Raw genomic sequence first — 115,343 nt, 5'->3', positions numbered from 1 at the left:
CGGTACGGTCGCCGAGATCGCCCAGCTGGGCGGCTCGGCGACCGGGCTGCAGGTCGACATCACCGACCGGTCCGCCGTCGCCGGCGCGATGGCGTCCGCGGCCGGTCCCGATCGGCGGCTCGACACATTGGTGACCTGCGCGGCGATTTACGGCGACACCATCGCCATCGACGAGCTTTCCGAGGCCGAGGTGGATCTCGTGCTCGGCGTCAATGTGAAGGGGACCCTGTGGTGCATCGGTGGCGCGTTGCCGTTCCTGCGCGGTCACGACTCGCGGGTCGTGTGCATCGGCTCGGTGGCAGGCAAGGTCGGCGGTGTGCTGGCCGGTCCGCACTACGTGGCCAGCAAGGGCGGCGTACACGCGGTCGTCAAATGGCTGGCGAAGACCGAGGCCGGCAACCAGGTGCTCGCGAACGCCGTTGCCCCGGGTGTCGTCGACACCCCCATGGTCGAGGGCAAGGGCTATCCGGAGAACTACAACCCGTTGGGACGGCTGGCCCGGCCCGAGGAGATCGCCCGGGTCGCGGCATTCCTCGCTTCGCCTGCCGCGAGCTACCTGACCGGCGCGGTGGTGGACGTCAACGGCGGATACGCAATGGGCTGAGGCCCGGACGAACAGGAGAACCGCAGTGAACACAACCGGATGCGCGATCGTCACCGGCGCGGGTTCGGGGATCGGCCGTGCCTGCGCGCATCGGCTGGCCGACGCCGGGCTTGCCGTCGCGGTCCTCGACGCCAATCGCGACGCCGCCGAGAAGACCGCTGCCGAACTCCTCGGTGACGCGGCCGCCTTCACCGTCGACGTCACTGACGAGGCGCAGGTCGCGCGGGTGGTCGGTGCGGCCACCGAGCGATTCGGCGGCCCGGCGGTGCTGGTCAATGCGGCCGGGATCATCGTCCGCAAGACACTGCTGGAGTCCACGGTCGAGGAGTGGCGGCGGGTACTCGACGTCAACCTCACCGGGTACTTCATCCTGCTCCGGCAGGTCGTCCCGTTGATGGCGGCGGGCGGTGGCGGCTCGATCGTCCAGATCGCCTCGATCGCAGGGCACACCGGGTACGGGTTCTCCTCCTACACCGCGGCCAAGGGCGGCGTGCTGGCACTGACCCGGCAGCTGGCCGCCGAACTGGCGCAGGACGGCATCCGGATCAACTCGGTCAGCCCCGGCGTGGTCCACAGCGGACTGAACCGCGACACCCTTGCCAACCCGGCGATCCACGCGGCCACCGTCGCGAACACGCCGGTCGGCCGGATCGGCGATCCGGCCGACATCGCCGCCGCCGTCGCCTTCCTCGCCGGCCCGGACGCCGGCTACATCACCGGCACCGACCTAGTCGCCGACGGCGGGATGATCAGCACCATCCACTGGGGCGCGGCCGGCGACGATCTGCACAGCTTCCACGCCCAGGAGCACTGAATGTCGAACTTCGCCGCCATCCTCGACCACAACACCGGCCGCGCACCGGGCCGGATCGTGCTCAGGCAGGGCGAGCGCGAGCTGACCAACCAGGAGCTGCTCGACCGGGTCAACGCGATCGCCGCCGGACTCACCGACCTCGGCGTCGGCCCCGGTGACGTGGTCGCCATCCTGCTGTACAACCACCTCGAGTTCCTGGAGACCGTCTTCGCGGTCAACCGGATCGGCGCGGCGTTCCTGCCGCTGAACTACCGGCTCTCGCCGGAGGAATGGCGTTACATCGTCGAGCATTCCGGGGCCGTCGCGCTGCTCACCGAGCCGGAGTTCCGCCCGGCCGTGGACGAGCTGGCCCTGCCCACGCTGAAGCACCGCCTGCTGCTCGACGGGGCGGCCGAGGGCTGGACCGGTTACGCCGACCTGCTCAGCGCCCATGCCGGGCGGACGGTCGCACCGGCGGTGGTCGCGCCGGAGGACCTGCAGCGGCTCATGTACACCTCCGGAACGACGAGCAGACCCAAGGGCGTCCGGATCACGCACGGCAACCTGGCCTGGAAGAACCTCGCGCACATCGTCGAGTTCGGCATCACGGCCGCGGACACCACACTCGTCTGCGGCCCGCTCTACCACGTCGGCGGATTCGACCTGCCCGGTGTCGGCACGCTGCACGCCGGCGGCTCGCTCATCGTCCTGCGCAAGTTCGACGCCGAAGCGGTCGTCACCGCCATCGAACGAGAACGGCCCACCAACGTCTGGCTGGCGCCTGCGATGATGAACGCGATCCTGCAGCTGCCGGACATCGCCGAGCGCGACACCTCGTCGATCCGGTTCATCATCGGCGGCGGGGAGAAGATGCCCGTGCCACTGGTCGAGCGGATCCTCGCCGCGTTTCCGAAGGCCTGGTTCGCCGACGCCTACGGGCTCACCGAGACCGTCTCCGGTGACACCTTCAACGATTACGAGCACATGCTGGCCAAAGTCGGCTCGGTCGGACGCCCGGTGGTCCACCTCGCGGTTCGTATCCTGGACGAGGCCGGAAACGAGGTACCGAACGGCGAACTCGGCGAGATCGCGCTGGGCGGGCCGAAAGTCAGCTCCGGCTACTGGCGCGACGAAGCGGCCACGGCCGAGGCCTTCAGGAACGGCTGGTTCCACACCGGCGACGTCGGCCGGATCGACCAGGACGGCTACCTCTACGTCGAGGACCGCAAGAAGGACATGATCGTCTCCGGCGGGGAGAACATCGCGACCCCGGAGGTCGAGCGGGTTCTCTACGAGCACCCCGACGTCGTCGAAGCGGCGGTGGTCGGCGTGGGCCACCCCCGCTGGGGAGAGGTTCCGCAGGCGTTCGTGGTTCTGCGGCCGGGGGCCGAGCCCGACCGCGACTGCCTGCTCGAGTTCTGCCGGGCCCGGCTCGCCAAGTTCAAGGTCCCGGCCGACCTCGTCTTCCTCGACGTCCTTCCCCGCACCCCGTCCGGAAAGGTCCTGAAACGGAGCCTGCGCGCATGACCGCCTTCGACCTCACCGGCAAGCTCGCCTGGGTCACCGGCGCCGGCAAGGGGCTCGGCCGGGCCATCGCCGAAGCCCTCGCCGAGGCCGGGGCCAGTCTCGCGATCACCTCCCGCACCGGCGAAGACCTCGACCGGCTCGCCGCCGATCTCGGCACCGCACACGTCCTGCCCGGCTCGGTCTCCGAACCCGGCTTCGCCGACGACTGCGTCGCCGACATCGTCCGGCACTTCGGCAGGCTCGACATCCTGGTCACCGCCGCGGGCATCAGTCCTTCGTTCCGCCGCAGCGAAGACAGCACCGACGAGGACTGGGCCCAGGTCGTCGACGTAAACCTGACCGGCACCTACTACAGCGCCCGCGCGGCCGGCCGCCGCATGCTCGAACAGGGTTCCGGATCGATCATCACCGTCTCCTCGGTGCATGCCCGGACCGGATTCGACCGCATCGCCGCCTACGCCGCCAGTAAGGGCGGCGTCGAGGCCCTCAGCCGGGTTCTCGCGGTCGAATGGGCACCCCGCGGCGTCCGGGTGAACGTGCTCGCCCCGGGCTACTTCCACACCGACCTGTCCGCGGGACTGGTGGCCGGCAAATGGAGCGAGCGCCTCCTCGCGAACATCCCGCAGAACCGGGTCGCCGCCCCGCCCGAACTCGGCGCAGCGGCGGTCTACCTCGCCTCGGACGCCGCCGGCTACACCACCGGAAGCACTCTCACCGTGGACGGTGGCTGGACCGCCTGAACTACCGGGTAATCCGGCCGACCGCGCACCAGAGCGGCGAGTTGCGGGTCGTGGCCGTGCGGAGGATCTTCCCGGTCAGGGGATCACGCGGTTGAGCAGGTTGTTCGGGTAGGGGCCTTCGCCGTGGATACCGAGTTCGGCAGCGACGTCGAAGCTGTAGAAGGGGTGTGAGCTGAAGTAGCCGTTGAGGTCGGTGATGGTGCTCAGGAAGCAGATTCCATCGGCGCCACCGGCGGAATGCGGACCGTTGCACAGGCTGAGCGTCGGATATTTGAAGCCGTCGAGTGGCCGGAGTCCGGCGCCGCCGGGGCCGGGGGCCGGGATGTGCCCGATGAGGCCGCCCGGGTCACCGGGCCAGTTGGACTCCTGTGACTGACGGCGGCCGTCGGAGAACAGGATGCCTTGGATGTTCCGCCCGGGTGGCTCGGTCTCCAGTACGGTGCCTGCGACAAGTGCGCCGAGACTGAACCCGGCGAGATATACCTTGGTGTCGAGGTCGCAGTTGGATGTCACGTACAGGTTGTGCAATGCGGTGCGCAGGTTCGCGACGCCGGTGTCGACGTCGGTGTAGAGGTTGATGTCGGCTTCCGCGTTGGGGTACGGGATGCGGACCGGATTCACTCCTGCGGGGGCGTGGTCCAGCATCTCGTGGCCCCCGTCCCGGTAACCCGCAACCACGAACATGACCGGCCCGCACGCGTTTGCCGTTCGGGCCGGTGCGGCTGCGGCGGTAGCGGTGCAGGTCGCGGCGAGCAGACTCCAGAGCATCGACACCACGGCCGCGGTGCGCCACCCTCGTCCGAAATACATGATTCCCCTTCATTTTCTGCTCGTCGTACGCGATTCTCCGCCGTGCCCATGATATGCCGTTCGATGAAATTCCTGTGAAATTGCAGGTCGTGCGCAGGCGTGGACGGATCGGGTCTTCTACCGGAGTTTCGCATCGGGTGTCCGGCCGTCGAGGATCCGGTGTAAGGCTGTCCGGAACTTCGCACCATTGTCCATTTTGGATGGTCGGCACGGCGAAGGGCAACTGTGCCAGGTCCGGGCGCTTGAGGATGCGCCACCCACCGGATGGTGTGGTACCTCCGGATCGGGGCTGGGGCCGAAGTGGCCGTGCTGCCGTCAGCGGGTGAGGCCGACGTTGCGGCAGGGCATGCCGACGTTGCGGTCACTCAAGTGATCGGTCTGCCCGGCGCGGCCGGCGGCGATTCCGGGCCTGGCAGGCCGAGCAGGTTCGCGCCGATGGCCTCGATGGCTTCGGGTTGCGCCGCGCCGTGTCGCAAGTGCGGGGTGCGCGCGGTCTCGCTGGAGATGGAAAGCACGGCGTGCACGCGGATGCGCGCGGCCACCGTGTCGATACCGGGCTGGTGCAGCCGCAGAAGGTGCGCCCACTCGAGGACATGCTCGTGCTGTGCGCGCACGATCTCCTGCATTTCGTCCTCGTTGAGGTGGTCGAGGTCGGTGATCAGGAGGCTGAAGATCTCCGGGTAGCTTTGGGCGAGCTTGACGTGGGAGCGAAGGTGCCGGCGCAGCGCGTCGGCCGGGTCGCTGGCCCACCGGTAGTTGATGGCGACGTCCATGGCGAGCGCGGCCGCGCCTCGCCGCAGTGCCGTCACGAGCAGATCGCGCTTGGTGGGCCAGTGATTGTAGATGCTGGGTCCGGCGATGCCGGCGGCTCGCGCGATCTCCTCGATACCGACCTCCGCGTATCCGCGGGCGGCGAACATGCGAATGGCCTGGGCGAGCAGTTCTTCTCGACGGCTGGCGGGGGTGAGTGCCGGGCCGCCGTCCGGAGGGCGGGGTGCGCCGGCGCGCGGGCTGGGCAGTTCGGTGGAGAGCACGGCGTCGACGAGCGTGGCCAAAAGCTGCTCGAATGCCGCCCTGGGCAGCGTGTAGCGGTGGAAGGACGGGCTGGTCATGACAGCGATGATCGAGCCGGCGAGCAGGTCCGATCCGGCGTCCGGCAGCTCGGGCCGGAGGGCGTGGACGTACCTGCTCAATCGCTGCTCGATCTCCTGGACCACAGTCCTGAGCGACTGATAAGCAGCCGAGTCGAGATTACGCGCCTCGCGCTGCCACATCAGGCCCAGGTGGCGCTGGTCGAGGGCGAGCGCCGATAGTCTGCGCGCGCTATCGGCCGGATCGGCGGGGTCCAGCGCGCCGACGAGCTCGTGGATCGGTGCCAGTCCGGCCGCCAGGACCGTGGCGAGGATCTGCTGTTTGCCGGAGAAATGCCGGTAGAGCGCGGACGGGACGATGCCCACCGCCTCGGCGAGATCAGCCATGGAGAGCTTTGCATAGCCCGGGGTGACGAAAAGCTCGGCCGCCGCGTTGAGGATCAGTTCCCGCCGGTGAGGGGAACGGGAGCCGCGCGGTCTCGGCGTGCGCGGTGGCATCGGGTCTCCTTCGTCGGTCAGCCGAGTTCGAAGGACCGGCCGATGATCTCGGTGGTGCCTCCGTCGATCCGGGAGGTCCGCGAACCGATCCAGGCTTTGGCTATCGGGTATTCGAGCATATAGCCGTAGCCGCTGGGCAGTTGGCCGCACGCGTCGATCGCGCGCCCCTGCAGTTCCGTGGTCCACCACCTGACCTTGGCCGCGTCGACCGGGCTGCGGTGCCGTCGGCGATTGCGGGCGCTGACGTAGCCGGACTCGGAGGTGCACAGCAGATACCCGGTGCCTGCCGCCTCGGCGGGGCCCCGCAACGTTTTCGGCAACCATGCATGCCCACTAGTCACCAGTCACGCTGTGCATCGTTAAACCTTGACAGGGTCGATTTATCAGGTGAACTATATCTCGTAGATCACTAGTAGTCATTCACACGTGAGGTGGAGGTCATGTACCTGACCCAGGGGCTGCACCGCGCCGTGCAGCAGCGGCCGGACCAGGTGATGTCGATCTGCGGCGGACGCCGGCGCACCCATCGCGAAGTCGCCGACCGGGTGTCCCGGCTCGCGGGCGCGCTACGCGGCCTCGGCGTGCGCGACGGTGACCGGGTGGCGATGCTCGCGCTCAACTCCGACCGCTACAGCGAATACCTCCTTGCCGTACCGTGGGCCGGCGCGGTGTTCTGTCCGGTCAACACTCGCTGGAGCGTGGCTGAAATCGCATACTCGCTCGACGACTGCGAGGCGCGCGTACTACTTGTGGACGAGGCGTTTGCGCCGATGCTCCCTGCGCTGCGCGAGGCCTGTCCCGCGCTGGCCACGGTGATCTACGCCGGCGACGGGCCGACGCCGGCCGGCACGGTCGACTACGAGGAGCTCATCGCGGTGGCGGAGCCGATCGAGGACGCACGACGCGGCGGGGACGAGCTCGCCGGGATCTTCTACACCGGCGGGACGACCGGTTTGCCCAAGGGCGTGATGCTCTCGCACGCCAATCTCGGCACCTCCTGGTACGGCGCCGCCGCCAGCGGGCATCTGTTCGGGCCGAGCTCGGTCACCCTCCATTGTGCGCCCATGTTCCACATCGCCGGCTTTGCCGCTTGGGGGATGACGCTGCAGGCCGGCGGGACCCACGTGTTGCTGCCTGCGTTCCGGCCGGACGACGTCCTGGGCGCGGTCGCCGAGCACTGCGTCACCGATGTGCTCCTCGTCCCCACCATGATCCAGATGCTCGTCGAGCACCCCCGAGTCGGCGAGTACGATCTGACCAGCTTGCGCACCGTGGTCTACGGCGCTTCCCCGATACCCTCGGCTGTGCTGGAACGGGCGGTCAAGACGCTCCGTCAGCGCGGCCACGAACGCGCCCCGCCGGGCAATGTGCTCGACAATCCCCTCGTGGTCGAGCGTGATCAGCGCTTCGCGGACGGGCAGCTTGCTGATGCCGAGCTCGTCGGCCAGGGCGTCCTGGTCGATCTTGGTTCCCGGCCGCAGCTGACCGGAGAACACCCTGCGCCGGATCTCGTTCGCCGCCACACTGTTCAGGTTCGCCCTTCCGGGCCGCCGCGGTGCGGCACCGGTGGCGTCGAGTGCCGTCAACGATCCTCCGCTCGCGGTCACCGAACTGAATGCAACAGATATAATATCATGCCTGTTCCAGCCGGCGTGTTGAGAGATCTTGAAGACTGCGGTGCGGCCTGGATCAGTCGTTGGGGCCGATCGCCGGTGCCGACAACGGATCGCATTGGCCTGCGGGAGGCCGTTGCGCTCCGGCATGAACGCACCGCTGGTGGCGCGAGCGGTGCGCGGAATGAGCGGATATCAACAAGTCCGGCGGAGTTGAAGCCCGGTAAGGAAGCAGCAACAGAGGTTGAAAGGCCGGCATTGCGGGGCCGCCCGTGATCACGTTCGCGCGGGTTTCACCAATTCGGCCCGTTCGTTGGTCGCCGCCGCGCCTCTCGCGCGTAGCGCCAGAACGATGAGCCAGGTCCACCCGATCACGTTGGTCAGGCGCTGCCAGATGCCGAGGGTCTCCGTCTCCACGAGGGCGACGACGAAGGTCAACGGCATGGCGACGCCGACCGCGATGGAGTACCAGCGCCAGAGCGCGGTGGCCTGCCACCGAGCGGCCACGAAACACGCGGCGACGAGGGCTGCGGAGCTGATCGTCCCCACCACGTTGTGGATCGTGCCGTGCCAGGTCGCATGGTCGGCCGGCACCGGGTCGGACACGAAGACGCCGGCCAGCGCCAGACCGGCCCCGGCCATGGCGACCAGCACGCCCGTCGAACGGTTCACCGCCTTCGCCACCGCCACCGCGGATGCGGTGATGAGCAGCCCGGACACGAGGAAGTTCGCGATCTGCAACCAGCCGCCGCTGCCGATCTCGGCCTCGCTGACCGCGTCACGCACGGGGTTGTAGTCCGGCTTGACCACATCATTGATCAGGAAGAGCACAATGAACAATGCCGATCCCACCGCGCCACACCACAGCCACCCCCGCTGAATTGTCATGGCGCGAGATTAGGCCCCGCCACCTGAGATCATCCTGAGGAGCGTGGACCCATCGTGGTCGCCGGGCCCTCGGCATGACGTCGACGATGCCGGCCGGCACACCCTGGTCGTACCCGGCCGACCCCATAAGTCGGGCCGCTGCACCAGGTGGCCGGTGTCCTTTCCGCAGCAGGCGTTGTGCGGTTCTCGTTAGCATAGGTGGGAACGGCAATATCGGGTGTATGTCCATATCGGACACAACATCAAATTGCCTGCGCAACAAGGGCCGGCGCCTTCGGGTTGCCAGGTCGACATCGACGGCATGCTGACCTCGACGGACCGGACCGGACCGGACCGTTGCCGGAGCATGAACGCACCCCGTGCGAGTTCGGAGTTCGACAAGCCCGGTCGTTGCGCCAGCAGTTCGGGCAGGAGCAGGGCGTCACGCTCATCCAGAGTGGTCGCAGCACCTCCTCCATGACCGCACGGAGGACGCTCGACGCCTGGTCCGCTCGCGGACCCGGTGAGGTCTCGCAGCCGGCTTCAAGTTCGCACCGCCCCGTTCATCGCGACTTGATTTGTGAGGTTTGGTTGAGGAGAACGTGGCCGCTGGCAGTACTCGGTGCCGCGCTCTGTTCGTCGCCGAACAGAGCGCGGTCGGGTCTAGTGCGGCAGCTTGATCGACATCGCGTGGTGGAACACGTCACGCGGGTCCCAACGCGCCTTGATCTGCTGGAGCTTCGGGTAGTTCTCCTTGTAGTACAGGGTGTGCCACGGGACTCCGGACCTGTTCCACTTCGGATCGGTGGTGTCGATGTCCGGATAGTTGATGTAGGAGCCGTCGTTCACGCTGTTCGGGACCGGCACGCCTCCGGTGTCCTGGTACATCGCGCTGTACCAGCGCCGGATCCAGTCCAGGTTCGTCTGCTCGCCGTCCGGGTCGGTCCAGGTGACGGTGTAGATCGCTTTCATGACGCTGTCCCGCTGGGACAGGGCGGTCGCGTCCGGTGCCACCGTGTTGACCTTGCCACCGTAGGACACCAACAGCAGCAGTGCGCGCTCGTTGTTGTGGTCCGTGCTGGTCAGGTAGGTGTAGGCGGTCCCGATCTGCTCGTCAGTGAACCGTTTCCGCAAGTAGGCCGCTTTCGCTTTGAACATCCCGGATTCGTCGGTCTGGCTCAGCGACCCGGCCTGCACCGCGGCAAGCCACGGCAGCGGATGGGGCGGCCGTACCGTGGTCGTGCCCGGGACGCCCTTGCCGACCTCCGCGAGGTAGTCGCGCAGCAGCCGGTCGGCGTCGGGCAGGGTGCCGTCCATGGTGGCCACCATGGCGAATCCGCCGGGGTCGGCACCCGTGTTGCGCCGGCTGATCAGCATCGGGCTGAAGAGGCTGGCGTAGCGGGAGTCGGGCGCACTGTTGCGCTCGTGCCATTCGCCGTAGTTGCGCAGCAGGCGGTGGAACGATTCCTCGGTGATGTCCCGCCAACTCCACCCGATCGTTGCGCCGAGTGTCACGGCGGGCGGCTTCGGCAGCAGGTGCGCGGGATCGTTGCCGGTGGCTCCGGGTGCGCGCATCCAGTACCGGGTGACCACGCCGAAGTTCCCGCCACCGCCCCCGGTATGCGCCCACCACAGGTCCCGGTTCTGGTCGCCAGGCTCCCGGGTCGCGACTACCGCCCGTGCCCGTCCCGAACGGTCCACCACGACGACTTCCACGGCGTACAGGTAGTCCACCACCGAACCGAGCTGCCGGGACAGGGGACCGTAACCGCCACCTTGGATGTGCCCGCCTGCGGCCACACCGCCGCACTGGCCGCCGGGGATCGTGACACCCCAGCCAAGGTAGAGCCGCTGGAACACCTCCCACAGGCTGGCGGCCGGCTCGATCATGAACGCGTTACGGTGCTGGTCGAACGTGACCTGCCGCATCGCGGACATGTCGATGATCACCTCTGCGCCCTCGCCCACGAAGTTCTCGTAACAGTGCCCGCCACTGCGGACGGTGACCCGCTTACCCGCACGTACCGCGCCCTCTACCGCGCGTACGACCTGCTCAGTCGTGGTGGGCAGCCGGAAGAACTCGGGACGCGGGAAGAACCGCTCGCTCGTCCGGCGCAACACGAGGTCCGCATAGCGGGCATCACTCGGCGGGATCATGGCCGACTCGCGCACGCCTTCCTCCACCGTCACGTCCGCACTGACCGGACTTCCGATCAGCGCCGCACCTCCCAGCGCTGCGGCGCCGGCAATGAATCCACGACGGGTAGGACCAGACATTCTTTTTCCCGATCTGTGTGTTGATATGCCGGGGAAAACGCTAGAAGCAGTCCGCCGGTGACACCATCCGCAGAGATCGACTGTCAGGCAACCGTCAGGAAACCATCAGGTTCGCGGATACCGGGTCGTCCTGCACGGGCAGTCCGCGGGGGCTGCTCGATCCACTATCGCCAGGTCCGCGGAGGAGTATCGGCTCGTCCCCGTCAGGATGGTGTGATAGGGGACGTGGACCTCATTCTGGTGGTGGACGACGACCTGGGACTGCGGGAGCTGTTGCTGTCCGCGCTGCGGTTCGCGGGGTTCGAGGTCGAGGCGGCCGGCGACGTGCCGGCCGCGCTGGCCGCGATCGAGGCGCGCCCGCCCGACGCGATCGTGCTGGACGTGATGCTGCCCGGCACGGACGGCTTCGACCTGGTGCACCTGTTGCGCGCGCGGGGCGTCCACGTGCCGGTGATGTTCCTGACCGCCCGCGACGAGCTGGACGACCGGGTCCGTGGGCTGCGCCTTGGCGGCGACGACTACCTCACCAAGCCGTTCAGCGTGGTGGAGGTTGCCGCGCGGCTGGAGGCGCTGCTGCGGCGTGCCCGCCGCGTGCCGCCGACGGTGCCGGAGGGCGTGTGGCGCTGCGGCGACCTGGAGATGGACGAGGCCCGGCATGTGGTGACCAGGGGCGGGCGTCCGGTCGAGCTGTCTCCCACCGAGTTCCGGCTGCTGCGTTACCTGCTGGCCAACACCGGGCGGGTGGTTTCCAAGGCGCAGATCCTGGACCACGTCTGGCAGTACGACTTCGGCGGCGACGCGGGCGTGGTCGAGCGGTTCGTCTCGAACCTGCGCCGCAAGATCGACTTCGGCGGGCCGTCGATGGTCCACACCATGCGGGGGTTCGGGTACATCCTGCGGCCGGTGCAGCGGTGAACCGGTCCTCCCGGTGGCGGCTGATCCGCATCGCGCTGCTCGCCGGCCCGGAAGCCGCGGTCGCCACCGCGGTCAAGCAGGCGTTCGACGCGCAAAGACGCGCTCAGGACCGGCTGCGCAGCTTCGTCGCCGACGCCGGCCATGAGCTGCGCACGCCGCTGGCGACCATGCACGGCTGGATCGACCTGTATGTCCAGGGCGGCCTGCGCGACCCCGACCAGCTCGACCACGCGATGGAACGGATGCAGGCCGAGGTGGACCGGATGCGGCTGCTCGTCGACGAACTGACGCTGCTGGCCAACCTCGACGCGGCCCGGCCGCTGAACCGCGAACCGGTGGACGTGGTGGCGCTGGCCGGCGAAGTGGTGGACGACGCCGTGGTAGTCAGTGCCGATCGCGCCATCACCCTGCAAGGGGTGGCAGAAGCGGTTGTCGACGGGGACGGCCCGCGCATCCAGCAGGTGCTGCGCAACCTCGTCGGCAACGCGGTCCAGCACACCCGACCCGGCACACCGGTCACGGTCACCGTCAGCTCCCAGGACGGTCAAGTGGCGCTGGCGGTACACGACGACGGTGACGGGATCGCACCGGAGCACCTGCCGCACGTCTTCGAGCGCTTCTACCGCGCCGACCCCAGCCGCAGCCGCGACAGCGGTGCCTCGTCGGGTCTGGGCCTGGCCATTGTCGAGGCGATCGTGACTGCACACGGCGGCACAGTCACGCTCACCTCCGCGCCGGGCCAAGGCACCACCGTCCAGGTCACCATCCCCGGCAACAGCGCTCCCTGACCGGCCAGACCGCTCTATGGGAGTCCGCCAGTCCCTGGCGATCGCGGTCAGGGCACAAGTTGGCGCCCAGTGTTGCCGCCGGCGACGAGCTGGGTGCAGAGAAGATCCACGAGCGCCGGCGGACAAGTTCACCACGGGCCGACGACTGTGCGCCCCTAGTCACCACCGGCCTGGGCACGGGACGAGGTCGGGGTCGGGATAGGCGAGTTGTTCGCGAAGTTGCCGGGTTTTCGAGGGTGAGTTGGTTGATGGTGCGGACGAGGGCGGGAACGTCGGTGCGGAGCTGGTGGCCTGCAGGGCGCGGTTGATCAGCCGTCCCGGCGAGGACGCTCCGTCGTCGGTGACGTTGCGGGTCTCGTAATGCCGGCCGGCACGCGGCGGGGCTTTTCCAGCGGAATCCGGTAGGTCGGGTGGCTGTCCTCGCCGGGGTTCGGGGACGCTCGAGGCACTTCGGTCCGGTCGATCCCATCCATACTCCGCCATCAGCAACGCCCCCAGCGCCGTCGTATCCATCCGCAACGGCGGCACGAAGCGCCCTCCGGGCCGCCGCTCTGATCCGGTCGAACTCCGCCTGGCTGTGGGATTGCGCCGGTCTCGTCGGCACCTTCACGCGCCCGGCCCCGTCTGTAACCGCGTGCAGGCCGGTGGTCACTCTGAAAGCGTGGTGGCCAGCGGATTCCGCAAACGGCACCGGGAGAAACCAAGCAGCCCCGGACGTGACATGGGCAGCCCGGCAGCGCGGGACACACCGGGCCGCGAACAACGCAGCCAGCGATCGCTGCAGGGGCGGCGTCAGCACTCGCTCACAGCACCCCGCAGCCCTCGGTGAACGGCAACATCCGCTCCCGCACCGAAAACTCGTTCAGCTCACGTTCACCGGCGACGTCGTCCTGGTTGCGCCAGCGCGGCACCGGGTTCAACCGCCGGGTGACCTCGGTGACCGACCGTGTTTCCGGCAGCCGGTCGTAGCGGTCCTTCTTCTGCGCCTGGCACACCGCCCACACCCGTGTCGGCAGTACCGGATCGGGACCTCGAAGGTCGGCAGCCCGATGTCGATCCGGCACCGCCACGCGCAGCCGGGTTCGGGATGCCGCGTCAGAGGAAGCTGACGTTCTGCGCGAGCGTCAGGCGGCTCGAGTAGTTGATCGTGGTGGTCGCGCGGCGCATATAGGACCGCCAGGCGTCCGAACCGGACTCCCGGCCGCCGCCGGTCTCCTTCTCGCCGCCGAACGCTCCGCCGATCTCCGCGCCCGAGGTGCCGATGTTGATGTTGGCGATCCCGCAGTCGGAGCCGTCGGCGGCGAGGAACCGCTCCGCCTCCTGCTGGTCGCGGGTGAACGCCGAGGAAGACAGGCCCTGCGGCACGGCGTTGTTCAGCGCGATGGCCTGATCGAACTCGTCGTAAGTGAGGACGTAGAGGATCGGGGCGAAGGTCTCTTCCCGCACCACCGCGGTCTGTTCCGGCATGCGCACGATCGCGGGCTCGGCGTACGCCGCCTTCGGTGCCTCCGCCGTCAGCCGGCGCCCGCCGCCGGCCAGGACTTTGCCTCCCTCGGCCGCCGACTGCGCCAGCGCCCGCCGCATGCTTTCCGCGGCCGCGGTGGAGATCAGCGGCCCGACCAGGGTGTCCTCGGTGAACGGGTTGCCGATCGGCAGCTTCCGGTACGCGGCGGTGAGCCGCTCGACGACCTCGTCGGCGATGTCACGGTGCACGATCAGCCGGCGCAGCGTGGTACACCGCTGTCCGGCGGTCCCGGCCGCGGCGAAGACGATGCCGGGCAGCGCCAGCTCGAGATCCGCCGACGGCGCGACAATCGTGGCGTTGTTGCCGCCCAGCTCCAGCAGGCTGCGGCCGAACCGGGCAGCCACCCGCGGCCCGATCGCGCGGCCCATCCGCGTCGAGCCGGTCGCACTGATCAGGCTCACGCGTGGATCGTCGACCAGCTTCTCGCCGATCGCCCGGTCGCCCAGCAGCAGCCGGTGCACCTCGCGCGGCGCGCCCACCTCCTGCGCCGCGCGGTCGAGCAAGTGGGCGCAAGCGAGGGACACCAACGGGGTCAGTTCCGAGGGCTTCCACACCACAGTGTCGCCACAGACCAGTGCGACGGCGGTGTTCCACGCCCACACCGCGACCGGGAAGTTGAACGCCGAGATCACGCCGACCACCCCGAGCGGATGCCAGGTCTCGGCGAGCCGGTGGCCCGGCCGTTCGGAGGCGATGGTGCGGCCGTAGAGCTGCCGTGCGAGCCCGACGGCGAAATCGCAGACGTCGATCATCTCCTGCACCTCGCCGAGGGCCTCGGAACGGATCTTGCCCGCCTCCACGGTGACGAGTTCGGCGAGTGCCTCCTTGTTCCCGCGCAGCAGATCACCCAGCCGCCGCACCAGTTCCCCACGAACCGGGGCCGGGGTGTTCCGCCAGCCGAGGAAGGCTTCGGCGGCCTCGCCGATCGCCCGGTCGGCCTCGTCCGCGCTCGTCGCGGCCAGGTCGAACAGCTCGTCGCCGGTGATCGGAGTACGGGCGGTGAGCCCGGATCCCGAGGGCACCGTGGCACCCACGCGCCGCAGCGCGGCCAGGGCTCGATCGCGGACCTCGTTCACGCCGGGCACTGCGTCGGTCATTCGGATTCCTTTCCACATCGGACGGTCACCGGAAGCTGTCCGCCGGGCCGAGCTTCTTGACGATTTCGGCGAGCGAACTGTCCTGCTGCCGTTGGTAGAGCGTGTACGGGTCGTGGATTTCACGGTCGATCGCACCGGCCAGCCAGCCGATGTCGTAGCGCACGCCTTCGCGGGAATTGTCCCGGCTGCCTTCGCCACTGAGATTGGACTGGAAGATCCCGGCCGCCGACCGCGGCAGGAAGTCCTCGTAGACAATCGGTTCGGCGGCTGTCCAGCCCCCGTCGAGCAGCCCGGCGACGGTCGCCGGCGGCCGTCGGTCCCGGGGGCGGTCGTCGCGGAGGTGGTAGGTGAAGTAGGCCAGGTCCTCGTCGATCAGGTCGCGCTCGGTACGCGGAAAGCCCTCCTGCCACACGACTTGTGCCGCGTGCTCGCGCCCGAGCTCTGCCGTCCGCCGGTCGGTCTCCGCCAGGAGCAGGTCATATCGCGTGCGTCCGCGAGGGGTCAACGCGATGCCGCGAGCCTCCACCTCGCCGAACCGGACGCGTAACGCACCCGTCGTCACCGTGCCGTCCGGCAGCCGCAGCCGGCGTGTCTCGTCGAGGGCGCGGAACGAGGTCTGTCGCAACAGGACGTCCGGGCCTTCCCGATGCGGCGGTCCCTGAATCGCGTCGATCATCGTGACCCCGCGCTCGGTCATCCTCCGGTACAGCGCGTCGATGTCGAGCACCCGCGGGGTGAGGTGGTTGAGGTGGGTGCTGCGAACCCCGCCGATATCGGCGGCGACGGCGGAGACGCGCTCCAGTTCGTCATACCACGCCTTGTCGACAGGTTCCGCCGACAGCTCGAACGCACGGACCGCGAGCCCGACGAAGCGATCGGCGTCGGCCCGCGGTAGCTCGCGCTCCCGTTCGGCCCGATCGGCCAGCTCGAGCAGTTCGGGCGGGAACAGCACACGGCCGGCCAGGAAGCGCTCCAGCCGCGTTCGCAGGTCCTCGTCGAAGAACCGGGGGTCGGCCGGAGTGAGCAGGGAGGTGAAGACCCGGAACGGGTTGCGGGCCAGCTCCTCGGCCTCGACCGGGCGGAAGGCGGTGGAGATCACCGGCACCGCGGTCGACGCGGCCTCCCGCAGGTCGTAGAACCCGACCGGCTGCATGCCCAGCGCACCGAAGATCCGGGCGGCCTGGCTCAGCTCGGCCGGGGTGCCCACGCGGATCGCGCCGTGGCGTTCGGAGGTGACGCGTGCGATCGAGCCGAGTCGTTCGGCATCGGCGCCGGAGCGCTCCAGCACCTCGGCGTTCACTTCGCGGGAAACCTCGACCAGAGTCGAGTAAGCGGGCACTTCGCGGCCGTACATTTCGGACAACCGGCGTGCGAACTCCGCACGCAGCTGCCACTGGCTGACGATCGTCACTGCGATCCTTTCGATTCGATCATCACGCTGGCCCTTCCCCGAGGCGGCCTTTGCTCCGCATCGCGGCACGAACGCGTTCTTCGGCGAGCCGTCGTCCCGCTTCGTGCGGTGTGCCACCGCTGACCTTCGCTTTGTCGAGAGCAGTCCGGGTGTTGCCGCGCAGCTTGTCCGAGACGGTCGCGAAGACCTCATCGGTGCCGGGTCGGAACCCGGAGTAGCGGGCGTCCATGGCGAAGGCCGCGGCGATCACGCCACCGGCGTTGGCGACGAAGTCGGGGACCACCGTGATACCCCGCTCGGCGAGTACGGCCTGCGCACCGGGCGAGGTGGGCAGATTCGCCCCCTCGACGACCAGCCCGGCCTTGATCGCCTGTGCGGAGTCGCGGTCGATGACGTCCTGCACCGCGGCCGGGACCAGGACCTCACAGTCCACGAACAGTTCCTGGCCGGGTGACAGCGGGGTGGCGCTGAGCTGGGTGACGAAGGCGTCGCCGAACTCGTCGCGGGCTTGGCGCAGCTCGCCGACGTCGAGCCCGGCCGGGTTGTGGACCGCGCCGGAGGCGGTCGAAACAGCGACGATCACCGCACCGAGCTCGACGAGACGTTCCGCCGCGGCCCGGCCCACCGCGCCGAAGCCCTGGATCGCGACCCGGGATCCGGAGAGCGGGTGGCCTACGAGTTCGGCACCCGCGTCGGCCGCCTCCGCGACGCCGAAGCCGGTGACGCCGAGCCGGTCGTAGGCGATGCCACCGAGATGCGCCGGCGTGCCGACGGCGGCACCGCGATCGCCCAGCTCGTCCTGGATGACGGCGGCGTCGTCTTCGGTGAGCCCCATGTCGAGGCCGAAGACGTATTCGCGGGGCACTTCGTTGTGCAGCGCCCGTGCGAATGCCCGCAGGATGGCCTCTTTGTCCGGCGCAGCCGGATCGGCGGCGATGCCGGCCTTCGCGCCGCCGTAGAACAGGTCGACCGCCGCCCATTTCCAGGTCATGGTGCGAGCGAGCCGGGCGACCTCGGTGACGGTCACGGCCGGCGACAGGCGGGTGCCGCCTTTGCCCATGCCGCGCGCGGTGTTGTCGATGACCAGCGTCCCCTTCATCCCGGTGCGCCGGTGCGAGACGACCACGACCTTTTCCGGGCCCCACTCGTCGACGAGTTCGAGTGCGTCGGTCATGGCACTGTCCTTCCGGGGAATCCGGTGTCCGGTGTGGACAGACCGGAGGCGATGAGCTGGGCGAGGTGGATGCCGGTGCGCTCGGTGGCCTGGCCGATCTGGGTGCGGCAGCTGAACCCGTCGGCGAGCACGACGGTGCCGGCCGGCGCCGCGCGGACGGCGGGCAGCAGGACCTGTTCCCCGGCTGCCGAGGACACCTCGTAGTGGCCGCGTTCGAAGCCGAAGTTCCCGGCCAGTCCGCAACAGCCCGAGTCGAGGACGTGGTTGTCCACGCCCGCTGCGGCCAGCAGTGCGGCATCGGCGGTGAAACCGGAAGTCGCGTGCTGGTGGCAATGAGTCTGGGACAGCGAGGTGGCGGCGATCGGCGGTGGCGTCCAGCCGGGAGTGCCCCGGATCAGCAGTTCCGCGAACGTGTGGGTCGAATCCGCGAGCGCGCGAGCCGCCGGATCGCCGTCGAGCAGGTCCGGCAGCTCGGTCCGGAGCGCGGCCGTGCAGCTGGGCTCGAGGCCGACGACCGGAATCCGCCGCTCGAGGACCGGAGCGAGCGCAGCCACCGTGCGGGCCGCTGTCCGCCGCGCGACGCCCAGCTGCCCGGTCGTGATCCAGGTCAACCCGCAGCACTGGACGCCTTCGGGTACCTGGACCCGGTAGCCGGCGTCTTCCAGCACGGCGACGCCTGCCCGCAGGACTTCGGGGCTGAAGTGGTTGTTGAAGGAGTCCACCCACATCAGCACCGGCCCGCGGTGCCCGCTGCCGGAGGCGGTCCGGGTCCGGAACCAGTCGAGAAACGTGCGGTCCGCGAACCGCGGAATGTCGCGCTGGGCCGCGATCCCGCCGATTCTCTTGACCAACGGAGCGAGCCGCGACGACGTGATCCGGTTGACGAGCCGCGGCATCCGGGCCCCGGCACGCGAAAGCAGCGGAAGCCAGCCCATCGAATAGTGCGATGCGGGACGGATCCGGCCGCGGTAGTGCTGGTGCAGGAACTCGGACTTGTAGCTCGCCACGTCCACGCCGACCGGGCAGTCGACGCTGCACCCTTTGCAGGACAGGCACAGATCGAGTGCTCCGAGAACCTCCTTCGACCGCCACCCGCCGGTGATCAGCTCTCCTTGCGTCATCTCGTGGAGCAACCGGGCACGCCCCCGGGTGGAGTCGCGTTCGTCCCCGGTCACCCGGTAGCTGGGGCACATCACGCCGTTGCCGGGAGCCTGCGACCGACAGCGGCCCACGCCGACGCAACGGCGGGTGGCCTTCGCGAAGTCGCCACCATCGGAGTGGAACGGCAGCACCGTCGACAACGGACGGTTGAGCGAGGACGCGCGGACGCGCAGGTTCCCGTCGACGGGCAGCGGATGCACGATCATCCCGGGGTTGAGGCCGTTGCCGGGGTCCCACGCGGCCTTGAACCGTTCGAACAGCGTGATCACCTCGGGCGGGTAGAGCAGCGGCAGGAGCTCGGAGCGGGCTTGGCCGTCACCGTGCTCGCCGGAAAGCGATCCGCCGTGGGCGGCCACCAGTTCCGCCGCGTCGGTCACGAATGCACGGAAGACGCCGATCCCTTGCGTGGTGGCGAAATCGAAATCGATCCGCACGTGCAGGCAGCCCTCGCCGAAGTGGCCGTAGACCGCACCCTGCAAGCCGTACCGCCCGAGCAGCGCCGAGAACTCGCGCAGGTACGAGCCGAGTTCGGCGGGCGGAACGGCGGCGTCCTCCCAGCCCGGCCACGCCTCCGACCCGTCCGCCAGCCGGGTCGCCAGCCCCGCCCCGTCCTCGCGGATGCGCCACAGGCTGTGCGACCGCGCCGGGTCGGTCACGGTTTCCGCAGCAACGAACCCACTGGCCGGGCCGGCGGTGTCGATCAGCGCACCCGCGGTGTCTTCGAGCGTGTCCTCGTCGCCGCCGAGTTCGGCGAACAACCAGGCCTCACCCGGCGGCAGGGTGGCGATGGCCGCCCGGGTCTCCGGCCGGCCGACGACATCGGTGAGCGAACGGTCCAGCCCTTCGAGAGCGAGTAGCCCCGGGTGCTGCAGCAGCGCCGGTACCGCGTCCGCGGCCTCGAAGGCGGTGCCGAACCCGAGTACGACCAGTGCCCGCGCCGGAGGCTGTGGCCTCAGGCGGAGTGTCGCGGACAGGATGACCGCGCACGTCCCCTCCGACCCGGCCAGCGCACGGGCCAGGTTGAACCGGTGCTCCGGCAGCAGCTGCTCCAGCGCGTAGCCCGACACCTGTCGCGGGAAGCGGCCCAGCCGCGTCCGCAGCGCCGCCAGATTGTCCCGGGCCAGTTCGTGGAGCCGCCCGATGAGCTCACCGCGCGCGCCGCCCTCTTCGATCGCCGCGTCGATCTCCGCGCCGGACATCTCGCCGACGCTCAGCACCGTCCCGCCGTAGGTCACGACTTCGAGTTCAAGAACGTTCTCCGCGGTCCGCCCCCAGGCGAGCGAGTGCGATCCGCACGCGTTGTTGCCGATCATGCCGCCGATCGTGCAGCGGCTGTGCGTCGAAGGATCCGGACCGAACAGCAACCCGTGCGGTGCGGCGGCGGCCTGGAGCTCGTCGAGCACCACGCCCGGCTGCACGACCGCGCGCCGGTTCAGCGGATCCAGGTCCAGCACACGGTTGTAGAAGCGTGCCAGATCCAGTACCACGCCCTCGCCGACCGCCTGGCCGGACGTGCTGGTGCCCGCGCCCCGGCAGGTGATCGGGACACCGAGTGCGGCACACACCGCGACCGTGTTGATCACTTCCTCGCGGGTGCGGGGGAACACGACGGCGCGGGGAACCCGCCGGTAGTTCGACGCATCCGTCGCGTACTGGGCACGGCGTCCCCGATCGACGTCGACCACACCGCAGCCGCGTTCCCGCAGCGCCGACTCCAGCACGCCGGACATTCCCCCTCAGCTCCTCCCACGACGGCCACTGCGTCCACGATGCGCGCCACGGAGCGCGAAACCAAGAGCACCGAGACCGAGAAAATGTGTGTTCCAGGCCAAGAGTTATTCGGCCTGAAGGCCGAGGAACGTGTCGACGGATTCGATCAGCCGGTCGGCATCACCACGGGAGAACGGCAACGGTGGCTTGATCTTGAGGACGTTGTTGTCCGGACCGTCGCTGGAGGCCAGGATGGCGTGCTCGCGCAGATACCGGATGAGGTCGGCGGTCAGCCGGGTCGCCGGCTCCGGCGAATCGCGGTCGAGCACCAGTTCCACGCCCAGGAACAGGCCGCTTCCCCGCACGTCGCCGATGACGGGCCGGCTCTTGCCGAGGTTCAGGAACGCCGCGCGCAGGTACTGCCCGACCTCCAGCGCGCCGGCCTGCAGGCCCTCGCGCTCGAGCACGTCCAGGACCGCCAGTCCGACCGCGCACGACACCGGCGCGCCGCCGAAGGTGTTGAAGTATTCCATGCCGTTGTGGAACGACGCGGCGATTTCGGCGGTCGTGACCACCGCTCCGAGCGGGTAGCCGTTTCCGATCGGCTTGCCGAGCGTCACGATGTCCGGCACCACTCCCTGGGCGTCGAAAGCCCAGAAATGGGTGCCCACCCGGCCGAAACCGATTTGGACTTCGTCCGCGATCACCACCGCGCCCGCCGCGCGAGCGGCCTGATACGCCGAAGCCAGAAACCCGGCCGGAGGCTCGATTTGCCCTGCGGTGCCCAGCAGGGATTCGGCGAGCAACAGCGCCGGCGGGTGTGCGGAGGCCGACGCCCGCTCGAACGCTCCGGCGACCTCACGGCCGTAGGACTCGCCTGATCCGGGGCCTCGATGCTTGCCGCGGTAGGGATCCGGGGTCGGAGCCACTTGCACATAGCCGGGACGCCCGCCGCCGCCACGTCCGTCGAATTTGTACGGGCTGTGCTCGATGAGCGTGGTCGTGTTCCCGTGGTACGCCCCGTCGAGGACAACGGCGCCACGCCGCTTCGTATGGGCTCGGGCGAGTCGCAAGGCCAGTTCGTTGGCCTCGCTTCCCGAGTTGACGAAATAGCAGACCTCGAGGCCGGCGGGCAGTGTCGACGCGAGCTGTTCGGCGTAATCGACAAGACCTTCGTACACGAATCGGGTGTTGGTGTTGACCAGCGCGAGCTGTTTCGACGCGGCTTCGGTTACCTTGGGATGGCTGTGCCCGACGTGCGGGACGTTGTTCATGCAGTCGAGGTACTCGCGGCCATCGGCGTCGTAGAGGTACTGTCCGCTTCCCCGCACGACGTGGATGGGATCTTTTCCGTAGAGGATGGACAGCGTCGGCGAGGTGTGCGCCGCTCGCCGGGTCAGCAGGTCGTCAAGCCGGTCACTCATCATCGACATCCAGGAAATGCTCGAGTAAGCGCCAGACCGGCGCTTCGGATACGTGCAAATAGGGGTTGTCCGGGTTACGGCTCTGCTGGAAAGCCGAGATCGACACGCTCATCGCCAGCCGGGTCCTGATCAGCTCGGGCAGCACGAGCTGCTCGTCGCCGGTCAACGGCCGTTCCCGCTCGAACCCGGCACGCAAATCCGCTGCCACGGCAAACGGCTCTGCCTTGTCCAGCATCGCGTACGCCGAGGCGACCGCGAGCTCGTTGACGGTCACCGTGTGGACCGCATCGCCGAAATCGATGATGCCGATCCGGCCATCCGCGGCCACGAGCACGTTGTGATCGTTCACGTCGTTGTGGACGACCGACCTCGGAAGGCCCGCCAGCCGCGGTACGACGCGCTCTTCGAAGCCCGTCAAGCATCGGTCCAGCAGCTGCGCGCGGCCGTGGCCGGCAACGTAGCGGCGGTAGTCCTCGATGACGGTCTTCGCGTGCAGCACGTCCCACTGAAGCCGGCGGTGCGCCGCGGGATGCTCGAATCCGGCCAGCGCCCGAGTCATGCGACCCACGACCCGGCCCAGCTCCGCCAGCACGGATCCCTCGGCGCCCGGCAGGTCGGCGAGCCTCGTCCCCGGAAGGAAATCGATCAGCCACACCAGATGCCCCTCGTGTTCCCGCCACGGGTCACCCGAGGCACTCGGCACGTGTCCCGGCACCACCACCCCGCCGCGGCGCGCCGCCTCCATCATCCTGATCTGCAGGTCGACGGTCCCCGGAGGCTCGTCCCTGTTCGTGACCTTGAGCACGTACCGCCGGCCGGCCGCTGTGGTCATCAACCAGTTCTGGTCACGTTCGGAATTCAGCGGAGCCACCGAGGCCACGTCGAGGCCCCAGCCACTCGCCGCCAGCGATCCGGCCACCCGGTCGTCCAACGTGGGCTGCCCGGCGAGAACTCCGTCCATGGGCACGTTCGGTGGTCCTTCCATCTCGGTCAAGCAACTCCTTCTCCGGACCCGCTGCGCTCATCCGGCCCGCGCCGCCAATGCGGTGACTTCGACCCGCATGCCGGGTATGGCGAGCGCCGCGACGCCGACCGCGCACCGGCACGGGTAGGGTTTCGGCACGTGGCGAACATAGGATTCGTTGAAGGAAGCCCAATCGGCGATGTCCGCCAGGTAAATGGTCAGGTGCAGGATGTCGGCCATGCTGCTGTCCGCGTCGCGGAGGTCGCGCGCCAGATTCTCCAGGGTCAACTCGGCCTGCGCACGGATGTCGCCCAGCTCGAACGAACCGTCTGCCCGCGAGGGAACCGCCGTCGTGTACACGATTCCGTTGAACCACGTCGAATGCGCAGACAACGAGCGTGCACCGGGGGGTGGGGAATTCCTGCCGATCGGTGCGCCGGTCACGCGGCTCGCCGCCTTCGCGGGCGGAGCCGGAATCGGTGCGGGGAGAATGCCTCGAGTTCGGCTGTGCGACGCGAAGCGCGGCCGGTCATCAGATCGGCCACGAGGGACCCGGTCGCCGGGGCCAGGGCGAAACCGATCATGTTGTGCCCGGTCGCAATGCTGACCCGGCCCCGGGCTGAGAGGGCGCCGATCGCCGGTGCGCCGTCGACGGTCATCGGGCGGGGTCCGACCCACACGTCGGTCATCCTCGTCCAGTCGGCGCCGTCGAGATGCCGCGCCGCCACGGTGCGCAGTGCGTCGACCCGCGCCTGGTTGAGGCGGTCGAAGGTGCCGTCGAACTCCATCGTCCCGGCGATGCGGGCCTTGCCTGCCAGCGGGATCGCCGCGCAGTGCGCGTCGTTGAAATAGAGCACTCGCTTCGGCAGCTCGGCCACCGGAACGGAGAAGCTGTAACCCTTTCCGGGCCGAATTCCCAGCCGGACGCCGAACCTGGCCGCCAGCGAACCGGAACGCGCGCCCGCCGCGATCAGCACCTGGTCGACTGCCAGCCGGCCGTTGTCGAGCTTTACCCAGCTGTGGTCCGGGTGCTCTCCGAGATCGCTGATCTCCGTGTTTTCGATGAACTCGACGCCACGCTCGGCCAGCGACTCGTGCATCTCGTCCACGAACTCGGACGGATTCGCGAATCGCTCGCCCGGGACGGTGTATCCGGCGACGACCGCCCGCCCGATGCCCGGTTCGGCGCCGCGGAGTTCGGCGGCGCCGACGACGTCCCCCGGCGGTTCGCCCAGCCCTCTCCGGGCCAGTTCCGAGTACGCCGCGTGGTCGGCCACCGCGGAGGGTTCGCTGTCGAAGCACCGCAGCTGCCCGGCGTCGCTCAGGCTCGTCCCGATTCCGGCGTCGGTGAGCTGCTGCCACAGGTATCCGGTGTCTTTGCTCAACAGGTCCAGGCAGGCCAGCGTCTGCCTGAATCTCCGCGCCGACGAGTGCAGGGCGACCCGGACGAGAAACGGCGCCGCACCGGCCAGCGCTGCGGGCCGGACGAAAAACGCACTGGTGGGGGAGAACAGATGGCGCAGCGCATCCGACACCACGCCCGGCGCGGGCAGCGGCGTCGCCGTGGTCGTGGCGATGAGCCCGCCGTTGCCCCGGGCCGCTCCGCCGCCGACCGTGGTCCGGTCGATCACCGTGACTCGCGCACCTGCCGCACGCAGATAGTGGGCCGCGCAGAGGCCGATGGGGCCGGCTCCGATGATCGCGATGTGTTCAGTGGACGAGGAACCTTTGTGCACGACAATGTCCGTTCTCAGTTCGGCAACCGGCAGAGGAGGTGCGCATCAGTCGGCGAGTCGCTCCAGGAAGGCCTTTGCGCGTTCGGTCTTCGGTGCAGCGAAGAATTCGTGCGGCGCGGATTCCTCGACGACCTTCCCGTGGTCCATGAACACCACCCGGTCGGCGACCTCACGGGCGAACTGCATTTCGTGGGTGACGACCACCATCGTCAACCCGGACGAGGCGAGCTCGCGCATCACGTTCAGCACCTCTCCGACCAGCTCGGGGTCCAGTGCGCTGGTCGGCTCGTCGAACAACATGAGCCTGGGCCGCATGCACAGCGCACGGGCGATCGCCACCCGCTGCTGCTGGCCGCCGGAGAGCTGACCGGGGTAGCTGTCGATCTTGTCGGCCAGTCCCACCTTGTCCAGCAGCTCCTCGGCCCGTGCCGTCGCCTCCGCCTTCGCCCGGCGGCGGACGATCAACGGCGCGAGCACCAGGTTCTGCAGAACGGTCATGTGCGGGAAGAGCTCGAAGTGCTGGAACACCATGCCGATGTCGGCTCGTTTGCGGCAGACGTCCCGCGGCGACTGCTCGTAGATCTTCCCGCGCCGTTGCCGGTAGCCGATCAGCTCGCCGTTGACGTAAAGGCGGCCGCCGTCCAGCCGTTCGAGGTGGTTGACACACCGCAGGAACGTCGACTTGCCCGATCCCGACGGACCGATGACGCAGACCACCTCACCGGCCGAAACGGCGAGGTCGATGCCTCGGAGCACCTCGGTCCGGCCGTAACTCTTGCGGACGCGCTCGGCACGAATGATCTCGTCGGCGCGTTCTTCCGCTGCCGTGGTGACCGGCACAGCCATGTCAGCGATCTCCCTTCGGTGTCTTGAGGGAACGGCCGAGGCGACGTTCGATGAGCGACTGGACGATCGTGGCCACTGTGGTCAGCACCCCGTACCACAAGCAGGCCACGACGAGCATGGGGATCTGCTCGAACGTGCGCGCATAAATGACCTGCACCGTCGTGAGCAGTTCCGAGTAGGCGATGACGCTGGTCAGCGAGGTGGCCTTGAACATCGAGATGACCTCGTTGCCCAGCGGCGGCACGACCACGCGCATCGCTTGTGGAAGCACGATCCGCCACATCACCTGCCGTGGCTTCATTCCCATCGCCAGTGCGGCTCGCGTCTGGCCCGGTGGAATGCTGAGGATCCCGCCGCGGACGATCTCCGAAACGTAGGCCGCCTGAGCCAGGCCGAGACCGGCGACGGCCGCCACCTGTTGGGTGATGAGCTTGTTGGTGCTCGCTTCGACGAAACTCGGCCCGAACGGAATACCCAGCGACAAGGTGGGCAGCAAGGCGGACAGGAAGTAGATGAACAGCAACAGGACCAGCGGCGGGATGCCCCGCAAGGTCCAGGTGTAGACCCGGCTCGTCCAGGACAGCACCGGATTCGGGGAGAGCCGCATGATGGCCAGCACGACACCGAAGACGATGCCGACGATCTCCGCGAGCACGGTCAGCAGCAGTGTCCTCTTGACACCGTCCACCACCGGTGACGAGAACAAGTACTGCCCGACGACGTCCCACTGCCAGTTCGGATTGGTCACCAGCAGGTGTACCGCCATGGCGATGAGCACGACGATCACCAGCGCGGCGAGCCAGCGCAGCGGATGCCTCAGCGGCACGGCTTTGATGTCCTGCCCCTCGCCTGCCGGCGGGCCGGTGGGATCCCGTGGGATCGTCGCGGTCGCCGGGGTTCGCAGAGGTTCCGGCGGTTCTGCGTTCATTCTTTGTCCACCTCTCCGCGGCCGGTCTCAGAGCAGCGAATTGTTGATCGTGACCTTCTCGACGGCGTTCGGCAGCTGACCCCACTTCGTCAGGATCGAGCGGTAGGTGCCGTTCGAGATCAGTTCGGTCAGCGCCGCCTGCAGGGCTTTCTGAAGCTGGGTGTTGCCTTTGGCGACCGGGATTCCCACGTAGGCGATGATCTGCGCCGGCCCGATTTGTTCGAACCGTCCGTTGGAGTTCTGCACCAGGTAACCTCCGGGGCCGCTGTCGCAGTACTCCGCGTCCGCCCGGCCGGACTGGACCGCGAGCCGGACCGAATCGCTGTTGGTGAACGTCTGGATCTGGATCGCCGGTTTTCCGTGTTCGGTGCACGTTCTGGTCAGCTTGCCGAGGGTTTCCTCCTCGAACGTGCCGGTGTTCACGGAGACCGTGTGTCCGCACAGATCGTTCGTCCCGGTGAGGTGGGCGGGGTTTCCCTGCTTGGCCACCAGCACCATTCCGGCCTTCATGTAGTCCACGAAGTCCGCCTGGCCCTGCCGTGCTTTCAGGTCCCCGACCTGCGAGACCACCATGTCGTAACGATTCGCGGTGAGTCCGGGCAGCAGGGAGTCGAACGAACCGGGGTGGAAGGTGACCTGGACGCCGAGAAGCTGGCTGATCGATCGAACCAGGTCGGGTTCGACCCCCTGGAGTGTCTTGCCGTCCGGAGCGTAGAAGACCATCGGTGCGCCGCCGGTCGGATCGGAGCCGACGTTGAGCTGCTTCGACTGCCGGATGCCCGGTGGCAGCAGCGCGGACAGCGACGGCACCGGGGACAGCGAAGGAATGCTCGGCTTACCCGCATCGGCGGCGCCGGCGGCGCTGTCCGGCGGGGTGCCGCACGCCGCGAGCCCCACGGCGAGGGCCGCGGCAGCGGCGACCGGCAACAATCGCTTTCTGATTTCGGGTAGGGCGAATCCCGGGACCGGGTGCCCGGAGAAGAGATGCATGGTGGAGCTCCAGGATTGTCGGCAATCAGCGAATTGGTGACCACGATCTTTTCCGCGCCGTTGAAGTCGTCACGGTACTGCGCGACGGAATCGAAGCTCATGCGGAATCCGGGTGGCGGCCGGCATCTCCGGTGATGCCGGGCTGCTGCCCGATCGTCCGCTCCGGATCCGATTTCGTCACCGCGCAGCCGGACCGGTAGAACTCGGTGACGTATGCATACGGGACTCTTCGGCGCCGGTCAAGTTGCCCGCACGGCGCATTCCGGCGCGTTGCCGATCTGTGGCCGACAACCGTCGGAGGTAGCACGAAGCTCCATCGGGTACCTCCTTGTCCCGCCGATCAATGCGCTGCGATCGATTTCGGGCAGGCTACCCAGCGATCGGCAATCGGACTACAGTTCGGCGTGCAAACTGAGCCAATGGTAGAGAAACCTCCGGGTTTTTCCTCGCCGAAGTAGACACGTGACCGGTATTCGGTTGCCAATGGCGTCGCGTGTAACACCTCGACCACGCTCGGCTGCGCTACAGCGAACGGCGGGCGCGGATATATCTTGGCGGTCGTGGCGCCGCACCGGGTGGGCGCTGCGAGACCGGCCGGAACTCCAGACGGGAAGCGGATGATGAGCGTGGGCGTCGCGGTCCGGTGGCTGGTCGAGCAGCGGGAACTCGGCCTGCGCGTGCTGGCCGGCAGGTCCGCCCTGCACCGGCCGATCCGGTGGGCGCACAGCATCGAACTGACCGATCCGCTGCCCTGGATCCGTGGCGGCGAGCTGGTGCTCACCACCGGTCTCCGGCTTCCGCGTGGCGGGGAGGACCGCCGGCACTACGTGCGGCGGCTCGACGAAGCCGGGGCGACGGCACTCGCCTTCGGTGTGGGCCTGTCGTTCCGGCGGGTTCCGCGCGAGCTGGTGGACGCGGCCGACGAGGTGGGGCTGCCGCTGCTGGAAGTGCCGTTGCCGACACCGTTCATCGCGGTCGCCAAAGCGGTGATCGAGCGGCTTGCCGAGCAGGAATACCAGGGCGTGGTCCGTGCGTCGTCGGCACAACCCCGGATGACCAGGGCCGCACTGCGTGGCGGGGCGCCCGCGGTGGTGCGCGAGCTCGCGGTGGCCACGGAATCACAGGTGTTCCTGCTCGACGCCGGAAAGGCAGTCGTGGCCGCCCACCCGCCGTCCGCGGCCGGCCTGGCGCCGGCCGTACTCGCCGAGCTGCCTGCCGCAGGCAAGGCGGCCGCGGCGGGCGGCAGCACCCGCCCCGCAGAGCCGGGAGTCGTGGCCGTGCAGCAGATCCGGGTCGCCGGACGGGTCCACGGCCGGCTCGTCGTGGTGACCGAACGCGGCCTCACCCCGGTCGATCATCTCGTCATCGGGCACGCGGTCTCGTTGCTCGCCCTGGAACGCGGAAAACCACGTCGGCTGCGTACTGCCCAGACAGCAGTGAACTCACTGCTGTTGTCCTTGCTGCTCGAAGCGAAGCTGGACGAGGACACCGCTCGGGCTCACCTCGGCACGGCCGGACTGCACCTGCCGGACAACGGCGTACTGATCCTCGCGATCAGGGACGTGAGTCTGCACCAGGTCACGGCGACAGTGGACCGTCTGCTGGCCGACCACGATCTGCCCTGCTTCGTCGCCCCGCACGAGCAGTGCGCGGTCGTGCTGTTACCGGCCGGCGCCACCGGGCAGCTGGGCGAGATCTCGTCGCGGGTGGCCACCGAAGGCCGCGCCGGAGCGGCGGTGGGCTGGGCGCCGGCGGGTGCGCTTTCCGGCATACCGGAGGCGCTACGGCAGGCGCTCATCGCCGCCGATGTCGCCCGGCGGCGGAACGTGCCGCTCGTCGAGTTCGGCTCGCTGGCCGGGCAGGTGCTGTCCACGCACCCGGATACCCGCGCGGTGCTCGCGGTGCTCGCGGAAAGCCGGCTCCGCCCGTTGGCTGACTGTGACCGGCGAACGGGTGCCGAGCTGGTGACCACTCTGCGTGCCTTCCTCGAGCACAACGGTCATGGGGAAGCGGCCGCGGCCGCTCTCAACGTGCACCGGCACACCCTGCGCAACCGGGTGGAGCGGATCGGGCAGCTGCTCGGGGTTGACCTCGGTTCGGCCCACGTCCGCGCCGAACTGCTCCTGTCCCTGGTCGCCTGGCAGGAAAACGGGTGATCGGCGGCAGTCCCGGTTCGTCAAGGGACGGGATGTCCGGGGTGCACGGCCTGGTTTCGACAATTCGGCCGGTGCGGACACGGCAGCCACCTGCGGAGGATGGGCCCGCAGCGATGCGAACTCCGGGTCCGAGAATCCTGGGACGGCGCTGCGGGAACCACGAAACCTCTGTCCTGCCGACGATGGGGAACTGCGTGACCAAGACAGTGCGAGTCCCGGAAGAGCCCGGCGGAGCCGATTCGGTGCCGCAGCTGCGGCATCTGGTGTCCGGCCGGTGGTCCGCCGGCTCCGGCGGGTCTCTTGTGGACACCAATCCGGCGCGCCCGCAGGAGGTCGTCGCTACCGGCCGGTTGGCCGGCAGCGACGACCTCGACGCCGCGGTGGCGTCCGCCCGCGCCGCCTTCCCCGCGTGGTCGGCCACGCCGCATCCGGCCCGCGGGCGGATCCTCGCGCGGGCCGGCGACATTCTGGACCGGCGGTCGGCCGAATGGGGTGCCGAGTTGGCACGGGAGGAAGGCAAGACCCTGGCCGAAGGCATCGGTGAGGTCCGCCGGGCGGCGGAGGTCTGCCACTACCACGCTTCGGAGGGATCCCGCGCTGCCGGCGAAATATTCGCTTCGTCGCGGGCCGGAGAACAGATCCAGGTCATCCACCGGCCGGTGGGCACCGTCGCCGTCGTCACGCCGTTCAACTTCCCCATCGCCATCCCGGCGTGGAAGATCGCGCCGGCGCTGGGCTACGGGAACACCGTCGTGTGGAAGCCCGCGAGCACGGTGCCGCTCCTGGCGGTTCGCCTCGCCGAAGCCCTGGTCGAGGCGGGACTGCCGGAAGGCGTGCTGTCCCTGCTCATCGCGGACGGGGACATCGGGCAACAGCTCGTGGCGCATCCGGGGGTCGACGCCGTGACCTTCACCGGCTCGACCTCGGTGGGCCGGCGGCTGATCGAGACGTGCGGGCGGCTCATGCGGCCCGTCCAGACCGAGCTGGGCGGCAAGAACGCCGCCGCGGTCCTGGCGGACGCCGATCTCGACCTCGCGGTCGACGAGGTGCTGGCCGGGGCGTTCCGGTCGGCCGGTCAGAAATGCACCGCCACGTCCCGGCTGATCGTGACCGACGCGGTGGCCGACGAGTTCCTCACCGCGCTCGTCGCGGGCGCCGAGGGCCTCCGGGTGGGCGACCCGTTGCTGCCGGACGTCCTCATGGGACCGGTCGTGACGACCAGTGCGCGCGATGAGATCCAGGCTGTGGTCGACGCGAGTACCGAACGCGAATCCGTCCGGGTGCTCACCGGTGCCCGCCGGTACACCGACGAAATGCGACGTACCGGCGCGTTTCTGCCTCCGACGGTCGTGGAGGTGACCGGTGAGAGCGTCTTGTGGCGTGAGGAGGTGTTCGGCCCGGTGCTGACCGTCCGCCGGGCACGCGACGACCAGGAGGCGCTGGAGCTGGTCAACGACAGTGCCTTCGGACTGTCCGCCGCGCTCTTCACCGACAACCTGCGCGCCGTCACCTCGGCGATCGAACAGCTCGAGGTCGGTGTGCTGCACATCAACTCCGAGACCGCCGGGGCCGAACCGCACGTGCCGTTCGGCGGGGCGAAGCACAGCGGGTTCGGTCCCAGGGAACAGGGACGCGCGGCGCGGGAGTTCTTCACGACGAGCAAAACCGTCTACCTTCGCGGCTCCGGCACGAGGCTGTGAGCCGGCCGGAACGGGCCCGCCCGTTCCGGCCGGCTTCGGTCGTCAGCCGAGCACCGCGATCAACGCTTCCGCGAGGGCGCTGCCGATCAGATCGATTTCCTCCGGCGTCACCGTCAGCGGCGGCGAGACCGCCAGCGAGGCACCCAACGGACGGACGATGACGCCACGCTCGCGTGCCGCGCGGTGGACCCGCGGCACCGCATCCGGGTTCGCCGCGAGCACCTCGGCTTTCAGCTCCACCGCGGCGAGCACGCCGACGCCGCCGCGCACCTCCGCGACGGCGGGATGGTCCCGGACCCGGAGCAAAGCCTGGTACAGCGGCGTTTCGAGTGCGTCGGCCCTGGCCAACAGCTTCTCCTGCGCCATGAGGTCGAGATTGGCCAGCGCGGCGGCCGCGACGGTGGGATGGCCCGCATACGTCGGGCCGTGCGGGAAGCGGTCGCCCCTTCCGGCCCAGAACACCTCGGCCACCCGGCCCGCGACCGCGACCCCGCCGAGCGGGAGGTACCCGCTGGTCACCCCCTTGGCGAAGAGGATCATGTCGGGCTCCCACTGCCAGCGTTCCACCCCGAACCAGCCGCCGAGCCTGCCGAACCCGCCGATCACCGAATCGGCGACGAGCAGGATTTCGTGCTCCGCGCAGATCTTCGCGACCGCTTCGAGGTAACCGGGCCGGGGCGGCCGCACGCCGCCCGCGCCGATCACCGGTTCGCAGAAGAACGCCGCGACGTTTTCGGCGCCGAGACGATCGATCGCCGCGCGCAGGTCGTCGGCGTCGTCGTGTGCCACCCGGGTCGTTTCCGCGAGCAGTGCACCGTAACCCTCGCGGTTGGTGTCGATTCCCGCGATGCTCGTGCCGAAGCCGTGCGTCCCGTGGTAGGAGTGCCGCCGGCTGAGGATGTGCGTCCGTCCGGGCATTCCCCGGCGCGCCCAGTAGCGCCGCGCGAGCTTGGCCGCCGTGTCGACGGAATCGCCGCCACCGGAGGTGAGGAAGATCTTCGCGTCTGCCATCGGGGCCAGCTCGGAGAGCCGTCGCGCGAGCTGCTCGGCGGGTTCGTTGGTGAAATCGTTGAAGACGGGGTACGAATCGAGCCGTCGCAGCTGCGCCGTGACCGCGTCGACGATCTCCGCCCGGCCGTGGCCCACGTTGCAGTACCAGAGTCCTGCGGTGGCGTCGAGATACGGCCTTCCCGCGCGGTCGTGGACCCAGACGCCCTCGGCGCGGTCCACAGTGAAGAGATCGTCCTTGACTTCGGCCATGTTGGCGAACGGATGCCACAGCCGGGTGCTCCCGGAACACATGGGACCTCCTTGGGGGAGCGCAGGAATCGGACGTCCTCACTCAAGGGCCCGGCGATGGTGTTTGTCGCTGGACAGCACGGCCTGCTTCCCGCGGATGTCTTCGACGGACCGGCCATCGGGGCGCGGCTCACGACAGCGGTGTCAGATGATCGGTACCCGAGGGCAACGACCGGTGCGCCGAGGTCAGGAACTCGTCGAGCATCAGGTTCGAACTCCCGGTCCGGTGAGCCACGAACACCGTCCGGTGCGCCGATTCCTGTGTCGGCGGCACGGCCTTGACCCGCTCGTCGGGAACCTGGGCGAGCGCCGGGACCACGGCGACCGCCCCGGTGGCGACGACGAGCTCGCGGACGACGTCGTAGTTGTTGCTGCGGAAGGCAATCGTCGGGCTGAACCCGGCAGCGGCACACAACCGCGACAGCGACTGCGCCCCCGCCGTGTCCGCCCTGCTGGTGATCCAGAGCGCGTCGGCCAGGCGGACCGGCTCGTCGTGCTCGGCCGGCCGCAACAGGAGCAGGTCCTCGCGCAGCAGTGGCTTCCGGCTGATGTCCTCCGGCCACCGGCGAGGGCAGAGCCCATACTCGTAGACCAGGCCGGCATCGAGCCGAGGGCGAGCCGGCGAACCTCGTAGTCGACTTCTTCGGCACTGGCAAGCAATCGGCTGGTCAGTTCGGCGAAGCGGTGCGCGGCCGCGGTCGCGGTCGCGCGCCTCGCGTTCGAACAGCACCAGGCCGGTGCTCTCCTCCAGCGCGGCGATCTGCTGCGATACGGCCGAGGCGGTGTAGTCCAGTTCCCGTGCGGCGATCGCGAACGATCGAGTCCGGTGCACGGCTTGGAAGGTCGGCAAGCGCTGTGGCTTGTACATCGAACTCCCCGTTCGGCCCCGGCCGCCTCAGGCTAGGCCGTCCGCGAGCGCCGGGGCAAAACGTGCCGCGACGGGCGGACTGCGTTGGGGTAATTCACAATCGGATGGCCTGCGGCGTGGCAGTATTCGGTGGCACGCTACGAAGACAACCTCCCCTTGGATATGACGTAATGGAACGAACCACAGGCGCTCGACCCTCAACGGGTCCGCGAGATGCTCTGCGTGAGGAGACAGCCATGTCACGTCCGGCGCTCGCCGCGACCGGCGGCACGTCAGCGAAGCCCGATCACGATTCGGCCGAATGGGAGCTGCGGTGCGAACTCGCCGCGGTCTACCGGCTGGTTGCGCACTACCGGATGACCGATCTCGTCTTCACGCACATTTCCGCCCGGCTGCCCGGTCCGGACCATCATTTCCTGATCAATCCCTACGGGTTGATGTTCGAAGAGATCACCGCGTCGAACCTCGTGGTCGTGGGCCTCGACGGGCACACTGTCCGGCCGACGCAGTATGCGGTCAACCCGGCGGGTTTCGTGATCCACAGTGCGATCCACGCGAGCCGCATGGACGCCGCTTGTGTGTTGCACACCCACTCGCGAGCGGGGTGCGCGGTGGCCGCGCAGCAGGCCGGGTTACTGCCGCTCAACCAGATTTCGATGGAGTTCTACAACCGCGTCGGCTACCACGACTACGAGGGGATCGCGCTCAACCGGGCCGAACAGCAGCGCCTGACCGCCGACCTCGGCAGGCACCCGTCGATGATCCTGCGCAATCACGGGCTGCTGACCGTCGGCTCGACACCGGCAGAGGCCTTTCTGCGCATGTTCTACCTGGAACGCGCTTGCCAGATCCAGCTCGACGCGATGAGCGGCGGTGCCCAGCTCTCGGTTCCGTCGCCGGAAGTGTGCGAACGAACGGCCGCCCAGTTCGAAGGGACGGCCGACGACGACTACCAGGACGACCAGTCCCTGCAGCTGGCGTGGTCCGCACTGCTGCGGCTCGTCGGCCGTATCGCACCGGACTATTCCGATTAGGACGCCCGGTGCTCCGTCTCCTCGGCGTCCGGCTTCGCCGCCAGCCAGCAGGCCAGCAGTGAGGTGGCCAGGCCCGAAAAGGTCTTGGGGTTCCAGCCGGTCAGCTCCTGCCAGCGGTTGAGGCGATAGGCGGTCGTGTTCGCGTGCAGGCGCATCGCGCGGGCCGCCGACGTGGCGGACAGGTCGTTTTCGGCGAAGGCGACCACGGCTTCCGCGAGATGGCGGTTTGCGCGGACGGTTTCCAGCCGGTCGCGCACGAGGATCTCCAGATCGTCTTGGCTGGTGACGAGGGTCGCTTGCAGCCAGGTTTCCTCGAAGCGACGCACGACCGGGGGCGCTGCTCCGTCCAGTGTGGACAGCACGCAGTGTGCGTCGTGAATGCTTCGCATCGCGCCCACGAGCCCGGCTCGCCGATGCCCGACGGCAAGCGGCGCATCGGGACGCAACCGGGCCACGGCGTCGACCAGCTCGTCGGGACGCGGCGACTGCGCGACGACAACGAGCGTGCGCGAGTTCACGACCGCGACGGCGGTCCCGATACCGGCGCCGAGCCCTTCGCGCACCGACGACAGGCTCGGATCGTCGCGCTCGGAGAGGTGCGACGAGAGCGCGATGAACCACCCGTCGGGATCGAACCCGATCGACGCGGCGATCTGCCGGGTCTCGTCGTCGATCTCGGCTGCCCGCAACATGGCGACGAAGCGGTGCGACAAGGTGATCTGGTCGGCGTGGAGCGTGCGGCTCACTTCGCCGTGCGCTTCGGCCGCGGTCGTGCTGATGAGATGCATGATGGTGAAGATCCGCGCGCCGATGTCCGCGAGCACGCCCCGTTCGGTACCCGCCTCCGACCGCAGCAGCTCCCAGATCTCCCGGTTGGCGATCTGCCATGCGCCGATCATGGCCTGGACCGGAATTCCCTGCGCCGCGCGCTGGCGACCGGCCGCGACTGCGCGGTCCACGTCACCGGCGTCCGAGTCGCGTTCGTCGGCGAGCGATCGGAGCAGGCGCAGCAGGTGTTCGTACACATCCGTGTTGTGCTCGGCTTCCGGTGTGACCAGATAACTCGGCTCCGCGACACGGATGGCCGCGGTGATGGCCGGCGACACCTCGCTCAGCCTCGCGATGAGGCGGTGGCAGAGCACCCAGACCCGGCCGTTCTCGCGGGCCGGAACGGTCACCACCGAGCCGCCTTGTGAAATTCCCAAGATGATGCACCCTGCACCGGGTTCATTCCGTGAGCGTACACGATGACATATGGCGTTTCATCAGGCGTAATAGCTCTGGCGCACAGGACGTTCCGCAACGGCCGGAGGAAACGACTCTATGGTGGTCCCCAAAGTCGGTGTCGATGACACCCGCTCCGCCGTGACCACGTCCGGCCCCCGGCCCCGCGTGGTCGTCGTTTCCCGATCGGCGGAGATGCTGGTGGACGGGCTGGCCCCCGCCTTGGCGTCCGGTATCACCGTGAGCGGCGCCCGGACGTTGCCGCGCGGACGGGGGATCCACGGTCTTGTCGTCGCGCCACCCGTGCGGATGACCGAAGAGGACTTGCGGCAGGTGCCGGACCTCCGGGTGCTCGTCGCCGCTGCCATCGGCGACGACCACCTGCCGGTGCGCGCCGCGGACCGGCGCGGTGTCCCGGTGACCACCATCGCCGGGTACTGCACGGTGGAGGTCGCCGACCACACGATCGCCATGGCCGCGTCCCTCCTGCGGGCGATTCCCGCCGGCGAGCGGCAGGTGCGCAGCGGTCGCTGGGACACCTCGGCACTCGGTGCGCGGAGGATCACCGGGAGCCGGCTGGGCATCGTCGGGCTGGGTGGCACCGGCCGGCTCGTGCTCGGGCGAGCGCGGGGACTCGGCATGACCGTCGCCGTGCACGCTCCTCGCACGCCTCGTGAAACGATTGTCGCGCTGGGTGGCGAACCCCGCGAATCCCTGCCGGATCTGCTGGCGGAGGTGGACGTGCTCACCCTCCACGTCCCGCTCACCGAGCGGACTCGCGGCTTGATCGGCGCCGGCGAGCTGCGCCGGATGAAGCGGGGTTCGTATCTGGTCAACACGAGCCGCGGCGAGCTCGTGGACCTGGCCGCGCTGCGGGCTGCGCTGCAGGACGGGCACCTCGCCGGTGCCGCGCTCGACGTCTTCGACGAAGAGCCGGTCCCGGCCGGACACCCGGCTTTCGACCTGCCGAACACCGTGCTGACACCGCATATGGCCTGGCTGTCGCCCGAAGCGACACCGGCGGGCGTCGGCATGATCGCCGACGCGCTCAACCTCGCCCTCGGGTAGCCACGGCTATCTCTTCAGTCCACCAGGAATCGTTTGCCGGCCGGGAAGGCAGTCCGAGATGTCAGCGACGTTGGAAGCTCTGGATCTCGACGTCCTGCGGCTGATCGCCGAGGAGCCGCGCGCGGGGGTCCGCGAGTACGCGCGACGCCTCGGCGTCGCGCGGGCGACGTTGCAGGCGCGGGTGGACAAACTCCAGCGCTCCGGGGTCCTCGTGAGCTGGCGGCCGCAGATCGATCCCGCGGCGATGGGCTACGCCGGCCTGGCCTACGTCCGGCTGCAACTCGCGCAGGGAATGCTCGAGCGCACGGTGGTGGCACTGGCCGACATCCCGGAAGTCGTCGAGGTCAACGCGGTCGCCGGCAACGCCGACCTGCTCTGCCAGGTCGTCGCGAAGGACAACGCCGACCTCGAGCGGGTCCTGCAACTCATCATCGCCAGCGACGGCGTGGAACGCAGCTCGACCGAGGTCGTCCTGAGCCGCCGGCTCAAGCCCACCGTCGTGCCCCTGATCGCGCAGATGCACAGCGAACTGCAACAACGAACGGTTCTCGCCCGCTGACCCCCCTGACCGCTGCGACGAACACGAGACAAATGTGCCGTGCCCCCGCAACCTCCGCGGTTATCGCCGGGATGGCGTTGTCGATTGAGGGACGGCGGCCGTGGGGACGGACCCGGGTGAGCCGCGTGGCGATGGCTTTGGCGGAGGACTTCCTCAAGCAGGTACTGGGCATCTGTTGGCCCGTCTCGGGCGAGACGTCATTGCGTGCCAAGCCGAACGCGTCAGAGAAGCGGGTTATCTCCGGCCCGAGGAATTTCGTCCGGAAGGAGATGTCTTGCGACCAGTCGGGTGAGAGCTGCGCGAACGCGGTCGACGATTCCCCAGCGGCGGAAACGCTGGAGGGTGCGGACGTTGAGGGTCTTGGCCCGTGGTTGCAACCGGCTGATGTCGGATCGAGGCTCGATCACGACACACTCGACGCCTCGCAGACCAAGCTTGACAGCTATCGCGAGGCCAGCGGGGCCACCGCCAACGATCGCCACCGACGTTGGTGGGATCGGATCATGCCGAGGTGTGTTGGGCGCGTTAGTCATGACCCACGTCCAGAGGAGGGGTGTGCTCACGGCGCTGTGGATAAGGTCATCGTCAGAACGGGTACTTCGCCGGCCCGTGGGTGGTAGTCACTAGACGGATCTCTGTGAAATCCTCGATCGCGTAGTGGCCGGAACGGCCCCAGCCGCTGTCTTTCACGCCGCCGTTTGGTAATGCCGGCTCGCCGGCCATGGTCGAGCTGTTGACGTGGACGATTCCAGCGTCGAAGCGTCGCGCCAGGTCGAGACCGCGTTCTTCGTCGCCGGTGACGATGGCGGCGCTCAAGCCGTAGGGGACAGCTTGGGCGCGGCTCACTGCCTGTTCAACGCTGTCGACGGCCTCGACGACGAGCAGCGGTCCGAAGGTTTCTTCCTGACCGATGGTGGCGACAGCGGTGGGCGGTACGTCGGCGAGCACGGTGGGCGCGAATACTCGCTGGTCACGCTGGTTGCCGGAGATCACGCGGGCGCCCTTGTCGACAGCGTCCTGGATACGAGTCTCCATCTGGGTTACCGCGCGGTCGTTGATGAGCGGACCGATGATCACCTCCGGGTCCAGGGGGTTCCCGCGCACGAGGGCATCCGTTTTGGCGGCAAGCCGCACCAAATACTCATCGTGGAGTTGTGCGTCGATGTAGACCTTGCGAGTGTTCATGCAGATCTGACCCTGATGGAAGAAGGCCCCGAACACCGTAGCGTCGACGGCCTGGTCAAGATCGGCGTCGTCGAGAATGACCAGCGGGTTGTAGCCGCCCAGTTCCAGGACGATCGGCTTGAGCGCAGCTCCTGCCTTTGCCGCCAACATCCGGGCGGTAGTCGCTGAGCCGGTGAAGTTGATGCATCGGACGGCCGGCGATTCGAAGAACACGTCGGCGAGAGGCGCGGCCTGCCCAGGTGCGTGGGTAACGACGTTGACGACGCCTGCCGGGAATCCCGCGTCGTGCAGGATCTGCGCGTGCAACAGCCCGGCGGAAATCGGCGCCTCTTCGGACGGTTTGATGAGGACCGTGTTGCCGAACGCGAGCGGAAGCACGATCGTGCGCCAGGCCAGGTTGAAGGCGCCGTTCCAGGGCGTGAATCCGGCGACGACTCCCAACGGCTTCCGCATAGCCATCGCGAACCGGCCCGGGGTGTCGCTCGGCAGCAAGTCGCCGTAGGGCAGGTAGCCCCATCCGGCGGCTTGCCGGAGAAGGTTGGCGGACCAGGCGATCTGAAACTTCGCGAAGGCGGTGCTAGTACCTGCCTCGACAGCGAGGATGCGGACGATCTGCTCAGTTCGGGCTTCGACGAGATCAGCGGCGTGCAAGAACAAGCGTTGCCGTTCTACCGGGAGCATCGACGCCCAGGCCGGGAAGGCTTGGGCTGCCGCATCGACTGCGGCGCGTGCCTCGTCAGGACCTCCGGCCGCTATATGTGCGACGACGCTGTCGTCGAGTGGATTCGTGGTGGCGAAGCGGTCTGGGCTGGACTGCCAACGTCCGGCGATGTAGTGGTCGACGGGGTCGATCTGGTTGGTCACGGGCGCGTTGTTCGTGATCGTGGACGGCATGGTTTCTGCCTTATCTGCGTCTGGTCTGGGCACGACTAGGAATGGAAGGGATGCGGTTGGTGGACGAAGGTCAGTGGAGCTGGGATCCGCCGTCGACGTTGACCAACTGTCCGGTCATGAAGTCGCTGTCAGCAGATTGCAGGAACGCCACCGCACCGGTGACGTCTTCGGGAGTTTGTTCGCGCGCCAGCGCCCGGGTACGCATGTCGTCGGTAATGCGTTCGGCGCTGACGTTGCCGGCGTTGTGTACGCCGTCACTAAGGGTGAGCCCGGGTGTGACGGTGTTGATGCGGATACCGTCGGGCCCGAGTTCGCGTGCGAGCGCGCGGGCGATGGCGTGGACGGCTCCTTTGGACACCACGTACGGCAGCAGCATGGTGGAACCCTTCAGCACCGAACTGGATCCGATGTTGACGATCTTTCCGTATCCGTTGTTGCGCATGATCGGTGTAACGGCGGTGATCATCCCGATCGTGCCGACCACGTTGACGTCGTACGCCGCCCGATAGATCGAGCCGTCGAAGTCTTCGAATCGAGTGGGTTTGATTGCGGAGAACAGGGCCGCGTTGTTGACCAGACCGGTGATCGTGCCGTGTCGCGTGGCGGTGTCGTTGACGAACTGGGCTACCGATTCGGCGCTTGTCACATCGCAATGTCCGCTGCTGGCGCGACCGCCGGCAGTGCTGATTTTCTCGACGATTTGGTCGGCTGGCTGGAGGTCGCCGATGGCGATGGTTGCGCCGCGTGCGGCCAGTGCGGTGGCAATTGCTGCGCCAATCCCTTGCGCGGCGCCGGTGACGATGATGACACGCTCGCGTAGGTCCATCGTTGGGGAGAGTCCAGTCTCGGTCATGACAGCCGAAGCAGTCGGGCGGCGTTGGCATAGGCGATCTTGTTGCGGTCAGGCTCGCTGATCGGCGCGTCGCGCAGGAACTCGACGGCAGGTCCTGTGTCACTGAACGGGTAGTCGACGGAGAACAACATCCGGTCTGCACCGAACACTTGGACCGTGCACAGCAGTGGGGGAGTCGTGGTGTAGCCGCACGTCGTGATGTGGACGTGGCTCGTGACCGTGTTAGCCAATTGGCCCGGCCGCCAGCCGAGCACCGGCCCGATCATGGTGTCGGCGCGGGCGAGCGAGAATGGGAGGTTCTCGCCCATGTGGCCAACGATGAGCTGCAAGTCAGGGTGTCGTGTGAAGACTCCGGTCGTTGCCATGCGGAGCACGTGCATGCCGCATTCGGCGTGCCATCCCCATCCAGAGCCGGCCAGCACCGCGCCAAGGTCGGGATCCAAATCACCGAAGTATGCCGTCTGAACTGTTTTCGGCGGTAGTGATGGGTGCAGGTAGATCGGGACGCCTAGGACTTCGGCGGCCGCCAGCACCGGTTCGACCGAGGTGTCGTCGAGGAACGTTCCGTTGGTTTGGCCGTGAATCATGGCGCCGACGTGGCCGTCGTCTCGAACCGCTCGTTCGAACTCGCGCGCCGCCGCTACCGGGTCGGACATTGGCAGCGTCGCGAAGGCGCGGTAGCGGTCCGGGTGGCGGCTTGTGGCTGCGGTGAGGGCGTCGTTGAGGGCGCGGCAGTGGCGGACCGCCTCGTCCGCGGGAAGGGCTTGGAGCACGCCGCCGACGCCCGCGGACAGCACCTGCATGTCAATCCCGTGAGCGTCCATGATCTTGAGCCGGTGGCCGTCGAGGTCGTCGAGGTCGTCGACGAATCGGGCGGCGCGGCGGCCGAGGTCGAGGCCGGCGGCGTCGATGACTGACCGAGGGAAGGCGTGTTCTTCTAGGGCGATGAGCTTCATCCGGTCACCGCCGTGTTCGGAGCGAGGGCTGGACGCATTTTGTCTGTGACCCGGGCAAGCTCGTCGAGCATCGCGCTGGCTGCGAGGTCACGCTCGGCGTCGGGCTTGACGTTGCCGTGCTCGTCGAGCCGGCTGGCAGCGAACGGGATGTTGACGGCCTCGAACACCGGGATCATGCGCAGGGTGGTGACGACTTGCTTCAGCTGCTGTATGGCTCGGGTGCCGGCCCCGATGCCGCCGTAACTGAGGAAGCCCACTGGTTTGTCGGCCCACTCGCGGTTGAGGTAGTCGATCGCGTTCTTCAGCGCGGCGCTGTAGCCGTAGTTGTATTCCGGCGTCACCATGACGAATGCGTCGGCTGCCGCGACGGCGTCGCTCCAGGCGCGAGTGTGGGCGTGCTCGTACAGGCCGGTTTTGGGGTGCGCTCGCTCGTTGTGGAAGGGCAGATTGATCTCGGCCAAGTCGTGCACGACCACTTCGAAGCCGCCGTGCGCTCGGGCCCGGTCGGCGAACCAGCGAGCGAAGGCGGGTCCGATTCGGCCTGGCCGGACGCTGCCGACGATGACCGCTAGCTGTTTGTCAGTCACCGCGCACCGACCGTCGCCGCATCGTCGGCATTCTCGGTCGAGTTGGAAGCGTCGATGAAATCTTGTTCGATTTCACCGACGCCTTCGATCCAGCTGCGCAGGCGTTCGCCGGGGCGGAGAAAACGCTGCGGGCTGCAGCCAAGGCCGACGCCGGCGGGCGTGCCGGTGAAGATGAGGTCGCCCGGGTACAGCGTCAAGATTGAAGATAGCTCAGAGATCAGCCTGGCGACCGGAAAGATCAGGTTGCCAGTCCGGTTGTCCTGCACCGTATCGCCGTCGATAGCGCAGCCAAGAGCGAGGTCGTCACGGGAGCAACCGTTGGCTTCGAGTTCATCGACCGTGATAACCCACGGCCCGGTCGGGCCAAACCCGCGATGGGACTTGGCTAACCCGAACTGGGGCGCGACGCCCTGCATCTGACCAATACGTTCGGACAGGTCTTGACCGACGGTCAACCCTGCGACGTAGTCCCATGCGTCGGCTTCGGCGACGCGTCGAGTAGTAGTCCCAATGACGACGACAAGTTCCACCTCCCAGTCGGTATGTCCGGCCGCAGGCAAGTCGACCGTGACGTAAGGGCCGGAGATGCTGCTCGCGAATTTCGCGAAGACGGGCGGGAGGCCGTCGTTGGTTCCGAGGCCGGATTCTGCTGCGTGGTCGGCGTAGTTGAGACCGATGCCGAGGGCCTGTCGCGGCGCGGGGGAGGGGGCGCCAAGTCGGCTCCGGTCGATCGTCTCGCCGGCACCAGATGGTTCGAAGGTGTCGGCCCAGGTGCGAAACGCTTCCCAGCGTTCGTATACCCACGGAAGGTCCGGACCGAACTGACCGTCCGAAGCCTTGGCGATGTCGTAGGCGGCGGGGCCGCCGTCTTGACCGCCGATGCACAGCACGGCACGGCCGTTCAGGTTGGCCAGACGCATTTGGAAGCTCCTTCTGATCGTTGAGTGGCAGCACTCGGGCCGGCTCGCGGGCGGCCCGGCCGGGGTCAGGCTGAAGCAGCGGTCTTCGTTCGTTGTTCGCGCGCCGCAGCTAGTCGGGCGTACGCCCGCCTGACGGTGGGTACCAGCGCGAGGGCGGCGTCGCGGTCTTTCCCATCGGCAAGCGCGCCGACGATGAAACCTCCGCGGGACGTGGGGAGGACGTCGGCGCCACGGGCGGTGATGAGTGCGTGGTAGTGGCGGTAGCTCTCGCCGAAGGACATGAAGTAGACGGCTTCGGCGCCGGTCGCTTCGCGGACGGCCTCAGTGAGGTCCTGCGCTCGAGGGGCCAGCGTGTGCAGTTCGTCGTCGTCGAGTCCGCTGATCAGTTCGGCGTGCCGGCGTGCTCTGAGGAAGAACCAGCCGGGCACTTCATACCCGGGTACGACCTCGGCAGCCCACAGTGGGTCGGAAAACACTCTCGCGTCGGCCGGTGCTTCATCGAGACTGCAGATGAGGCAGCCGGTGACGTCGATCGATGGCGCCGGCCCGGTAGTTGCCTGTGTGCTCATCCGAGGAGCACGTCCAGGGGGTCGGGCAGACCCTGCGCGATGGCCCAGGACCGGTCCGTCAGCTTCTCCAGCGGTACGCCCGCCTGGCGCTCTTCGAGGAGCTTCTTCGGGTCGAATGCCGGGCCGACCGAATCACCGGCGTATTCGGGCTCGTTCATGTACGCGGTGGCCTCGTCCGGGGTGGCGAAGTTGTCGATCTGCATCTCGACGAAGTGCCCGTCCGGGTCGCGGTAGTACATGGAAGTGGTGACGCCGTGGGCGATGCACACTGCGGGTTCGATCTTCTTCGCCTTGAGGGTGGTGTAGCGGTCGAGAAGGTCGTCGATGTTGTCGAAGGTGTACGCGGTGTGGTGCATCGACGCGGTCGCCGGCGGCTGCGGCACGGTTTCGATCGGCGGGTGGAGCAGGGCTACTCGGTGGTGCTCGTCGTCGAAGGTGATGAAGGTCAGGCCTTCATCACCGTAGACGACGTGGCCGTCGAGTACGTCGCAGTACCAGTCCGACATCGCTTTGCCTTGGCTGGTACGGAACACGACGTGGGCGAGCTTCGGAGCGGGCATGTTTCCTCCTCGGATTGTTGGCCGGATCGTGGTGTCGGTTTCGGGCGATGGATCGATCGAGCGGGCTGTGGTGCCGAATCCCCGTTTCTGAGTGGTGTCTGTCATGGTCTGTGTGCTGCGGGACGCTGGCTACGGGTTCCGGTGTGCCTAGTCCAATAGGTCGAGCGCCGCGCCGACGATCGAACTGGTGTCGATCCCGTGGTAGCGGGACACGCTGTCCAGGTCGCCAGACTGGCCGAATCCGCTTACGCCGAGGTGTGTCGCTGGCACGTTGTTCACCGTCGCGAGGAAGGCAAGCGTGTGCGGGTGTCCGTCAAGGACGGTCACCATCGGCCGGGCTCGGTCGGCTGGCAGTATCGAGGTCAAGATCCATTCGGCTGCCTCGGAGACGCCACGGCGTGCCTGCAGACCGCGGAAGAGAAGGTCCGGGCGCGTGACGCAAACGACGTCGGCGAGGTACCCGAGCGATTCGAGGCGTTCGGCTGCCTCGACCGCTTGCGGGGTCATTGCGCCGACGACACAGATCGTCACTGCTGGTGAGGTGGCGCGGCGCAATAGGTAGCCGCCCGCGACTGCGTGGCGTCGGCGGCGCTCTCGGGCATCAGGCTCGTCAGGTATGTTGGCAGGGCTTTGATCGATCGGGCGGGTAGACAGCCTCAGGTAGGCCGACGTACCTCCTGGGCGGCCGAGTTTGGCGATGCTTTCCAGCAGCATCCACCCGGTGTCGAGGGCGGAGGCTGGTTCGCAGGTGACGCAGCCTGGTTGTTCCAGGCCAATGGAGGGTGTCTTGATGGATTGGTGTGCGCCGCCTTCGGGCGCGAGGGATACCCCGGACGGAGTGCCGACCAGAATCGACTGCCCTCCTGCGTACGTGCCGAACGACCATGGTTCGAGCGCTCGTTCCACGAACGGGTCGTAGACCACGCCGATGGGAAGCAGCGGTTGACCCCACCGGCTCCAGGTAGTCCCCAGTTCGCCGAGGGCGCCGACGAGGTTCGTTTCGGCGATGCCGAGTTCGATGTGTCGACCTGAGGACTGTTCGCGCCGGTGAAGGAAGGTTTCTCCGTAGTCTGAGAACCAGTCGTCGCGTGCCACAGCGGACCAGACGCCGACTTTGTTGACCCCGCCGGCGAGGTTGGTACTGGAGGTGACGTCGGGGCTGAGGGCGACGTTGCGCTCGCCGACGGCCGGAACGGCGCGGTTCAGGTCGAGCAAAGTGCGCCCGAGGGCTGCTTGCGTGCTGCCTATTCCGGTTGGCGTACGTCCGAGGTCAGTGGGCACCGGAGGCGGCGTGACCGACTCGGTCGGTTGGCGGCGCAGGCGCTCGTGCGTGAGCTGGCACCATCGCGCTTCCGCGGAATCCGGCGAAAACGTTGCCCAAGGGTCGTCGACTGAGGTCCCGACGCGGTCGGCGAGGAGGGAAAGTTGGTCCGGGCTGAGGAGGGCCGAGTGGTTTTGCGGATGTTCTTCGGTAGCGAGCCCGTAGCCTTTCACGGGGTAGGCGAAGATCACCGGCGGGCGGGTGTCGTCGATGCCGGCGAAAGCGTCGGCTAGGGCGCGGTGATCGTGACCGCCGAGGTTCCGGACTGCACTGAGCAGCGTCTTATCGTCGAGCGTGTCGAGCAACGCACTGATACTTGCGGCGTCACGGCCCTGGCCAGGCAGGCGCGCGCGTAGTTGCCCGGCGTCGCAGCGGAGCAACCGCTGATATTCCGGGTTAGACATCGTGTCGATGCGGTCGCGCAGCTCCGCACCTCCATTGCGGGTGGACAGCTCTTGCAGCACTGCGCCGTACTTGACTGAGATGACCCGCCAACCAGCGGCGGTAAACATGCCTTGCAGCCGGTTCGCGCCGATGTCTGGAACCACGCGGTCGAGGGATTGTCGGTTCAGGTCAACGATCCAGACCACCTCGCCGAACTCGGTCACCATCGGGTCGAGGATGGCTTCCGAACAGGCCCCTTCGTCCAACTCGGCGTCACCCAGGAGCGAGTACTGCCGCCCGGTGCCCGCCCAGGGAGCAGAAGTGGTCTGCGCGAAGTGGGTGTCGACGTAGCGGCGCGCGAGCGCACCCCAGATTGGGGCGGTGGCCCCAATACCAACTGACCCTGTCGAGCAACCCACAGGATCGGGGTCTTTCGTGCGGCTTGGGTAGGACTGCAACCCGGCGAACTGCCGCAATGTAGGCAGGTAACTCTGGTCCAGCTCGCCCAAGAGATAGTTGATGGCGTGCAGCACCGGCGACGCGTGCGGTTTGACCGACACGCGGTCGTCCGGCTGCAGCTGGCTAAACCAGAGGGAGGTCATGACCGTGACCATCGAGGCGCTGGGGGCCTGGTGGCCACCGACCTTGAGCCCCGTCGGGTTGGGTCGGGCGTGGTTGGCGTGATCGACGATCGCCGTCGCCAGCCAGAGAACCCGGGCTTCGATTGCCGCGAATACCTCGTCGGATAACCCGTCCGTCGCTGCAGGAAGTTCCAGCCCTGTCGATGCTGTGGTCGGTGTCATGGTGCTCCTTAGTGTTATCACATATCAAAGCTGATCTGCGGATGCTTCGCAAGGTCCATCCGCTTGCCGGGAGTGGTTAGTCGGCTGGATGCCACAGCTTCGTGAAGCGAGACTGGTAATCCGGGTAGCCGGTCCACCCATCGCTTTGCGCCGAGGCGGTGAGGTTGTCCTTCGTGAGAAGCTGCGTCGGACCGGACCCTTGCGTTTCAAGGGCAGTCGGTTCTTGTCCAAGGATGAGACGGGCAGCGGCGTCCATGATTGCCCAGTTCACGACCGAGATGTCGAGCCAGCCCGCCGCTAATTTGTCCGTCTTTGATGTACTGCAGCTGCTGGGGTGATGGGGCGTATCCCATGGTGGTGATGCCGTGAATCCCGGCCGGACTCAACGCCGTGGGCAGTCCAGCAGCGATCTCGTCGGTGAGGAACACCGCGGTGTTCGTGTTGGGGTGTGACTGCAGATCACTCACGACGGTGTCAGGGGGCTGTCGTGCCCAGAGTGGCGATGTTGATCGCCACGTCACGGGTACACGACGAGCAGTTCATTCGCATCTCGCTGTCGAAGACGTCCTGCATGGCCTTGGAGAATCTCATGCCGGGATGCTGTAGAAGACGGCGTTTGCCTTCGCTCCTTTGTTCACGATCACCCAGTCGGTCATCAAGCGGCAGGCCTGGGCGAATGCGTCAGCGCCGCGATAGTTGAAGCTGACACCGAAGGGTTTGGTGTCGGTTGCGGTGGCACCAGAGACGACCTTGATACCGGCATTGGCGAGTGAGTTCAGCGTGCTGCCGAAGAACGACAGCGGCACGCCGCCGACGATGACTGCTGCGGGCTTCCTCGCTAGGACTGTCTGCGCTGCCTGCTGCGCTTGAGACGCAGTCGTACCAGCCTTCACGGAGAAGAACCCGGCGCCCATGGCGTTGGCGGCCGTTTGGGGCCGACTGAAGACCAATAGTGCTTGTTGGGGTATTTGGTGCGATATAGGCGATTGTCGTTCCGGCCGGGAGTGGCTTGCTAAGCGGTTGGTCGGCTGGAAACGGGCTCGGCTTGTCCAGGTATGGCGCGATCGCGGCCCTGGCTGCGGTCAGGTTCACGCCCTGCTCGTTCGACTTCCCTGGCGAGTTGGTGCCGCTCGCGCCCTTGGTGCCGTCACCTGATGAGCTGCATGCCGACACGGCAGCTCAGATGAGGACCACGCTCAGCGCTGCGATGGCGAGCCGCCGCCGCGTTCGGGGTCGGGGGTGTCGGACACGGTCTATGGGGTTGGGGGCCGTCGGTCATGGGATGTCTCTTCGTCGAGGGGCGCTGGATGCAGCCGCGTCGCCGAAGTATGGTCGTTATCACATATCTTTGCTAGCGTGGTCGTGGTCACATCGTTGGAAACGGTCTCGCAATCTGCGGGTCTCAGACCTCCACCGAAAGGCTGCCGACGTGGCGTGTGCTCACCTGATCCCTCCGGCAGCGGACAGCCTCGTCTGGGTGCCACGAGGTGGTGCTTCGACGGCAGCCGGCGTCGCCTCGGACCCGCGGAATGCGAGCACCTTGCTCCGCGTGCGGGGACTGTCCAAGTCGTTTCCGGGGTTGACGGCTCTCGACGGCATTGACCTAGACGTTCGAAGTGGCGAGATCGTCGCGATCGTTGGCCATAACGGATCGGGGAAGTCGATGCTGGTCAAGATTCTGGCCGGGGTGTACGAGCCGGACGAGGGGGCAACGATCGAACTCGGCTGCGCGTCCGCTGGAGCGGGCGTGCCTAGTCCTCAGGTCGAGTTACCTTTCATTCATCAAGACCTTGGCGTCGTCAATCTGCTCAACACGGTGGAGAACCTGTCTCTCACTCCGGGCGGGCGGGCACGCGCCGGGCGCGATCTGGCTCCGGTGCCGCCCAGCGCGGGGCGACGCCACGCGGCGGAGCTCATCGCCCGATTTGGCGGACAGTTTGACCCCACAGTGCCGCTAGGGCAGCTTTTGGCCGCTGAGCGAGCCATCGTCGCGATTGCGCGTGCGTTGGACGGTTGGCAGCGACCCGACAACGTTCTCGTTCTAGATGAACCGACTACGGCGTTTCAGGAGAACGAGGTCGAAACGTTGTTCAAAGCTGCGCGTGCGGTTGCTGGTGCGGGCGCCGGCGTGGTGTTCATCTCCCACCGCATCGATGAGGTGCTCAGTTTGAGTGACCGTGTCGTCGCCCTTCGCGATGGCCGAGTAGTGGCCGACGAGCCCACTGATCGCTTGGACCACGACTCGCTGGTGCGGCTGATCGCTGGCCGTGCGGTCGCCGATACGGACGTGCACAGTCCGGCGAGTTCTTCGGGGCCAGTGCTCGCGGTCAGCAGTTTGTGCGGTCCGCGCGTTCGAGACCTCGATCTAACGTTGCGTCCCGGCGAGATAGTGGGTGTGAGCGGTGTGCTTGGTTCCGGCCGGGAAGAGGTTGCGTCTCTCACTTTCGGTGCGACCTGCCGTACGCGGGGCAGCGTCCACGTCGCCGGAGAGTCGATCAAAGCGAACAGTGTTCCGGCGGCGGTTCGGTCGCCTCGATGCCCGGGCGGAGCGGGACGAGACCCGCCGGTGGGCCGACGCCGCTGCCATGCGACCACCGGACCCCGAACAGCCGCTGAAACTGCTGAGTGGTGGCAATCAGCAGAAGGTGCTGCTGGCCCGGTGGTGGCTTCGCACTCGGCCTCGCGTTCTCCTGCTGGACGAGCCGACCCAGGGAGTGGACGTCGGCGCGAAAGCAACGATTTACGACTTGATCGTCGACGCGGCGCGGGCGGGTGCAGCGGTGCTCGTGTGTTCCTCGGACACGAAAGAGCTGGTGTCGCTGTGTGATCGCCCTTGCTCTCGACGCTGGTCGCGTAAGCGGCGAACTCTCTCGTGCCGCGCTGACCGAGGAGCGGCTAGCCCGTGCGGAGCTTGGGCTCGAACCGGTCACGGCAGTGGCCGGACAAGTGAGCGGAAGGCAGGAACAGGCGTGACTTGCGCGACTGAACATCACGGCCGCCCCGGTCAAGGAGACTATGTGGATCAGCCGATCGTTTCGTCGACGACGCAGGCCGCAGGTGCCGGGCCGCCAGCGGGCTTCGACCCAGCTGCGACAACCACCGACACGGTTGAGTTAACTACGACGAGCTTCTGGCAGCCGCCGTCGCAGCGAACGAAACTGCTGCGCAGCCTGTCGTTCCGTAACGTCAGCGCGGTCTATCTGTTCGTAGTCATGCTCGTCCTGTTCGCGTTGTCGGTTCCTGAAACCTTTCTGACCTCAGGCGTGTGGCGGGCACTCGTGTCCGGGCAGTCCATCACGTGCTTGGTCGCGGTAGGCCTGGTCCCGGCACTAGCAGCAGGAGTGTTCGATCTTGCGGCAGGCGGCGAGGTCGGGCTAGGTGCGATCGTGGTGGCCTGGTTGCTGGTGTCGGGCGACTTGTCGCCGGTGTTCGCCATCGTCGTGACGCTGCTAGCCGGCGCCCTGGTGGGCGTGCTGAATTGGTTCCTGATCGTCCGGCTGCGTATTCAATCGTTCATTGCAACCCTTGGCGTCAGCTCGATACTCCTTGCTGCGATCGAATGGGTCTCGCACGACCAGCAAATCTTGGCTCTGCCGTCATCATTCAACAAGCTGGGCTCGGGTCAGTTCCTAGGGCTGCAGATCCCGGTGTTCGTGCTGGCAGGAGTAGCCGTCGTCGTCTGGGTACGCCATGGAGCGCACGTCTGCCGGGCGCCGCGTATATGCGACGGGAGCCGACATCGAGGCTGCGAGGTTGGCTGGCGTGCGGACCTCCCTGGTCATTCTGCTCAGCGCAGTGGCATGCACGGTCATCGCCGCCATGGCTGGCGTGCTCAACAGTGCTCAGTTGTCCACCGGTGATCCCACGATCGGCCCGGGTTGCGCGCTGCCTGCGATCTCGGCGGCGCTGTTCGGGTCGACACAATTCCGGGACGGGCGCATGAACGTGTGGGGCACTGTGGCCGCGTCGTATGTGTTGGCAACGGGGGTCAAGGGGTTGCAGCTTGCTGGGTTGCCCAACTGGATCCCGGATCTCTTCAACGGCGTTGCATTGCTCGTCGCGGTAGCGCTGGCCCAGTTTCAACGATCCCCTACCAGTAGGTTCGCTGCGATCCGGCGCACGCTCGGGCTGCGTCGCGAGAACGCAGAGGGCGCCGCGACCTGAGCCGTCACGCCTTCGTCGCGCGGATGCTGCCGATTTGGGGCAGGCCCGCGGTTCGGCGGGGCGACCCGCGCGGTTTGAGCGAGTGTGCTTTTTGATAACCTCAACAAGGTGAGTGGCCAGTGCCACGAACTTTCCCGTCCAGCTTGAGGAGCTAGGGTGCGCCCCATCGAAGCCCGTTCGGTATCTACCCAGGTCGTCGAGGAGCTGCGTCGGAACATTCTGTCCGGCGCGCTGGAGCCGGGAGAGGGCCTCGCACTGCGCAAGATCGCGGACCAACTAGGCGTCAGCTTCATACCCGTGAGAGACGCCTTGAAGGTTCTCGAATCCGAAGGATTAGTGGTCAACCCCCCAGGACGCGGCGCGACCGTGGCCCCTCTGGATCTCGATGAGTTCCACTCTATCTACCGGGTGCGTCGCATGCTCGAGCCTGACCTCGCGCGACGTTCGGTGTCCTCCCTCAATAAGCGCGAACTCGACCGCTTGCACCAGGTCGCAGCTGAGCTGGGACGCGCCGAACGAAGCATGGATGACATCTATGATGACCACCGAGCTTTTCACCTCGCCCTGATCGCCCCGGCCGCTTCTGTCTGGGACACCCGCATTCTCAGGCTGTTATGGCGGGCTAGCGAACGGTACATACGTATCGGGTTCAGGCGTCTTGACCCCGATCCGCAGGAGCACGACAGGCGGCGGGAAGCGCACCAGCTGCTCGTGGAGGAGTTCCGCAAGGGCGATCCTGCAGCTGCGGCTAGTGCGCTCGACGTGCACCTGGCAAACAACGAATGCATGGCTCACAACGCGCTGTGGGGCCCGCGCACGGGTATGCGCACCGCCGAGCTGCGCTGAATGCCCGGCGGCGCGCTACACCGCTTACACCGAACCGTTATCAAATATCATGCCCGGTCACCGGGCGCAGAAGGCGACTAGCAGCGAGAAGAGGAGCACGACATGACGGACTCTGGCACCGAAGCCAGCATCAGTCAGCCCACGCTCGTGGCGTACGGGCTGCATCATCATGGCGTTACGGTCACCGACTTGGACCGCAGCGTGCGCTTCTACCAAGAAGCATTCGGCGCAAAGGTCGAGTTCATCGTAGATTTCGGAGGCGAGGGGCCGTCCAGGATCGTGCGCGTGCCGGGCGCGCAGATGCGTGTCGCGTCGATGCTGTTGCCACACGGAATGCTGGAGCTCGTTCAGTACCTCGCTCCGGAAGGGCGTCCCTACGACCGCACGGCGGCCGACGTCGGAACAAGTCACCTTTGTCTCGAAGTCGAGGACATCGAGCGTGCGTACCAGTGGATGCAAGAACTGGGCGTCGACTGCCGTTACCCACCGCAACACGTATACGAAGGACCCCGCGCAGGGCTCAGCTTCTTCTACCTGCACGACCCGGACGGACTGCCAATCGAACTGCTGCAGTACCACAAACCCGGACATCCGCAGTCAATAGCCGCCTGCTCGACATCTGACGCCGGCGCAACGGCAGCCGAGACGGTGCAGGACGGTCAGGCGTGAGCGGCGACGCCGGCGCAGTGAAGGCGCGCGCTGTCTTTCAGGTCGGCTACGTCGTGCCGGACCTCGAAGCCGCTCGGGACTACCTCGAAACCACCTTCGGCATCGGTCCGTGGCTGACCATTGACAAGCCAGCAATCGACGAGCGCAGATACCGAGGTACGCTTACGCCGCAAGCTTACGAAGCGGTCGCGTTCGCGTTCGTCGGCGACTTGCAGATCGAACTCATGCAACCGGTCGTGGGTCCAAGCGCGTTCGAGGAGTTCCTGAATGGCAATCCGAACGGCGGTTTCCACCGGCTTGCAATGCTCGTCGACGACTACGACTCGGCGGTCAAAGCCATGGGCGGGCAGGAGCGGGTAAAGCAGAGCGGTCGCGTGAACGACTTCCGGTTTGCGTTCTTCGAAGCTCCCCCGCTTGGCGGTATGGTCGAAATCGTGCAACTCGACGACGATGCACGACAGATGCTCGCCAACTTCCGTAACGCGAATCAATGACAAGTACGAGCATGGCCGAGATCGAACCGTCTGCCGCTGGCTTCGACGCAACACGCTTGAAGCGCCTAGACCGCTACCTCGACGGCTGCGTCGAGCGTGACCTGAACAAGGGCTCGATCGTGATGGTCGCCCGACACGGAAAGCTCGTCCACGTTTCCCGGCGCGGTCTCCGCGACGCGGAAGCGCGGCTGCCCGTCGAGATGGACACCATCTGGCGGCTGTACTCGATGACGAAGCCGGTCACCTCGGTCGCGTTGCTTACCTTATGGGAGGAGGGTCTGCTCTCGCTGTCGGACCCCGTCGAGGAGTACATACCGTCCTTCGCGAACATGACGATCCTCGGTGCCGACAGTCCGCCGGACAGCAGAGTTCCGGCGACGGAACCGATCCGCATCTCGCATCTGCTCACGCACACGGCGGGCCTCACGGTAACCGGCATGGCCGACAACGCAGTCGACGCCGCCTACCGCCGAGCAGGGATCGCGGCGCTGGCGCAGCCCGAGGACTACACGCTCGCCGAACTGTGTGAACGACTGGCGGCGTTGCCGCTGCTGTTCGAGCCCGGGTCCGCCTACAACTACTCGCATGCCACCGACGTCCTGGGGCGCGTCATCGAGGTCGTCAGCGGGACATCGCTGGACCAGTTCATGCAGCAACGTATCTTCGACCCACTGCGCATGCCCGATACGGGATTCCGAATTCCAGAGCGAGACCGACTGTCGGCGCTGTATCTCCGGAAGGCGACGACCGGCGATACGCTGCGCCTCCCCGACTTCGAGGAGCCGGCCGGCGAGTTGCCCACGCTCGTCGCCGGCGGTCACGGGCTGATGTCAACGGCCCCGGACTACTATCGATTCGCGCAAATGCTGGCTCATGGCGGTGAACTGGACGGCCAACGGGTGCTCTCGCCGCGCACCGTCGCTTCAATCGCCGCGAATCACTTGCCCGGCGGCGCCTTACTTTCCGAGTTCACCCACCCGCCGACCCGTACCGGGGCTCACCTCCAAGGACGCGGGTTCGGTTTCGGCGTGACACCGCTGCTGGATCCGGTAGGAATCAACTCGCTGTCCAGCCTCGGCGAATACGGCTGGGGCGGTGCCGCCGGTACGAACTTCTGGATCGACCCACAGGCGGACCTGGTCGTGCTGTTCATGATGCACGTAATCCCGCCGCCGGAGGCGTTGTGGGTGGCACTCCGCAATCTGGTGTACCAAGCGTTGGTCGAGTGACGTCGATGCTTCAACGCGACAAACGTCTGCGCCCTCTCCCTACAGTCCAAACGGAAGGTTCGCGCCGACGGGCACCACCACGATTCTCGCTTCTCGCCGAAGCCGCAGGGCCTCAGACGCTGCAAAACGACTCGCACCCGGGATCCGCACACGGAGCACGAATATGATTTCAGAGCTCTCCATCGAGGAGATGGAGGAGTTATTGAGGCAACATGCCATCTGCGAAATGACAGGTGACGTCGACGCGACGATGGCTACCTTGACATCCTCGCCCCACTACGAGTTTGCGGCAGCGGGGTTGGTGGCGGAGGGATTCGATGCCGTTCGCGAGCATTACCGCAGAGCGTTAGGCTCCGGCAGCGCCACCGGCGTCGCCTCGAAAAGACGCAGTCATGGTGCGGGACCAAACACTCTGTTCCGGGAGGCATGGGTCTCGTTCGACCTTCCCGGAGGCGAGCGAGTCACTGGACAGTACCTCGCGGTGTACGAGTTCGATCCCGGGTCCAAAAAGATCAAGAGTCGCCGGCTCTTCACCGACCGAGTGTTCGACCAATTCATGGACGCCAACTTGGGCAGCGACTTCAGGGAGGTTCCTGGAGTAGTGGAGTTGAAGGCGGTCACCTCGCCTGTAAGCAGGGAAGAGATGACCGTGGAGTTTCCCGCCGAGACAGCCAGCCCGTAGTTCTCGGCCGTGGCTGACGCACGCTTCAGGGCCAGGGCGGCAGCTCCGTGCATCTCGCGACGCGCACTATCGAACGTCGGCAACGCCGTCCGACTGGCTCAGGAAGGCGCAGACGTTATTGCGATCGACATATCGGCGCAGTCGAAAGAGCTGGAAGACACCGCGCGGCCCGTACGTGCAACTGGGCAGCGGATAGTTGCAGAGCTATCCGACATCCGGGACATAGAAGCTATGAGCGCGATCGTGCGCACTGGCGTCGCGCAACTCGGCCATCTGGACGTCGTGTGCGCCAACGCTGGAATCACCGGCACTGCACAGCGCCAGTCGACAGATCTCGCGACACGGCTACGAACCTTCCGGGAGGTGGTGGACATCAACCTTACTGGCACGTTCTGCACGATCGAAGTGTCGAAACCATGGCTGCTTGCGTCGAACCGAGGCGGCTCTGTCATCATCAATTTTCTAGCAGGGCTGCGGGCCGGGCGGCGGCTACACGGAGTCCAAGCACGGACTGTTCGGGCTAAGGGATGTCTCGTAACCCGGTGTCGGGCTGGCGGGGCTGGTAGTTGATCATGTTGGTGTGGTGCAGGTGATCACAGCGTCGAGGCCGGAGTGAATTGCCCCGTTCACCGGGCTCGAACTGGGCCAGTTCCGCAAGCTGGTGCGGCTGGTCGCCAAACGGGGCGGAGACGAGATCGCCGACGGCCGCCCGGGCCGGCAGTGGGCGTTGCCGCTGGCAGACCGGGTGCTGCTGGTAGCGACCTATTGGCGGACGAACCTCACGATGCGCCAGATCGGACCGCTGTCCGGGGTGTCGCATTCGGCGGCGCACCGGGTGATCGACACGATCGGGCCGCTGCTGGCCCTGGCGCCGGTCCGGAAACGGCGGGTGGACGCGATGGCGATCGTGGACGGCACCCTGGTCCCGACGCGGGATCACCGGCTGGCGACACCGTCGAAGAACTACCGCTACTCCACGAATGTGCAGGTCGCCATCGACGCCGAGACCCGGCTGGTGATCGCCATCGGTGACCCGCAGCCGGGCAGCCGCAACGACTGCACCGTCTACCGCGACTCCGGCCTCGCGGGAAACTCGCCGATCGGCCGGTCATGGCCGATGGCGGCGATCAAGGCAATCCCGAGGTCGTCATGCCGTATCGCACACCGCGAGACGGCAGTGAGTTGCCGGAATGGAAAGACGACCTCAACGCCACCCACCGCAAGGTCCGCGCTCGCGTCGAGCATGTTCTGTCCCGGATGAAGAACTTCAAGATCCTTCGCGACGATCGCCGCGCCGCCAGCACCCTCGCCGACACGGTGTCCGGCATCGCGAACCTGCACAACATCCTCCTCGACAGCTGACCGCAACACCAGCCCACCAACCACAACGCCAGTTACGAGACACCCCTTAGTTCACGCGTGGTCCATCCGGCACACGATGGTCACTGGTTGTGTTTGTCTTGGTCACTCTTCGGAAGATTGTCGGTAGGTGTAAACGGGACGCAGTTGCTGACCTCGCTGAGCGCAGGGGTGCGATGACTGCGCTGATCTACGTCGATCCGGTGTCGGTACGGCCCGTGGTTGACGGTGTTTGGCACTTGACATGGCTGTCGGCGGTCCCGACGCCGGGTGAGGAAGTCAGGATGCTGTGCGGCGAGGCGGCGGAAGCTGCGTTCGTGCCGCTGCGTGAGCGGACTGCGCAGGGCGCACTGACGCAGTGTCCGTACTGCGATCTGGAGTATCGCCGCAGTCACGGCTACGAGATCTTGCCGAACCATCCGGGTCTGCGTCCGCGAGTGCGTCAGGGGAGGTCGTGGTGAGCTGGTGGATCGGCGACGACGGTGTCGTGGTTTACGACGGCAACAGCCAGACTGGCGATGATGAGCAGCACAGCCGTGATGAATGACGGGGCGCGAGACGTGCGTAGTGAGAAGACGGGGCCATCGCGGAATCTGTTGCTGAGCATCGCGCTTCGCGCAGCTCGGGAGGAAGCACGGTTCGGGCTTCGGGAGCTGGGGCGGCGGGTTGGGGTGAATCCGGCCCTGCTGTCGAACTGGGAACTCGGACAGCGCACACCTCGTGTGGAGGACGTGGCCGGAATCCTGGGCGCGCTCGGTGTCGTCGGCGAGCAGAAGCGGCGGATTATGCATCTGGTGCGCACCACGGGCGCGGGCATGGTCGTCCTCGGCGATCAAAGCACCCGGGATCATCTGGCGGCTCTTGGTGATTGTGCGGCGTTGGCCAGGTCGATCAGCGTGTGGCATCCCTTGCTGATACCCGATGTCCTGCAGATTCCGGACTACTCCAAAGCGGTTCTCGTGGCCCAGGGTTTCAGCAACAAGGAGGCCTATCAGCTGGCGACGATCCGCGCGGAGAGCGGCAATCTCATCATCGGCCCCGGCGCGAAACCGATCACGGCGTTCATCGGGACCGCTGCGCTGACCGAACCCGTGGGCACGCCCGAGATCATGGGTCGCCAGCTCGGGTTCCTCGACAACGTCGTGGCGACCTCGCGCGAGGTCGTTGTGCGGATCGTGCCGGAGAACACAGGCTGGCACCCGGGTCTGTCCGGCCCTTTTACCCTGTTCGCCACGCCCCCGGCGGCCGTTGCGCATTTTTCCCACCACCGGGCTGGATCGTTTGTCCCTGATGACGGCGGCGAATACCGCGGCATCGTCGAACGACTCGAGAAGGTGGCCAAGACGCCGCTCGAATCCGCCATGCTCATTGAGGATCTCGCCGCCACATTTGCTCCGGACGGACACGGGTAGGTGTCCCGGCCGGTACTGCTGCACACGACCGCAGGACGGTCGGGCACGAGCCGCCGCGAGTCTTGGTCGTTCCGCCGTCGCGGACCCCTCTGCGACAGTCCAGACGGGCGTCCGGGCAGTCCGGCAGGCGCGGTTTCCGCGCCTGCCGGAACTGGTGGCGCTATCCGAGTGCGTCGAAGGTGAGAGTGAGTGCGTCCACGAGGTGGGCTCGGTGACCGGGGTAGAGGTTGATTTGCGGCTCGCCGTCCGAGCCGCCGTTGACGAAACTCAGCACCCGCCCATGACGCGCCAGATCGATCGCGGACAGCGGTGTGGAGCGCGTGCGGTGTCCGTGGTCGTGGCGAGTCGCGGCGTAGAGCTGGTGGATCGCGTCCCGGTCGGCTCGCATCAGGCGACGCAGTTCGTCGGCCTGCTCGGAGATCTCGGTGAGCGGGTCGTCGGCGCGGTAGTCACGACCGGCGTCGTCGTAGTGGGCTTGTGGCACGCGCAACGGTGTGATCCGGGCCGCGGGCCTGGTCGGAAGTGCGTCCACCAGGCTCCCGACCAGGTCACGCGGCCGGATCGGGTCGAGTTGGATGACCTGGTGGTCGGTGATCAGCCGCACGCCATCCCGTCCGTGCTCGGCGGTCAGGATCGCGGCGGCGGGCCCGTCCTCGCGGCGGAGGTTGCTCCAGGAGTACACCTCGCGCCGAGCCGTGGCGAGTACCGCGAGCGTGGCCTGATACTCGGGAATGAGCGCGCCGCCGGAGTCGGCCAGGCCGAGGTGGGCAAGCAGTTCGAGCGCACGCCGCCGCAATGCGGCGGTGGCTTCGTCGGTCCGGTAGGTCTGATCCGGGTCGACGACGACGGGGAGTTCGCTGAGCCCGGCCAGCTCCCAGGACACGAGGAACACGGGCCGGGGCATCCGCACCGGCTTGTCGATGATGGTCATCGCGGTGTACCTCAGCCGCCGATGGTCGGCGGCGTCGGCGGTAGTCCGGTTCGGGGATCCAGCAGCCTGCCACCGTCGTCGTCGGTCAGGCTGAACGCGGAATCGTCGTCCACCCCGTACTTGCGCTGGTGGTTCTTGTCGTCCTCGCCCTTGCCCTTGCCCTTGCCGCCGGCGGCGCCCATACCGCCCATCCCGGAACCGCCCCGCGCACCAGCCGCCCCGCGCCCGGCCGAGCCCGCAGACCCGCCTTCCTCACCGGCACCACTACCCCCGGCGCCAGGGCCCGGACCGCCCGGCCGTGCGCTGCCGCCCAGACCACGTCTGACAAAGCCTTGGTCCAGGTGATCACGGCGTGGAGGAGTACGGCGGAGCGGTAGACGATGGCCGGCTTGTCGAAGCGGGTGGCCAAGCCACGCCATTGTTTGAGCAGTTTGAAGCCGCGCTCGACGACGTTGCGGCTGCGGTAGTCGAGGACATCGAACGCTGGTGGGCGGCCGCCGCGTGAACCCCGGCGTGTGCGGTGCCCGACCTGATCGGCAGGTTCGGGGATGACGGCGGTGATGCCGCGGGTGCGCAGGTGCCCGCGGATCGCTCGCGAGGAGTAGGCCTTGTCGCCGCGGACACGGTCGGGACGAGTACGTGCCCGACCCACGCCCAGCCCGACGGATCCGCAGGTGCCGCATCAGGTGCGTCGTCGGCCTGCCCGGGACCGACCAACGTCACCAGTGGTCGGCCGTTCCCATCGACGAGATGGTGGACCTTCGTGCTCCAGCCGCCGCGCGAGCGGCCGATCGCATGATCAGGCGGCTCGGCGAGCAGATCCGTGTAGTTCGACCCAGCCCCCTGTGACACGCCTGATGGTGGTGGCGTGCTGATGCGCCCGCGCGATCGTGGAATCCACCGACACCGCCCAATCCACCCTCCCGGCCGCACCCGCAGCGGTCAGCAGCCGCTGCAACACGGTGTCCCACGTGCCGTCACCGGCCATGCGACGGTGCCAGGTCCAGATACGGTCCGCGTGGACCTGGTCGTCGGCTTTGGGGCGGGCGTTGGCCAGAAATGCACCTGCGTAGCAGCAGTCGAGGAGTACCACGATGCGACGGCACCTGCTGGCATCCATCTGCTGGCGAACCCAATCCCCGTCGATCGCGGTAGAGGGGAACCATCGTGCGTCGGAATTCCGCATGACGAAGTGCAGGTGGCCGTCGTCGTCCTTGACTCCATGGCCAGAAATGTACGGAAGACTGACATCGTCGGGGGCGGATTCCGCGAAGAATCTGTTGATCGCGATACGAACTTCGTAAGTGTCTTTGTTGTGAAGTGAGGAAACCTTGTAATCACCGACCTGCGGATCTTCTTGAATGGACTCAAGAGCGTCAGCGTCCGCCTTCGGGGATTCCAGCTGGCAGAAGGTTCCATCGGTGTAGGAATCGGTCGTGACGATGAGTGCAAACCTTCCCCCACTGTTCGTCCATCCTTCCGGTTTGACTCCGGTCGATGGCGGTCATCGTACAAGAACTATGATCACGCCTTGTGGCATCCTGGGTGTTCTTGGCCGGAAAGGTGTGCGCATGCGGGCAACGATGGTGGCGAGCGTCGATGGCAGCGACCTCGAGGAACTTGAACGACTGACCGGTGCTCTCCGTTGCGAATTCTTGGCCGCCGACTTTGACGCTCAGTTGGCGCGCGAGGGCCAAGCGCCCGCCGGTGCCAAAGGTGAGCCACGACTGTCGGAAGCATCGTCGTTTCGCTGGCCGGTTCAGCTGTTCTCAGCACTGCGCTGAAGGAGATCATGCAGCTCGTCAAAGCGTGGATCGCGCGTGGGCGCGGACGGCGGGTCAGCGTGACCATCGGAAATCATGTCCTTGAACTCTCGGACGTCGGGCCGGATCAGCAACGGGTCATCGTCGAGGAGTTCTTCGCGACGGTCCATCAGGACGGAACAAACTGACGGATGCATGTGCCGCGTGAATGTCGCAGCGCGGCTATTTTCCGGTGAGATGGAGTACCCGCCTGTACCGTGCCAGGACTCGTCGCTGCAGCTGTGACCCGGTGTTTCGTCGCAGCGACGGTCCGGCGTGATCAGCTCCTGATGCGGGGTTGGCTGGCGGCGAGCGGGTCGTGTTCACCGGGTCGGCGCTGCTTGTTTCATGCGATGGCCTCTGCGATGAGGTCAGGGAGGGTGTCGGGGTCGGCGATACGGCCTTCGGCGGCGGTCAGCGCGGTTCGGATCAGGTCGAGGACGACCTCGCGTGGTGTTTCTCCGTCTCCGAGTCGTTCGAGGACGTGCGTGGGTGTTTCGACGGCGAGCGCTTCGATGCCGTCTGCTTCCCGCACGACGTCGGTGGGTTCGCATTCGGCTGCTGCTGCGGCGGCGACATCGGCGGCGGCTTGGAGCCGGTGTGCTGCGGGTACTGCCGCCGCGGCCGGGTCGAAGTGGGTGAAGAGCTTGTCGGTTCCGGTCGGGTGTTCGCGGAAGAGGTCGTCGGCGGCGTTGATCTGGAGCGGAGAGGCGTCGGCGCGGGTGAGGCACACGGCTTGTTTCGCGCGTCCGGACAGGTCTCCGCGTTCGGCGTGTTCGACGACGTCGAGTTCGCTGCGGACGTCCGCGACTACGTGCTCGGTCGGTGCCGTGTCGCCGAGTCGGTGGAGTGCGCGTCCTACGTGGTGGGCGGCCTCTTCCGCGCGGATGTAGGACTGGACCAGGTATCCGTTTTGCGGCAGGTTGGGGTTCGTGAGCGCGTCGATGACTTTGCCGAAGGCGTCGCGCTCGCCTTGCCGTCGCCATCCCTCGGTGTTGACGTCGAGGCTGTCTGCGGCGCTGGCGGGGTGGGTGTAGGTGAGCCAGAGCCGACGGGACAGGCTCGTCAAGGCGTCCGCAAGGCCCAGTGCATCCTCCGGCTCGGCTGTCCCGGCCAATTCGGCGACTGTGTCGGCGACGAAGCCGGCTCCCGTGTCCCAGGTTCTGGTCAGAAGATGCCGCGTCTCGTCGAAGGCATAGACCGTCACAAGGAGGATTCCGACAGCCGTGACAAGCCCGAAGAGACGTCACGGGCCGTAGGCGGATGGACGTAGTGACGTCGGACGCGTGTATCGCCAGCAGGATCCGACCTCGGGTCTGGTCATGGAATGTTTAGCCTTCCGTTGTGTGAGAACGGAGTCGAAAGCGAACCTCGCATCGGATGAGGGTTGTGCCCTTCGGATTTCGTAACAAGGGCGTCGGGCAGCCGCTGATTATTGGGTGTATTCGCGATCTTGGGGTGGATTCAGTGACCAAACATCGCACCACGAGGGACCACGACGAAGAGGGCCGGTCTGATCAGGCAGTCGGCGTCGGACGCCGGATGACAGTGCTGATCCGATTGCCATCCTCTCGTGGCTCAAGTTCGAGTTTCCTGCAGTATCCGCACGATTGGGCTAAATGAGCGAAGTTCGCTTGACTCGCTATAGAACGTGTGTTCGAATATCCAGATGACATGTTTTTCTGCGGATGTGAATCTTGACTGAGTGCACCAACCCGGGTAACCCTTTGTGTTTACGTAACGCAACAGAGGGTGGGAATATGGCGACTTACGGCTACCGGGTGGCTGAGCTGTACATCACTCCGCCGAGGAGGCTGAGTGATCGTATAGCGATGACTGAGCCGGAGTCTGTCGGCGGTTTGTATCCGGCCGCGCTGCAGGCGGCCCGCGATGCCATGGTTCGCGGTGAGAAGGATGAAACCCGACAGCACTACACCCGGATCTCGCAGGTGCGGCAGGACGCGTGGGGCATCTTGCTGAACGTCAAGGGTGGTGAGTACGGGGAACCGCGGGAGGTTATCGACGTCGACGCGAATGCACCGGAGGAAGATCCTCGACAAATCGGGCAGAGTGACGCGGTGCTCAGCGATTTTTACTCGCTGTTGATCATCCCGCCCTACGGCCACGCGGGTCTGCTGATAACCGAGGTCAAGGGTCGTTCGCACATGACGCCGGCGACCTTGCGTCAGCTGAACTTCCGGCTGCGTGATCTCGGAGTGTTCTTGCGGGTCACGTCTGACACCGTGGACGCCAAAGCGTGGAGTGAATTCTTGGAGGACGATTCGGTAGGGGTGACCGGTGTGGAACTCGTGCAGTCATCACAGTCGCCCGATCGGACCCGGTTCACGACGGAAAACGTTCGCCGTTCACGGCTGCACCTGGACCTTGAGGACGGATCGCAGGTCAAGGCACGGGTCGTGGACGCGTTGCGCGCGATGATCGGGCTGGAGCCTCGCCGACCTCAGTTGGTGGGGCTGGTGGGGCTGCGTGACTTCGACGATGAGGACTTCGACGAGGAGCGGATCATTACGGTGTGCGACGGCAAGGAGCGCAAGATCGATGTGCGGTCTTCTTGGCCGAAATTCACCTACGCGATCGACACCGAGGAGCGCTTGTCCGCGGCAGAATTCGTCCAAGAGGTGCTCCCGGCTGCACTGGATTCGTTGCGGTTGTTGAACGTGGACGTGGCACCGAACTGGCGTCCGAGAATCTCTGATTAGAGGAGTGACTCGGGCATGGACAAGTTGCGTAGATTCAACCCGTGGCCGATCTTTCTCTACAACAGTCGTGCGATGCGAGGCCCGGACAGCGACCGGTTGACCTGGGCCGAGCGGGCGTTGCTGTATGGCATGCCAACGGTGGGATTTGCGCTGTTCGTAGTGCTGGGGCTTCAGTTGGGCGGGATCGCGCAGTTGTTGTCGGCGACGTCGCTGTTGGTGGGCGCGATGCTGTCCACGTTTGTGTTCCTGGCGAATTTGCGGATCAAGATCCAAGAGGTGGCGGAGTACAAAGTTCGTTCCGGATTAAAGGAGTTGGTGGCCTCGTCGGCAGTGGGTGCGCTGCACGTGTCGGCGATAGCGATGCTGTTGGCGCTGGGGCTGGCGTTGATGGCGTCGTGGCCGGTGTTGACCGTGGACGGGGTGGCCGGCCACATCGCATCCGGGGTGTGTGTCGGCCTGCTGGTCCACTTGGTTATTTCGCTTGCGGCGGTGCTGCGTCGACTGTTCGGTATCTACGTGGATCTTTTCATGGGCGATTTCATGGCCAAGCCCAGTCCGGAAGACCCGGAGCCTCGGGGTGACAAGCAGTGAACTTGGCCGGGCGAGCTCGGCTGTGGATGAACTGCCGCCTATGCCGTTGTCCGATCCCGTCGGAGAGTGGGCCGGCGATCGAGAACCTCATCTCCACGGCGTAGGCGGTTGTACGTGCCGGGAAATACGTTCGTGCGGGTCAGCAGGTATCGGTGTGTGACTGGTTACTATCCGGCATGATCGTGGCTCGTGCTGGTCCGCTTTGCCTACCTTGCCGGGGGGTGTTTGATCTTCTGCGTAAGCGGGTGACCTGACCGGCGGTCGGACGGGGTTCGGCCTGCCAGGAATGGATACTCTGAGTGAGCGAGAACGTGGAGGGCGAATCGGTCGGCGTGGTCGAGGAGATCGCGGTGGCCGAGGAGCGGGAGGCGGCGGTGCGGCGTCTGGCGGAGGTGTTGTCGCCGGCGGCGATCGAGTCGCTGGTCAAGGACGCTGAGACGTCGCGAATGGGTCTGGATGGGCCGAGGGCTTGTTCAACCAAATGACCAAGGCGATGCTGGATCGGGCTCGCAGGTCGAACTAGACGGCCATTTGGGGTATGAGAAGGGTGACGTGACCGGCTGGGGTTCGGGGAATTCTCGTAATGGCGCCAGCGGAAAGACTGTGACCACCAATTCCGGTCCGGTGCAGCTGAATGTTCCGCGTGATTGTGAGGGTACTTTTGAGCCGAAAATAGTGTCGAAACGCGCGCGCCGCTTGGGGTGTATCGATGGTATGATCCTGTCGTTGTATGCGCGGGGTATGACGACGCGGGGTATCAAGGAACATCTGCTCGAGGTGTATGGCGCCGATGTGTCACCCGGGTTGATCTCTCAGATCGCCGATGTGATGTCGGGCGAAATCGTGCTGTGGCAGACGCGTCCGGTTGATGCTGGTCGGTTTCTAACGAACGTTGCGAATCAGTGTTGCGGCTTTACGCTGGTGCCATTGTTGCATGAGCTGTTGCGGGGTCCTGTCGCCGAGACAGCGGCGTGGTCGGTTGTTGAGCTCGGCTGCGACCTGGTCGAGCTGCTTGCTCGACCAGGCATTGAGGTTTGTCCCCTTCGGCAAATACTGGCGCAGCAGGCCGTTGACGTTCTCGTTGCTACCGCGCTGCCACGGCGAGTGCGGGTCGGCAAAGTAGATCCGCATGCCGGTAATCTTCTCGATCCGCTCGTGGTGGAACATCTCGTTGCCCTGATCCCAAGTCAGACTCCGCCGCAGCCCGAACGGCAGAGCTCGGAAGGCGTTAATGAGCGCGTCTCTGACCGAGGAGGCGGAGTGGTCGCGCTCGAGCCGGACCAGCACAGCGAACCGCGTCTTGCGTTCCACCAGTGTTGCGATCGCAGACCGCTGACCGGCGCCGACGAGCAAGTCTCCTTCCCGGTGCCCGGTTTGTTGGCGGGACTGCACGCGTGCCGGCCTGGTGTGAATCGACCGCATCTTCGTCGACTGCTTCAGCGCGCCGTCACGGGACCGGCCGCGGCCTCGTCGGTGCCGGTAGGTGCGACCGGTACGCAGGTTCGCCACGCTGACAGCGGTGATCAGCCCTCGATAGACGCTCTCGTAGATCGTCTCGGTGCAGACGTGCCAGCCGATACGGCGCGGGAATCGTCGTCGTAACCATCGGCTGATCTGGCCTGGTGACCAGTGCCGGGCCAGCTTTGCGGCCACAACCGTGCGCAACTCGGCGTCCATAGTGAACCGTCGAGGTTTGGGCCGCTGACGGCGCAGGTAAGCTTGGTTGTGCGCGTACCACGGCTGATACCGTCCATCAGGCTTACGATTGCGCGCGATCTCCAGATAGATCGTCTGGTGACTCTTCCCGATCCGCGCGGCGATCGTCTTGACCGGCACACCCTGCGCCAGGCCGTCGGCGATCTCGATCCGATCGTTGTGGGTCAGGTACCGTCGCGAGATCGGCTTCTCGAGCATAGGCACGCGACCAGCGTCGATGAACCACACCGACCCGCAGCTGAGCGACACACCGACCCGCTCTACCGCAGCGGACCCGCTCATCCCCCGTCCGGATCAGCTCAAAGTAGCGGCGTTTCACCCCCACCGGCATCCTGTTGTGCCCACCACGTGACATGCGAACCCCTTCCCATCAGGATTCGCAACGACCAATGGAAACCGCCGGATGTCGTCGGCAGTCGCGGTCCAGGCGAACGGTCGGGGGTTGGTGTTCCAGTGGTCGATGTAGTCGCGGATCTGGGTGATCAGGACTTTCACTCTGGAGAAGGTGCCCCGGCGGATGAACTGGCGGGTGATGATGCCGAACCAGTTCTCGATCTGGTTGAGCCACGAGGCTCCCTTCGGGGTGAAGTGGAACCGCACGTTCGGGTGGGCCTGCAGCCATGCCTGGATGTCGGGGGTGGTGTGGGTGGACAGGTTGTCCAATACGACGTGGATCTGTTTGCCTGCGTGGGGTTTCGTCGCTCTTTTGAGGAATGCCAGGAAGTTCGCGCAGTCTCGGGCGGAGTAATACTGCGCCGAGCACCTCGCAGGTGCCGACGTTCAGCGCGGCGAACAGGTTGGTCAGCCCGTTGCGGACATAGTCGTGGGTGCGTTTCTCCATCTTGTCGAAGGTGATCGGCAGCAGCGGCTGGGTCCGGGTCCAGGGCCTGCACCTGGGTCTTATCGTCGACGCTGAGAACGACCGCGCCGCCGGGCGGCTCGAGGTAGAGCTCGACGAATGTCGGCGACTGTCCCGGCGAACTCCGGGTTCTTGCTGATCTTGAAGGTGCCCTGCCAGTGGGGTTGGATTCCGTTTTCTCGCCACAGTTTCGCCACGTAGTGGTGCGAGACGGACACGCCCTCGGTGCGGGCGAGGAACGCGGCCATTCCCGCGACGACCAGTGCGACAGGCCCGACTCGACCGGCGGCGAGGTGCGCGAGAGGGCCAGCACGCGGCCCCGGGTCGAGGCCGGCACCTGTACGCGGCCCGCCCCGCGACGGTGGTCCAGCAGTCCGGCGATCCCGTCCGCGGCGTAGCGGGTCAGCCACAGATCCACCGTCGGCCGCGACACGCCTGCCCAGTCCGCGATCTCCTTCTTCAGCCGGCTTTCGGCGCACCACAACACGATCCGCGCCCGAATGCCGACCGTCGCGGGCACGTCGGGGCTATTGGCCAAGTCTCGCAACTCGGCGTGAAAGAGAATTACGAGACACTAGGTACGCCCGCCCTCACCAAATCCACAGGTTTCAAGCGTGGCTCCAGGACTGTCCGGAATCGATCTGGTCGAGAATGGTGCTGAGCTTGGATATGATTGACCTTTCGGCTCGGGTATCCGTGGTCAGGTCAGGGCCGTCAGGAACGGGCTCGGAGCTCCATGCCAGGAGACCGACAGCTGTTCGCGGCCACGAGTGCAGGCGACGAACAGCAGGCAGCGTTCGCGTTGCATGTCGTGTTCATGGGTGATTTGGTCCTCTTCGGCTGCCGTCACGGCGTTGGGCGATGGCACCTGTCGTGCCCCGGCTCCGACGACCGCGAGACAGCGGAATTCGAGACCTTTCATGCGGTGCATGGTCCCCACTGACACTGCATCCTCCCCGGTCGATGTGCTGGCCAGTGCACGCGCCGGTATGCCGTCCTTGCCGAGGGAAGCCACGGTGGCGGTGACCAGATAGTTCGACCGGGCGGCGATCCCGATCTCGGCTGGGCGCACGCCCGCGTCGATCCAGTCGGTGACTGTCTTCGTCAGATTGGCGAGTTCGGCGTCCCAGTTGCCGAAGCCCTTGAGCTCGGGCGTCATGCCGTGCACGTCGGACCGGCAGCCCGCTATGGAGTCGAGCCCGCCATCCATGTCGTCGATCCGTTCGCCACGCATCAGGCCGAGGCTCCAAGCCAGAATCTCAGCGGTCGTCCGGTAGTTGATGTTCAACTTGCTGGAGCGTCCCGCTATGGCGATGCCGACGTCTCGGAAGCTGACGCGGCTGTTGTAGATCCTCTGATGCGTGTCACCGGCGAGGAAGAGATCGTCGGGTGCCTGGGGCGCTGCGGAACGCAGGAGCCGCCAGTGCATCGGGCTGAGATCCTGCGCCTCGTCCACCACGATGTGGCGGTAGGGTTTCTCGAGCCGGTCGTTGAGAAGACGTGTTGCCTCGGTGCACACGGTCTCGTGCGTCGAGAGGTTGCGACGACGCAACTCCTGCTGGAATTCCCAGATCACCTGCCACACTTGGGCTTTCTGCCGGGCCCCGAGCCTGCGTCCGCGGCCCGTGCGATCGGCGGCGCGATAGTCATCGGCATCGGTCACTTCCTGGGCAAGCACCACCTGGCGCCACTCCTCGGCCAGGAACGCCTCGCTGAAGGGCGCGCCCGCTTTTCGCGCCGCCGAGCGCCACAAGTCCTTTTCTTGATCGGACTGCAACAGCAAGGGCGCTCCGTGCTGTTCTCGGTAGATCTGGTGTGAGAGTTGGTCGACGTGGCGGATGTCGATGTGGTCGAGGACGCCGGGCAAGTCCGCCAAGAGCTTGAGTCCTGCACTCAACGTCGCTGGGAGAGTGGAGATGTAGGTGGTGACGAGTATCCGCCCCGCCCCGGCCTGAGCCAGGTTGTGCGCACGGTGCAGGGCTACGACGGTCTTGCCGGTGCCCGGCCCGCCCTTCACCTGCGCCGGTCCGGAGAACGAAGCTTCGGCCAGACGGCGTTGCTGCGGGTGCAGGTAGATCCGCCAAAAGTCAAGGGGCCGCTCGAACACGGCCATCAGTTCCCCGGGGCCGTCCACCAGCACCACGCGGTCCGTGCTGCGCTCGACCGCTGCGCCGATGTCGGAGGTGTCGACCTCGCCCGCTGCGGCGAACGCGCCGACCTCGGCCCACACCTCCTCCGGTGAGAGCCCCGCCGCCAGGCCGTACAACACGTCCCACTGGTTCTGCGGCAGGAACGACTTGGAGGCGTCAAGCTGGACCAGGTCGGTCAACGCCCGCGCGAACTGCAAGGTCTGCTCGTCGAGTCCCAGTTTGCGCAGTTCCGCGTCCTTGACACCGTCGAAGAGGCGGGCCGGAGCGCTCGCGGCCATCTGCGACAGCGCGGGGAGCGTGGCGTCGATTGCCTTGGTGTCGCGGATCTCGATCCGCCCGGTCGCGGCGTTCACCGACGCGGTCCTCCGTTGCGCCCATGCGTAGGCGTCGTCGTGCGGCAACACCTTGAGCAGCGTGTAGCTGTCCCCGGATTCCGGCGTGAGCACGACACCGCGCCAGAACTGGTCGATCCTGATCGTGCGGAAGTGGTTGTCGCGGGCGTTGGTGACCTTCTCCAGGTGCGCGCCCGCGTGCGTGGCAGCGTCGAACTTGCCGAACGATTCCAGCACCCGTTGTTGCACGGTCTTCTCGAGCTTGCTGAATTCCCGAAGGAATTCCTTGTCGATCCCCAGTTTCGCCATGTCAACGCCCTCCCTCTTGCGGCATCCCGCTCAGCAGATCGCGCACCTTCGGCACCGATGGATGAGTTGGCCCGTGAACTCGGATCAGGTCGTCGAGCAGCCGGGAGAGGGTACGCGTGGCCTCGTCGCGTTTACCTCCTGCGAGGTGAAGCAGCCCGATCTGGCGGCGGAGCTCCAGCGGCCGGGAGTCGTCCGCTCCGTAGACCCGTTGCTCGTCGGAGAGCAAGCCTTCCAGCGAGCGCACTGCGAGGCTGGTGTCCCCGATCACGGCCAGGCAGGTCGCCTCCTGCAGGCGGCAGCGGAACACGAGTTCGGAGTCCGGGCCGTCCCTCTTCGTGAGATCATCGGCCAGGTCGCGGTAGGCCGGTGCGGCGCGGCGGTACTCACCGCCTTCGAAGAGGACATTCGCCCACTCCAGGCGCAGTGAGAAAACCTCCTCGCCGGTAGGGTCCGAGGTTGCGAGCGAAGCGTGGACGGCGCCTTCGAGGACCTGCGCGGCCTGCGCGTAACGCGACTGCTTGGCCAGGGATCCAGCCTCGCGGCGGGCCTGGCCGATGTCCGGCCGGCTCGCTGGTGGACGTTCGGCCGGTGTGGGGACCGGCGCTGCGGGCGTCGTGGAGCTGCCGGTGGTGATCGTGGTGTCGAAGGTCCTGCTCACGACCGACGCATACATCCGTAGGGGACTCGGAACCGCCGGCGGAGTCAGCGCTCCAGGAATGGGCCCGAGGTCGCGCACAAAAGGAAGCAGCCGTTCATACACGGATCGCGCGTCGGCCGGCCGGTCCTCCGGCTTCTTCTCCAGCAGTTCACCGACCAGCTGTGCCAGCGGACGTGGTGTGTCCGGTCGCGATGAAGTCACGGCGGGAGGGCGCTCGTCCACCTGCTTGTTCATCACAGCGTATGCGGTGGACCCGCCGAACACCTGCTGCCCGGTGAGCATCTCGAACAAGGTGCAGCCGAGCGTGTAGAGGTCACTCCGCGGTCCGCTCATGGCGGCGAGCACCTGTTCGGGAGCCATGTACGCGGGTGTCCCGATCGTCTGGCCGGAGTGGGTGATCTGTGACGCGTCCGCCATGTCGAGGGCGACGGCAAGGCCGAAGTCGAGAACCTTGACGGTGCCGTCGGGTTCGAGCATGAGGTTGGCGGGCTTCAAGTCACGGTGGACCAGCGATGCCTGGTGCGCGACGATGAGTACCGCGCACGTCTGGGCGGCGATCGAGGCGCACCAGCCAACAGGCAGGGCGCCGCGTTCGGCCACCAGGTCAGCGACGCTCATGCCATGAATGCGTTGCATCACCAGGAACGGACGCCCCTCGTGGGTGCCGACATCGAATACCGCGGGCACACCGGGATGCTGCAAGCGGGCCGTGATGCGCGATTCCCGAACGAACCGGCGGACCAGCTCGTCGTCGGGTGTGCCATCGGGGAACCGGATGAACTTGACCGCGATCTCACGGTCGAGTTTGGTGTCACGGCCCTCCCACACCTCACCCATTCCGCCCCGCGCGAGGGGTAACGGCGTCAGCTCGTAACGTCCGTTGAGGACCGTGCGCTTGGACCTATCTCCTCCTTGCCCCGGCATCAGAACGGCCCGCCGGTGCTCACGGACAACCGGTCCAGGACCTTCCTGGACTTCAGTTCGTCGATGTGCTCGGCGACCCGGCGGGGCGCGTTGCCGCCGCGGACGAGTAGCCCCGCCTCGATGTTCTTGGCGACCCCGGACTGCGTCAGGTTCGCGCTGGAGACGAGCAGGACACGGCGGTCGGCGATGGCCAGCTTCGCGTGCATCTTCGACCCGGGCTCGGTTCGTTGAAGGACCGGCCAATGCCAGAGGACGACGCCGGAAATCTTGGCAAACGCCGCGGCGGGTTCGGACCCGGCGAGTGCGCTGCGCGCACCTTGCAATGTCTCGACCACCGCCGATACCTCGACACCACGGGCCACCGCGTCCTCGAGCGCGGAGCGGATGTCGTCGTGGGGTTTGGCGGAGTAGGTCATCAGCACCAGTTCGTGCTCCGCGGTTTTGATCACCTCCACAAGAGCCTGGGCGGTGGCCCGCACGGGCACGGTATGGCTGCTCGGTCCACTCCAGACGGTCTCCACAGTGACCGCGGAGGTCAGCTGCTCGTGCCCGATCGCGAGGCCGCGGAGGAACGCCGCGGCCTCACCGGAGGCCATGCCCGACTTCTCGTGGGCGGCGAGCAGCGGTGCCGCTGTGTCGGCGAAGGGATGGCCGAGCCAGTCGAGAATCGCACCTGATGGCCAGCCGGCGCGAAGACGTTCGGCCACACCGCGCAGGGTTGCGGACCCGAGCTCCGACGCCGATGCCGCGGCGACCTGTTCGAACGACGTCACGGCAGGTCCGGGAACAGAGCGAGCGCCGGGTCGTCGATCGGCAGGACGAACCGCCGGTCCAGGAAGCGGTTACCGCGCTCGCAGGTAGTCTCCGACAGGAAGAGGCAGACATGGCAGGCGGCCCCGTGCAGGTAGTCCGCGGGGGGTTGGGGGAGCCGTTCCTTGCAGAGCGGGTCCGACGAGCAGATCATGCCCTCGTTCAATGCCCGCCGGACCAGGGGGACGAGGCGCTCGGGCTCGGCTTGGGACACCAGACCGCCGAGGCTTCCCTCAGCGTCCGGTACCGCCGTGTAGATCAGGATTCCGGTCCGCGGGTCGTCCTCGGTACCCGCGTACACCCGTTCGGACAGGCTCGCGGCGCTGTAACCGCAATCGAGTGCGATCGTTCGGAGCAGGAGGTGGGACAACGTGTGCAAGGCGATATACCGCGCGCCCGGCCAGTTGCGCATCGGATCGAATGAGCCGGGAATCCGGTCCGAGTACCGGTTCTTGCGGAACTCGGCGTAAGCATCGCGATGGTGCGTGAGCGCGCTCGATCCGGCGATGCGGCTCTCCCAGTCGCTGAGTACTTGTTCCGGAATGTTCAGGAAGATGCCCTCACCGCGCACCTCGCTGGCCGGCACCCACTTCGGTGTTTCTCGCGCGAGCGGCGCAGGGGAGACGAGTTCGGGGTCTTCGGGGTCCGGGGCGTCGAGTCGCGTGAAGGCGACCAACGCGCGCACCTCGCGGAGCCGTTCGACCTGAACAACGTCGCCAAAGATCGCCTTCAGCGGATCGGGAACCCCATTCGGGTCGCGGTGGAGTGCGAAGTCGTCGGTCGGTTCGGGCAGATGCCTGGCCGAGAACACGTCCCACTCCGCGGTGCGCAGGTCGGGATAGCCCTGGGGTTGTGGGTCCTGCGCGCTGTCCTTGCTGGCGCGAACCGCCGCGACCGCTGCTTCGATCTCGTCGTCGGACCACTTGCTGAGCTCACGGAACGCGGGCACGTTGTCCCTGGCGTAGGGATACATCGCCTTGGGGACCGGCGAGACCGGATCCCAATGCTGCTCGATCTTGGCTTCCAGCTCGCTGGCGCCGCTGCGCGGGACAGCGATCGCGGAATACACCTGAGGGAACCACTGATTCGAGGCTCCGACTACGAGCACCTTGGGATCCTGGTCGCATCCCTCGGGTTCGAAGATGCCGAGGTGTGCGTGGCGGCCGCGGCACCGCGGCAGGTTCGGAAGGTTCCGCACACCAGTGGCCTGGCGCATGTTGCGGCGTTCGTTGCAGCTCAGACAGCGAATCTCGACGTTGGCGCCGATATTGCCACCGCGGTCGTCCATCTGCATGCGCGGGTGGCTCGCCTTGGGGCACGGACCGCCTTGGTGCACAAAATGCGCGTACGGGAAGTCATCGAGATGCCCGGCGGTGCAGGCCAGCACGAACCGGGCGGGCACCGCCAGCGGCTTCTTGCCTGAGCGCCTCCTGCCGCACAGATCGTGGAAGAACCGCGCGTCATGAGGCCTCTTCGGCAGGAAGTTTTCGAATCCGAACACCCGGGAATCCAGTGGTCCCAGCTCATTGCAGGCCGTGCACCGCAACCAGGTGGGGAACGGCATTATGGGAACGCCGACGCGGGCGGCCGGCCCGCTGGGTTCGGTATCGGTTCCCGGCATCCAGGGAGCGGGCTTCAACTGTTCGACGAAGCGCATGCCGTGATGGGTCTTCACCGCGGCGAGCAGCCGCGGCTCGGCGATCGGCTCCCATTCGGGCACGTTGTCGTGCCGCCAGTCGTCCAGACCGCTGACCAGCACGGAGAAGTTGGGCAGATCGACGAGCGCGCCCACCCCGGTGGTGAACATCAGGTGGCTGGGGCGGACGGCGCCGACGCGCCGCCGGTACTGCGCGGTCATTTCGTTCCTCGCCTTCCGCCGGTTTCGGGCAAGGCAGAGTCGCCCATCTCGTCGCCCTCGGGGGCGTCGTCGTCGGTGCTCTCTCCGTCCGGAGGTGAGAACGACCAGTCCGGCGCGTTGTACTGTGGGTCGAAGAACTCACCTCCGCCAGGCAGCAGGAGGTTGATCTCGTTCTCCGTTTCCCGCATCGAGAGGCCGACCGTGGTGTCGCGCCATTTACCTTCGCCGGGCTTGGTCAACAGCCCCAGCAGATGCTGTTTGCGGAAGGTCGCCTTCTCGTAACCGAGCCGGGTGGCCGCGGTCTTCGCCTGGGTCCAGATGTCGGCGAATCGTTTGATCCGTTCGCTGAGGTAATCGCGGCCACGCTCGCCACCTATCCGCTCGGCCCGGGCCAGCATGCGCGCGGTGAGCCGGTCGATCATGGTGTCGTCGAGGTCGACGTCGTGCGCATCGGTGTTGCGGGAGTTCCGTTCGGCCATGTTGCGGACGGCCGCGACGAATGCGGCGGTGGTGCCACGGTCCAGGGATCGCCGGGTGTAGGGCGTGACGGACAGCGCTTCCACTTGGCGGTAGAACGTGGCGTGGTAGTGCTCGAAGTCTTCGAAGTGCGCGAGGTCACGTGGGCGTGACCAGTTGTACAGGGTGACGACGAGGCCGGGCCGGCGTGCGTCACGACCGACGCGGGAGGATGCCTGGATGTACTCCGCGGTGTTCTTCGGCTGCCCGGTCACCACCATCAGACCGAACCGGGAAACGTCGACGCCGACCTGCAGCATCGACGTCGCGAGGACGACGTCGACTGGTACCCGGTCACCCTGACGCCGCTCCGTCATGCGTTGTGCCAGCGGATGGGGTTCGAGCCGGTCTTTGCTGCGGAGGGATTTGCCGCGGTTGGCACCGAACACGTCGCTGCGGTTCTGGTTGATCGCGTGTCGGCGTGCGGTGGTGTCGATGTCGGGGTCGAACCCGATCTCCAGCCGTTTGAGCACGTCGCTGATGTCTCCGGACGAGATCCGGGATGTGAGTTCCTGAACGGTCAGCATGGCCGTGGACCCGACGATCCGGTCGGAGAGGCCCTTGCTGCGCCCGTGCCTGCGCACCCGGGTGGCCACGTCGTCGTCGAGGAAACGTCGCATGCCGGCCAGTTCACGTGTCGAGCTGAAGTAGCCCACGAGCGTCATGTACGGATCGGCTGGTGCACCGTAGCTGTCGAACATCGTCTGACCTGCCAGGAGCAGGATCTCCGAGAGCCGGATCTCGGCGGACTTCAGGCGGACACCGTGGGCGCAGATTCCCAGGTAGCGGCGCCCGGGGTTGGTTTCCGAGACGGGCACCTGCTTGGAGAAGAACGTGTCGGCGACGTCGGTGACCTGCGGCGGAAAGATCTCCAGGTCGCGCCCGAACACTCCGCGCACCTGTTCGCGGGCCCGCTTGGTTGTCGCGGTGGAGGCCACGACCTTCGGACCCACCTCGTTGCCGCCCGGGGTGGTCCACGTGCACAGTTCGTCCACCGCAGCCTCGAACAGGCCGACCGTGGTGCCGAGAGAGCCGGAGATCAGGTGCAGCTCGTCCTGGATGATGAGGTCGGGCGGCCGCAGCCGTGGTACCGGCTGGCTGACCACAGCAGGGAGCTTGTTCTTCTTGTTGTGTTTGGCTTTGCACTGGGTGCGCTCGTCGAGGTCATCGTGGCGGTATCCGTGCCGGGGGCAGTATTCGCGGACACGGCCGAAGAGAATGCCGGCGTAGCCACGCCACGGCAGCTGCGCGAGCTTGTCCACGGTCGCGATGACCAGGCTCGGCGCGTAACGGTAGATCTCCTCGTCCACCGTCAGAATTGGCAGCCCCTCGTCCGACTGGGTTCGGGAGAATGGGCAGGCCATCGCGCCTTCCGCGTTCGGGCAGTGCAGCAGGATGCGCCGGGTGTCCTCGTCAGGGTAGAGGTCTCGATGGGCCTCGAGCTTGGTTCCGCACCACGGGCAGGACAGGGTTTGCAGCACGTTGGCCCGCTTGCCCTGCCCGGCCTCGCGAGCTTCGGCGATCTGATCGCGGGCCTGGTCGAAATAGTTGGGGGAGACCGAGCCACCGACCCACAGCCCGATGCGGAACGGCTCGGTGCCCCAGCTTGGCACATCCTCGCGCCGGATCACCTCCGCGGCGCACACGAGCGCCGCGGCGCGCTGGAACTGTTGCGCGGTAAGCAGGCGGAGGGTGTAGCGCATGAGCACTGCGACGCCGGCCATCCCACTTCGCGCGGCCTCGGCCGTGCCGACCACGCCTTGCCGGCGGCGGATGGCGAAGGTGTAGGCGGTCAGACCGAGGTAGGCCTCGGTTTTGCCGCCACCGGTGGGGAAGAACAGCAGATCGACGGTGGCATCCGGGTCGGCCGCGCGTTCGGGGTGGTCGGGGTCGGTGATGGACGGGAGGTTCAGCAGGACGAATGCCAGCTGGAAGGGCCGCCACGACGCGACTTTCGCGCCCAGCGCCTGCACTTGGGCATCGGCTTCGGCGTAGCTGACGTCCGGGTTCTCGCGGAGCCGGGAGAGTTCGGTGTGGCGCCGCTGCAGTGCCATGGCACGGTTGGCGAAGTGGAACGCTTGAAGCGATTCCGCGTGCCGGGGATGGCCCGGGTCGGTGAGCAGAGTGATGCCGGCACTGATACGCCGATGCGCGGTACGCGCCCGGAACAGCGCGGCTTCGGCCGCTTCCTGCAAAGTGTCGGGCAGGGTGGCGATGTCGGTTTCGCGTTCGTTCAGCCAGCCGGTGTAACCGTCGATGAGAGGCGTGAGACCCGCCCGAAGCTGTTCCGGGGACGCCTCAGCAAGGGCGTCCATGGACAGCTCGGTGCCTTCCAGCGGAGTCCCGGGGCCGACCTGAGCGATGGTGGCGGGCACGTTGTAGGTGGGCAGCCACTGGGTTTCCAGCTTGTGCGCACGGCGCAGCCGGCGGTCGGCGTGCGCGTGCACGGCGACGTTCTGGCCGGTCGCGAACTTGAGCTGATCGCGGTAAAGCAACCGCAGGTGCAGGTCTTCGCGGTCTTCGACGGCTGGGTTGGCGTCGGTCATCGGATCGTCGATCGGCAGGAACACGGGGCTCCCGCCGTCGAGCGCGGTCACGGTCAGCTTGGTCTGGAAGATCCACGCGACGTCGGCTTTCGACTGCGGCTCCTGCTGTCCGTTCACCAGCGTCACGTTGACGGTGCGCCGCTGGTCGTGCGTGCGGATTGCGACCGAGAGGTATACGCCGGGCTCACTAAGGTCGGCGGTGGTGAGCGGGACCTGGTAGTCCTGTTCCCCGTCAAGGCGAAGTTCCCGTTCGAACTCGACCGGTTCCCGCGCCCACACCGTGCGTTTGCGACCCTCGGTGTCTTCGGTCTCGTGCGTGAAGTAACGCCCCCAGGACGCGGTCACAGCAAGCACATCGGTGTCCGCGCCGACGCGGAAGTACAGCCCCATCGACGACGCCCACAGACGCCCCAGGGCTTGTGGTGTCAGGATCTCCGGCAACTCGGCGCCGTCCTCGCCTTTGGCATCGCCGTGCACGCCGACGTCGGTGTCGGTGACCGAGTCGGCGGTTTCCGCGGTCGTCTTCGGTGCGGCCTTGGGGCCAAGCATCCCGACCAGATACCGCTCACGGGGCCCCATTGCACGCGGCCGGAACTCTTCGGCAGCACCGTCCCACGGTCCGAGCAGGTCGCGCTCGACGAGCGACTGGAACTCGTCGCGGACAGCGAACGACGTGCTGTCGCCGAAGGTCTGCGGCGTGTCCAGCGGCGCAGGCGTCTCCGGCACGGCACCGGATGTGCGCGGCTTGTCTTGCTCGCCACGTGGGTCAGGAAAGAGGGCGTCTGAGCCCATCAGAAGATACCCCCTTCGGTTGTCTTCTTGATTTTGCCAGAACGTCGTTTCTGGATGTGGAGGCCTTTCGCGTCTTCCTCGGCGTAGCGCTCGTGGTTGAGTTCGAGGAGGCTGTCGAGGATTTCGCGCTGGGCTGCGGGGCCGATGGTGTAGCGGGTCTCGCGGCCGGCCTGGTGGAAGCCGTGATCGAGTCCGCCGACGGCCGCGACGCGGTCTTGCCAGCCGTAGGCGCGAACGGTGGCTTCGTCGATCTCGCGGTGAAGGGCACGGAGTTCCTCGATGTCCTGGTCGCGACAGTTTTCGTCGAAGACCAGGTTGTAGGTCTTGGTCAGGCCGGTCTGGCGGGACAGCATCACGTCACGGCGGAAGGTGTCGAGCTGGTCGCCGAGGTGGCGGAGTTCCTGGGTGAGTTCGGGCAGGGGCAGCGTCTCGAAGACATCGGATGGTGAGTAGTTGATGTCGGTCTTCATCGTCGAACTTCGGCGGACCGTCCACCAATAGTGGGGCGCGCTGGACAAGAACGCCAACAGCGCCGTGTCAGCGCTAGCGAAGACGCCAAGCTTGTGGGCGAACACCTGCTTGGTCGGCACCATCACCGGCATCACGGTCTTACTGACGAGCGTGATCACCACGACCCGCTCGAGCCCCGTGATGGCGCGAACCAACTCAGGCGTGCGCTCCGCGTATTGCCACCATCGTTCGCGTCGCGGCTTGCGGTTGTTTCGATCTCGTTCTGGCTTCACCAGGCGCAAGACCTGGCCGTAGCACTCGCGGTAGGCCTTCGCGCGGTCTTCGGGCCAGTTGTGGAAGTTGATGACCCATCGGCTCGCTGAACAGCGCGGGTTGGAGTTCAGGTCCTGGCCGTTGAGATAGGGGAATAGTACTTCACTATTCTTCGGATCGCGTCCGATCAACCGGTCGGCTTCCACGGGGGTCATAGTGAATCCAAGGCCAAGGATGTTCGAACCCTGAAATGAGATCCCTCCGTTGATTGCTAATGTCCTGGGCTGCGCGATCACTCGTGAGGCGGGCTCGAGTCCTGCTGTCAACCCGACGGTTGACGTAACGTTCGCACACGATCCCCAGACGACACAGCACTCCAGAGCGGAGCTTCGTGATGGCCAGGGCATACTTTTGATTGCGTTATAGATGGTCAAGCCATTCGCCACGGCTTGGTCGAGTCCTACCTGCCGAGTGTCGCCCTGCGCCAGAGTGTTGGTAGCGACTAGACCAAGTGTGCCGGTGTCGTTGATGAGCTCGGCGGATCGCAGGACGAAGTACGCGATGAGGTCGGCGCTGCCACGTACGCCGTGGGCGAGCGTGTGGACGAGATATTCCCGATAAGCTTCGCCGAGCGCTCCGGTCAGCTTCTGACCACCCAGGTACGGCTGGTTTCCGATGATGGCGTCGAAGCCACCGCGGTGCTCAAAGACCTCAGGGAATTCGAGCGGCCAGTGGAATGGTCTGCGCCTGAACCCGATCTCGGGCGCATCGGTCGACAACCATCGGTACGCTTGGGTCAAAGCGCCGTCTTCTTCGAGGTCGCGCAGTCTATTGTGCGACAGGCGAGCCGCTTCTACCGCACCGTTCGTTATGCCTCTTGCATCGCGTTTTGCGTTCGCCAGCGCTGAGGCGACCAGGAGATCGGCGTTGCGCCGCAGTTCGGCTGTGTCCTTGTGAATCTCTTCGAGGAGTTTGCGTTTTTCGGCGAGCCGGACGAGGGGATCGTCCCGGACATCGATCTCGATAACCTGTCGCCGAGCGTCCGCCACCTTGGACATGAGGGCCCGGCCCGGTGCGACCCACTGAAAGAGATCGAGGTGCAGCTTTCGACCCTGTTCCGGATCGAGGTGCATGTGCCAGAGCTGGTCCAGCGACCTGATACCGAGTAGCGAGTCGCCCGTCTTGAGCCGGTCGTCCAGGAAGGTGAACGGAAGGTCGGGGTCCATGGAGATCAGCCACAACGAAACCTTCGTGATCTCGACCGCGCTCGGGTTGATGTCCACCCCGTAGAGGCAGTGTTCGATCACCTGCCGTCGCGCCTTGATGATCACGGGATCCTCATCGGTGTCTCCGACGGCGCGGGAAAGCCGGGAGAGCAACGCTTGTTCGTCACCCTCCCGGGTCCACGCTTCGACGAGACGTTCCGCTAAAAAATGTGCCGCGGACACCAGGAACGCTCCGGAACCCATCGCGATGTCGGCGACCTTGAGCGCGAGGATGTCGTTACTGCGCTTCAGAACCCATTTGGCGCGGTCATTCGTCTGCAGGGGCCCCGGCGAGTAGACCAACGGCTCAAGGGCGTCTTTGACGACGAGCTCGGCCAGGTGCCGTGGTGTGTAGTGGGTTCCCGTCAGCCGTCGCAGCGGGGAGTCGGTGACGAAGAGTTCGCCCGGCCGGATCACGATGGGCAGACCACGAAGGTCGTCGCGGATGAGTCGGGCGAAGGGCATGAGCCGGTCGGCGAGCTCGTTGTCGCCACGGGTTGCTGCCAACAATCTCCTGCGCGTGTCCTCGCGTTCCACAGCGGCGAGTGGTGCGAGCTTGCGTTCCAGGACACGCGGCGAGCCGATGCCGGAAGCTTTGTACTCCTGTGAGAGCCGAGAGCCCAAGGCGGATGCCGTCGCCGACTCAGCGGCGAGCGCTTCGAGGTCGGCAAGTGCAACCTCTTGCTCGTAGCCCTGCTTACCGATCAGGCTGACGGTGACCTCGCCGGCACGGAACCCGTCGTGGGCGAGGAGTCCCTCGTAAACGTAGCCGATTTGCTCGACCTGTAGCTCGCGGAACGAGAGCTTGCGTCGTTCGCGGGTGCTCCCGGTGCCCGCCTCGATGAACTGCACCGCACGGAGCATGTGCAGGATCGTCCGGTCATCGATGGAGCGCGGGAACCAAGTGGCAGACGTGGTGTCGAACAGAGATCCGTCATGCGGATTCATCGTCAGTCGAGGGTGGTCGATCCCGTAGTAGACGGCCTCGAACAACGCGAGAAGCCGATGCCACGCCGCGAAGCTGTGCTCCAGGTCGTCCTCACTGGACTCCAACGCGCGCCGCTCCAGGTCCCCGCACAGACGCCCGACCGAGTAGGAGGACGCGTAGAGCTCATTGTCCGAGGGCAGCATCTTGCGCTCTTCGGCGAACAGGAGAAAGACGATGCGCATCATGACGGTGACCGCGGCGCGGTAGACGTCTTTGGCGTCGACGTCGGTCAATCCGGCCTCGCCCCGTTCCCGTTGCGCCGTGTCGGCGCGGCCGATCGCTGACACAAGGAGCTCAACGGCTTGCCGGACCTGCACGCCGAGCGTCTCGGTGATCTCCTCCTGGGAACCTTCGCTCGCAGCCAGCAATGCGACGATCTTGTCCGATTCCGGCACTCCGAAGAACCGCCGTCGACACAGCAGAGAGACGAAGGCGCGCACCACTTCGCGCTCGGCAGCATCCGGCCAGCCGATGGCGTCGAACGTTGCAGTGGTGGCGACTTTGCTGTTCCGAGCCCACACCAGAGTCCACCACCGGCCATCTGTGACGAGGCCCAGCTGGACTTCGCGTCTGCGGCACAAGTGCACCAGGCGATCGACCGAGTTCGCCGCCCAGTCGTCATCGGCGATTCGCGCGCTGGGGTGCTGACCGGGCGGGCAGACCAGACCCACCAGTTCAGTGAAAGCTGGTTCGGCTTCCTTACCGGGCCGGACCAGCGCGAACGTTGGCACTACGCGGGCTTCGTGCTCGGGAACATCGATCGCCAGCGACGCGAGTCCGTCCGCGCCTGCCCACTGCAGGTTGCCGTCCCAGTCGAGAAGCTCACCGAGTACGTACTTGATCCACGCCCGCTGCCGGTTGGCCGGATCGGCTTGCCACACCTTGTGCTCGAGCCGTAGTCGATCGCGGGCCGGCTTGTCCAACGAATCGAGCGTCGGCCACGCCTGCCGGAGTACTGGCAGCGACAGGAACGGGCCTTCGACATCGATCATGCTCAGCCAGCCGCGATGTTGCTGTGCATCCCCGGACGCACGACGCTGGCGGGTCAGTCTTTGCCGGGTGCCAGAGCTCATCAGCGCACCCAGGCAGGCAGGGCAGTAGGGTGCCGTGGTGTGAAGTCAAGAACGGTGGTTGTCAGGGCAACGAATTCCACCGGTGAGCTCGGCACGATGCGCTCCATCAGAAGAGGGTCCCTTCGTCGGCCTGGGGTTTCCCCGCGCCCTTCTTCTTGTCGTGCAGACCCTGTGCAACCTCTTCGGCGTAGCGCTCGTGGTTGAGTTCGAGGAGGCTGTCGAGGATTTCGCGCTGTGCCGCGGGGCCGATGGTATAGCGGGTCTCGCGCCCGACCTGGTGGAAGCCGTGATCGAGTCCACCGACAGCTTCGATGCGGTCTTCCCAGTCGTAAGCGCGGACGGTGGCTTCGTCGATCGCTCGGTGAATGGCCCGGAGTTCCTCGATGTCCTTGTCCGTGCAGTTTTCGTCGAAGACCAGGTTGTAGGTCTTGGTCAGGCCGGTCTGGCGGGCCAGCATCACGTCACGGCGGAAGGTGTCGAGCCGGTCGCCGAGGTGGCGGAGTTCCTGGGTGAGTTTGGGCAGGGGGAACGTCTCGAAGACATCGGATGGGGTGTAGCGGAGATCGGTCTTCATCGAGGACCCGCGCGATTTGGCCCACCAGTAGTGCGGTGCGCTCGACAACAACGCCAGCATCGCCGTGTCGCCGGTGGCGAAGACGACGACTGCGTCCGAGAAGACCTGGCCGGTCGGCACCATCACCGGCATCACGGTCTTACTCACCCGCGTGAGCACTACGACCCGCTGCAGCCCCGCGATCTCGCCGTATAGCTCACTTCGAGATCGCCAGTAGCGCCACCACGGCCATGTCGCGATATCCTTGGACTTGGTCGCTCGTTCGGGTTTGACCTCGCGCAATACGTGCTCGTAGCACGCGTGGTATGCCTTCGCTCGGTCTTCCGTCCAGTCGTGGAAGTTGATGACCCAGCGACTGGCGGCGCAATTCGGATCGGAGTTGAGGTCTTGCCCGTTGAGATAGGGGAACAGAACATCGGAATTGCGGGCGTCATGCGCGATGAGCTTCTCGGCATCAGCAGGTTCCATGGTGAAACCCAGGCCCAAGACGATTGATCCCTGGAAGGACAGTTTGGCGTTGGCCGACAGTTTCTCGGGGTTGCCGGCGACCCGGGAAGCCGGGTCGAGTGAAGCCGTAATGCCCGCCACCACGACACCATCCGCGATGCGACATGCTTCATCGGCGAGGGTGGCTCGGCTCGTCCAGACCGCGCAGTACTCCAACACTGCCGACTTGGACGGCCAGGGTTTGCTCTTGACGGACTGGCGGATGATCGTGTCGCCGGCGGTGATCTGATCAAGTCCGACTTCGCGAGTGTCACCTTGAGCCAGCGTGTTGGTGGCGATCAGGCCGGTCTGGCCGTCGTGGTTGAGTACACAGTGGGCGCAGTGAGAAGTACGCGATGAGGTCGGCGTTTCCCTTCATGCCGTTGGCGATCGTGATGACGAGGTATTCCCGATACGCCGAGCCGGTCGCGCCACTGATCTTCTTGCCTCCCAGGAACGGTGGATTGCCGATGACGGCGTCGAAGCCGCCTTGGGCGAACACCTCCGGGAAAACCAGGGGCCAGTGCAGCGGTTCGCGTGGAAACGAACCGGAGGGAAGATCGGTTGCCAGCCATTGGTTGCGTCGGGTCTGGGCTTTTTCTTCTGTAGCACCGGAGGCGATCTGTTCGGCCAGGCGCTTAGCTTCGAGCACCAAGTTTTCCTGGTCCCGCGCCTCCTCGTCGGCGAGCTGCTCCCGTAACTGCGCACTGCGCGAGCCGGTCGCCTTGCGGCAGCCCGCCAGCGCCGCGCCCACGACGAGGTCCGCGAACAACCGCAGCCGGTCGGACTTCTCCTCCGCCTCCCGCAGAGCCGCCCGCTTGGTCTGCAGCCCGGACAACGTCGAACCGTCCATTTGGGACAGTCGCTCGCGGATACCGGCGACCTCGGCGACCAGGGCGGGAACTTCGGCGGCCCAGCCGAACAGGTCGGCCTGTTCGCGGCGTGCCCGTGCGACGTCCAGGTCCATGCGCTCCAGTTGCTCCGTCGAGGTGATGCCCAGCAGCGAGTCGCCGGCCGCGAGCCGATCGTCGAGGAACGTGAACGGGCGCTGCGGATCCATGGACACCAGCCACAACGACAGCTTCGCCATCTCCACTGCCATCGGGTTGATGTCCACGCCGTACAGGCAGTGCTCGATGATGGCGCGGCGGGCCTTGATGACGACCTGGTCGGCTTCCGCCTCGCGCTCGGTGCCGGATGGTGTGTAGTCGCGAACCGCGGAATCGCCTTCGCGGGTCCATGCCTCGATCAGCCGGTCGCCGAGGTAGCGTGCGGCGGCCACGAGGAATGCGGCGGAGCCCATCGCGATGTCGGCGACCTTCAACGCGAGGATCTGCCGTGACGACTTGAGCTCCCACTCCTCCTTGCCGGCCGTCTGCAATGGACCCGGGTGGTACACGAGCGATTCGAGCGCACCCTCGACGATCTGCTCGGCCAGGAACCGGGGCGTGTAGTGGGTGCCCGTGTTCTTGCGCAGCGGCGAATCGGTGACGAACAGCTCGCCGGGCACGATGACGACCGGCTGCTCCCGCAGGTCCTGCCGGATGATGCCGAAGAACGGCAGCAGCCGCTCGGTCAGCGAGTTGTCCCCGCGCGTCACCGAGAGGAGTTTCCGGCGGGCTTCCTCCTTGGCACCCTGGGCCAGCGGCGCGAGGCTCCTTTCCACCGCCTTGGCGGAGCCGACCTTGTAGTCCTTGAACTGCTCGGAGATCGTCTTCGCCAGCGACGGGACATCAGGGCACTCGGCGGCCAAGGATTCGAGGTCGCGCAACGCGACTTCCTTCTCGAAGCCCTCCTTGCCGATGAGGCTGACGGTGACGTCTTCCGCGCGGAAACCGTCGTAGGACAGCAGGCCTTCGTAGACGTAGCCGATCTGCTCCACGTCGAGTTCGCGGAACGACAGCGTGCGCTTCTCCCGCGTCTTCCCTGTGCCGATCTCGACTTCCTGCAGGGCCTTGAGCATGTGCAGGACGGTCCGGTCGTCGATCTTGAGGATCTGCAGCCACGGGAACTGGTCCGGGTCGAACAACGACCCGTCGAGCGCATGCATCCGCAGGCGGGGATGGTCGACGCCGTTGTAGATGGCCTCGAACAACGCAAGCAGCCGGTACCAGGCGGCCGAGGAGATCTCCAGCTCCGTCTCCGAACCTTGCAGTGCCTGGTCCTGAAGGTCCGCGCGGAGCCGCCCGGCCGAGTAGGCCGAGGCGTAGAGGTCGTTGTCCGAGGCCAGGAGCTTGCGCTCCTCCGCGAACAGAACGAACACCACGCGCATCATCACGGTGACCGCGGCCCGGTACACCTCGCCCGCGTCAACCCGCTCCAGGCCCTGCTCGCCGCGCTCGCGGGCGGCGGTGTCGGCACGGCCGAAAGCCGCTACCAGCATTTCGACGGCCTGGCGGACCTGTACGCCGAGCCGTTCAGTGATGTCCTCTTGCGAGTCCTCGCTCTGACGCAGCAGCGCGACTAGCTTCTCATCGTCGGGCACACCGAAGAACCGCCTGCGGTTGAGGAGTGAGAGGAACGCCCGGACCACACCGCGCTCGGCCGCCTCGCTCCATGCGACGGCGTCGAAGACCGCTGTGGTGGTGACCTTGCCGCGCGGCGCGGAAACGAACACCCACCAGCGTCCGTCGGTCACGAGCCCGAGCTGGATCTCGTGATGGCGGCACAGCTGCGCCATCCGGTCCACCGGCGTCGCTGCCCAGGCTTCACCCCCGATCCGAGCGGTCGGCTGCGTACCCGGTTCGCAGATCAGCCCGAGCATCCGCGTCGTGGCGGGCTTGGGGTCCTCGCCCGGCTCGACGAGCGCGAACGACGGGTTGAGCCGAGTCTCGTGCTCGGTGACGTCCACGCCAAGCGCATCCAGCCGGCCGAGGTCGTTCCAGTGCAGGGCATCGCCCCAGCCGAGCAGCTCGCCGAGGATGAAGTCGGCCCATGCCCGCTGACCCGCGGCCGGGTCGCCCTGCCAGGTGGTGTGCGCGAGGCGCAGCTTTTCGCGCGTCGGCTTGTCGATCGCATCAAGGTTCGGCCAGGTGGCGCGAAGGACCGGCAGCGACAGGAACGGGCCGGTCGCCTCGATCAGGCTGAGCCAATCACGGTGCTGCTGCGCGCTTTCCGGGGCATGGGGACGACGGGGCGTCATCGGATGGCCTCCCGCTTGGGCACCACGAACACCACGGCAACGGGGAAGCGGTGCGGTTCCTGGTGACGGTAACGGGCCGCGATGGCGTCGAGCTCGCGGTCCCGTTCGGTGGTCAGTTCGGCGAGACGTGCTTCCCAGTGCCTGCGGTCCCTGCGGTACTGCTCACGCTCTTCCTTCGATGCCTTTTGCACGTCGACGAGGCTGAACAGCGCCTCCTCGTCCTGCTCGTCGGCCAGCTTTTCACGCAGGGTCGCCGAGAACTGTTCGATGGTCGAGGTGATGCGGTTCTTCTCCTCGTCCTCACGCTGTTTGAGTGCGCGGCTGAGCGACTCAAGCCGCGTGTTCTTCCGCCATTCGATGGCGTTGAGCAAGCCGTCGGACACACGCGGCCAGCGCTCCGCGACGCGGCGCCACACCGGGGCGGACACCGATTTGCCCTGTCCGAGCGCGGTGTCGAGGATATCGCTGAGCACACTCAGGTTCTCCAGCCGGCGGAACCGGCCGCGTTCGGGCGCCCAGCCGCCGGCGTGCAAGACCTCCTCGTGCAGCCGCACGCCGTCCGCACCGATGATGAGGAACCGTGAGTAGGCGCCGACGAGGACATCCTCGAGCCGGGGGTCGTCACTGACCACCGCTGTGACCCGGTGCAGGCCGATGTCGTCATTGGACACCGCTGCCCGGAGAAGCCGGGTCGACATGGCGACCAGCGGGTGGTTGAGGTGGGCGAGCACGACGTCGTCGCGACCGCGGGCGACCTCCTGGTCAAAGGTGACCGGCAGTTGCCGTGGAACCACGCCTTTCTGGTGCTTGTCCGGCTGGTACTTCTCCAGCAAACCCGCGCTCGCCCGCACCCACGACCCGGTCAGTGTCGGCACCTCGAACATGCCCTCGGCCAGGTGCTTTTCGTCAAGGAACGGCTTAAGCGCCTGCTGACGGGCCAGCGTTAGCGCCGTGTCCACCACTCGCTTGGCCCGAGCCGGCGTGATGCCGAGCTCGGTCACCGTCTCGTCGAGGTTCGACCGGATCCTGCGCACCTGATCGCGCACGTTCTGTTCGGCAGGCAACCGGTCCTTCTTCTGGCCGGCCCTGTCAATGTCGAAGTCGGCGATCTGACCGACCATTCGCCGCTGGATGGCGTCGGAGAGCACGGCGTTGACCGAGCCGAGATCCGCCTCCATTTTCGCGACCTTCATCGCGACCCGGGACAGGAACTCCAGATCGGCCTCGTACCGGTCGACCGCCCCTTCCCAGCCGATGCCGACGAAATGCCGGATCTCCGGTGTCTGGGTCTGTCCGTAGCGGTCGATGCGGCCGATGCGCTGTTCGAGCTTGTTCGGGTTGAACGGGATGTCGTAGTTGACCAGCCGGTGGCAGTGTCGCTGCAGGTCGATACCTTCGCTCGCGGCGTCGGTCGCGACCAGAATGCGCACCTTGCTTTCGGTGGGATCCTTCTGGAACGCGAGGCGCAATTGCTCACGTTCATCGGTCGTCATACCGCCGTGCATCTCCGCCACATATGGCGCACCCATTCCTTCCTGCCTCAGCAGGTTGAGCAGCCAATGCTGGGTGTCGCGGTACTCGGTGAACACCACGACCCGCTCGTTCATCCAGTGCTTGTCCGGCTTGCAGATCGCCTTCAGGTACTTGACCAGCTCGCGGGCCTTGGCGTCGGGCTGGGCCTCGTGGGTCAGCGCCCACTTATGCATGCGCTTGAGGAGGGTTTTCTCCTCGTTGTCCGCGTCGGGCTGCATTGGGCGGGTGCGACCGAACGCGTCATCCTCGGCCTCGGAAAGCTGCTCGTCGTCGTAGGTCGCGATGTCGTCGAAGAAGTCCTCCATCCACTCCGGCACCTCATCACTTGCCGGTGTCACGGCACGGATCTTGGACTCGAGCGTGTCGGTGTAGACGGCCACGGTGTGTGCGAACGCGGCGGGACTGGAGAACAGCCGCTTTTTCAGCAGGAGGGTGACCAGGTCGGTGGCCTTGCGGCCGCGCTGGGTCGTGAGCTTCTTGTGCCGGAGCTCGGCGAACTGTGTGAGCACGCGATGGATCTCGCGCTCGGTGTCGGGATACTCCACCGGGATCGGTTTGGTCTCGCGAGCCACAAAGCGTGGCGTGCCGTCGGCATTGACGATGTCCCGTTTGAGCCGTCGTACGACCGTGTCGCGTGCCGCGGACTTGTCCGGCTCAACACCGCGCGCGAAGCGCTGGTCGTCGAGGATCTCCAACAGCGCGGTGAACGACGCCTGGTAGCCGTTGTGCGGGGTCGCGGAGAGAAAGAGCCGGTGGGTGAAGTGCGGGGCCAGCCTGCGGATCAGCTTGGTCTGCTGGGAATCGACGGCGTAGACCTGTTTCGGCGCGGCTGGGGCGATGTGATGGGCCTCGTCGAGGATCATCAGGTCGAACGTGCGCGGGTAGGTCGGTCCGTCCGGCGGCAGCACCTCGTCGAGGAGGCGTTGCGCCTTCGCGCCGCGAAGCCAGGGCAGGCTGACGATCGCCAGCGGGTGGACGTTGAACGGGTTGGCCGCGCTGCCGAACTCGCGGCGGACCTCGGCGCAACGCTCCGAGTCGATGTCGGTGAAGGCGAGGCCGAACTTGTCGGCCATCTCGTCTTGCCACTTCACCGTCAGACCGGCGGGGCAGATGATCATGATCCGCTGGGTTCGGTGACGCAGCAGGAGCTCCTGCGCGACCAGGCCGGCTTCCACCGTCTTGCCGAGACCGACGTCGTCGGCGAGCAGCAGGTTGACACGAGGGGCGTGAAGGGCGCGGACGACCGGTTCGAGCTGGTAATCCTCAATCGCGACACCCGAGCGGAACGGCGCTTGGAGGGTTCGGACATCCGCCGATGTGACGGCGGACCAGCGGACCGCGTCCAGGAAGGCGGCGAGCTGCCCGGGCGGATCGAACCTGCCGGTCACCTCAGGCAACGATCCGGAGGGCAGGACCTGCCGCGCGGGTTCGACCTCCCAGATCACCTCAAGCGACTCGCCGAAGCGGCCCTCGTCGACGCTCTGCAGTTTGAGGAGGGTGCTCGAATCCACTGCGTCGATGTCGCTGACGAACCACTTCTGGCCTCGGACCGAGACCAGATCACCGATGGCCGGCGTATTCGTCGTTGCCGCGGTCATGATGGCTTCCCTCGTTCACAGCTTCGCTCGTTCACTCCGCCCATGCTTCCTCCAATGCCGCGACGATCTCATCGTCACCACGCCCCCGGTAGGTGGCGATCAGCGTGCGCCGGTCCACTGCTCCCGACAGCCGAACGGCCGCTGCCAGCTCACGCTCGGCGTTCTGCGTCGCTGCCTCCCAGCGGCCCGCAAACCACAGCGCGCGAGCGAGCGGCGGGTCGTCGGGCATCGGGCCGGGGACCTCGACGTCGAATCTGCCGTCGTCGCCGAACCGCAGGAACACCAGCGCGCCGATGGGTGTGCCGGTCCGCTCCAGCAGGAGCCGCACGGACGGGCCGGTGGGCTGCAGCCCCGACCAGCGCACGGCGCGCAGGCCGATCGGCGAGTGGAACTCGACCTGGTCGTCGCGTGCGAGACCGATCGCGGTCGCGAGGGCGACCGGAATCGGGACGCTCGCCCCGCGGAGATGATCCTGCGTGACCCGCACCCGCAACAGCCAGGCGCCGTCCTTGCGGAACAACCGGCCGGTCTCCTCGGGAGTTTTGCGTGCGGCCGGGGACCTGGTGCCGCGCCAAACGCGCCCACTACGCGTTTCGAAGGGGTGTTGTGCCGCGGCCGCGGAGATGGCCGCCTCCGAGGTACCCCGGGCGCGTGCCTGGATCCGGCCGATCAGCTCGTCCAGCGGGATGTTGCCAGTGACGTCCAGGATGGCGCCGATCGCGGCGACCAGGTCGTTGTCTGCCTCGGAACGCCACGTCGCCAGCGCCCACTCGCCGCGCTCGGCCAGGGTGAATCGAGAATCCGCTCCGAGTTGCTGGGCCGCGTCGGCAGGTGGCCGGTGCATCCCCAGCTCGGTGCCCAGCTCGTCGATGGTGAGGGGAGCGCTGATGAGGCTGAGCACGGCCGCGGCCCGGTCGGCGAACGAACTGGTTCGGGTCAGAATTCGCTTGCGCACCTCCTCGTAGTCGCACCACTCCAGCCACGCTTCGAGCTCAGCGGAATCCATGCCGAACCGGTCCACGATGGACCCGAGGCGCGACAACTCGACCATGCCGTACTCGTCAGCCAGATCGGCCAGCAGCATCGCCGTCTGCTCGGCGGCCGCCTGCACACTCGGCGCGACGGCCCAGCCGTCGACGACCTCGAAGAAGTCGTCGAACTTTTCCAGCACCAGCCACAGTGGAGCGTCGACCGGCTCGACCTTTGTGGCGATTTCCGGGTGCCGGTTGATGAGCCGCGACAGCGCCGCGACCGGTTGAATATCCGCGCGGAGCCTTGCGAGTAGCGCGTTGACACGGGTGCTGCGGGCCAGTCGGGCCATCAGCGCGTGCTTTGACCCGGCCTCGATTTGCCTGGCGCGCGCGGAGGAGAGCCCGAACTGGGCGCCGACCTCCTTGAGCGTGAGCGGTTCCTCCGCGAAATAGCGGTTGCTCAGGATAGCGAGGGCGGCATCGTCAAGCGGCGCCAGCCAGCTCGTGATCTCGGTTACCACAGTGCCGGTCTCGCCGACTTCCGGAGCCGGAACGGGTGCTGCTGGCTCGTCGTCGAGGACCGTGGCGGCGTCCTCGGTCAGGCGGGCGGGCAGGCTGCCCGACGCGACGCCGTAGCCGACGGCCCAGCCGAGAATGCGCTCGATGTTGGCTGTCTTGCGCCCATAGCCGAGCCGCTCCATCGTTGCGCGTTCCAGGCCCTCGCCGGTAGCCCCTCCGCCCGTTTCGAGGGCTTGGCGCATCGCGTTGACGATCTCCTCGGGGGCTATTTCATCGAAAGCACGCTCAGCGGAATTCCGTGTCCGGCGGTACTCCGTCCATGTGTCAGGGTCGAGGTGGCCGGGCCAGTAGAACGTACCGAAACGGCTGCTGCGCTTGACCAGGCCCTTCGGCCGGTAGCGCATCGCCTCGGCGCGGCGGGCGGCGCGCACCCGATCGAACCCGAACTGTTGCACCACCTTCCGGATAAGACGTTCTTCCTCGATCGGGCCTTCGGCCGCGATGATCTCGAGGAACGAGCCCTGCAGCAGTTCCCGGAGCCGCCGGTCCGTTGTCACCCGGTCGAAGTCCTCCCGGGAGCCGATGATCGTCGGCCGGTAGGGCACGAACTCGCTGACGGCCGGCCCGTCGCCGTCACGCACCGCCCCGGCTGGGAGGGGCACGTCGTCATCCACCAGCCGCGTGACAGAGACCGGCTGGGGCGTCTCCTCCCGGACCGGCGATTCGGACACCTCGTAGGCCGCGGGCGCGGACAGGTCTTCAAAGGCGTCCGCGACTTCGGGTTCCTCCTCCACCTCCGGACACGCGGCGCCGATCCGAGCCAGCACACCATCACGGTCGTTGAGCCAGGCCGGCAGCCACAGCCGGATCACGCTCGGCCAGCCCATCACGGTGGCGAGCAAGTGGGGTGCCGCCTCGCGGTCGGCGACGGTGGGCCGCGAACTCCATTGTGGCCCGTCCAGCATCACCGCCACCTGCCATTGCCTCGATCCAGGCCGCCGTACCGCCAGGTCGACGGTGAAGTGGGACAGGCCGTGGTGCTTGCGTGTCTCGAAGCCGCGCGACTCCAGTACCGACGCGACTTCGTCAAGTACGCGGTCGACCTGGTGCTCGCGCTGCGAAGCCGATGACATGGTCCGCTCGGCCCCGTGCGCGGCCATCTCCAGATAGGCGCGCAGGTGCTTGGTACCGACCGCCCTGGTGCGGGACAGGTCGACGTCGGCGGGGTCGAACGAGCTGTACAGCACGACCTGCTTGCGCGCCCGGGTGATCGCCACGTTCAGTCGGCGCTCGCCGCCGGTCAAGCTCAGCGGGCCGAAGTTCAGCGGCAGGATGCCGGACTCGGGGTCTTTGGAGAACGCGAGTGAGAAGAACACGACATCCCGCTCATCGCCCTGCACGTTCTCCAGGTTTTTCACGAACAGTGCTTCGCCGCCGTGCCGCGCCAGCGCCGCCTGGATCCGCTTGTCGGTGCTCTCCTCGAGGAGGTTCAGCAGCAGGTCCCGCTGCTGCACGTTGAAGGTGACTACCCCGATCGAGCGGGCCCCGGTGCGGGGATCCTGCAACAGGGCGGCGATCTCGTCCACGATCGCCTCGGCCTCGACGCGGTTCGTCCGGCTGGCGCGGGTACCGCGATCGAAAGCGCCGTCGACCCGCCGCCAGCTGATGCCCAGCGTCGGGTCGCTGCCCGGCGCCGGCAGCGTCGCCAGCTTGCCATCGTAATAGCGGTCATTGGAGAACGCGATCAACGACTCTTCGGTGCTGCGGTAATGCCACGACAGCCACTCCTGCGGGAGTCCGGACTCGACGCTCTCGGTGAGGATGCTGTCGAGGTCCTCGACGACTGAGCTGTCCTCCTCCGCGTCGCCATCGTGGCTCGCATCCATGATGCTGGTCGGCGGCATCTGCTTGGAGTCGCCGACCACGACCACCGACCGCGCCCGCCCCATCGCGCCGACCGCTTGCGCCACCCTGATCTGCGAAGCCTCGTCGAAGACCGCCAAATCGAAGGTCAGCGCGCCAGGCTCGAGGAAGTTCGCCACCGATGCCGGGCTCATCAGGAAGCAGGGCGTCAACGCGGCGACGGCGCGAGGGTAGGTTTTGACCGCCTCCCGGAACGACAGCCGGTCCTTGCGCGAGTTCAGCCGCCGAATCAGCTCGCCTGCTTCGTCGCGTCGGCCGACGCCGTCTCGCGGCCTGCGGTTCACCACGGCAGCGCCGAGCTGGGCCGGCAGGTGGGTCCTCAGGTCGGCGCCGAGCCGCAGGTACTGCTCGACGTGACGGTCGTGCGCCGCGCCGTCGAAGTACTCCAGGCCCTGCGAGCGCGCTCGCTCGGCGAGTGCTGCGGCAGCCACCCCGCGCAAGAAACAAAGTTCGAGCTCCTCGTTTCGGAATTCCCCGCGCAACAGTTGCTGCCGGAACTCCGTCAGCCCGGCATGGCCGAGGAGTTCGGCCTGATCCAGCAGCGCGCCCCACCGCTGAACCGGCAGGAGCCCGAAGGACCGCAGATCCGCGAGCCACGCCGCGCCGTCACGCTGCCACGCGGGCGCCCAGCCCTGCTCGCTCCAACGCTGGCGGGACTCGGCGGTGATGGCGAGCAGTTCGGTCCATTGTGTCCAAACGAGACAGAACTGACGGAGTTCGTTGGCCGGTGTCGCGGTGCCGGCGGTCAGCAGGGCGCGCCACACCTCTGGATGACTGGCGCGCAGCTCCCGCGAGCTTATGACGGCCTGGACGGCGGCGTTCCACTGTTGCCTCGCGTCGCGTTGGGTGGGCAGCCAGCCGGCTCTGAGACCGAACGGCGGGAAGGCCTTGATCTGGGCGTTGAGCATGCCCGCGGCATGTCGTGCTGCGGCCAGGCCGGCGATGTGCTCGAGCACCGTGCTCTCATCGACTGTGGTGCCGGGCAGGGCACACGGCCGGATCCTCTCCGCCAAGGCTGCCCGGCGCTTCTTCTTGCCGAACAGTCCCTTCCTCGATGCGACGGCCGCGGCCGACCAGTCCTCGAATTCCGGGTGCACAAACGTTTCGGGGCGGAAAGCCGCCAGCGCCGGTTGATGTGCGGCGTGGAACTCGTCGATCGCCGTGCCCAGTGCGACCGCGTTCGCGTCCCAGTCCGGGCGGCGGGCGGACGCGACCTCGGCCTCGCCCGGCAAGCGGCCGGATCCGGCGAGGTGCGCACAGGCGAGCGCTGCCCCGAGCTCCGTCGGATCGGGCAGCCCCTCGATCGCGGTATGCAACGCGGGCGGGAACTGCGCGAACGCGGCCCTGGCGGATTCGAGCTGCTCGGCCACCTGGGCCACCGCGTCGGTGTCGAGCCCCCTCATGTCCCGGCGCGTGCTGAGCGACCAGGGGTGTTCCGGGCGGAGCTGTGCCGACTTCGCGGCGGTGGGGAGTTCGGCCGCCGCGCGGGTCGCGGTGGCGCGGACATCCTCAGGCAAGGAGAAGAAACTCGCCGGAACCGGCGCGGTTACGCCGGCGTCATGGGCGAGCGCGGTCTGGTATGCCGACCAGAACGAGTAGCCGGCGGCGTTCGGGTTGTGCAACTGGTCCGGGTAACCACGCAGCGTGGTGATCTCGGCCCGGTAGCGTGCCTCCAGCGCCCGCCACCCGTGGTCTTCGGCGCGGGCGTGCTGCTCGTGCGCATCCTTGAGCTGCTGCCGGATGCTGCGGACTGATTGCTTACGACCGTGCAGGTCGAGGCAGAAGTGCTCCAGGCCCACCTTGCCCAGGCGCCGCTTGACGACATCCAGAGCCGCCTGCTTCTCGGCGACGAACAAAACCGTCTTGCCACTGCGGATTGCGTGTGCGATCAGGTTGGTGATCGTTTGCGACTTACCGGTGCCGGGTGGGCCTTCGAGCACGAACGACCGGCCCTGCTCGGCCATCGCGATCGCTCGCATCTGCGAGCCGTCGGCAGGAATCGGCAGCTGCAGTTCCGTTTCGTCGACGCGGAGGTTGTCGGTCCCCGCTGGGTCCATGAACGGTTCGCCAGGGTTGTTCACCAGGTGCTCGACGACCGGATTGCCCAGGATCGTCTGCCAATGTTGGGTGAGGTCACGCCACATCTGGAACGTCGAGAACTGCAGCAACCGCAGGCTAGCCGACTCATCGATCCGGTGGTCGAGGTTGTTTTCGACCAGGTTCTTGCGGATCGCGGCGAGGGATCTGTTGATGTCGATGCCCGACTCGTCGGTGATCGGGTGCTCGAGCTCCGGTATCCGTACATTGTGCTTGACCTTGAGCCATTGGATCAGGCACCAGTTGGGTGCGGCCGTCTCGTCACCGTCGACAACGACCGAGTAAGGCTTGCGTCCGGTGCCACCCTCGATGCGGACGGGGACCAAGAACAACGGAGCCCGGCCTTCGCCGCTGGGCGTCGCGTGCACCAGGGCGCCCAGCGTCAGATACAGGTAGTTGCTGCCGGTTTCCTGTTCTAGAGTGCGCGCGTCCCGCTGGAGCGCCCGCATCTTGCTGACGTAACTGGCCTCGGTGACCGCACCGTAGATGCGCTTGTCCGTGCGCAGCTCGTCGGCCAGCGCGGCGGGATCCAGGTCCTGGGCGCGGCGGATGCCTTTGAGCCGGTGGACGCCGCTGACCAGGTCCTGCGCGACGATCCGGATGGCCTTGTTGTCGTGAATCAGGTCGTCGAGCTCGGCCAATGCCCCGCCGGGCACGTGCAGGTCGAGGCCCTTTCCAGTCCGCGGCAGTTTAAGCAGCGGGTTTCGTAGGCTGAGATCGAGCAGTGCCCGCCGCCATGCGTGGATGCGTGGCGGCACCCCATCGTCGGCGGCGCGGATCTCGAGGTTCTCGTCCTCGTCAAAGACGCCCGCCCTGACCAGTGCCGTGGGAAGCTCCGTAATGCTTTGGGGTGTCCGCGGCGCGGACGACTCGATGGCGACGTCCGGCATGGCCGTGTCCGACGACGGCATGGCGCGGATGCCTGACTTGCGAGCCAGGTGCACATCCACCATGCCAAGGAGTTCGGAGCCGCCGCGGAGGTGCCCGATGGCCGTCTCGACGGCCTGGGCGAAAGTAAAGATTCCACTTCCCGCTCCGATGCTGGTGAGCTCGACCGGGAGTGTCGCACCGGATTCGACGATGTTCACCAGCTGGTTCGCATCGAGCGCCACCGATTCGGGCAGACGGTCGTCGTGCAGGAAGAACCCCGCGAATGCATGACCCTCGACGAACCAGATCAGGGGGTGAAGGCTCGCGGCCTCCAGACACGCCGCGTAGGTCACGGCAAGATCGATGCAGTTGCCCAAGCGATCGCGGAGCACAGACGCGGTGGTTCGCACCTTTTGCCCGGTTTCTTCAAATGATGCAGGCAGCGAAACGTACGCGATCGCCTCGCCGCGCAGGGCTTCGTAGATCGCGGCACCGATGTGGGTGACCCGTTTGGGGTCGGCCTGGTAGCCCTGAATGGATCCCGAGCCGGTGTCCCGTTCGAGCAGGCCCGCCGCAACGCGCAGTATGTGGGCGACGGAGTCGGCATTGGGCTGAACAAACGCGGCGATCGACTCGTACACGCTGGGGGAGTTGAGCCACTCATTGTGCGCTAGTGCCCGGGACGGGGCGGAATAAGCAAGTTCGGCCGCTCCCTCGGCTCGGACGGTCACCCGGTAGGTGACGGGAAACGCCTCGTCGGCCGCGCGGAGGGCCGCAGCGTCGGGCACCAGATCTCGGAAGTCGTCCCACCACAATGCCCCGGAACTGGGCAGCGTTCGCGCGCGCCTGCTCCAGACCTCCGACAGCGGGCCACCCGGGCCGGTCAACTGGACGCTCACTTCGACCGGTCCGAGGTCGGTGCCGGTGTGGTTCTCGATGCGCAGGTCGGTCGCCACTGGCACGTCGTTGTGTACCAGCGCGTAGAACAGCGCAGGCGGATGGTGCAATTTGGCGCTTATCTGGCCGTTCCCTCGTTCAGTTGTGCTGAACAAGGACTGCGCCATGAGTTCCCCTCGAGTCAAGCGTGCTGCGCCGCGAGCGCATCCCGATATGTCCGTTGATGAATCGCTTCCTAGCGTATCCATGTTAACGGTCTGAGCCCAAGCTTTAGCGCACCGTGACAATCAGGCTGCCCGGCACCAGGTGATCTGCCTGTACGAATCGCCGGCGTGCTCGGCTGCGCCGTCCGGTCAGCCGGATGCCGTGGGCGACGAAGCAGACCGCCTGCTGGAGGTGGTCCGTATCGCGTAGCAGGGCTGACGGACGTGTGGTTCCCCGAAGCTGCGCTCCGCGACGGGGCAGGCCGGCTGCAAGTCCCGACGAGGTGTGGGAGACCGCAGCCCCGGGAAGTGCCGCCCGTCGTCCCCACTCCGGCCTCGCGCCGCGCCGCCAGGACGCTCTGGGCCGACTTCGCCGTGTCGCACTGACTCAGACTTCGCCCGCTGGAGACCAAGTTCGGCAGGGATGCCGTGGAGATTCTGCGAGCGTTCGAGCTGCCCCGGTGTGCGCACTCGGCGGCGGGGTTGGCCGGTGTGGACGAGAAGACCGTCGCTCGCCATGTTCCGCTCCGCAACGGCGAGAGCGATCTCATGGTTCCGGAGAGCAAGAACTAGTAAATAACGAGCGAATGTACTCTCGTCGTTGACGAGGGGGTTTGGGCGAGGTCGCTCGGGAGAGAAACTCTAAGTTTGACCAGAATCTATGGTGACGCAACAGGCAAACGCCGTCAAGTTCGTGAACGTTTTGCATAATATCATGATATAAAATCGTGGTGGATGAGAGAGCACGACCAGGGTCGGGATGACGTCACGGAGGCTTTCGACGAAGTCGTCCGCCTGATGATCCGGCATCTGGCCGACCACGGAACGCTGACGGAGCTGGCGGCGGTGGAGGGCACCAGCCAGCCCTCAAGGAGCCAGTTGGTGCAGCGTCTGGAGCGGCAGGGGCTGGTCCGGCGAGTCAAGGACCCGCACGACGGGCGGGCGTCGCTCATCGCGCTCAGCGACGCCGGTCGCACCCCGGTGGCCACTCGTCTCCGCGATCGCCGGGACCGGCTGGCGGAGCTGCTGGGCACGCTCTCCCCCGAGGACGACGCCTCGCTTCGGCTGGCGATGAACGTGGCTCGCCCGATCATCCAGCGGTTGATCGAGACCGCCCGCCGGTCAGACAAGCAGGCCGGGTCCTGACGACCTGGCCGCTCGATCCCTTGGAGGTACAACCATGACCACGCCATCCACTGCCGCCTCCGCTCGACCCAGCGCGGCCGAGTGTCCGGTCGACTGCGACGTGGTGGTCGCCGGTCGTGATTAACGAATACCGCCGAGCAGCCTGAATCGATCACAAAATCGCAGGTCACGGGACTGAATCGCTAGTTTTGACACGGTACAGGCGTTCGCGGCTGCGGAGGCGACGGCGGAGATCATTCCGCGGCAGTCGGCGCGAAGTCTCGGGCTCGCCAACGACCACAATGGACAGTCCAGAGCCGGAAGAAACCCCTCCAGAAAACCAAAAACCCCAGGTTAACGTTTCCGATAACCTGGGGAGAGTGAGGGTGCGCCATCAGGGACTCGAACCCCGAACCCGCTGGTTAAGAGTCGTCTTGATCATCTGTCAGGCGGTGCCGAGTGATGCCGGCCAGTGCTGTTTCCCTCAGCGTGAGCGTGCCGCTGGTGTCGGAGGGTGTCGCGGTTTGTTGTCGTGGTTCTGCACTCTCGGGCTCCCCTCGGGCTCGCACATGCCGGGTTGTGCTGGCCGGTTCGGTGGTCTTCGGCAGACGGTATTTCCGGCCGCTGGCGCGAGTGGCTGGGGTGGTGCGGTGATGGAGGAGATCAGGAATCGGGTTGCTCCGAAGCTTGCTCTGTGGGTGCAGTGCGCGTGTACGGGTTTGGTGGCGGTGGGTGCGGCGTATGCGTCGTATCGGCACGGTCGGGAGTTTGCGCTGAGGTTTGGTGCGGATATGTCGACAGCGTCGATCTGGCCGTTGCTGGTCGACGGGTTGTTGACGATCGCGACTGTCGAGTTGTGGAAAAGCCGGAGGGTGGGTCGGGAACGCGGCCGGTGGGTGGCGTGGTCGGCGTTTGTGTTCGGGATCGGGTTGTCGTTGCTGGCGAATGTCGGGTCGGCTCCGGTGGAGAGTCCGTTGCAGGTGGTGGTGGCTGCGTGTCCGCCGGTGGCGTTGTTGTTCGCGGTGGAGCTGTTGAACCGGGCGTTGAAGCAGCAGTCGGTCGAGACTTGCTCCGAGATCGTGTCCGAGCGAGACGAGACCGAGGCGGCTCTGGATGGCGGGGAGGGCGAGACGGAGTCGGTGGATCGTGGCGTGGTCTCGGATGGTCTCGGCGGGGATGGTGCGTTGACCGCGGAGCAGCGGATGTGGATTCACTACACAGAGCAGTCCTCCGTGGGGCGGTCGCCGAGCGGGGCGGAGCTGGATCGGGTGGCGGGGACGCACAACTACGGTCGTCGCGTCCTTCGCCGATGGCGGCGATCGGGCCGCCTGGCGGAAGTTGTCGCCGTGTCCGGCGAGGAAGCAGAGCGGACAGTGGCGCTGTTGGTTTCTAGCTGATATGCGCGGTTTGCTGGCCAACTCGAGGTTGGCCAAGCGAAGGAGCTGGGAAATCACTGGGTCGAGTGCGGCGCGACTGGGTTGGTGGCGTTGGGTGCGGCGTATGCGTCGTATTGGCATGGTCGGGAGTTCGCGCTGAGGTTTGGTGCGGATATGTCGACTGCGGCGATTTGGCCGCCGATCGTGGATGGGTTGTTGACGTTGGGGACGGTCGAGTTGTGGCGGGGTCAGCGGGGGAGTGGTCGTTGGTCAGCGTGGGCGGGTTCGCCAGGCCACTTCGCGCTCGCTCCGGACACCCCACAGCTGCGCGCAGCTTCGGACAAGAAGCTGCTGACGCGGACGGCGCAGCACGCTGGCGACGGCGTCGCACTTGTGGTGGCACCTCCGATCGCGCCACCGGATGCAGCGAATCCCGCTGGCCGATTTATTTATCAATCACAATTTTCTGCTATTGTCGTTGAATTGGACGCCGGGGGGCGCGGCGGCATTCGGGAAAGTAGCTGTGCGCGCGGCCGGGGGACCGAACATCGCCAGCGTGGCGGTGCGCCGCACGGCGGACAGCGCGGCTGTCGCCGTAGGCATGCCCGGCGCGGTGCCGACGAGGCTGCGGTCGGCGGAAAAGTGTTGGCTGGCAGGGGAAAGCCCGGCTGAGGCGGCTGCGCAGGCTGCCGCGGAATTGACCGTGGACGAGGAGGCGTCGGACGCTTGCCATCGGCGGGCCGTGGTCGCGGCGCTGGTGCGCCGCCTGATCGTCCAGTGCGAGGGGAGAGCAGCCGATGACGAAGGCGGACGTCAACGGAACACTGCGTGAACTGCCGGACGACGGCCGGAGCCTGGTCACCTGGCTGCGGGAAATGGGTTTGACGGGCACGAAATCCCCGTGCGGAAGCGGCCACTGTGGAGGGTGCACTTGTCCTGCTCGACGGACGGGCTGCATTGTCGTGCATCGTCCTCGCTGCGACGACCGGCGGTCGCCGGATCACGACCATCGAAGGGCTCGCGGAAAGCGGCGACGAGCTGCTGGACCATTTCGCAGACAAGGGTGCGGCACAGTGCGGCTTCTGTACCCCCGGGATGATCGTCGCTGCCCGGGCCCACTTGTCGCAGCCCCGCGAGTCTGGCGACGAGCGGGAAGCCGCTCGAGAGGCGCTGGCGGGAAACATCTGCCGTTGCACCGGGTACACCCGCATAGTCGACGCGGTTGCTTCCTGCGCGGCCGCAGAGGAGGGAACGCCGTGCGCAAGCTGATCCATGACCTGGCGGTCGTCCGTCGGAACCCGGTTTTCCGCAGATTCTGGCTGGGCATGCTGATCTCACGGGCCGGCGACGCGTTCACCACCCTGGCCCTGTCCTGGCTGGTACTCACCGTCGCCGGACCGGCCGAACTCGGCGTCGTCCTGCTGTGCTTCGGCCTCCCGCGAATCTTCAGCGCGCCCGTTGCCGGGCGGCTGCTGGACCGGTTCCAGGCGCGAGTGTTGCTCGGCTGGGACAACGCACTGCGCGGAGGACTCGTCGCTCTTCTGCCCGTGCTGGCGTCCGTCCGCCTGCTGAGCGTGCCGGTCATCTGCTCGATCGCGGCCTGCTGCGCTGCGCTGTCGGCCGTCACCGAAGTCGCCGAAGGCGCGCTGGTGCCGCGGTTGGTCGAGGATGCCGACCTGGAACCCGCCAACGCTCTCCTGAGCGCCAACTGGGAGCTGGCCTACATTGTGGGGCCGCCGGTTTCCGGTCTGATCGTCGCTTGGTCCGGGGCGTCGCCGGCGTTGATCGTCGATGCGCTGTCCTTCGGCCTGATGAGCGTGATCTGCTTCCGCCTTCCGCACATCCCGAAAACGTCGGTCGAACACCCGGCCGGTTTCATCAAGAAGTGGCTCGGCACCGGTGCGCTGTTCCGGCTGCCCGCCGTCCTTACCCTCACCCTCACGACGGTCGGGTTCCTTTTTCTCAACGGCATGGTCGAGGTTTTCTACCCGGTCTTCAGCCGTAACGGATTGCAGGCTGGATCGGGCGCTTACGGATTGCTCGTCGGCGTGACCGGTGGCGGAGCGCTGCTCGGCGTCGTCTTCGGTCAGGCGCTGTTCCGTAACCTTCGCCCGGGCGTCAAGATCGCGCTGGCGGTCGGCGGTGGAGCACCGTTCTTCGGACTTCTGGCGCTCACTGGCAATGTGGCAGTGGCCGTCGTCCTGGTCGGTGTGGCGTCTTTCCTGTGGGGTCCTTATTACGTCGTCGAAAGGTCGCTCGTCCAGCGGCTGATCCCGGAAAACCTGCGTGGGCAAGTGATGGGCGCGCGCACTGCGATTTCTTCATTGGGCTTCCCCCTGGGCGGCGCGGCAGCTGGCGCGGTCATGGCCGGAGCGAGTATCGGCGCTGTCATCCTCGCGATGAGCCTCGCCTACGTCTTGCTCGCCATGATTCCGTTGCTGTCCGGGTCGCTTCGGAAGGCGGCGGCGGCTCAGGCCCCGGCGGCGTCGCGGTAGGCAGCGGCCTTAATCTCGTACAGTCCGCCGGCCGCCTGCAGTTCGTCATGCGTGCCTTGTTCTACGATGCGACCGCGGTCGAGCACGACGATCCGGTCCGCAGAGCGGACGTTGGCGAGGCGGTGGGTGACGAGGATCGTCGTCCGGCTGCCGTCGCCGGTCAGGCTCGCATTGCGCAGGCCGTCGAAGACGCGGGCCTCGGCCTTAGCGTCGAGGGCTGCGGTCGGCTCGTCCGCCACCAGAACAGCGGCATCGCGGTAGATGCCGCGTGCGACGCCGAGACGCTGCCATTGTCCGCCCGAGAGATCCTGGCCATCCTGAAACTTGCGTGACAGCAGGGTTTTCTCCTTGTGTGGCAAACTGTCGATCACTTCGTCGGCACCGGACAGGGACACGCTTGCGCCGTAGATCCCGATCCCCATGCCTCTTCCGCGGTGCAAGCGCGGCTGCCGCCGGACTGCCGAGCGTCCACCCGTCCGCCTGTGGACGCGGAGCTACCCGCCGCCCGGACCCGGCCCGTGGTGTCGGCGGCTGGGTGTGGTGGTCGGGCAGCTGCGGCCGCACGCGGAGGTGGGTTGCGAACTCGTCGGCCGGTCGGACGTGGTCGGCGCGGTCGTAGTGGAGGGTGCGGTTGTCTGGGCGGTCGCGGACGTAGTCGGCGCGGCTTGGTTCGAGGTGGTCGGTGGCGGGTTGTCGGGCGTAGCCGGGGCGACGGCGCTCGCCGGGGCGGGCGGGAAGTCGCGCACGGGCTGGCCGGCGAGGTAGGCGTTCATGAAGTCCTGCCAGATGTAGCCGGGTTCTTCGCGTCCGTAGACGTCGTAGCCGTGGTTGGAGCCGATGCCGTTGTGGTAGTTGCCGTAGATCGGTGCGGGCTGCTGGGTGTTGCCGAACCAGACGGCGGTGACGATTTGCGGGGTGTAGCCGACCGTCCAGGCTTCCGAGTTGTGCCCGCTGTTGTTGAACTGGGCCGTTCCCGTTTTGGCCGCGTTCGGCCTGCCGCTCCGCAAGCCGTCGCCGGACGAGGAGGCGACGTCGGTCATCGACGCGGTGACGGTGCGGGCGATCGTGGCGTTGGCGGTCGGGTCGGTGCTGAATGCGGGGGTGGCTGCCGTGTCGAATCGGTAGAGCTGGTTGCCGGTCCCGTCGGTGACCTTGGTGACCAGGTGCGCGGGGAGATACTTGCCGTCGTTCGCGAAGGTGGCGTAGCCCTGCGCCTGGTCGATCGGCCGGACCGGGTACTGCCCGATCGAGATCCCCAATTGGGTGGTGCCGTTTCCGTTGCCGGTGGCCGGGTCGTCTTGCTGAAGCGAGTCGAAAGTGGAGCCCAGCGAGGACGTGATCTGCTTCGGAATCCCCGCGTCCCAGGCGGCTTGCCGCACGTTGTTCACTCCGGCCTGCGCGCCCATGCGGTAGAAGACGGTGTTGACGGACTTGGTCATGGCGTCCTTGACGGTGATCCGGCTGGCGCCCTCGCCGTCGGAGTTGTGCACCAGCTGTCCGTCGATGGTCTGGTTGTCGCTGCCGTCGTAGACGGTGTTCAGCCCGACGCGGCCCGGGTCGGTGCGCAGGCCGGCGGCGAGGACGTAGGGCTTGAACGAGGAACCTGGCTGTTGCGGGGTCCTGGCCAGATCGTAGGAGGTGGAGCCGTCTCCTCCGTAATACGCCACGATCCCGCCGGTGGACGGGTCGATCGATACCAGCGCGGCGCCCTCGTGCGGATAGCCACGGTCGGCCGAGGTGATCTTCGCGACCGCTTGTTCGGCGTCGGTCTGCGCCGGGGGCTGGATCGAGGTGTAGATCTTGGCTCTGGACCGGGACAACGCCTGTTCCGGGAGGCCCTTCTTGGCCAGCTCGGCGAACACCGCGGCGACGATGTACTGGCGGGTGGGGGAAAGGGCCGGGCCAGAACCGGCGCTCGTCTCGGCGACCGGCGCCGGAAAGGCGGCCGAGCTGTATTCCGCTTGGCTGAGCCAATGATTGGCCAGCATCCGCCCCAGCACGTAGCGGTAGCGCTGTTGCTCGTAGGCGGTGTTGTTGGCGTAGGAGGGCAGTTGGACCATTCCGGCTAGCAGCGCGGCCTGTTCGTTGGTGAGCTTGCTGACGTCTTCCCCGTAGAACGCCTTGGCCGCGGCCTTGATCCCGTACGCGCCGCGTCCGAAGTAGACGGTGTTCAGGTAGGCGGTCAGGATGTCCTGTTTGGAATAGGTGTTCGTCATCTTGTAGGACTCGACCATTTCGGCCATCTTGCGGGTGAGCGTCGGCTGGTCGTTGCCGGTGGCCTTCTTGACGTACTCCTGGCCGATGGTGGAGCCGCCGCCGGTGCCGCCGTTCAGCCGGTTCCAGACCGTGCGCACGATCGCGTTGAGGTCGAAGCCCGAGTTGGTCATGAAGGTCTCGTCCTCGGCGGCCATCTGCGCGTTCTTCATCGACTGCGGGATCTGGTCCCAGGTGGCCAGCTGGCGATTGCCGGCGACTCCGGTCTTGGTGTACATCACCGAGCCGTCCGCGTAGTACAGCGTGACCGGCTGGTTGAGCGCGGCCGCGAGCGTTGTCGGATCGGGCACCTGCACGAACTGGTAGGCGACGACGAAGGCGATGACCGGGCCGAGCAGGCACACGCCGGCCAGGACGTAGAGGCCGCGCCGGATACGGCGCCAGAGCTTCTTCCTCGGCGCTCGCGGCCGTGCGGTTCCTGCGGTGCGTGGGCCGGGCGCCCTGGACTGGGCGGCTGGAACCGGGGGCGGGGCGGGCAGCCGATGCGTGAGCAGTTCCGGTTCCGGACGGTACGGGGGCCGGGCGGGCTGCCTCGGAGCGGCGGGCCGGCCGGGCGGCACCGGGCCGCGCCCGCGGGGCCATTGCGGCGGCTCGCCGGGCGGGTACGGGCGGCTCACGAGCGACTCCGCGGGCGCGCGTCGAAGGCGTCCCCTCCGGCTAGGCGTGATCGAGTTCCCGCTGCCGGGAATGCGGGAAGGAGGCGGCCGGGCGCGGCGAGAGGGGGCATGGGCTCGATTCCTGACGGTCAACACTTCTACATTATTGTAGAAGTTATGCTTGTGTGGTCCGCGTGACCGCGCGGCGGGCGCCAGGTCCGGGAGGAGTGCGGGGTGCCGGTGCATTGCGGGAAAAGGGCGGGCCGGGCGGCTGCGCTGTTGCTGCTCGCCGGATGCGCCTCGGCCGGACCGACGCCGTACCCACAAGCGCACCCGGCTCCGGCCGCCACCGCTCCGGGAAGCGTTCCCCGGCCGGACCACGTCGTCGTGGCGATCTTCGAGAACGAGGGGGAGACCGAGGTCAACGGGTCGACCGACGCCCCTTATCTCACCTCGCTCGCGGGAGCGGGGGCGAGCCTGTCCGATTCGCACGGCATCGCGCATCCCAGCCAGCCGAACTACGTGGCGTTGTTCTCCGGCTCGCCGCAGGGCGTCGCCGACGATTCCTGCCCGCAATCCCTCGGCGCGCGGCCCAACCTGGCCCGCCAGTTGCTCGACGCCGGATTCCGGTTCGCCGGCTACGCGGAAAGCATGCCGGGCGACGGATTCGCCGGGTGTTCCTCGGCTGACGGAGCCTACTGTCGCAAACACAACCCCGTGCCCGATTTCAGCAACGTGCCCTCCAGCGCGAACCGGGCTTATCAGCATTTCCCCGCCGACTTCTCGACGCTGCCCACGGTGTCGTTCGTGATCCCCGACCTGTGCCACGACATGCACGATTGCCCGGTTTCCGCGGGCGACGGCTGGGCGGCCAAGAATCTGTCCGGATACGCCCGATGGGCGCAGGCGCACAACAGCCTCCTCATCGTGACCTTCGACGAGGACGCCGGGACCCCTGCCAATCGGATCCCGACGATCCTCTCCGGGCCGATGGTGCGCACGACCCGCAGCGCCCAGCCGATCGACCACTACAGCGTTCTCCGCACCATCGAAGACATGTACGGCCTTGCGCCGCTCGGCGAAGCCGCTTCCGCCCGGCCGATCACCGGCGTCTGGAAGCGGTGAGCCGCCGGGCGTTCCGGGCCGGGTCGAATCCCGGGGCGGTGCCGTGAGACGGCTCTGCCGGGCCGACGACAGTGGCCGGGCGGCGACGTCCGGCAGGTACCCTCGTGGTGCTCGCGGCCGGCGAGCCGAGCGGGTGCGCAGGCGGGGGTCGTGCCGCGAGAACAGACTGAGGAGGACCATGCCCGGCGGAGAAGGATCGCGGGCACGGCGCGCGGCAGGCGCGCTGGAGTCGGAAGTGATGGCTGCGCTGTGGGCTGCTCCGGCGCCGCTGTCCGGTGCGGCGGTGCATGAGGCGGTGGGGACGGATCTCTCCTACAAGACGGTTTTGACCGTGCTGACCAGATTGCACGAGAAGGGCCTGGCCGAGCGGGCGGCGTCCGGGCGGGGGCATGTGTACTCGCCGCGGCGGGCGCATGCCGAACTCACGGCCGAACGGATGAACGTGGCGTTGCGCGAGGCCAGAGACCGGGGGGCGGCGTTGCAGAGGTTCGTCACGACCCTCGAGCCGGAGGACGCGGCGGCGCTGCGCGCGATGCTCGACGACGGCGATCATTCTCAGGGCGGCCGGCTGTGAGGGTCGACGTGTATCTGGCCTTGCTGCTGCCGGTGCTGGCGGTGCGCGGCCTTCCGCTGGCAGGCAGGCGGTTGGCACCGCCTGCTGCGGTGCGCCTTCTTTGCGCGGTGGCGACCGCGGTCGGCGCGGGGACTCTGTGGGGATTGGTGATGGTCGCTGGCGCGGGGTTGAGCCATCTCGGGGAGATTCTCGAGCACTCGCCGCTCTCGGCGGCCCAGTTGCGTCGGCTGGACCCGGTGCCGCGGATCGCCGGCCTGATCGCGGCCGTGCTGCTCGCTGTGATCGTGGTGCGGGTGGCCAGTGCGTTGTACCGCCGCGGGCGGCTGCGGAGGGTGATGAACGGCGTCGTCGCCGGCGCGCGGGGTGAACTGGTGGTGTTCACCGATCCCAGTCCGCACGCCTACGCGGTCACAGGCGCCATCGGCCAGCCTGGCCGGATCGTGGTCTCCGACGGCATGCTGCGGGCGCTCGATGCCGAGGAGCGCCGGGTGCTGCTGGCCCACGAGCGCGCGCATCTCGCGCACCGGCACCATCGCTATCAGGCGGTGGCGGCCGTCGCGGTCGCGATCAATCCGGTCCTGATCCGCCTGCGCGACCAAATCACGTTTCAGCTGGAACGCTGGGCTGACGAAGACGCCGCGACCGCGGTGGCCGACCGTGAGCTCGCCGCGCGGTCGCTGGCCCGGGCGGCGCTGGCCGCTGTCCGTCCCGCCCCGCCGGCGCTCGCGTTCAGCGACCGCGGAGTCCACGGCCGCGTCCGCGCGCTCCGAAGCGCTCCTACCGTGACGCGCCCGCTTTCGCTCCTGCCCACTTTGGCAGTGCTCGGCGCGGGCATCGCGGTCCTGGCGGACGCCACGATCGCGTTCCTGCGGGTCGCCGGCGCAGTGCTCGGCTGACAGCCGGTACGGCGCCTTCGCGCTCGTGATCTTACAAGCTGTAAGATCACGGGTCTGTGCTGTCTCCGCCTGCCGCCGGAAGGACCACCCAAGCCGTGCCGTGGAATCTCGCCCTGTTCTGGGACATCAATCAGCTGGCTGCTCGCACCGGGTGGGCACATCCGTTCATGGCCGCCTTCGCGTTGTGGGGCGGTCCGGTGATTCTCGTGCTCCTGCTGGCTTTGGCGTGGTGGACCCGCCGCGGCCGTGGCGACGCCGCACGCGCGCTCGCGGCGGCGGTGCTGACCGGGGTCGCGACCCTCGTGTCGCTGGGCCTGAACCAGCTTTTCGCCGCGCTGCATCAGGAGGCTCGCCCGTTCCTGGCCCTGCACGGCGTCACCGTGCTGCTGAGCCACTCGGCGGACAACTCCTTCCCCAGCGATCACGCCGCCCTCGGCGCGGCACTGGCGGTGGGCGTTCTCGTGTTCGCGCGCGGCTGGGGCCTAATCGCGTGCGCGGTCGCCGTATTCCTTGCCTTCGCGCGGGTGTACGCCGGGATGCACTATCCGCTCGACGTCCTGGCCGGGCTGGCGATCGGTGCGGTCGCCGCCTTGTTGCTCGTGCCGACGCTCGCCGGCGTGCTGGGCCGGCTCGTGCAGCGACGGATGCCGAACCCGCTGCGCCCACTTCTTCTCGGCATCGAGGCCCCAGCGCCCGGCGCTGCTGTGGAATGACGGCTGCGGTCAGCACTGCCCGCGGCGGGCACCGGTCAGCAGCGCCGGAGTCAGGGCGGCCGGCGCGGTGCCGACGGCCGGACGGCCACTCGGCGCGCCCGCCAGCAGCTGGAGCGCTCGGCGGGCGGCGGGATTCGGGGTCACGTCGCTGAAGTCGTTGCCCAGCGCGAGATCGACGCTGCTGTCAGTGCGATGATCGCGCACGAGCTGCGCACACGGCACCACCAGGCTGAGCGTCCTCGCGGCCGCGGCACCCGCCGGACCGAAACGGATCTGGCCGAAACACCGCAAGTCGCCGGTCGGGTACAAGGGGTCGTCGGCAGGGGGCGACGCCTGCGGGAAACCGAGCTGGGCGAGTTCTCCCGCGGCGAGTCCGGCGCTTCCGCGCTGGCCGCTGCCGTTGAGCACGGTCACCGGACTGCCGGCGGCGGGCGCGGGAGCGACGCCGTCCAGCGCGTTGTACGGCAGCGCGTCCAACGCCTGCGGCGCGGTGCCGGCGGCCGGGGGCGGGCAGGCGACCAAGGCCGTCGCGTCCGCCGCGCGCTGCAATGTCGTGGTCCAGACCGCGACCGCGGCAAGCACGAAGACGCTCAGTGCGACGATTCCGGCGAACGGCTTTCGCCGCCGGTAGCGCAGCGGGTCACGTCGTCGTCCCGTCAATGTCCACATCGATCCCTTCCCATCGTCTGGTTCGGCGCGGTCAGCCGGAAGCGGGCGAGTCTCATCCTACAACGTGTAGGATAAGTGCCAGGTCCTGCGACGCGCGCTGCGTCGTTCGCCGCGGGACGGGCTCCGGCGTGGCGACGCGCAGCGGAGCGTCAGCGGTCCACTGTGGATTGGGGTTGCGCTATGGCACTCGGCTCGCGAAGACGTCCAGGCGCGAGCCCCTTGTTCGGCCGGGTCGATCCCTACTGCTGGTTCGCCGTCCTCGGGCTCGTGGCCATCGCCGGGGTCGGGATCGTCGCCCGCAGCGCGGTGATGACGATCATTTTTCTCGTCCTCGCAGCAGGTTTGGTCATGTTCGACGCGTGGGTCAACCGGCCTGAGCCGGTGCGCCGCCCGGGACCGCCGCCGGGCTCGCCTCCGCCGGGGCGCAGACCCGAAACCCCGGGCCGCAGGACCGGCGCGGCGCAGCGCCGCCGCCCCGTCCGGCGAAGTCCGGACCGCCCCAGCGGTTCGCCGCGCCGCCTCCTCGCGACGAACGGCGGCAGCGTCCTCATCGGATGCCGGGCGGGCGATGATCACGGGCCGCGAGAGCGGAGTCGGGGAATGCCGTCTTGCCCGCCAGAGGCTGACGGGCAAGACAACGGCGACGGTGGCCGAAGTGATCCACCAGGCCGGGATTCCCGCTCGATCGACAGCCTGGGGAAAGGCGAAATCGGTACAGCGTTGTTGCTGCCTGCCGGCTGGCTCCGGAGACGCACGCAGGTTCGACAGGCCCCGCGCGGGGTAGCCGGACGGGAATTGTTTTTCGACATCGAGGGCGGGAACGCTCTCATGGAGTACACGAAGTCGGTGACCTCCGGCCTGTCGTTCGAAGCCGTTGTCACGAAGGTGCGGGAACCCCTCACGGCGGAGGGCTTCGGAGTCCTGACCGAGATCGACGTGGCGGCGGGTGAGCCAGACGGCTACGACGATCCCGGCGATGATGCACAAAGCGTAGGCGCGGATCGGAACCGGTCCGAGTTGCCAGACGCCTTGCGGCGGGCTGGCAGGGACGTCGTGACCATCGCTGACGGCCCTCCTCGAAGCTGAACTCTGTCGGTGGGAGAACTATAGATCACGGACATCGAGATTTCTCAGCAGCGGTTGCGGCGTTCACACTGCGCAGGGACGCGGTGCCACGGACAAGCGAAATCGCGCAACCAACGCCATGCTACTGAGTGTCTGCCTGGCGTAGCCGGTCTCGCAACAGCAAGCTCTCCGCCTGGCTTCGCCGAGAAAGTCTCATTGCGGCGCTCCACGTATGCGTGGGCCCAGATGGTTCTTTCGCAGAACGATTCTCAGGCCTGCCCGGCCGGCGGCGACGCAGTGCCGAGATTGTGGTCGTGGCAGAACGTCGGTCTCCGGGCAGAGCACCGGCCGGGTGGGCGTCTGTCATGCCCCGAGGGACCGCAGCGGCGAGACGCTGTACCTGCCCGGCGGTGCTCCGCCCCGGATGGCGATGGCGAAAAAGTCGCGTTGGTCGGCCGTCAGGTAGCGGTCCGCCGAGCCGGGCATGGCAGGCAAGAGCTTTTTCGGCGGTGTGCCGGGCTGGTCGGGCCGGTAGTTGTTGAACGCGACCATTCCCGGGTGGATGTCCAGTTCCATGCCGCGCACGATTCCGGCCTGGACCATTGCCTCGGCGAGCGTCCCCAGGGTCAGTTTGTCGCCGGCCACATAGATGAGATTGCCGGCCCGATCGGTGCCGAGCCCGGAACGCCAGGTGTACTGGAACTGGTTGCTGGCGCTGCCCCAGCGGCCGACGGCGTTCGCCCGCAGACCGGGGACGGCACCGCCGTTGTCGACCACCAGAGCGAGGTTCTGCCGTACCGCCCGGATGGCGGGGGACATGGTCGCGTCGCGGCCCCACTGTGCGATCGATATCCGTCCGGACCGGTCGATGACGACCGACGCGGCGCTGTTCTTCAGCGGGCGGGCAGCGCGGCCGTCCGCGTATAACCCGCCGGCGGTGTCCTTGAACTTGAATCCGGCATTGAAAGTCGCCAGCAGTGCGGGACGAATGCCGGACGGCACCCGCGCACCCTCCGGCCAACCGGAACCGCCTGGCTCTTTGGTGCCCGCGATCAAGGAGGTGCGCACCAGCGACTGGTTGATCCATGCGACCCCGGCGACCACGCTGGCGTGCGCGGGATCCGGCCGGATGAAGGTTGTGTAGTCGGCTGTCGGACCGGCGGCCGTCCGCGCTCCGGGGGTCCAGAGTCCTTCGCCGGGCAGCCGAGGCGATCGCGGCGGGAGATCGGCGGGCCGGGGGCCGGCGCCGGGATGGGGGAGAGGCGGCGGCGTGGCGGGAAGCGACCCGGCAGGCGGCGGTGCCGAGGAGGGTGGATGCCTGGTGTACCACCAATTCTCGACCGTGTTGACGGCACCGCCGAGCCCGATCTCGCGCAGCCAATCGACGGTGCGGACCGCGAACGATGCCGCACCGGGATAGGTGAGGGCTCGGGTGTAGCTGCCGATCGGGTAGGCGAGCAAAGCGACGACCAGCACCAGAACGAGCTTGCGCCGCGAGCGTTTGGGTCTGGGCAGAGGTGCGCCGGCAGTGGCCATGACCCGACCGTAGGCCCGGTTGAGTGGGCAATGGGGCAGCTTTCGGCAAGCGGAATGCAAAACGCGGCCGGAGAATGGGTGCGCGCTGTGAAAATGCTGAGAATTCATTCGGTGAATGGTGCATCGCGTTTATGCTCGGCAGATGAAGCCGAGTGCCTGCATTCGGGAATGTGTGGCGCGGGCCGGCGTTCGACGATGGAGCAGCATCATCGCTATCGGCATTCTCGCGCTGGGCATGATCACGGCCGGTGTGGTCGTGCTGGCGCTGTTGAACCGCTCGCTCGTGTCGGGCGCCGCCGATGCCGCGTTAGCCAAAGCCCGGAATGTCGCCGCGACCCTCGCCGCGGGCGGTCCGGTCACTGAACCGGCGCTCACGGCCACGCCCGGAGAAACGGCGGCCGTGCAGATTCTCGACGCCGCCGGGCAGGTGGTGCGGTCGAGTTCGGAACTGGCCGGCGAACCGCCGATCCTGCCCGGCCTGCCGCGGGCCGGCGGCGAGGTGGTCGCCACCGTAGCTTTGCCGTTGGGTCAGAACAACGCCGAATACCGGGTAGCGGCGGTCAGGAGCTCTGCCTACACCGTGGTCGCGGCCCAGTCGCTCGAAGGCGCCCGGACGGCTGTCGCGCGTTTGGCGGTATTGCTGGTCGCCGCTGGGGTTCCGTTGCTCGCCTTGGCGTGGCTGGCGGTCCACCTGGCGCTGGGAGCCGCGCTGGGACGGGTGGAGGCGATGCGCCGTACCGTCGCCGAGGTCTCGATGACGGACCTGGCGGTCCGGGTGGCCGTCCCGCGCGCGCAGGATGAGATCCAGCGCCTTGGCGGGCGCGCCCGGTGCCTCGCGCCGCCGCCCGGCTGGCACGGCGCCTTCTTCAGAGTCGAGTTCCCGGCCGTCGAGGACGACGCGGGAGCCGCTGCGGCGCGGGCCGCGCACGAGACGGCGGACTGAACGAGAGGTCGAGACAATGCGTGTTCTGCTCGTGGAGGACGAACCGCGGCTGGCCGAGTCCGTGCGCCGCAATCTGGTCGCGGACGGATTCGCGGTGGATGTGGCCGGGACCGGACCCGACGGGTTGTGGGCGGCCCGGGAACGTCCGTACGACCTCGTGGTGCTGGACATCATGCTGCCCGGGCTGTCCGGCTACCGCGTGCTCGAGACGTTGCGCGCGGAAGGCAACTGGGTGCCGGTGGTCATGCTCACCGCCAAGGACGGAGAATACGACGAGGCGGACGCTTTCGACCTCGGCGCGGACGATTACCTGACCAAGCCGTTCTCCTACATTGTTCTCCTGGCCCGGCTGCGCGCTCTGCTCCGCCGCGGCGCGCCGGCCCGCCCCAGTGTGCTGCGGGCCGGCGATCTGGTCCTCGATCCGGCGCGTCGTTCGGTGCGCCGGGCGGAGACGGAGATCGCTTTGACGCCAAGGGAATTCAGTCTTCTGGAGTATCTGATGCGCAGACCGGGCGAGGCGCTGACGAAGCCCGACATCCTCGCCCATGTATGGGACGCGCAGTACGACGGCGACGACAACGTGGTGGAGGTCTATATCGGTTACCTCCGCCGGAAAATCGATCTTCCCTTCGGCAGGCAGACCATCGAGACGCTGCGCGGGATCGGCTACCGGCTGATCGACGGCTCGAGAAGATGAGTCACCGCGGGTGTTTTCTCAGCTTCGTTCAGCGTGCGGCCAGCGTCCGAGTGCCAGCCTGTGGCCACGGTGTCCGGTATCGGTCGCCGAAGTCACGACAGCAGGAGGACTCATGATGGGACGAGCACGGTTGGCAGCGGGCGCGGCAGCGGCGGCGCTGCTGGCAGCGATGCTGGGCACAACGGTCGCGTCCGCAACTCCCAGCGCGCCGGCGCCCGTCGCTCAGGTGCAACAGGCAGCGGCGGAGCAGCCGGGGGCGGAGGGGCCCGAGGCGGCCGCCGAGCCGCACGGCACGGCGGGCGAAGCCGACGGCCCGGGCGGGCACCAGGACTCCGCGGGCAATGCGGATCACCAGTTCCAGGGCCAGGAGTAGGCATTCGGGCGTCGCGCTGACCGCGTGCGCACGGAAGCCAGCGGCGGCGGAGCGGCTGCCTGCCGGTCGACCTGGGCCGGCAGGCAGCCGCTGTACGGCACCGGATCAGGCATCGGCTGCCGCGCCGTCAGCGCCTTCGCCATGGGCGGGACAGCCGCTGCCGCCGGAGTTCGGCCAGGCCGGGCACCTCCAGCGGGCGCAGCGGTGCGCCCACAGCCCAGTTCAACAGCAGGTCGGCCAGTTCCGGATTGCGCGCGAGCGCGGGTCCGTGCAGATAGGTGCCGACGACGCGGCCCTGGATGGCTCCGTCGAAGCCGTCACCGTTTCCGGTCCCGTGTTCGATCCGGCCGAGCGGTTGTGCCGCGGGGCCGAGCGCGCTGTGGCCTTGATGGTTTTCGAAGCCGGTCAAGGATTCCGTGAGCAAGGACGAGACGGGGCGGGTGCGGATTCCCCCGACCGCGCGGTCGCGTGCCGGTGTGGTGACGAGATCGAGCACACCGAGGCCGGTTCGGACCCGCCCGTGCTCGGTCGTGAATTCCCGTCCGAGCACCTGAAGCCCGGCGCACACGGCGAGCACCGGCGCCCCTCGGCCGACGGCGCGTGCGAGGCCGGCTTGCCGGGCAAGGAAGTCGGCGGCCAGCGACTGCGCGGAGTCTTCGCCGCCGCCGATGACGTACACGTCGAGCGAGTCGGCGACGGCGTCGTCCACGGTGATCGGGACGACAGTCGCGGGGAATCCCCGCCACTGCAGGCGCCGCTGGAGGATTTCGGCGTTCCCGCAATCTCCGTAGGTGCCCAGCAGGTCGGGCAGCAACAGTCCGATGCGGACCGCGGACTCACCGGTCATCCGCCAGCCTCGCCGTCGCGTCGCGGAACGCCGTGTAGTTGCCGACCAGTTCGACCGGCCCGCGCGGGAGCGTCGCGACCGCGGCGAGCGGGTCCGGCACGACGAGATGCCCGACTTCCGCATAGCTCAGCCGGACCGACAGGTCCATGGCCCGGTTGCCCGAAGCGACGATTTGCCGTCCTCGCAATGCGTCGAATGCGACGTCCCACAGCCACGACGGGTCTGTCCCGTCGGCTTCGCGCGCGTTGACCGCCAGCACGGCGGGGTCGGTGCCCGGCGCGAGAATCCGCAACGTTTCTGCCCAGCCGGCCGGGTTTTTGGCCAGCAGTAAGCGAACCCGGTGTTGTTGGTAGCCGACGACGCGGTACCTGCCGTCGACCTGGTCGACCGTTCCGGCGGCGGCTGCGGCCGCGCCCAGCGGCACGCCGAGCGATCCTGCGGCTACCGCGGCGAAGGCGAGGTTGCCGGCGTTGGCCCGGCCGGGCAACGCGGGCGCCAAGCGGATCCGCAATCCGTTCCGGTGCACAAGTTCGCCGTCGTCGTCCAGCACCCACGCGGGTGCCGGGCGGGCGAAGCCGCAGAAACATCTCCAGCCGCCAAGTGCTTCGCGCACCGCGCTCCCGCATCGAGGGCAGGACGCGCTGTCGCCTCGCCAGGCGTTGCCGGCCGAAAGCCACACCGGATTCGCGGCAGCCATCGCCGCGGAGGCGGCAAGGGGGTCGTCGCAGTTGGCGATGACCATTGTGGACGGACAGGAAGCGAGTGCGGCCCGCAGGACATTCTCGGTGCGCCGGACTTCGCCGGTCCGGTCGAGCTGGTCGCGGCTGAGGTTGAGCAGCACAACCGCGGCCGGAGTCACCTCGGACAGCACCGCGGGGAGGTGGTTCTCGTCGACTTCGAGTGCCGCATACCGGGCCGCCGGGCTGGCGGCCAGCGCGGCGACCAGGCCGTCGGGCATGTTCGCGCCGCTCGCGTTGCACGCGACTTCGCCGAACGGCTGCAGTGCGGCGGCGAGCATGCAGGTCGTGGTGGACTTGCCGTTCGTCCCGGTGACCAGCACCACGACGCGCTCTCGGCACAGATGGGCCAGCGCCGCCGGCTGGAGCGCCAGGCTGACCCGGCCTCCGATGATGCCGCCGCGGCCGAGTCCGGCGGCCCGGGAGCCCCGAGCGGCCGCGTTGCCGACGGCAACAGCCGCCCTCGTCCGGATCGGAAGGGACGGCCGGGTTCTGGAGCTGGGCCGATGCAGGACCGTCATAGTCGCCACGGTAGGAACGCGCTGGTAGAGAACCGTCCAGGCAGAGGTTAGCGCAACGCAAAACCTGGCGGGTTCACTCGGGAGAGGCCACCTGACCCAGCAGCTCGAGAAGGTCCTGATGGCTAAGCTCGTGTCATGGCGCAGCTGCTGGTGGTCGAGGACGACGAGACGATCGGGCGGACCCTGCAGGCCAGCCTGCACCAGCACGGCCACCGGGCCGCGTGGCACCGGTCGGCCCGCGCAGCCCTGCGCGAAGCACAATTTCACGAGTTCGAACTGGCTTTGCTCGACCTCGGCCTGCCGGACCTCGACGGGATCGAACTGTGCCGGGAACTGCGCGTCCTTCAACCGGGCTGCGTGCTGGTGATCCTGACCGCGCGGCAGGAGGAAATGGACGTCGTCGTCGGACTGGAGGCCGGTGCCGACGACTACCTGACAAAGCCGGTCCGGCTCACCGAGCTGCACGCCCGGATCCGGGCGCATCTGCGCCGGGGCGCGGCGCTGGCGGACAACCGGCCCGTCCTCGCGGTCGGACCTCTCCACGTCGACCAGGCGGCTCGCCGGGCCACCGTGGCCGGGCACGAGATTCCGTTGCGGGCAAAGGAATTCGATCTGCTCGCCCGGCTGGCGGCCGAACCCGGGGTGGCGGTCAGCCGGACGACGCTCATGGCCGACGTGTGGGACGCCCACTGGTTCGGCTCCACCAAGACCCTCGACGTCCACGTCGCCGCGCTGCGGCGCAAGCTCGAGGACGCGGCCGGGCCCGCGGCGGCTCCCGCCATCACGACTCTGCGCGGCCACGGCTACCGGCTCGAACAGCCGGAAGCAGACGGCGACCGGGACGGCTGAGCACCCGCCGGGCCCGCCCGCGTCATGCGGCGAGTTCGGCGAGCCGGGTCTGCCGTTGCTGCCAGGCGGTGTAGCCGATCAACGCGACCAGGACCGATCCGAGCAGGACCGAGGCTCCGGCGGTGCCGTAGCCCATCCCGCCCGCGGAGACCGGTTTGCTGACGAAGTCGCCCGCCGACGCGCCCAGCGGCCGGGTCAGGACGAAAGCGATCCAGAACAGCAAGGTCCGCGAGATCCGGGTCGTCCTCATCGTCAGGAGCGCGAGCAGCAGG

The 115,343-nt window shown here is 67.2% G+C and carries 91 protein-coding genes and 11 pseudogenes (2 of these 102 only partly in view); 44 read left to right on the top strand and 58 right to left on the bottom strand.

The features are described 5' to 3' along the window. The 4 genes in view from ABD793_RS19120 to ABD793_RS19105 are tightly spaced (at most 25 nt apart) and all read left to right on the top strand, a layout consistent with a single transcriptional unit that may run on beyond the window. Positions 1–604, top strand: partial view of an SDR family NAD(P)-dependent oxidoreductase gene (locus ABD793_RS19120; protein ID WP_344861733.1) — the 3' portion only. 155 nt of this gene lie to the left of the window's left edge; only the last 604 of its 759 coding nucleotides appear in the window; the start codon falls outside the window, past its left edge; its stop codon occupies positions 602–604. Between the two features lie 25 nt (positions 605–629). After that, a complete protein-coding gene (locus ABD793_RS19115; protein ID WP_344861731.1) occupies positions 630–1,418 on the top strand; it encodes an SDR family NAD(P)-dependent oxidoreductase in 789 nt (262 codons plus the stop codon). Beyond that, a complete protein-coding gene (locus tag ABD793_RS19110) occupies positions 1,419–2,924 on the top strand; it encodes an acyl-CoA synthetase (protein WP_344861729.1) in 1,506 nt (501 codons plus the stop codon). It begins immediately after the preceding gene. Next, the gene (locus tag ABD793_RS19105; protein ID WP_344861727.1) at positions 2,921–3,664 is read left to right on the top strand and encodes an SDR family NAD(P)-dependent oxidoreductase; all 744 of its coding nucleotides are present in this window, start codon (positions 2,921–2,923) and stop codon (positions 3,662–3,664) included. The genes ABD793_RS19110 and ABD793_RS19105 overlap by 4 nt, the downstream gene beginning before the upstream one ends. Positions 3,665–3,739: 75 nt before the next feature. On the opposite strand, the gene ABD793_RS19100 is transcribed toward ABD793_RS19105, so the two are convergent. The 3 genes from ABD793_RS19100 to ABD793_RS19090 all read right to left on the bottom strand — a co-directional run bounded on the left by ABD793_RS19100 (position 3,740) and on the right by ABD793_RS19090 (position 6,404). After that, positions 3,740–4,474, bottom strand: a complete 735-nt coding sequence (locus tag ABD793_RS19100; protein ID WP_344861725.1) for a hypothetical protein — start codon at positions 4,472–4,474, stop codon at positions 3,740–3,742. A 365-nt stretch (positions 4,475–4,839) separates the two neighbouring features. Then, positions 4,840–6,063, bottom strand: a complete 1,224-nt coding sequence (locus ABD793_RS19095; protein ID WP_344861723.1) for a TetR/AcrR family transcriptional regulator — start codon at positions 6,061–6,063, stop codon at positions 4,840–4,842. Positions 6,064–6,080: 17 nt separating this feature from the next. After that, positions 6,081–6,404 (bottom strand): acyl-CoA dehydrogenase family protein, encoded by a 324-nt coding sequence (locus ABD793_RS19090; protein ID WP_344861721.1) that lies wholly within the window; start codon positions 6,402–6,404, stop codon positions 6,081–6,083. Between the two features lie 99 nt (positions 6,405–6,503). Between ABD793_RS19090 and ABD793_RS19085 the strand changes: the two are divergent. Next, a pseudogene (locus ABD793_RS19085) lies at positions 6,504–7,340 on the top strand (AMP-binding protein); the annotation flags it as partial. A gap of 126 nt (positions 7,341–7,466) precedes the next feature. Here the strand turns inward: ABD793_RS19085 and ABD793_RS19080 are convergent. The 3 genes and pseudogenes from ABD793_RS19080 to ABD793_RS19070 all read right to left on the bottom strand — a co-directional run. After that, a pseudogene (locus tag ABD793_RS19080) lies at positions 7,467–7,826 on the bottom strand (GntR family transcriptional regulator); the annotation flags it as partial. Between the two features lie 126 nt (positions 7,827–7,952). Continuing rightward, positions 7,953–8,564: a DUF998 domain-containing protein gene (locus tag ABD793_RS19075; RefSeq protein ID WP_344861719.1), complete on the bottom strand. Its 612-nt coding sequence runs from the start codon at positions 8,562–8,564 to the stop codon at positions 7,953–7,955. A gap of 642 nt (positions 8,565–9,206) precedes the next feature. After that, positions 9,207–10,820 (bottom strand): FAD-binding oxidoreductase, encoded by a 1,614-nt coding sequence (locus tag ABD793_RS19070; protein ID WP_344861717.1) that lies wholly within the window; start codon positions 10,818–10,820, stop codon positions 9,207–9,209. A gap of 225 nt (positions 10,821–11,045) precedes the next feature. On the opposite strand from ABD793_RS19070, the gene ABD793_RS19065 reads away from it, so the two are divergent. After that, positions 11,046–11,735, top strand: coding sequence for a response regulator transcription factor (locus ABD793_RS19065; RefSeq protein ID WP_425548720.1), 690 nt, complete (start codon positions 11,046–11,048; stop codon positions 11,733–11,735). Next, a complete protein-coding gene (locus tag ABD793_RS19060; protein WP_344861715.1) occupies positions 11,732–12,523 on the top strand; it encodes a sensor histidine kinase in 792 nt (263 codons plus the stop codon). Before ABD793_RS19065 ends, ABD793_RS19060 begins: the two co-directional genes overlap by 4 nt. Positions 12,524–13,326: 803 nt before the next feature. Here ABD793_RS19060 and ABD793_RS19055 read toward each other — a convergent pair. From ABD793_RS19055 to ABD793_RS19000, 12 genes are all read right to left on the bottom strand, one after another. Next, positions 13,327–13,518 (bottom strand): hypothetical protein, encoded by a 192-nt coding sequence (locus ABD793_RS19055; RefSeq protein WP_344861713.1) that lies wholly within the window; start codon positions 13,516–13,518, stop codon positions 13,327–13,329. A 100-nt stretch (positions 13,519–13,618) separates the two neighbouring features. Then, on the bottom strand, positions 13,619–15,145 hold the full coding sequence (gene amaB, locus ABD793_RS19050; protein WP_344861711.1) for an L-piperidine-6-carboxylate dehydrogenase: 1,527 nt from the start codon (positions 15,143–15,145) through the stop codon (positions 13,619–13,621). A gap of 25 nt (positions 15,146–15,170) precedes the next feature. After that, the gene (gene hglS / locus ABD793_RS19045; protein WP_344861709.1) at positions 15,171–16,556 is read right to left on the bottom strand and encodes a 2-oxoadipate dioxygenase/decarboxylase; all 1,386 of its coding nucleotides are present in this window, start codon (positions 16,554–16,556) and stop codon (positions 15,171–15,173) included. 22 nt (positions 16,557–16,578) lie between these two features. Beyond that, complete coding sequence (locus ABD793_RS19040; protein WP_344861706.1) at positions 16,579–17,730, bottom strand: Glu/Leu/Phe/Val family dehydrogenase; 1,152 nt, start codon at positions 17,728–17,730, stop codon at positions 16,579–16,581. Then, positions 17,727–20,621, bottom strand: coding sequence for an FAD-binding and (Fe-S)-binding domain-containing protein (locus ABD793_RS19035; RefSeq protein WP_344861704.1), 2,895 nt, complete (start codon positions 20,619–20,621; stop codon positions 17,727–17,729). The genes ABD793_RS19040 and ABD793_RS19035 overlap by 4 nt, the downstream gene beginning before the upstream one ends. A 105-nt stretch (positions 20,622–20,726) precedes the next feature. Continuing rightward, entirely contained in the window at positions 20,727–22,034 is a 1,308-nt protein-coding gene (locus ABD793_RS19030; protein ID WP_344861701.1) for an aminotransferase class III-fold pyridoxal phosphate-dependent enzyme, read from the bottom strand. Further along, positions 22,018–23,010: a phosphotransferase gene (locus ABD793_RS19025; RefSeq protein WP_344861794.1), complete on the bottom strand. Its 993-nt coding sequence runs from the start codon at positions 23,008–23,010 to the stop codon at positions 22,018–22,020. Before ABD793_RS19025 ends, ABD793_RS19030 begins: the two co-directional genes overlap by 17 nt. 36 nt (positions 23,011–23,046) lie before the next feature. Continuing rightward, the gene (locus tag ABD793_RS19020; protein WP_425548719.1) at positions 23,047–23,349 is read right to left on the bottom strand and encodes a RidA family protein; all 303 of its coding nucleotides are present in this window, start codon (positions 23,347–23,349) and stop codon (positions 23,047–23,049) included. Between the two features lie 80 nt (positions 23,350–23,429). Next, positions 23,430–24,725, bottom strand: a complete 1,296-nt coding sequence (locus ABD793_RS19015) for an NAD(P)/FAD-dependent oxidoreductase (protein WP_344861699.1) — start codon at positions 24,723–24,725, stop codon at positions 23,430–23,432. Positions 24,726–24,770: 45 nt separating this feature from the next. Then, on the bottom strand, positions 24,771–25,571 hold the full coding sequence (locus tag ABD793_RS19010) for an amino acid ABC transporter ATP-binding protein (RefSeq protein ID WP_344861697.1): 801 nt from the start codon (positions 25,569–25,571) through the stop codon (positions 24,771–24,773). Position 25,572: 1 nt separating this feature from the next. Beyond that, a complete protein-coding gene (locus tag ABD793_RS19005; protein ID WP_344861695.1) occupies positions 25,573–26,499 on the bottom strand; it encodes an amino acid ABC transporter permease in 927 nt (308 codons plus the stop codon). 27 nt (positions 26,500–26,526) lie between these two features. After that, on the bottom strand, positions 26,527–27,489 hold the full coding sequence (locus ABD793_RS19000; protein ID WP_344861694.1) for an ABC transporter substrate-binding protein: 963 nt from the start codon (positions 27,487–27,489) through the stop codon (positions 26,527–26,529). Positions 27,490–28,109: 620 nt separating this feature from the next. Between ABD793_RS19000 and ABD793_RS18995 the strand changes: the two genes are divergently transcribed. Together ABD793_RS18995 and ABD793_RS18990 are read left to right on the top strand one after the other, a co-directional pair. Then, complete coding sequence (locus ABD793_RS18995) at positions 28,110–29,645, top strand: PucR family transcriptional regulator (protein WP_344861692.1); 1,536 nt, start codon at positions 28,110–28,112, stop codon at positions 29,643–29,645. 194 nt (positions 29,646–29,839) lie between these two features. Further along, positions 29,840–31,345 carry an aldehyde dehydrogenase family protein gene (locus tag ABD793_RS18990; RefSeq protein ID WP_344861691.1) on the top strand — a complete coding sequence of 502 codons (1,506 nt, stop codon included), beginning with the start codon at positions 29,840–29,842 and terminating at the stop codon, positions 31,343–31,345. A 42-nt stretch (positions 31,346–31,387) separates the two neighbouring features. Here the strand turns inward: ABD793_RS18990 and ABD793_RS18985 are convergent, their stop codons facing one another. Continuing rightward, positions 31,388–32,647: an aminotransferase family protein gene (locus tag ABD793_RS18985; protein ID WP_344861690.1), complete on the bottom strand. Its 1,260-nt coding sequence runs from the start codon at positions 32,645–32,647 to the stop codon at positions 31,388–31,390. A 127-nt stretch (positions 32,648–32,774) separates the two neighbouring features. Next, positions 32,775–33,512, bottom strand: a complete 738-nt coding sequence (locus ABD793_RS18980) for a LysR family transcriptional regulator (RefSeq protein ID WP_344861687.1) — start codon at positions 33,510–33,512, stop codon at positions 32,775–32,777. A 236-nt stretch (positions 33,513–33,748) separates the two neighbouring features. Here ABD793_RS18980 and ABD793_RS18975 point away from each other — a divergent pair, with 236 nt between their 5' ends. Continuing rightward, positions 33,749–34,546 carry a class II aldolase/adducin family protein gene (locus ABD793_RS18975; protein WP_344861685.1) on the top strand — a complete coding sequence of 266 codons (798 nt, stop codon included), beginning with the start codon at positions 33,749–33,751 and terminating at the stop codon, positions 34,544–34,546. On the opposite strand, the gene ABD793_RS18970 is transcribed toward ABD793_RS18975, so the two are convergent. Beyond that, the gene (locus ABD793_RS18970) at positions 34,543–35,751 is read right to left on the bottom strand and encodes an RsbRD N-terminal domain-containing protein (protein ID WP_344861683.1); all 1,209 of its coding nucleotides are present in this window, start codon (positions 35,749–35,751) and stop codon (positions 34,543–34,545) included. The two genes, ABD793_RS18975 and ABD793_RS18970, sit on opposite strands and share 4 nt — an antisense overlap. A 118-nt stretch (positions 35,752–35,869) precedes the next feature. On the opposite strand from ABD793_RS18970, the gene ABD793_RS18965 reads away from it, so the two are divergent. Next, on the top strand, positions 35,870–36,838 hold the full coding sequence (locus tag ABD793_RS18965) for an NAD(P)-dependent oxidoreductase (protein WP_344861681.1): 969 nt from the start codon (positions 35,870–35,872) through the stop codon (positions 36,836–36,838). A 58-nt stretch (positions 36,839–36,896) separates the two neighbouring features. Beyond that, entirely contained in the window at positions 36,897–37,397 is a 501-nt protein-coding gene (locus tag ABD793_RS18960; RefSeq protein WP_344861679.1) for an Lrp/AsnC family transcriptional regulator, read from the top strand. A gap of 221 nt (positions 37,398–37,618) precedes the next feature. Here ABD793_RS18960 and ABD793_RS42745 read toward each other — a convergent pair whose 3' ends face one another. From ABD793_RS42745 to ABD793_RS18915, 10 genes are all read right to left on the bottom strand, one after another. Beyond that, entirely contained in the window at positions 37,619–37,930 is a 312-nt protein-coding gene (locus ABD793_RS42745; RefSeq protein WP_425548724.1) for an FAD-dependent monooxygenase, read from the bottom strand. Between the two features lie 52 nt (positions 37,931–37,982). Further along, positions 37,983–39,476: an aldehyde dehydrogenase family protein gene (locus ABD793_RS18955; RefSeq protein WP_344861677.1), complete on the bottom strand. Its 1,494-nt coding sequence runs from the start codon at positions 39,474–39,476 to the stop codon at positions 37,983–37,985. 70 nt (positions 39,477–39,546) lie between these two features. After that, entirely contained in the window at positions 39,547–40,302 is a 756-nt protein-coding gene (locus ABD793_RS18950; RefSeq protein ID WP_344861675.1) for an SDR family NAD(P)-dependent oxidoreductase, read from the bottom strand. A gap of 23 nt (positions 40,303–40,325) precedes the next feature. Continuing rightward, on the bottom strand, positions 40,326–41,285 hold the full coding sequence (locus ABD793_RS18945; RefSeq protein WP_344861673.1) for an amidohydrolase family protein: 960 nt from the start codon (positions 41,283–41,285) through the stop codon (positions 40,326–40,328). Further along, positions 41,282–41,872 carry an NADPH-dependent FMN reductase gene (locus tag ABD793_RS18940; protein ID WP_344861670.1) on the bottom strand — a complete coding sequence of 197 codons (591 nt, stop codon included), beginning with the start codon at positions 41,870–41,872 and terminating at the stop codon, positions 41,282–41,284. Before ABD793_RS18940 ends, ABD793_RS18945 begins: the two co-directional genes overlap by 4 nt. Beyond that, positions 41,869–42,792 (bottom strand): fumarylacetoacetate hydrolase family protein, encoded by a 924-nt coding sequence (locus ABD793_RS18935; RefSeq protein WP_344861668.1) that lies wholly within the window; start codon positions 42,790–42,792, stop codon positions 41,869–41,871. Before ABD793_RS18935 ends, ABD793_RS18940 begins: the two co-directional genes overlap by 4 nt. Positions 42,793–42,857: 65 nt before the next feature. Then, positions 42,858–43,361, bottom strand: a complete 504-nt coding sequence (locus ABD793_RS18930) for an HIT family protein (RefSeq protein WP_344861666.1) — start codon at positions 43,359–43,361, stop codon at positions 42,858–42,860. Then, positions 43,358–43,921 (bottom strand): VOC family protein, encoded by a 564-nt coding sequence (locus ABD793_RS18925; protein ID WP_344861664.1) that lies wholly within the window; start codon positions 43,919–43,921, stop codon positions 43,358–43,360. Before ABD793_RS18925 ends, ABD793_RS18930 begins: the two co-directional genes overlap by 4 nt. A 147-nt stretch (positions 43,922–44,068) precedes the next feature. Further along, positions 44,069–46,429: a transketolase-like TK C-terminal-containing protein gene (locus ABD793_RS18920; protein WP_344861662.1), complete on the bottom strand. Its 2,361-nt coding sequence runs from the start codon at positions 46,427–46,429 to the stop codon at positions 44,069–44,071. A gap of 587 nt (positions 46,430–47,016) precedes the next feature. Further along, a complete protein-coding gene (locus ABD793_RS18915; RefSeq protein WP_344861660.1) occupies positions 47,017–47,235 on the bottom strand; it encodes a hypothetical protein in 219 nt (72 codons plus the stop codon). 377 nt (positions 47,236–47,612) lie between these two features. Between ABD793_RS18915 and ABD793_RS42740 the strand changes: the two are divergent. Further along, positions 47,613–48,428: pseudogene (locus tag ABD793_RS42740) on the top strand (ATP-binding cassette domain-containing protein); the annotation flags it as partial. 42 nt (positions 48,429–48,470) lie between these two features. Here the strand turns inward: ABD793_RS42740 and ABD793_RS18910 are convergent. Then, a complete protein-coding gene (locus ABD793_RS18910; protein WP_344861658.1) occupies positions 48,471–48,722 on the bottom strand; it encodes a hypothetical protein in 252 nt (83 codons plus the stop codon). Between the two features lie 109 nt (positions 48,723–48,831). Between ABD793_RS18910 and ABD793_RS18905 the strand changes: the two are divergent. The 11 genes and pseudogenes from ABD793_RS18905 to ABD793_RS18860 form a co-directional block, all read left to right on the top strand. Continuing rightward, positions 48,832–50,094 (top strand): annotated as a pseudogene (locus ABD793_RS18905) (ABC transporter permease); the annotation flags it as partial. Positions 50,095–50,119: 25 nt separating this feature from the next. Further along, positions 50,120–50,593 carry an ABC transporter permease subunit gene (locus ABD793_RS18900; RefSeq protein WP_344861655.1) on the top strand — a complete coding sequence of 158 codons (474 nt, stop codon included), beginning with the start codon at positions 50,120–50,122 and terminating at the stop codon, positions 50,591–50,593. A 156-nt stretch (positions 50,594–50,749) separates the two neighbouring features. Beyond that, positions 50,750–51,439: a GntR family transcriptional regulator gene (locus ABD793_RS18895; protein WP_344861653.1), complete on the top strand. Its 690-nt coding sequence runs from the start codon at positions 50,750–50,752 to the stop codon at positions 51,437–51,439. A 102-nt stretch (positions 51,440–51,541) separates the two neighbouring features. Continuing rightward, on the top strand, positions 51,542–52,108 hold the full coding sequence (locus ABD793_RS18890; protein WP_344861651.1) for a VOC family protein: 567 nt from the start codon (positions 51,542–51,544) through the stop codon (positions 52,106–52,108). After that, positions 52,105–52,602: a VOC family protein gene (locus ABD793_RS18885; protein ID WP_344861649.1), complete on the top strand. Its 498-nt coding sequence runs from the start codon at positions 52,105–52,107 to the stop codon at positions 52,600–52,602. Before ABD793_RS18890 ends, ABD793_RS18885 begins: the two co-directional genes overlap by 4 nt. A gap of 11 nt (positions 52,603–52,613) precedes the next feature. After that, positions 52,614–53,831, top strand: coding sequence for a serine hydrolase domain-containing protein (locus ABD793_RS18880; RefSeq protein WP_344861647.1), 1,218 nt, complete (start codon positions 52,614–52,616; stop codon positions 53,829–53,831). A gap of 163 nt (positions 53,832–53,994) precedes the next feature. Further along, a complete protein-coding gene (locus tag ABD793_RS18875; RefSeq protein ID WP_344861645.1) occupies positions 53,995–54,513 on the top strand; it encodes a hypothetical protein in 519 nt (172 codons plus the stop codon). Between the two features lie 9 nt (positions 54,514–54,522). Continuing rightward, a complete protein-coding gene (locus ABD793_RS42735; RefSeq protein ID WP_425548718.1) occupies positions 54,523–55,083 on the top strand; it encodes an SDR family NAD(P)-dependent oxidoreductase in 561 nt (186 codons plus the stop codon). 46 nt (positions 55,084–55,129) lie between these two features. After that, a pseudogene (locus ABD793_RS18870) lies at positions 55,130–55,875 on the top strand (transposase family protein). 173 nt (positions 55,876–56,048) lie between these two features. After that, on the top strand, positions 56,049–56,333 hold the full coding sequence (locus ABD793_RS18865; RefSeq protein WP_344861642.1) for a hypothetical protein: 285 nt from the start codon (positions 56,049–56,051) through the stop codon (positions 56,331–56,333). Between the two features lie 60 nt (positions 56,334–56,393). Continuing rightward, on the top strand, positions 56,394–57,284 hold the full coding sequence (locus tag ABD793_RS18860; RefSeq protein ID WP_344861640.1) for a helix-turn-helix domain-containing protein: 891 nt from the start codon (positions 56,394–56,396) through the stop codon (positions 57,282–57,284). Between the two features lie 160 nt (positions 57,285–57,444). Here the strand turns inward: ABD793_RS18860 and ABD793_RS18855 are convergent, their stop codons facing one another. The 4 genes and pseudogenes from ABD793_RS18855 to ABD793_RS42725 all read right to left on the bottom strand — a co-directional run bounded on the left by ABD793_RS18855 (position 57,445) and on the right by ABD793_RS42725 (position 59,617). Beyond that, positions 57,445–58,215: an ESX secretion-associated protein EspG gene (locus ABD793_RS18855; protein WP_344861638.1), complete on the bottom strand. Its 771-nt coding sequence runs from the start codon at positions 58,213–58,215 to the stop codon at positions 57,445–57,447. An 11-nt stretch (positions 58,216–58,226) separates the two neighbouring features. Continuing rightward, positions 58,227–58,397, bottom strand: a complete 171-nt coding sequence (locus tag ABD793_RS18850) for a hypothetical protein (protein ID WP_344861636.1) — start codon at positions 58,395–58,397, stop codon at positions 58,227–58,229. A 224-nt stretch (positions 58,398–58,621) separates the two neighbouring features. Then, positions 58,622–58,867: pseudogene (locus ABD793_RS42730) on the bottom strand (transposase); the annotation flags it as partial. Between the two features lie 147 nt (positions 58,868–59,014). Continuing rightward, positions 59,015–59,617, bottom strand: a complete 603-nt coding sequence (locus ABD793_RS42725) for a caspase family protein (protein ID WP_425548723.1) — start codon at positions 59,615–59,617, stop codon at positions 59,015–59,017. Between the two features lie 169 nt (positions 59,618–59,786). Between ABD793_RS42725 and ABD793_RS18835 the strand changes: the two genes are divergently transcribed. Further along, positions 59,787–59,999, top strand: coding sequence for a hypothetical protein (locus tag ABD793_RS18835; RefSeq protein ID WP_344861630.1), 213 nt, complete (start codon positions 59,787–59,789; stop codon positions 59,997–59,999). Positions 60,000–60,007: 8 nt separating this feature from the next. Further along, positions 60,008–60,166: a hypothetical protein gene (locus ABD793_RS18830; RefSeq protein ID WP_344861628.1), complete on the top strand. Its 159-nt coding sequence runs from the start codon at positions 60,008–60,010 to the stop codon at positions 60,164–60,166. 197 nt (positions 60,167–60,363) lie between these two features. On the opposite strand, the gene ABD793_RS18825 is transcribed toward ABD793_RS18830, so the two are convergent. After that, positions 60,364–61,224 (bottom strand): hypothetical protein, encoded by an 861-nt coding sequence (locus ABD793_RS18825; protein WP_344861626.1) that lies wholly within the window; start codon positions 61,222–61,224, stop codon positions 60,364–60,366. A 625-nt stretch (positions 61,225–61,849) separates the two neighbouring features. Between ABD793_RS18825 and ABD793_RS18820 the strand changes: the two genes are divergently transcribed. The 3 genes and pseudogenes from ABD793_RS18820 to ABD793_RS18810 all read left to right on the top strand — a co-directional run. After that, positions 61,850–62,737: a hypothetical protein gene (locus tag ABD793_RS18820; protein WP_344861624.1), complete on the top strand. Its 888-nt coding sequence runs from the start codon at positions 61,850–61,852 to the stop codon at positions 62,735–62,737. A 15-nt stretch (positions 62,738–62,752) separates the two neighbouring features. Further along, positions 62,753–63,328: a hypothetical protein gene (locus ABD793_RS18815; RefSeq protein ID WP_344861622.1), complete on the top strand. Its 576-nt coding sequence runs from the start codon at positions 62,753–62,755 to the stop codon at positions 63,326–63,328. Between the two features lie 383 nt (positions 63,329–63,711). Further along, a pseudogene (locus ABD793_RS18810) lies at positions 63,712–64,198 on the top strand (transposase); the annotation flags it as partial. Positions 64,199–64,210: 12 nt separating this feature from the next. Here the strand turns inward: ABD793_RS18810 and ABD793_RS18805 are convergent. The 13 genes and pseudogenes from ABD793_RS18805 to ABD793_RS18750 form a co-directional block, all read right to left on the bottom strand. Continuing rightward, positions 64,211–65,272: an IS30 family transposase gene (locus ABD793_RS18805; RefSeq protein WP_344861620.1), complete on the bottom strand. Its 1,062-nt coding sequence runs from the start codon at positions 65,270–65,272 to the stop codon at positions 64,211–64,213. 87 nt (positions 65,273–65,359) lie between these two features. Continuing rightward, a pseudogene (locus tag ABD793_RS18800) lies at positions 65,360–65,788 on the bottom strand (transposase); the annotation flags it as partial. Positions 65,789–66,258: 470 nt separating this feature from the next. Then, a pseudogene (locus tag ABD793_RS42720) lies at positions 66,259–66,423 on the bottom strand (helix-turn-helix domain-containing protein); the annotation flags it as partial. Between the two features lie 180 nt (positions 66,424–66,603). Continuing rightward, positions 66,604–68,694 (bottom strand): UvrD-helicase domain-containing protein, encoded by a 2,091-nt coding sequence (locus tag ABD793_RS18795; protein WP_344861617.1) that lies wholly within the window; start codon positions 68,692–68,694, stop codon positions 66,604–66,606. Between the two features lies 1 nt (position 68,695). After that, complete coding sequence (locus tag ABD793_RS18790; protein WP_344861615.1) at positions 68,696–70,276, bottom strand: serine/threonine-protein kinase; 1,581 nt, start codon at positions 70,274–70,276, stop codon at positions 68,696–68,698. Beyond that, positions 70,276–71,049 carry a DISARM system phospholipase D-like protein DrmC gene (gene drmC / locus ABD793_RS18785; RefSeq protein ID WP_344861613.1) on the bottom strand — a complete coding sequence of 258 codons (774 nt, stop codon included), beginning with the start codon at positions 71,047–71,049 and terminating at the stop codon, positions 70,276–70,278. Before drmC ends, ABD793_RS18790 begins: the two co-directional genes overlap by 1 nt. Next, a complete protein-coding gene (gene drmB, locus ABD793_RS18780; protein WP_344861611.1) occupies positions 71,046–72,944 on the bottom strand; it encodes a DrmB family protein in 1,899 nt (632 codons plus the stop codon). The genes drmC and drmB overlap by 4 nt, the downstream gene beginning before the upstream one ends. After that, positions 72,941–76,732: a DISARM system helicase DrmA gene (gene drmA / locus ABD793_RS18775; protein ID WP_344861609.1), complete on the bottom strand. Its 3,792-nt coding sequence runs from the start codon at positions 76,730–76,732 to the stop codon at positions 72,941–72,943. Before drmA ends, drmB begins: the two co-directional genes overlap by 4 nt. 65 nt (positions 76,733–76,797) lie before the next feature. Further along, a complete protein-coding gene (locus tag ABD793_RS18770) occupies positions 76,798–80,847 on the bottom strand; it encodes an Eco57I restriction-modification methylase domain-containing protein (RefSeq protein WP_344861606.1) in 4,050 nt (1,349 codons plus the stop codon). 106 nt (positions 80,848–80,953) lie between these two features. After that, the gene (locus ABD793_RS18765) at positions 80,954–82,009 is read right to left on the bottom strand and encodes a type IIL restriction-modification enzyme MmeI (protein ID WP_344861604.1); all 1,056 of its coding nucleotides are present in this window, start codon (positions 82,007–82,009) and stop codon (positions 80,954–80,956) included. Between the two features lie 169 nt (positions 82,010–82,178). Beyond that, on the bottom strand, positions 82,179–85,049 hold the full coding sequence (locus ABD793_RS18760; RefSeq protein ID WP_344861602.1) for an Eco57I restriction-modification methylase domain-containing protein: 2,871 nt from the start codon (positions 85,047–85,049) through the stop codon (positions 82,179–82,181). Beyond that, a complete protein-coding gene (gene drmD / locus ABD793_RS18755) occupies positions 85,046–88,180 on the bottom strand; it encodes a DISARM system SNF2-like helicase DrmD (protein WP_344861600.1) in 3,135 nt (1,044 codons plus the stop codon). The genes ABD793_RS18760 and drmD overlap by 4 nt, the downstream gene beginning before the upstream one ends. 31 nt (positions 88,181–88,211) lie before the next feature. After that, entirely contained in the window at positions 88,212–95,624 is a 7,413-nt protein-coding gene (locus ABD793_RS18750; protein ID WP_344861598.1) for an anti-phage protein ProA, read from the bottom strand. Positions 95,625–96,089: 465 nt separating this feature from the next. Here ABD793_RS18750 and ABD793_RS18745 point away from each other — a divergent pair, with 465 nt between their 5' ends. The 7 genes and pseudogenes from ABD793_RS18745 to ABD793_RS18715 all read left to right on the top strand — a co-directional run bounded on the left by ABD793_RS18745 (position 96,090) and on the right by ABD793_RS18715 (position 100,656). Next, positions 96,090–96,233 carry a hypothetical protein gene (locus ABD793_RS18745; RefSeq protein WP_344861596.1) on the top strand — a complete coding sequence of 48 codons (144 nt, stop codon included), beginning with the start codon at positions 96,090–96,092 and terminating at the stop codon, positions 96,231–96,233. Positions 96,234–96,395: 162 nt separating this feature from the next. Next, the gene (locus ABD793_RS18740) at positions 96,396–96,806 is read left to right on the top strand and encodes a MarR family winged helix-turn-helix transcriptional regulator (protein ID WP_344861594.1); all 411 of its coding nucleotides are present in this window, start codon (positions 96,396–96,398) and stop codon (positions 96,804–96,806) included. 632 nt (positions 96,807–97,438) lie between these two features. Further along, positions 97,439–98,182, top strand: coding sequence for a DUF2637 domain-containing protein (locus tag ABD793_RS18735; RefSeq protein ID WP_344861790.1), 744 nt, complete (start codon positions 97,439–97,441; stop codon positions 98,180–98,182). Positions 98,183–98,266: 84 nt separating this feature from the next. Further along, positions 98,267–98,416 (top strand): annotated as a pseudogene (locus ABD793_RS18730) (DUF2637 domain-containing protein); the annotation flags it as partial. Positions 98,417–98,582: 166 nt separating this feature from the next. Continuing rightward, a complete protein-coding gene (locus ABD793_RS18725; protein ID WP_344861592.1) occupies positions 98,583–98,993 on the top strand; it encodes an FAD binding domain-containing protein in 411 nt (136 codons plus the stop codon). Between the two features lie 86 nt (positions 98,994–99,079). Then, positions 99,080–99,430 carry a (2Fe-2S)-binding protein gene (locus ABD793_RS18720; protein ID WP_344861590.1) on the top strand — a complete coding sequence of 117 codons (351 nt, stop codon included), beginning with the start codon at positions 99,080–99,082 and terminating at the stop codon, positions 99,428–99,430. Continuing rightward, complete coding sequence (locus tag ABD793_RS18715; RefSeq protein ID WP_344861588.1) at positions 99,418–100,656, top strand: MFS transporter; 1,239 nt, start codon at positions 99,418–99,420, stop codon at positions 100,654–100,656. The genes ABD793_RS18720 and ABD793_RS18715 overlap by 13 nt, the downstream gene beginning before the upstream one ends. On the opposite strand, the gene ABD793_RS18710 is transcribed toward ABD793_RS18715, so the two are convergent. Then, positions 100,632–101,078, bottom strand: a complete 447-nt coding sequence (locus tag ABD793_RS18710) for an ATP-binding cassette domain-containing protein (protein ID WP_344861586.1) — start codon at positions 101,076–101,078, stop codon at positions 100,632–100,634. The genes ABD793_RS18715 and ABD793_RS18710 overlap by 25 nt on opposite strands. Positions 101,079–101,150: 72 nt before the next feature. Further along, positions 101,151–103,547, bottom strand: coding sequence for a transglycosylase domain-containing protein (locus ABD793_RS18705; RefSeq protein WP_344861584.1), 2,397 nt, complete (start codon positions 103,545–103,547; stop codon positions 101,151–101,153). 213 nt (positions 103,548–103,760) lie between these two features. Between ABD793_RS18705 and ABD793_RS18700 the strand changes: the two genes are divergently transcribed. The 4 genes from ABD793_RS18700 (at position 103,761) to ABD793_RS18685 (ending at position 106,834) form a co-directional block, all read left to right on the top strand. Further along, positions 103,761–104,651 carry an alkaline phosphatase family protein gene (locus ABD793_RS18700; protein ID WP_344861582.1) on the top strand — a complete coding sequence of 297 codons (891 nt, stop codon included), beginning with the start codon at positions 103,761–103,763 and terminating at the stop codon, positions 104,649–104,651. Positions 104,652–104,829: 178 nt separating this feature from the next. Continuing rightward, complete coding sequence (locus tag ABD793_RS18695) at positions 104,830–105,225, top strand: BlaI/MecI/CopY family transcriptional regulator (RefSeq protein WP_344861580.1); 396 nt, start codon at positions 104,830–104,832, stop codon at positions 105,223–105,225. Between the two features lie 20 nt (positions 105,226–105,245). Next, positions 105,246–106,121, top strand: coding sequence for a M48 family metalloprotease (locus tag ABD793_RS18690; RefSeq protein ID WP_344861578.1), 876 nt, complete (start codon positions 105,246–105,248; stop codon positions 106,119–106,121). 95 nt (positions 106,122–106,216) lie between these two features. Beyond that, positions 106,217–106,834 (top strand): phosphatase PAP2 family protein, encoded by a 618-nt coding sequence (locus tag ABD793_RS18685; RefSeq protein WP_344861575.1) that lies wholly within the window; start codon positions 106,217–106,219, stop codon positions 106,832–106,834. A gap of 9 nt (positions 106,835–106,843) precedes the next feature. Here the strand turns inward: ABD793_RS18685 and cei are convergent, their stop codons facing one another. The 3 genes and pseudogenes from cei to ABD793_RS18670 form a co-directional block, all read right to left on the bottom strand. After that, the gene (cei, locus tag ABD793_RS18680) at positions 106,844–107,503 is read right to left on the bottom strand and encodes an envelope integrity protein Cei (protein WP_344861573.1); all 660 of its coding nucleotides are present in this window, start codon (positions 107,501–107,503) and stop codon (positions 106,844–106,846) included. Between the two features lie 939 nt (positions 107,504–108,442). Further along, positions 108,443–108,544 (bottom strand): annotated as a pseudogene (locus tag ABD793_RS18675) (prolipoprotein diacylglyceryl transferase family protein); the annotation flags it as partial. 387 nt (positions 108,545–108,931) lie between these two features. Beyond that, the gene (locus ABD793_RS18670) at positions 108,932–110,104 is read right to left on the bottom strand and encodes a hypothetical protein (protein ID WP_344861571.1); all 1,173 of its coding nucleotides are present in this window, start codon (positions 110,102–110,104) and stop codon (positions 108,932–108,934) included. Between the two features lie 142 nt (positions 110,105–110,246). On the opposite strand from ABD793_RS18670, the gene ABD793_RS18665 reads away from it, so the two are divergent. From ABD793_RS18665 to ABD793_RS18655, 3 genes are all read left to right on the top strand, one after another. Then, positions 110,247–111,047 (top strand): hypothetical protein, encoded by an 801-nt coding sequence (locus tag ABD793_RS18665; protein WP_344861569.1) that lies wholly within the window; start codon positions 110,247–110,249, stop codon positions 111,045–111,047. A 16-nt stretch (positions 111,048–111,063) separates the two neighbouring features. Continuing rightward, on the top strand, positions 111,064–111,744 hold the full coding sequence (locus tag ABD793_RS18660) for a response regulator transcription factor (RefSeq protein WP_344861567.1): 681 nt from the start codon (positions 111,064–111,066) through the stop codon (positions 111,742–111,744). A gap of 112 nt (positions 111,745–111,856) precedes the next feature. Next, entirely contained in the window at positions 111,857–112,117 is a 261-nt protein-coding gene (locus tag ABD793_RS18655) for a hypothetical protein (protein ID WP_344861565.1), read from the top strand. 127 nt (positions 112,118–112,244) lie between these two features. Here ABD793_RS18655 and ABD793_RS18650 read toward each other — a convergent pair whose 3' ends face one another. After that, entirely contained in the window at positions 112,245–112,964 is a 720-nt protein-coding gene (locus tag ABD793_RS18650) for a type 1 glutamine amidotransferase (RefSeq protein ID WP_344861563.1), read from the bottom strand. Further along, positions 112,954–114,222 (bottom strand): MurT ligase domain-containing protein, encoded by a 1,269-nt coding sequence (locus tag ABD793_RS18645; protein WP_344861560.1) that lies wholly within the window; start codon positions 114,220–114,222, stop codon positions 112,954–112,956. The genes ABD793_RS18650 and ABD793_RS18645 overlap by 11 nt, the downstream gene beginning before the upstream one ends. A gap of 135 nt (positions 114,223–114,357) precedes the next feature. Between ABD793_RS18645 and ABD793_RS18640 the strand changes: the two genes are divergently transcribed. Continuing rightward, positions 114,358–115,071, top strand: a complete 714-nt coding sequence (locus ABD793_RS18640) for a response regulator transcription factor (RefSeq protein ID WP_344861558.1) — start codon at positions 114,358–114,360, stop codon at positions 115,069–115,071. Positions 115,072–115,093: 22 nt separating this feature from the next. Here the strand turns inward: ABD793_RS18640 and ABD793_RS18635 are convergent, their stop codons facing one another. Beyond that, positions 115,094–115,343 carry the 3' portion of a COG4705 family protein gene (locus ABD793_RS18635; protein WP_344861556.1) on the bottom strand. Its footprint extends 500 nt past the window's final position, so only the last 250 of its 750 coding nucleotides appear in the window; the start codon falls outside the window, past its right edge; the stop codon is at positions 115,094–115,096.

The organism is Amycolatopsis ultiminotia, from assembly GCF_039536925.1.
In the GTDB taxonomy this organism is placed as follows: domain Bacteria; phylum Actinomycetota; class Actinomycetes; order Mycobacteriales; family Pseudonocardiaceae; genus Amycolatopsis; species Amycolatopsis ultiminotia.
This window is presented reverse-complemented; position numbering and strand designations above follow the sequence as displayed.

What these genes read in the sequence shown, in the direction of transcription:
- ABD793_RS19110 (WP_344861729.1), top strand. Translation starts at nt 1,419, where the DNA reads ATGTCGAACTTCGCCGCCATCCTCGACCACAACACCGGCCGCGCACCG.
- ABD793_RS19105 (WP_344861727.1), top strand. Translation starts at nt 2,921, where the DNA reads ATGACCGCCTTCGACCTCACCGGCAAGCTCGCCTGGGTCACCGGCGCC.
- ABD793_RS19100 (WP_344861725.1), bottom strand. Translation starts at nt 4,474, where the DNA reads ATGTATTTCGGACGAGGGTGGCGCACCGCGGCCGTGGTGTCGATGCTC.
- ABD793_RS19095 (WP_344861723.1), bottom strand. Translation starts at nt 6,063, where the DNA reads ATGCCACCGCGCACGCCGAGACCGCGCGGCTCCCGTTCCCCTCACCGG.
- ABD793_RS19075 (WP_344861719.1), bottom strand. Translation starts at nt 8,564, where the DNA reads ATGACAATTCAGCGGGGGTGGCTGTGGTGTGGCGCGGTGGGATCGGCA.
- ABD793_RS19070 (WP_344861717.1), bottom strand. Translation starts at nt 10,820, where the DNA reads ATGTCTGGTCCTACCCGTCGTGGATTCATTGCCGGCGCCGCAGCGCTG.
- amaB (WP_344861711.1), bottom strand. Translation starts at nt 15,145, where the DNA reads ATGACCGACGCAGTGCCCGGCGTGAACGAGGTCCGCGATCGAGCCCTG.
- ABD793_RS19040 (WP_344861706.1), bottom strand. Translation starts at nt 17,730, where the DNA reads ATGACCGACGCACTCGAACTCGTCGACGAGTGGGGCCCGGAAAAGGTC.
- ABD793_RS19035 (WP_344861704.1), bottom strand. Translation starts at nt 20,621, where the DNA reads ATGTCCGGCGTGCTGGAGTCGGCGCTGCGGGAACGCGGCTGCGGTGTG.
- ABD793_RS19030 (WP_344861701.1), bottom strand. Translation starts at nt 22,034, where the DNA reads ATGTCGATGATGAGTGACCGGCTTGACGACCTGCTGACCCGGCGAGCG.
- ABD793_RS19025 (WP_344861794.1), bottom strand. Translation starts at nt 23,010, where the DNA reads ATGGAAGGACCACCGAACGTGCCCATGGACGGAGTTCTCGCCGGGCAG.
- ABD793_RS19010 (WP_344861697.1), bottom strand. Translation starts at nt 25,571, where the DNA reads ATGGCTGTGCCGGTCACCACGGCAGCGGAAGAACGCGCCGACGAGATC.
- ABD793_RS19005 (WP_344861695.1), bottom strand. Translation starts at nt 26,499, where the DNA reads ATGAACGCAGAACCGCCGGAACCTCTGCGAACCCCGGCGACCGCGACG.
- ABD793_RS19000 (WP_344861694.1), bottom strand. Translation starts at nt 27,489, where the DNA reads ATGCATCTCTTCTCCGGGCACCCGGTCCCGGGATTCGCCCTACCCGAA.
- ABD793_RS18995 (WP_344861692.1), top strand. Translation starts at nt 28,110, where the DNA reads ATGAGCGTGGGCGTCGCGGTCCGGTGGCTGGTCGAGCAGCGGGAACTC.
- ABD793_RS18985 (WP_344861690.1), bottom strand. Translation starts at nt 32,647, where the DNA reads ATGTGTTCCGGGAGCACCCGGCTGTGGCATCCGTTCGCCAACATGGCC.
- ABD793_RS18980 (WP_344861687.1), bottom strand. Translation starts at nt 33,512, where the DNA reads ATGTACAAGCCACAGCGCTTGCCGACCTTCCAAGCCGTGCACCGGACT.
- ABD793_RS18975 (WP_344861685.1), top strand. Translation starts at nt 33,749, where the DNA reads ATGTCACGTCCGGCGCTCGCCGCGACCGGCGGCACGTCAGCGAAGCCC.
- ABD793_RS18965 (WP_344861681.1), top strand. Translation starts at nt 35,870, where the DNA reads ATGGTGGTCCCCAAAGTCGGTGTCGATGACACCCGCTCCGCCGTGACC.
- ABD793_RS18960 (WP_344861679.1), top strand. Translation starts at nt 36,897, where the DNA reads ATGTCAGCGACGTTGGAAGCTCTGGATCTCGACGTCCTGCGGCTGATC.
- ABD793_RS42745 (WP_425548724.1), bottom strand. Translation starts at nt 37,930, where the DNA reads ATGACTAACGCGCCCAACACACCTCGGCATGATCCGATCCCACCAACG.
- ABD793_RS18955 (WP_344861677.1), bottom strand. Translation starts at nt 39,476, where the DNA reads ATGCCGTCCACGATCACGAACAACGCGCCCGTGACCAACCAGATCGAC.
- ABD793_RS18950 (WP_344861675.1), bottom strand. Translation starts at nt 40,302, where the DNA reads ATGGACCTACGCGAGCGTGTCATCATCGTCACCGGCGCCGCGCAAGGG.
- ABD793_RS18945 (WP_344861673.1), bottom strand. Translation starts at nt 41,285, where the DNA reads ATGAAGCTCATCGCCCTAGAAGAACACGCCTTCCCTCGGTCAGTCATC.
- ABD793_RS18935 (WP_344861668.1), bottom strand. Translation starts at nt 42,792, where the DNA reads ATGCGTCTGGCCAACCTGAACGGCCGTGCCGTGCTGTGCATCGGCGGT.
- ABD793_RS18930 (WP_344861666.1), bottom strand. Translation starts at nt 43,361, where the DNA reads ATGAGCACACAGGCAACTACCGGGCCGGCGCCATCGATCGACGTCACC.
- ABD793_RS18925 (WP_344861664.1), bottom strand. Translation starts at nt 43,921, where the DNA reads ATGCCCGCTCCGAAGCTCGCCCACGTCGTGTTCCGTACCAGCCAAGGC.
- ABD793_RS18920 (WP_344861662.1), bottom strand. Translation starts at nt 46,429, where the DNA reads ATGACACCGACCACAGCATCGACAGGGCTGGAACTTCCTGCAGCGACG.
- ABD793_RS18900 (WP_344861655.1), top strand. Translation starts at nt 50,120, where the DNA reads ATGGAGCGCACGTCTGCCGGGCGCCGCGTATATGCGACGGGAGCCGAC.
- ABD793_RS18890 (WP_344861651.1), top strand. Translation starts at nt 51,542, where the DNA reads ATGACGGACTCTGGCACCGAAGCCAGCATCAGTCAGCCCACGCTCGTG.
- ABD793_RS18880 (WP_344861647.1), top strand. Translation starts at nt 52,614, where the DNA reads ATGGCCGAGATCGAACCGTCTGCCGCTGGCTTCGACGCAACACGCTTG.
- ABD793_RS18875 (WP_344861645.1), top strand. Translation starts at nt 53,995, where the DNA reads ATGATTTCAGAGCTCTCCATCGAGGAGATGGAGGAGTTATTGAGGCAA.
- ABD793_RS18865 (WP_344861642.1), top strand. Translation starts at nt 56,049, where the DNA reads ATGACTGCGCTGATCTACGTCGATCCGGTGTCGGTACGGCCCGTGGTT.
- ABD793_RS18860 (WP_344861640.1), top strand. Translation starts at nt 56,394, where the DNA reads ATGAGCAGCACAGCCGTGATGAATGACGGGGCGCGAGACGTGCGTAGT.
- ABD793_RS18855 (WP_344861638.1), bottom strand. Translation starts at nt 58,215, where the DNA reads ATGACCATCATCGACAAGCCGGTGCGGATGCCCCGGCCCGTGTTCCTC.
- ABD793_RS18850 (WP_344861636.1), bottom strand. Translation starts at nt 58,397, where the DNA reads ATGGGCGCCGCCGGCGGCAAGGGCAAGGGCAAGGGCGAGGACGACAAG.
- ABD793_RS18835 (WP_344861630.1), top strand. Translation starts at nt 59,787, where the DNA reads ATGCGGGCAACGATGGTGGCGAGCGTCGATGGCAGCGACCTCGAGGAA.
- ABD793_RS18830 (WP_344861628.1), top strand. Translation starts at nt 60,008, where the DNA reads ATGCAGCTCGTCAAAGCGTGGATCGCGCGTGGGCGCGGACGGCGGGTC.
- ABD793_RS18820 (WP_344861624.1), top strand. Translation starts at nt 61,850, where the DNA reads ATGACTGAGCCGGAGTCTGTCGGCGGTTTGTATCCGGCCGCGCTGCAG.
- ABD793_RS18815 (WP_344861622.1), top strand. Translation starts at nt 62,753, where the DNA reads ATGGACAAGTTGCGTAGATTCAACCCGTGGCCGATCTTTCTCTACAAC.
- ABD793_RS18795 (WP_344861617.1), bottom strand. Translation starts at nt 68,694, where the DNA reads ATGGCGAAACTGGGGATCGACAAGGAATTCCTTCGGGAATTCAGCAAG.
- ABD793_RS18790 (WP_344861615.1), bottom strand. Translation starts at nt 70,276, where the DNA reads ATGCCGGGGCAAGGAGGAGATAGGTCCAAGCGCACGGTCCTCAACGGA.
- drmB (WP_344861611.1), bottom strand. Translation starts at nt 72,944, where the DNA reads ATGACCGCGCAGTACCGGCGGCGCGTCGGCGCCGTCCGCCCCAGCCAC.
- ABD793_RS18770 (WP_344861606.1), bottom strand. Translation starts at nt 80,847, where the DNA reads ATGAGCTCTGGCACCCGGCAAAGACTGACCCGCCAGCGTCGTGCGTCC.
- ABD793_RS18760 (WP_344861602.1), bottom strand. Translation starts at nt 85,049, where the DNA reads ATGACGCCCCGTCGTCCCCATGCCCCGGAAAGCGCGCAGCAGCACCGT.
- drmD (WP_344861600.1), bottom strand. Translation starts at nt 88,180, where the DNA reads ATGACCGCGGCAACGACGAATACGCCGGCCATCGGTGATCTGGTCTCG.
- ABD793_RS18750 (WP_344861598.1), bottom strand. Translation starts at nt 95,624, where the DNA reads ATGGCGCAGTCCTTGTTCAGCACAACTGAACGAGGGAACGGCCAGATA.
- ABD793_RS18740 (WP_344861594.1), top strand. Translation starts at nt 96,396, where the DNA reads ATGAGAGAGCACGACCAGGGTCGGGATGACGTCACGGAGGCTTTCGAC.
- ABD793_RS18735 (WP_344861790.1), top strand. Translation starts at nt 97,439, where the DNA reads ATGGAGGAGATCAGGAATCGGGTTGCTCCGAAGCTTGCTCTGTGGGTG.
- ABD793_RS18725 (WP_344861592.1), top strand. Translation starts at nt 98,583, where the DNA reads ATGCAGCGAATCCCGCTGGCCGATTTATTTATCAATCACAATTTTCTG.
- ABD793_RS18710 (WP_344861586.1), bottom strand. Translation starts at nt 101,078, where the DNA reads ATGGGGATCGGGATCTACGGCGCAAGCGTGTCCCTGTCCGGTGCCGAC.
- ABD793_RS18695 (WP_344861580.1), top strand. Translation starts at nt 104,830, where the DNA reads ATGCCCGGCGGAGAAGGATCGCGGGCACGGCGCGCGGCAGGCGCGCTG.
- cei (WP_344861573.1), bottom strand. Translation starts at nt 107,503, where the DNA reads ATGTGGACATTGACGGGACGACGACGTGACCCGCTGCGCTACCGGCGG.
- ABD793_RS18670 (WP_344861571.1), bottom strand. Translation starts at nt 110,104, where the DNA reads ATGGCCACTGCCGGCGCACCTCTGCCCAGACCCAAACGCTCGCGGCGC.
- ABD793_RS18665 (WP_344861569.1), top strand. Translation starts at nt 110,247, where the DNA reads ATGAAGCCGAGTGCCTGCATTCGGGAATGTGTGGCGCGGGCCGGCGTT.
- ABD793_RS18660 (WP_344861567.1), top strand. Translation starts at nt 111,064, where the DNA reads ATGCGTGTTCTGCTCGTGGAGGACGAACCGCGGCTGGCCGAGTCCGTG.
- ABD793_RS18655 (WP_344861565.1), top strand. Translation starts at nt 111,857, where the DNA reads ATGATGGGACGAGCACGGTTGGCAGCGGGCGCGGCAGCGGCGGCGCTG.
- ABD793_RS18650 (WP_344861563.1), bottom strand. Translation starts at nt 112,964, where the DNA reads ATGACCGGTGAGTCCGCGGTCCGCATCGGACTGTTGCTGCCCGACCTG.
- ABD793_RS18645 (WP_344861560.1), bottom strand. Translation starts at nt 114,222, where the DNA reads ATGACGGTCCTGCATCGGCCCAGCTCCAGAACCCGGCCGTCCCTTCCG.
- ABD793_RS18640 (WP_344861558.1), top strand. Translation starts at nt 114,358, where the DNA reads ATGGCGCAGCTGCTGGTGGTCGAGGACGACGAGACGATCGGGCGGACC.